The sequence below is a fragment of the Streptomyces sp. NPDC085932 genome, assembly GCF_044540525.1.
In the GTDB taxonomy this organism is placed as follows: Bacteria; Actinomycetota; Actinomycetes; order Streptomycetales; family Streptomycetaceae; genus Streptomyces; species Streptomyces levis.
On sequence record NZ_JBITSJ010000005.1, the window covers coordinates 123,914 to 235,605 of the forward strand.

Below are 111,692 nucleotides of genomic sequence, written 5' to 3' on the forward strand. Positions count from 1 at the left end.
CGGGGGGGGGGGGGGGGGGGGGGTGGTGGGGGGGGGGGGGGGGGGGGGGGGGGCGGGGGGGGGGGGGCGGGGGCCCCCGCCGCCCCCGTGCCCCGCCGGGGGGGGGGGGGGCGGGCCCGCCCCCCCCCCCACGCCGGAGGATCACTTCACGCGCCCGTACCAGACGCTCTTGGTCCAGATCTTCTGCAACCGCACCACGTCACCGGTCTTCGGGGAGTGCCAGAGCTTGTTCTTACCCGCGTAGATACCCACGTGGTACACGCTGCTGCCCGAGTGGAAGAACACCAGGTCCCCCGCCTTGCGGTTCTTGGCGGAGATGTGGCGCGTCTTGTTGTACTGCTGGGCGGCCGTGCGCGGGAGCTTCTTGCCCGCCTTCTTGAACGCGTAGAGCGTCAGCCCCGAGCAGTCGAACCGGTGCGGTCCGGTGGCCCCGTACTTGTAGGGCGAACCCTTCTTGGAGGCCGCGATCTGGAGTGCCTTGGTCGCCGGCGCGGCGGCCGCCGCTTCGGACGAGAAGCCGGGCGCCACGATCGAGCCGCCCACGGCGGCGATGGTGAGGGCCGAAGCCGTACCGGCCCGGACCATCAGCGACGGGACACGATTGAGCGCAGTCATGCGCAACCCTTCGTCAGCCGCCTGTGAAGGATGACCTGTCGGATTCGGGCTGGCGAAGTTGCCCGGCCGCTGACGCGGCTTCACCCCAAGGGCTGCTCGGACCGGTCATGGCGTGACCGTCCCGGCGACCCGTCGTGCTTGGGTCCTCCACTCCTGCCGATCCACTCCTGTCGACCGGTCATCCGGGCGGCGGCAGGACTCGGCGTCCGCCCGGATCGCCCCGCCGCTGTGGCGGGGGCTTGTCGTCAGACAGGGATCTTGACTCATGGTTGTCCTGAATTCCCAACGGAACCGGGGATTTGTGTTGTTACTCACCACTCACCCGTTCGGGTGGACACGTCTGTGTTCGACCGGCTGTCCACGGCTTTGCGGACGGCCGGACCAGCGATGGAACGCCCCATTCCGCCCCACAGGTCCGCGCGTTGCGCAACTGTGAGGGGCCGAAAAAGGGATCCCCGTCTACTCCGAACAGGGGTACGTCGTTTGGTCCGTTTCGACTCAGGGCCGGACGCGCCGCCGACCCGACGGCGGCCCGGGCCGTCGTCGGCGCGTCAACTCACGGACTCCGGCGGCAGCGTGACGCGGGCCGTGCGCCGCTCGCCGTCCAGCACCCGCAGCGCGCGGGCCAGCGTGGCGGCGTGCAGTTCCGCCTCGCCCCGGTGGTGCATCACCGCCAGCGCGTCGCGCAGTGCGGTGGCCTTGCCGACCAGGGCCTGGGCGGCCCGCAGTCCGCGGTAGGTGTCGCCGGGCAGCGCCGGGTTGATCCGTCCGAGCAGGTCGACGACGTCGAGGTAGCGGTCGATCAACTCCGCCTCGGCGCGGGTCAGGGCGGGCAGCGGCGGCAGTTCGGGAGGCAGCACGGCCGGCTCACCGCCCCGTCGGGACGGGCCGGACGGCCTTGCGGTCGGGCATGATCCGGTCCACCAGGCCGTACTCCACCGCATCTTGGGCGGTGAGGAACCTGTCCCGATCGAGGTCCTCGCCCACCTGTTCCCGGGTGCGGCCGGTGTGGTGGGCCAGCAGCTCCTCCATCAGCGTCCGCACGCGCCTCAACTCCTCCGCCCGGACGGCCAGATCACCGGCCCGGCCCCGGACCGGCTCGGGCAGTGCGGGCTGGCGGAGCACCATGCGGGCGTCGGTCAGCGTGAAGCGCTTGCCGGGTGTCCCCGCCGCCAGCAGCACCGAGGCCTCCGTACCCGCCTGGCCCAGGCAGATGGTCTCCACGTCGCACGAGACGTACTGCATCGTGTCGTGGATCGCCGTCATCGCGTGGAAGCTGCCCCCGGGCGAGTTGATGTAGAGCGAGATGTCGCGGTCCGGGTCCTGGTGTTCCAGGTACATGAACTGGGCCATCACGTCGTTCGCCGAGGTCTCGTCCACCGGCGTGCCCAGGAAGACGATCCGCTCCTCCAGGAGCTCGGAGTACGGATCCGTCGTCCGTGGTCCTGCCCCCGTGCGTTCGGTGAACCCGGGCAGCACGTGACGGGCCGACGGTCGGCTCATGGTGAACCCCTCCTCGCGGACAGGGCTGTCTCCGGCGACAGCTTCCTCTGTAAAAAATGTACAGGACGTACGTGACGTTATGATGGGGTCATGGCCTACGAGATTCCGGTGACGCAAGCCAGGGCTGAGCTCGCCGACCTGATCAACCGCGTGGTGTACGCCGGTGAGCGCGTCGTCGTGACCCGTCACGGCAAGCCCCTCGTCGCCCTCGTCTCCGCCGATGACCTGCGGCGACTGGAGGAGGCCCGGGAGGTCGCGGAGCCGGCCGGGGAGCAGGTGATCAGCGCGGTGTCCACCGTCCGCGAGGTCGCGTCCGCCCCCGGCGAACGGCGGCGGTTCGGGATCGCGGCGGAGCACCGGGGGACCGGACCCGCCTAGCCGGCCCGAACGGAAGAGGACCAGCCGGCCCGAACGGAAAAGGACCGTGCACCCCCGTCCGCTACAGCGGGGGCGCACGGTCGTTCTGTCGTGCGGTCCGCTTCCGCGGCCGCCCGGTCGTGGGGTCGCGGCTAGCCGACGGCCGCCAGGTCCCGCGGCTCGGCCGCGGGCGCCCCGGCCCGCTTCCGCGCGCGAAGCGTGCCGCCGAGCAGGACGGCACCCAGGCCCAGCACCGCCCACCAGGCCAGCGTCAGTGCGGGTCCGGTCGCCGCCGCGCCGTCGAAGTACGACACCGAGCGCAGCAGCGTCGTGCCCGCGCCGGGCGGCAGCCACTGGCCGATCGCGCCGGCCGGCTCGGGCAGCATCTGCGGTGCCGACGCGGCGCCGGAGAACGGATTGCCGAGCAGCATCACCACGCCGCCGGCGATCCCGAGGCCGGCCGGGCCCATCAGCGCGGCGAGTCCGGCGACGGCGCCGCTGACGGCCAGCGACGACAGTCCGAGCACGGCGGCCTCGGCCCACCAGTCACCGGTGAGCACCCCGAGCCAGCTGTCCGCGATCCCGGCCCCGATCACACCCACCAGCGCGGAGGCGCCGAGCAGGGCGCCCACGGCCCGCAGCCCGCTCAGCCGCAGCACGGTGACCACCGCGCCCGCCGCGATGCCGGCCAGCGCCAGGGGCAGTACGGAGGCGCTCAGCGCGGCGCCCCGCGGGTCGCTCGGCGGGGCGGCCACCACGTCGGCCGTCCTGACCTGCGTGCCCTCGGCGGCGGCCTGCCGCGTGACGGCCTGCTGGAGCAGCTGGGCCACGGCCGGACCGCCGGCGGAGGCCGTGAGCAGTTCGGGCCCCTGCGCTGTGACCACGACCGCGCCGTACACCGTGCGGTCCTCGACGGCGTCCCGGGCTGCGGCCTCGTCGGCGTAGCGGTGAATCTCGAAGGCGCCCTCGTGCCGCTCCAGTTGCCGCTCCACCTGGGCCGCCGCGGCGGGCGGTCCGGCGACGCCGAGCGGCAGGTCGCGCGGCGCGGTGCGGGCGGCCGGCCAGGCGAAGGCCCACAGGGCCAGGGCGGCGAGGACGGGAACGAGGACGACGACCGCGATCAGTCGGCGATTCGGCGTGTGGGACATGAGGGTCTCCTGCGGGCGGCGGACCGGCCTCGGGAACGGTCGGCGGTAAAAAGAAGGATCGTTCGTTTTTGCTCTGCCACCACCGTGCTCCGCCGGGCGCGCCTTGTCAAGAATGAATATTCGTTTTACGTTGGGGACCATGGCCCGCGTGTCCCAGGAACACCTCGACGCCCGCCGCCGCCAGATCCTCGACGGCGCCGCGGTCTGCTTCGCCCGCAACGGCTTCCACGCCACGTCCATGCAGGACGTGCTGAAGGAGGTCGGCCTGTCCGCCGGCGCGGTCTACCGCTACTTCAGTGGCAAGGACGAACTGATCGGGGCGATCGTCGGCGAGGTCCTCGGCTCGGTCCGCGGGGCCTTCGAGGAGGCGTCCCGGCAGAGCCCGCCCCCGCCGCCGGACGCACTCGTGGCGACCGTCCTCGGCTCGGTGCTCGCCGCCCGCGAGTATCTGCTCGTCGACGGCAGGCCCGCCTTCCCGCGCCTCGTCATCCAGGTGTGGCCGGAGACCCTGCGCAACGAGGAGCTGGCGGCCGTCCTGCGCGAGGGGTACGGCTCCGTCCGCGCGGCCTGGGCGAAGATCGTCGAGGGGTACCAGCGGGCCGGGATGATGCGGCCGGACGTCGAGCCCGACCATGTGGCCCGCACGATGATCGCCGCCGTGCTCGGGTTCATCGCCCAGCAGTCCCTGTTCGGACCCGCCCCGGTCGAGGTCCTCCGGGACGGTCTGCGGGCCCTGATGAGCATGCGGGACGAGCCCGCCCCGATGCCCGGGTCACAGTCGGGTTAACGTGCCCGAAACGCGGTCCAACTAGCCTGCCGTCCCACGCCACCTGGCACTTTGCCCCGTGGCCGCGGCACCCGGGTCCCGCACGGCCCGGAGCGAGGACTGTGAGGTGGGACGTGCAGCTGACCCCGCACGAGCAAGAACGACTGCTGATCCACGTGGCGGCCGACGTGGCGGCCAGGCGCCGGGCCCGCGGGCTCCGGCTCAACCACCCCGAGGCGGTCGCCCTCATCACGTCGCACATCCTCGAAGGCGCCCGGGACGGCCGCACCGTCGCCGAACTCATGTCCTCCGGACGCACGTTGCTCACCCGAGACGACGTGATGGAAGGGGTCCCGGAGATGATCCACGACGTCCAGGTCGAGGCCACCTTCCCGGACGGCACCAAGCTCGTCACCGTCCACGAGCCGATCGTCTGAGGGGGCTCCGCATGATCCCCGGAGAGATCCTCTTCGCCGAGGACCCGATCGTCTGCAACGAGGGCCACGAGGTCACCCGGCTCACCGTGCTCAACGCCGCCGACCGGCCCGTCCAGGTCGGCTCCCACTACCACTTCGCCGAGGCCAATCCCGGCCTGGAGTTCGACCGGGCCGCGGCGCGGGGCAAGCGGCTGAACGTCGCCGCCGGCACGGCCGTGCGCTTCGAACCGGGGATCCCCGTCGACGTCGAACTCGTTCCGCTCACCGGCGCCCGTGTCGTGCCCGGTCTGCGCGGGGAGACCGGAGGTGCCCTCGATGCCTGAGATCTCGCGTGCCGCGTACGCCGACCTGTTCGGCCCGACGACCGGCGACCGGATCCGGCTCGCCGACACCGATCTGCTCGTGGAGATCGAGGAGGACCGCTCCGGCGGTCCCGGACGCGCCGGTGACGAGGCCGTGTTCGGCGGCGGCAAGGTCATCCGCGAGTCCATGGGCCAGTCCCGTGCCACGCGCGCGGAGGGCACGCCGGACACCGTGATCACCGGCGCGGTGATCATCGACCACTGGGGGATCGTCAAGGCCGACGTCGGCATCCGCGACGGCCGTATCACCGGCATCGGCAAGGCCGGCAACCCCGACACCATGGACGGCGTCCACCCGGACCTGGTCATCGGCCCGGAGACCGAGATCATCGCCGGCAACGGGCGGATCCTCACGGCCGGCGCGATCGACGCGCACGTCCACTTCATCTGCCCGCAGATCGCGGACGAGGCCCTGGCGTCGGGCGTCACGACCCTGGTCGGCGGCGGCACCGGCCCGGCCGAGGGCTCCAAGGCGACGACCGTGACCCCCGGCCCCTGGCATCTGGCCCGGATGCTGGAGGCCATGGAGGCCTACCCGCTCAACATCGGATTCCTCGGCAAGGGCAACACCGTCTCCCACGAGGCGATGCTGTCGCAGATCCGGGGCGGGGCACTCGGCCTGAAACTGCACGAGGACTGGGGCTCCACCCCGGCCGTCATCGACGCCTCGCTGACCGTCGCCGAGCGGACGGGCATCCAGGTCGCCATCCACACGGACACCCTGAACGAGGCCGGTTTCGTCGGCGACACGCTCGCCGCCATCGCCGGACGGGGCATCCACGCCTACCACACCGAGGGCGCGGGCGGCGGGCACGCGCCGGACATCATGACCGTGGTCTCCGAGTCCCACGTGCTGCCCAGCTCCACCAACCCGACCCGGCCCTTCACCGTCAACACCGCCGAGGAACACCTCGACATGCTGATGGTGTGCCACCACCTCAACCCGGCCGTGCCGGAGGACCTGGCGTTCGCCGAGTCCCGCATCCGCCCCTCCACCATCGGCGCGGAGGACGTGCTGCACGACCTCGGCGCGATCTCCATCATCTCCTCCGACTCGCAGGCGATGGGACGCGTCGGCGAGGTCGTCCTGCGGACCTGGCAGACCGCCCACGTCATGAAGCGGCGGCGCGGCGCGCTGCCCGGCGACGGCCGGGCCGACAACCACCGGGTGCGCCGCTACGTCGCCAAGTACACGATCAATCCCGCCCTCGCCCAGGGCCTCGCCCGCGAGATCGGGTCGGTGGAGAGCGGCAAGCTGGCCGACCTGGTGCTGTGGGAGCCCGCGTTCTTCGGCGTCAAGCCGCACCTGGTCGTCAAGGGCGGGCAGATCGCTTACGCGCAGATGGGCGACGCCAACGCCTCCATCCCGACCCCGCAACCGGTCCTGCCGCGCCCGATGTACGGCGCGATCGGCCGGGCCCCTGCGGCCAACTCCGTCAACTTCGTCGCGCCCCTGGCCGTCGAGGACGGGCTCCCGGAGCGTCTCGCGCTCGGCAAGCGGTTCGTGGCCATCGAGTCGACCCGCTCGGTCACCAAGGCCGACATGCGCGAGAACGACGCCCGGCCCGACGTGCGCATCGATCCCGACAGCTTCGCCGTGCACATCGACGGGGAGCTCGTCGAGGCGACACCCGCGGCCGAGCTGCCCATGGCGCAGCGCTACTTCCTCTTCTGAAGGCGAGGTCGCGATGTCACGGGCGGCACTGCTCGTCCTGGCCGACGGCCGGTTCCCCGCCGGAGGCCACGCGCACTCCGGCGGGGCCGAGGAAGCCGTCAAGGCCGGGCGGATCAGCGGGGCGGCGAGCCTGGCGGAATTCTGCCGGGGGCGGCTGCACACGGCCGGGCTGGTCTCGGCTGCCCTCGCGGCCTCCGCGGCGCTCGGCATCGACCCCGTCACGCTGGACGGCGCGGCGGACGCCCGCACGCCCTCACCCGCGCTGCGGGCCGCCGCGCGCAAACTGGGGCGGCAGTTGCTGCGGGCCGCCCGGGCAACCTGGCCGTCCGCCGAACTGGACGCCCTCGGACGGCAGTTCCCCAAGGGAGCGCATCAACCGGTGGTCCTCGGTCTCGCGGCGCGGGCGGCCGGCCTCGGGCCGGTGGACGCGGCGTACTGCGCGGCGTACGAGAGCGTGAGCGGGCCGGCCACGGCGACCGTGCGGTTGCTGAGCCTGGACCCCTTCGACGCGACCGGAGTGCTGGCCCGGCTGGCTCCCGAGCTGGACCGGGTCGTGGACCGGGCGGTGGAGGCGGCCCGCCGGGTCGTCGGCGAAGGCGTCGACGCGCTGCCCGCCGCGTCCGCGCCCCTGCTGGAGATCGGGGCGGAGCAGCACGCGGGGTGGCCCGTACGGCTGTTCGCCTCGTAACCGCCCTCCGAACCCCGTGCAGACCAACCCCTCAGCTGCCCGGCCGTCCCCCCGGCTCGCACCCGGCACCGGATCCCGCCCCCTACCCAGTCGCCCGCGACCCCGGGCCCGCCCCATCAGGAGCCGCACATGCACCTCGATCATCACCACGACGGCCCCACCGCCGTCGGTGCCGACGCCCACCGCCCCGACGGCAGCCGCCGTGCTCTGCGCATCGGGCTCGGCGGGCCCGTGGGCTCCGGGAAGACCGCCACCGTCGCGGCGCTGTGCCGGGCCCTGCGGGACGAACTGTCGCTCGCGGTCGTCACCAACGACATCTACACGCGGGAGGACGCCGAGTTCCTGCTGCGGGAGGCCGTCCTGCCGCCCGAGCGGATCACCGCCGTCGAGACCGGGGCCTGCCCGCACACCGCGATCCGGGACGACATCTCCGCCAACCTGGAGGCCGTGGAGGACCTGGAGGACGCGGTCGGCCCGCTGGACCTGATCCTCGTGGAGTCCGGCGGGGACAACCTCACCGCGACCTTCTCCAAAGGCCTCGTCGACGCGCAGATCTTCGTCATCGACGTGGCCGGGGGTGACGACATCCCGCGCAAGGGCGGGCCCGGCGTGACCACCGCCGACCTGCTCGTGGTGAACAAGACCGACCTCGCCCCCCATGTCGGCTCCGACCTGGCCCGCATGGCCGCCGACGCCAAGGCGCAGCGCGCCGAACTGCCGGTCGTCTTCCAGTCGCTGCGTGGCGGACCCGGGGTCTCCGACGTCGCCGCCTGGGTGCGCGGCCGGCTCGCCGCCTGGACGGCGGGCGCGTGAACACGGCCGGGGTGCGGTCCGTGGCGAGGATCGTCGCCCGGGACGACGGCCGGGGCGGGACCGCGCTGCCCGTGCTGGCGAGCGACGGGCCGCTGGCGTTGCGACGCACCCGGGCCACCGGGGCCGGGGCTCGGGTCATGCTGGTCGGCGCCATGAGCGGCCCGCTCGGCGGCGATCACTTCACGGTGCACGCCCGGGTCGAGGCGGGCGCGACGCTGTCCCTCGGATCGGCCGCCGCCACCCTCGCCCTGCCCGGCCAGGCCAAGGGCGAGGCACGCTACGACGTCCGGCTCGACGTCGCCGACCACGCCGAACTGCACTGGCTGCCCGAACAGTTGATCTCCGCCCAGGGCAGCGACCTGTACGTCACGACCCGGGCCGAGGTGGCCGCCACGGCCCGGCTCGTGCTGCGCGAGGAACAGGTGCTGGGGCGGGCCGGCGAGCGGCCCGGGCGTCTGACGAGCCGTCTGACCGTACGGGTGGCCGGGCGCCTCGTGCTCGACCAGGAACTGGCCTGCGGGCCCGGCGCACCCGCCGGCTGGGACGGACCGGCCGGCCTCGGGGGGCAGCGCGCGGTGGGGCAACTCGTGGCGGTACGTCCCGAGTTCGCGGCCGAGCCGGTGGCGGGCAGGACGCTGGCCGAAGGCGCCGCGCTCATGCCGCTCGCCGGCCCCGCCGCGCTGGTCACCGCCGTGGCGCCGGACGCCCTCCGGCTGCGGCGGCTGCTCGACGAGGCCCTCACCCTGCTCGGGTAGCCGTCCGCACAACAGGAGTGGCACTCCGTTTATCGGATTGGCAAAGAAGGATGCCCGCCCCTGTTCTCAGGTACCTCACAACCGCGAGGATCCCCCGTACTGATCGCAACTGAGTACGGGGAGGTCCCCCTTGAGGGGTACGAGACCGAAGAGGCGGATGGCGGCGCTCGGTTCGGCCGGCGCGCTCGTCACGGCCACGCTGATAGCCGGCGCCGTCGCGGCGCCCACGGCGAACGCGAGCGCGGGCAGCGGCCCCGGCCAGAACCGTGAGGCCCGGGGAACCGCCATCGCCGCCGAGCGCGCCGCGAAGGCCGGCATCGACTGGCAGGACTGCCCTGCCGACTGGAACCTGGCCAAGCCGATCCAGTGCGGGTACGTCACCGTGCCCCTCGACTACGCCAAGCCGTACGGCAAGCAGATCAAGCTCGCCGTCGACCGCATCGGCAACACCGGCACGAAGGCCGAGCGGCAGGGCGCGCTCATCTACAACCCCGGCGGCCCCGGCGGCTCCGGACTGCGCTTCCCGGCCCGCGTCACGAGCAAGAACCCCATCTGGGCCAACGCCGCCAAGGCCTACGACTTCGTGGGCTTCGACCCGCGCGGCGTGGGCAAGTCCACGCCCATCTCCTGCGTCGACCCGCAGGAGTTCGTCAAGGCGCCCAAGATGGACCCGGTGCCCGACTCCGAGGCCGACAAGCTCGCCCAGCGCAAGCTGGCCCGCGAGTACGCCGAGGGCTGCCACGAGCGCAGCGGCTGGATGCTGCCGCACATGACCACGCCGAACACCGCGCGCGACCTCGACGTCATCCGCGCCGCCCTCGGCGAGAAGAAGCTCAACTTCCTCGGCGTCTCCTACGGCACCTACCTCGGCGCCGTCTACGGCACGCTCTTCCCGGGCCACGTGCGCCGCATGGTCGTCGACAGCGTCGTCAACCCGTCCCGCGAGAAGATCTGGTACCAGGCCAACCTGGACCAGGACGTCGCCTTCGAGGGCCGCTGGAAGGACTGGCAGGACTGGGTCGCGAAGAACGACGCGACCTACCACCTGGGCGACACCCGCGCCGAGGTCCAGGAGCAGTGGCTGAAGCTGCGCGCCACCGCCAAGAAGAGCCCGCTCGGCGGGGTCGTCGGCCCGGCCGAGCTGATCTCCTTCTTCCAGAGCGCCCCGTACTACGACTCCCAGTGGGCCCCGGTCGCCGCGGTGTTCAGCAAGTACGTCGCCGGGGACACCCAGGCGCTGGTGGACGCCGCCGCGCCCGACCTGTCGGACACCGCGGGCAACGCCGCCTCCGAGAACGGCAACGCCGTGTACACGGCCGTGGAGTGCGCCGACGCCAAGTGGCCCACCAGCTGGCAGCGGTGGGACCGTGACAACACGCGGCTGCACCGGGACCACCCGTTCATGACCTGGGCCAACGCATGGATGAACCTGCCGTGCGCCACCTGGCCGGTCAAGCAGCAGACGCCGCTGAACGTGAAGACCGGCAAGGGCCTGCCGCCGGTGCTGATCGTGCAGTCCGAGCGTGACGCGGCCACCCCGTACGAGGGTGCCGTCGAGCTGCACCAGCGGTTCAAGGGCTCGCGCCTGATCACCGAGAAGGACGCGGGCTCCCACGGTGTCACCGGCCTGACCAACCCGTGCATCAACACCCGGGTGGACAGCTACCTGCTCACCGGCGAACTGGACCGCGCGGACGTGACCTGCGCGCCGCACGCCACGCCGAAGCCGTAGCCACCGGCCGCCGTACGGCGACGAGGGGCGGCCGGACCACCGGCCGCCCCTCCCTCACGCGGCCCCCGCCGGACCACCGGCCGCCCCTCCCTCACGCGGCCCCGCCCCGTTTTCCGTCCGGCAGCCCAAGCCCGCTCTCCTCAAGCCGCCCCCGTGAACCAGGCGTCCTCGGCCGCGTAGTCGAACAGGTCCGGGTAGACGCGCGCGAGTGAGGGGAACGCCTCACGCCAGTCCCGCCCGGCCAGCCTGCGGGTGAGGTCGTCGACCGTCTCCGGGAGGCTCTCGGCGTAGGACACGACCGGCCGGTAGCCCAGCTCCCGTGCGGCGGCCGACATGTCGCACACCACCGGCAGCTCCGCCGACCAGGGCGAGCTGCCCACGGACGGCGGCGGCGGCGGCCCGGCCGGCAGGACCGTCTCCGTCCGCACCCCCATCACCGCGTCGACGGCCGCCCCGATCTCCGCCGCACTGGGCGGCTCCGGGTCACAGGCGTTGAGCGCACGCGAGCCGGGCCGGGCCGCCGCCAGCCGGATCAGCTCGGCGATGTTCCGGGCCGCCGCGGTGTGGAACAGGCTCGCGCCCCGGAAGGCGAGCACCCGCCGGCGCCGGCCGTCCAGGTTCCGTTTCACGAAGTACAGCTCGCGGGGGAGCGGGCTGTGCGGCCCGTGCACCGCGCCCGCGCGCAGCACCGTCGTGGGCGGACCGCCGCCCGCGGTCAGGAGTTCGCGCTCCAGGGCGGCCTTGCGGGCGCTGTACGTGGCGTCGCCCGGCGCGACCGTGGGCTGGTCCTCGCCGATCGGCACGGGATAGCGCGGGTGACCGCCCGGCTCGCCCATCGTGTCGAAGCCGCGGCCCTCGCCGTCCTCGTACACGGACACCGTGGAGACGACGACCGCCGAGCCGACGCGGCCGGCCAGGGCGGTCAACTGCCGGGCGTGCCGGGCATCGTAGGCGACGACGTCGACCACCAGGTCGCAGCCGTCGCCGATCAGGGCGCCCAGTGCCGCGTCGTCCTCGCGGTCCACTCGCGCCACCCGGACGTCCCCGGGCCAGGCCTCGTCGCGGCCGCCGCCGCGGGAGGCCGCCGTCACGGCCCAGCCGTCCCGGGCCAGCGCCGCCACCGCCGGCCGGCCGATCTGCCCGCCCGCCCCGATCACCACAGCACGTCTCATGCCGCGACCGTAGAGCGCCCCGTCCTGCCCCGGGAACGGCTTCTGCCGACAGCAGAGGTCACCGCAGGGGCATGCGCGGGAACTTCCGCTCCTTCGCGGCGGCCTCCTCGGCCTTCACCACGGCCGCGTACCGGTCGACGTACTCCTGCTCGGACAGCGAGAGGATCGCGTACATGATCTCGTCGGTGATGGCGCGCAGCACGGCCTTCTCGTTCTCCATGCCCTCGTAGCGGGAGAAGTCGAGTGGCTCGCCGAAGCGGATCACGACCGGGTGGATCCGGGGGATGACCTTGCCGGGCGGCTGGGCCTCGAACGTGCCGATCATCGCGCAGGGCACGACCGGGACCCCGGCCTTCAGGGCCATCACCGCGACACCGACCTTGCCCTTGTAGAGCCGGCCGTCGTGCGAGCGGGTGCCCTCGGGGTAGATGCCGAGCAACTCGTCCTTGCCCAGCACGCCGAGGCCCTCGCGGATCGCCGCCTGGCCCGCGTCCTTGCCGGAGCGGTCGACCGGGATCTGCCCCGCGCTGCGGAAGAAGAAGGCCGTCAGACGGCCCTTGACGCCGGGGCCCGTGAAGTACTCGGCCTTGGCGAGGAAGGTGATGCGCCGCTTGAGGATGGCGGGCATCAGGAAGTGGTCCGAGAACGACAGGTGATTGCCGGCGATGATCGCCGCGCCCTCCGCCGGCACGTGCTCCAGACCCTCTATTCGAGGCCGGAAGACCAGTCTCAGCAGCGGCCCCAGCAGCACGTATTTCAACAGGTAGTAGAACAAAGCGGGCGCTCCTCGACTCTGGCGGTGGGCTCAACCGCCGCGTTCCAGCAGGTCAACCGGCATGTCGTGGGGTGCCAGTGTAGGTGCAGGGGCAGTCGCCGGGCACCTCGTGCGCAGGACCGCGCCGATCCTTCACGCTTTGACTGACGGTCAGTCAGTCAAGGTGTGTCCGGTGGTGCCCGTGCGGCCGGGGAGCAACGCGGGACCAGCGTGCTGCTCCGTACGAGTGACCGGCAAGCCGATCGCGGGGCATGGCGGGATGACGGGGGTGCCTGTCCGGCCACTGGCTCTGCGGCCCCGCCGAGTAGTCTGCGAAGCATGCGGATCTCTGTTTCCTCGGACATGGACGAGCCCGTCGCCCGCTCCCTCGTGGCCGCCCTGCGCGACCGCGGACACGAGGTGCGCCCGCACGGCGCCCTGCGCGACGGGGACGACCCGCAGTGGGCGGTGTGCTCCGAGGCGGCCGCTCGCGAGGTCGCCGACGGCACGGCCGACCAGGCCGTGGTGTGCTGCTGGACCGGCACGGGCGCCTCGATCGCCGCCAACAAGGTGCCCGGAGTCCGGGCCGCCCTGTGCACGGACGCCTACACGGCCGACGGGGCCCGCCGCTGGAACGACGCCAACGTGCTCGCGCTCAGCCTGCGGCTGACGTCCGAGCCGCTGCTGAAGGAGATCCTCGACGCCTGGTTCGGGGCGGTGCCCAGCACGGACGCCGAGGACCGGCAGAACGTGGACCGGGTGCGCCTGCTCGACCACGGCAAGACCCGGATGTGACGGTCACAGCCGGACGACGATCAGCGCGGTGTCGTCCGTGGCGCCGCCGGACGGCAGCAGTTCCAGCAGGACCGTGTCGGCGAGGGTCTCGGGGTCCTGGTCGCGGTGGCGGCGCAGGGCGTCGGCGAGCCGGGCCAGCCCCGCGTCGATGTCCTCATGGCGCCGCTCGATCAGCCCGTCGGTGTACAGCACCAGCGTGGTGCCCGGCGTGAACACCGTCTCGGCCTGGGGCCGGGGGATCGGATCGGGCCGGGCGTCGAGGGGTGTGTCCGTCGCCCGGTCGAGGAACCGGGTGCGGCCGTCGGGGTGGACCAGCACGGGCGGTGGGTGTCCCGCGCTGCTGTAGGTGATGGTCTGCCGCTCGAAGTCGATGAAGGTCGTCACCGCCGTCGCCGACTCGGCGCCGTCGACCACGTGCGCGTAGCGCCCGAGCACGTCCAGCGCCTGCGCCGGGCCCGCGGCGACCCGGGAGGCCGCGCTGAGCGCGCTGCGCAGCTGCCCCATGACGCCGGCGGCCGCCAGGCCGTGCCCGACCACGTCGCCCACGGACACTCCGATCCGGTGGCCGCCGACGAGTTCCACCAGGTCGTACCAGTCCCCGCAGACGTTGAGCGCGCCGACGGCCGGGCGGTAGCGGACGGCGGCCCGGTGGTGGCGGCTGACCTGGCGCCGGGCGGGCAGCATCGCCTCCTGCAGCGCCAGTGCCACCTCCCGCTCCCGCGAGTGCGCCTGGCGCAGCCGCTCGTTGAGCTGCTGGAGCTCACGGGCGCGGGTGTACAGCTCCGCCTCCAGCACCCGCGCGCGGCCGTTGCGGTCCCCGGCGCGGCCCCGGGCCCGGATCAGCTCCGTGACCTCCTCGACGCGGTGCACGATCAGCGCCACCTTCCCGTCGGAGCCGAGCACCGGCGCGTTCACCGGGCTCCAGTAGCGCTCCTCCCACTCCCCGGGGCGTTCCGGGTCCTCGACGTCGTAGCGCTGCAGCGCCATGGCGTCGCGCTCGCCGGTGGCCAGCACGCGGTACAGCGACGCCTCCAGATTGCGCATGCCCGTCGCGGACGGGTCGTTGGGGTTGTCCGGGAAGACGTCGAACACGTAGCGGCCGATCAGCTGCTCGCGGGAGCGGCCGGAGCCCCGGACGAACTCCTCGTTGACGTCCGCGTACACCAGCTCGGGCGTCAGGAGCGCCACCATGCCGGGCAGGGACTGGAACATCGCCGCGTAGTCGATCGCCGATTCCGTCATGGCCGCCGCCTCACCGATGCCAGGAATCATCCCAGTTTCGCACGGTATGGGCGTACCTCACCCGGGCGTCATTCCGGGACGCCCGTCAGCGGCTGCTCGGCCCAGATGATCTTCCCGTCGGGGATGAAGCGCGTGCCCCACCGCTGGGTCAGCTGGGAGACCAGCAGCAGCCCGCGCCCGCCCTCGTCCGTCGTGCGGGGATGACGCAGATGGGGCGCGGTGGCGCCGTTGTCGAAGACCTCGCACACCAGGGCGCGCTCGCGGATCAGCCGGAGCCGGATGGGCCCGGTGGAGTAGCGGATGGCGTTGGTGACCAGCTCGCTCACCACCAGTTCCGTGGTGAACACCAGCTCGTCCAGGCCCCAGTGCGCCAGCTGCCGGGTGGCCGTGCGGCGGGCCTCGGCGACGACGGCCGGGTCGGAGGGCAGCTCCCAGTCCGCCACCTGCCCGGTGCCGAGACGTTTCGTCCGGGCCATCAGCAGGGCCACGTCGTCGAAGGGACGGGCGGGCACCAGCGCGTCGACCACGGTCCGGCAGTACGTGTCGAGCGGCCCCGCCTGTTCCAGGGCCCGGCGCAGCCGGTCCCGGCCGGCGTCGACGGCCCAGGCCTCGCTGCGGGCCAGCAGCCCGTCGGTGTGCAGGGCCAGCGTGCTGCCCTCCGCGAGGGTCAGTTCCACCGCCTCGAACGGCGGGCCGCCCACGCCGAGCGCCGGGCCCTGCGGGAGATCGACGAACGTGACCGATCCGTCGGGCCGCACCACCGCGGGGGCGGGCTGGCCCGCCGCGGCCATCGCGCAGCCGCCGTCGACCGGGTCGTAGACGGCGTACAGGCATCCGGCGCCCACGGAGCGCCCGCCGTCGGCGCCCGCCGCACCCGGTTCGGCCTCCTCCCGCGCCGACCGCGCCACCAGGTCGTCCAGGTGCGCCAGCACCTCCTCGGGCGGCAGATCCAGCGCGGCCAGCGTCCGCACGGCGGTCCGCAACTGCCCCATGGCCGCCGCGGCGTCGATGCCGTGCCCGGGCACCTCGCCCACGACGAGCGCCACCCGCCCCCCGGACAGCGGGATGAGGTCGTACCAGTCGCCGCCGAGGCCGGTCAGCTCGTCCGCCGGGCGGTAGCACGCGGCCACCTCGACGGCGTCCTGCTCGGGCAGCCGGTGAGGGAGCAGACTGCGCTGCAGGACGAGCGCGGCGTCGCGCTCACGGGTGTAGCGGTGGGCGTTGTCCAGGCACACGGCCGCGCGGGCGACGAGGTCCTCCGCCAGTCGCAGGTCCTCCGCGTCGAAGGGCTCGCGGTGGGTGCGCCGGTAGAAGCTGGTCAGGCCCAGGGTGGTGCCCCGCGACCGGATCGGCACCGTCAGCACACTGTGCAGGCCCAGTTCCCGGAAGGTGGCCCGCCGGCCGCCCGGGGCGTCGGTGGTCCAGTCCCGGGAGGACGGGTCGAGCCGCTCCGCGCGCCAGGACCGGCCCGAGGTCAGACAGCGGACCGGGGGCGACCCGGCGGGATAGGTGGCCACGTCCCCGACGGGTACGACCACGGCCGGCAGGTCCTCGTCCGCGGCCCGGTGGCCCGCGCGGCGCAGCGCCACCGGCTCCGCCGTGTCCGGGAGCGGCCCGGGCGTCAGCTCGCCACCGCGCAGCACCGTCTCCAGCAGGTCCACGGAGGCGAAGTCGGCCAGTCCCGGCACCGCCACGTCGGCCAGTTCCTGCGCGGTGCGCATGAGGTCCAGGCTCCGGCCGATGTTCTCACCGGCCCGGTCGAGCAGCGCCAGCCGCTGCCGGGCCCGGTGCCGCTCGGTCATGTCCACGACCGTGTAGTAGACGCCTATCGGGTGGCCCCGGTCGTCCTCCAGCCGGGTGAAGGACAGCATGTGCGCCGTCTCCCGCAGCGGCGCCGACCGCACATGGCCCACGTGCTCGTAACCGACGACCGGCTCGCCCGTCTCCAGCACGTGCCGCATCTGCGCCTCGACCGCCTGCGCGTCCAGCCCCGGCTGCACGTCCGCGAACCGCAGCCCGAGCCTGCGCGGGGCCGGTCCGCCGCCGAACTGCTCCAGGGCGGCGTTGGACCACACGAACCGCAGGTCCGTGTCCACGATCGCGATGCCGACGGGAGCGTCGGACACCATCCGCTCCAGCACCGTCCGGCTCATGTCCCAGCCGGGGGCCCCGGCCAGCTCCGACAGCAGCACCAGCCAGCGGGAGCCGCCGTGCGCCTCCTCGGCCGGGGTGATGCGCGCGGCGACCCGCACCGGCCGCCCGTCCTTGCGGCGGACCGTCAGCAGCCCTCGCCAGCCGCCGTCCCTGCGGCACCGCTCGACCAGGTCCGGCACCCGCTGCGCGTCCTCGTCGGCCAGCAGATCGGCGAGCTTGCGGCCCACCGCCTCGGCGGCCGGATACGCCAGCAGGCGCCGGGCGTCGTCGGTCCAGGCCGTCACCACGCCCTGCGGATCGAGCAACAGCGGCGCCGCGTCGGCCACGTCGAACCGCTGCCGGGCAGTGCCGTACTCCTCGTCTGCGCCCACGGCCGACCTCTCTGTCGCTGAGAGTGGTCTACCACCTCTTGCCCCCATCTTCACCCTTCCGGTGAGAGGGGGCGGCTTGTGCAGGGCCGGTCGGGGAGGCCCGGGGCCGGGCAGCCGCTCGCCCGGCCCCGGGCCTCCGGCCCCTTACCCGAGGACCTTCTCCAGGGCCCCGAGCGCCCCACGGAGCTCCTCGCCGGTGATGGTCAGCGGCGGTGCCAGGCGGATCGTCGAGCCGTGGGTGTCCTTCACCAGGATCCCCTCGCGCATCAGGCGCTCGCTGATCTCGCGGCCGGAGCCGAGCGCGGGGTCGACGTCGACGCCCGCCCACAGCCCGCGCGAGCGGAAGCCGACCACGCCCTTGCCGACCAGGCCCGCCAGGCCCTCCCGCAGGATGACGCCCAGTTCGGCCGCCCGGCGCTGGAACTCGCCCGTCTCCAGCAGTTCGACGACCGCCGTGCCGACCGCGGCCGCCAGCGGGTTGCCGCCGAAGGTCGAGCCGTGCTCGCCCGGGTGCAGCACCCCGAGCACGTCCCGCCGCCCGACCACCGCCGACACCGGCACGATGCCGCCGCCCAGCGCCTTGCCCAGCAGCAGCACGTCCGGCACCACCGACTCGTGCTCCACCGCCAGGGTGCTGCCCGTCCGGCCGAGCCCGGACTGGATCTCGTCCGCCACGAACAGACACCCCTTGCGGCGGGTCAGCTCGCGGACGCCGGCCAGGTAGCCGTCGTCCGGGATGATCACCCCGGCCTCGCCCTGGATCGGCTCGATCAGCACCGCCGCCGTGGTCTCGTCGACCGCCGCCTCCAGCGCGGCCAGGTCGTTGTACGGCACGATCCGGAACCCCGGGGTGAAGGGCCCGAACCCGGTCCGCGCGGTCTCGTCCGTGGAGAAGCTGACGATCGTCGTCGTCCGGCCGTGGAAGTTGTCCGCCGCCACCACGATCGTGGCCCGGTCCGCCGGGACGCCCTTGACGTCGTAGGCCCACTTGCGGGCCACCTTCACCCCGCTCTCCACCGCCTCGGCGCCGGTGTTCATGGGCAGCACCATGTCCTGCCCGGTCAGCGCGGCCAGCCGCTCGGCGAACTCCGCGAGCCGGTCGTTGTGGAACGCCCGCGAGGTCAGGGTCAGCCGGTCGAGCTGGCGGTGGGCCGCCTCGACCAGCGCCGGGTGCCGGTGGCCGAAGTTGAGGGCCGAGTAACCGGCCAGCATGTCGAGGTACCGGCGGCCCTCCACGTCCTCCACCCAGGTGCCCTCGGCGCGGGCGACGACCACGGGCAGCGGGTGGTAGTTGTGCGCGAGGACCGGCTCCTCCGCGCGGATGAGCTCCTCGGAGCCGCGACCGCCCCGCGCGCCGGGGTTCTCCTGCGGGCCACGGGTGGTGACGGGTGCGGTCATGAGCGGATCTCCCGGATCTCCTGGGTGCAGCACTTGATGCCGCCCCCGGCCTTGTGGAACTCGGACAGGTCGACGGGGACGGGGACGTAGCCGCGGTCGGCCAGCTGCCCGGCCAGGCCCGTCGCCCCGGGTGGGACGAAGACGTGGCGCCCGTCGGAGACGGAGTTGAGCCCGAACGCCATCGCGTCCTCGCGGGTGGCGAGCACCGCGTCCGGGTACAGCCGGGCGAGCACCTCGCGGCTGCCCGGCGAGAACGCCTCGGGGTAGTAGGCGATGTTCCCGTCGAGCTCGTCGTCGAGGACGAACAGCGCGGTGTCGAGGTGGTAGAAGTGCGGATCCACCAGCGTCAGGCCGATCACCGGAACGCCGAAGTACTCCTGCGCCTCGGCGTGGGCCTCCCGGGTCGTGCGGAAGCCCGTCCCGGCGAGGATCCAGCGCCCGGCCGGCACGAAGTCGCCCTCGCCCTCGCAGACCGACTCGGGGTGGTAGACCTCGTAGCCCTCCGTCTTGAACCACGCCTCGTAGGGCACGGACTCGGGACGGCGCTCGGGCGCGTGGAACAGCGAGCCGAAGACGCGCCCGTCGACCACGACCGCCGCGTTCGCGGCGAAGACCATGTCGGGCAGGCCGGGAACGGGTTTCACACTGTCCACGGTATGGCCGTGGGCACGGTAGGTGTCGACCAGCGCCTGCCACTGGTCCAGGGCCCTGATCACGTCGACGGGTTCGTCGGGGTGCATCCAGGGGTTGATCGCGTACTGCACGGCGAAGTGTCTGGGTTCGCAGACGAGGTAGCGCCGCCGGCGCGGCACACGGGAGTCGGGCACGAAGGGGTCCCTCCGCTTCCTCACGGTGTGTGACAGGTGGTTGACACAACGGTAGGAACTGACGGCGAGGGCCGACAAGGAACAAAGGTTGCGCGTCCACGCAGGAACGCTGCGTCTTCCGGCCGGCCGGCGCACGGGTGCTGCGCCGCCCCGGAGCTACTCGGGCGCCGGGTGGCTGGCTCCCGCCTCCGGACTCTCCGGCAGCAGATGGGACAGCACCATCACGCTGATCGTCTTCCGGATGAACGGCTCCTGCCGGATGCGCTCCAGCACCTCCTCGAAGTGCTCCACGTCCCGCGCCCGCACGTGCAGCAGCGCGTCCGCGCCGCCGGTCACGGTCATCGCCGCGGTGATCTCCGGGTAGTCGCGCACGACGTCGGCCAGCCGCCGCGGCGGGGCTGCGCCCTCGCAGTACACCTCGACGTAGGCCTCCGTGCGCCAGCCCAGCGCCGACGGCTTGACGGTCGCCGTGAACCCGGTGATCACGCCCGTCTCCCGCAGCCGGTCCACCCGCCGCTTGACCGCCGTGGCCGACAGCCCGATCGCCGTGCCGATCTCCGCGAACGACGTCCGGGCGTTCGCCATCAGCGCCGTGACGATCTTCCGGTCGAGTTCGTCGAACGCCGGGGACCTGCTGTTCATGCGGGCACTGTATCCACCGGCCCCGCGCCCCTACACTCCACGTTCATGCTGCGCGCCCTGGCTGTCGACGACGAACGCCCCTCCCTGGAGGAACTGCTCTACCTGCTGCAGGCCGACCCCCGCATCGGCAGCGCGGAGGGCGCCGGTGACGCGACCGAGGCACTGCGCCGCATCAACCGCGCCCTGGAGTCCGGCCCGGGCGGGCCGGAGGCCATCGACGTGGTCTTCCTCGACATCCAGATGCCGGGGCTCGACGGCCTCGACCTGGCCAGGCTGCTCACCGGTTTCGCCCGCCCGCCGCTCGTCGTGTTCGTCACCGCCCACGAGGACTTCGCCGTGCAGGCCTTCGACCTCAAGGCCGTCGACTACGTCCTCAAACCCGTCCGCAAGGAACGCCTCGCCGAGGCCGTCCGCCGGGCCGCCGAGCTGCGCGGGGCCACCCCCCGCATCCCGGTGAGCGAGCCCGACCCGGACCACATACCCGTCGAGCTCGGCGGCGTGACCCGCTTCGTCGCCGTCGACGACATCACCCACGTCGAGGCCCAGGGCGACTACGCCCGCCTGCACACCGTCAGGGGCAGCCACCTGGTCCGCATCCCGCTGTCCACCCTGGAGGAGCGCTGGCGCTCGCGCGGCTTCGTCCGCATCCACCGCCGCCACCTCGTCGCCCTGCGCCACATCGGCGAACTCCGCCTCGACGCCGGCACCGTGAGCGTCCTCGTCGGCTCCGAGGAGCTCCAGGTCAGCCGCCGCCACACGCGGGAACTGCGCGACCTGCTCATGAGGAGGACGTGACGGTGCCCCAGGACCACACCGAACGCCGCGTCGTCGTCACCGGCCCGCCCCGGCAGGCCCGGCGGGCCTCCGGCTACTACCGCCCGCGCACCGAGATCGACGAGCAGACCACCCTCGGCCACACCTACGTCCGCTCCCTGATGCGCACCCAGCTGCGCGCCGGCCTCACCGTCTTCGCGGTCCTCGGCCTGCTCGTCGGCCCGCTCCCGCTGCTGTTCGCCGCCATGCCCGGCGCCCGCCGCCTGGAGTGGGCCGTCCTCGGCTTCGGCCTCTACCTCCCCCTGGTGCTGCTCGCCCGCTGGTACGTCCGCCGCGCCGAGCGCAACGAGCGCGACTTCGTCCGCCTCGTCGAGGACCGCTGACGCCACGCCCATGAACTCCAGCTACGCCGTCCCCGCCGTCGCCCTCGTCGTCGTCGCCACGGTCCTGGTCGGCGCCTTCGGCCTGCGCATCTCCCGCACCACCAGCGACTTCTACGTCGCCTCCAGAACCGTCGGCCCGCGCCTGAACGCCGCCGCCATCAGCGGCGAGTACCTCTCCGCCGCGTCCTTCCTCGGCATAGCGGGCCTCGTGCTCGTCCAGGGCCCCGACATGCTCTGGTACCCGGTCGGCTACACCGCCGGCTACCTCGTCCTGCTGCTCTTCGTCGCCGCCCCGCTGCGCCGCTCCGGCGCCTACACCCTGCCCGACTTCGCCGAGGCCCGCCTCGCCTCCCAGGCGGTGCGGCGGCTCGCCGGAGCCTTCGTCGTCGGCGTCGGGTGGCTGTACCTGCTGCCCCAGTTGCAAGGAGCCGGACTCACCCTGACCGTGCTGACCGGCGCGCCCGACTGGCTGGGCGGCGTGATCGTCGCCGTCGTCGTCACCGCGACCGTCGCCGCCGGCGGCATGCGCAGCATCACCTTCGTCCAGGCGTTCCAGTACTGGCTGAAGCTGACGGCCCTGCTCGTCCCCGCCCTCTTCCTGGTCCTCGCCTGGCAGAGCGACGGCGCCCCGCGCCACGCCTTCGACGAACCGGCCACCTTCCGCGAGCAGCGGACCGTCCGTGTCGACGACAGCGTCGACCTGAAACTGGAGCGCCCCCTGACCGTCACGGTCACCGGCACCGTCGACGGCCGTACCCACACCGGAACCCGCCTCGACCTCCCGGCCGGCACCCACCACATCGAACGCGGCACCCGGCTCACCTTCGCCGCCGGCGCGCCCGTGCCCGAGGGCGAGCGGGACGGTGCCGGCGACCTGTCCCCGTCACAGGCCGAGAGCCGCGCCGAACGCCCCCTGTACGCCACCTACGGACTGATCCTCGCCACGTTCCTCGGCACCATGGGCCTGCCCCACGTGGTGGTCCGCTTCTACACCAGCCCGCACGGGGTCGCCGCCCGCCGCACCACCGTCGCCGTCCTCGGCCTGGTCGGCGCCTTCTACCTCCTGCCCCCCGTCTACGGCGCCCTGGGCCGCCTCTACGCCCCCGAACTGACCCTCACCGGAGACCCGGACGCCGCCGTCCTCCTGCTGCCCGACCGGATGATCGGGGGAGTGGGCGGCGACCTCCTCGGCGCCCTGGTCGCGGGCGGCGCCTTCGCCGCGTTCCTGTCCACGGCCTCGGGCCTGACCATGGCGGTCGCGGGCGTCCTCACCCAGGACGTGCTGCCGTCCCGGGGCGTGCGGCACTTCCGGCTCGGGACGGTCCTCGCCATGGCCGTGCCCCTCGCGGCGAGCGTCCTGGTCGGCGGGCTGCCGGTCGCCGACGCGGTGGGCCTCGCCTTCGCCGTGTCGGCGTCCTCGTTCTGCCCGCTCCTGGTCCTCGGCATCTGGTGGCGGCGGCTGACCCCGCCCGGCGCCGCCGCCGGGATGCTGGTCGGAGGCGGCTCCGCCCTGCTCGCGGTCGCCGCCACCATGGCGGGCTACCCGGGCCGGGGCGCCGCCCTGCACGCCCTGCTCGCCTGGCCCGCCCTGTGGTCGGTGCCGCTCGGCTTCCTCACCATGATCCTGGTGTCCCTCGCCACCCCCGGCCGCGTCCCGCCGGGCACGGCCGCGGTCCTGGCCCGCTTCCACCTGCCCGAGGAACTGCGCACCGAGGTGACGGCATGAGCGACTTCCTGGCCGGCCTGTGCGTCGCCGTGCTCCCGGTGCTGGCCCTCGGCGTCTGGCTCGGCCGGCGCACCGCCCGGGCCAAGAGCCTCGCCGGTCTCGGCACCCCCGTGGAGCACGCCACCTTCGAGACGCTGCACACCGCCTCCCTCGCCGCGCCGCCGCTGCGGGCCGGCCTGACCGAGGAGACCGCCCGCAAGTCCGCCCGCAAACTGCGCTCGCTGCTCGGCACGGACGCCCTCTGCCTCACCGACCGCGAACAGGTCCTGGTCTGGGACGGCGACGGCGCCCACCACCGCTCCGAGATCATGGAACGCCTGGCGGGCCCCCTGGACACCGGCCGGGGCGAGGCCTTCGCCCTGACCTGCGACCGCCTGGACTGCTCGGTGCGCTGGGCGGTCGTCGCCCCGCTCACCGTCGACGACCGGGTGCACGGCGCCCTGGTCGCCTGCGCGCCCCGCGAGTCCGCCGTCCTGGTCCGGGCCGCCGGCGAGGTCGCCCGCTGGGTCTCCGTACAGCTGGAACTGGCCGACCTCGACCAGTCCCGCACCCGCCTGATCGAGGCCGAGATCAAGGCACTGCGCGCCCAGATCTCCCCGCACTTCATCTTCAACTCGCTCGCGGTGATCGCGAGCTTCGTGCGCACCGACCCCGAGCGCGCCCGGGAGCTGCTCCTCGAGTTCGCCGACTTCACCCGCTACTCGTTCCGCCGGCACGGCGACTTCACCACCCTCGCCGACGAGCTGCACGCCATCGACCACTACCTGGCCCTGGTGCGCGCCCGGTTCGGCGAGCGTCTCTCCGTCACCCTGCAGATAGCGCCGGAGGTGCTGCCCGTCGCGCTGCCCTTCCTGTGTCTGCAGCCGCTCGTGGAGAACGCCGTCAAGCACGGCCTGGAGGGCAAGGCCGTCTCCTCGGGCAAGTGCCACATCCAGATCACCGCCCAGGACGCGGGAGCCGAGGCCCTGGTCGTCATCGAGGACGACGGCGCGGGCATGGACCCCGGACTGCTGCGCCGCATCCTCGCCCGCGAGGCCAGCCCCTCGGGCGGCATCGGCCTGTCCAACGTCGACGACCGGCTCCGCCAGGTCTACGGCGACGACCACGGCCTCGTCATCGAGACCGCCGTCGGAGCCGGCATGAAGATCACCGTCCGCCTCCCCAAGTACCAGCCGGGCGTGCACTCGGCGGGCCGGCTGACCCGGGAGTGAGCCGTCAGGTGCCGCGGGTGGTGACCACCATCCCCAGGGTGATCAGGCCCAGGACGACCCAGCCGAACCACAGCCAGCCGTTGCTGCCGAGCGCCACCGTGTAGGCCGTCACCACGACGAGGCCGCCCAGGGTGAGCGCCCCCATGGTCTTCGTCCCGTTGAAACCGCTGGAACCGTGCGTGGAACCGGGCATCGCGGCACCCTCCTCGTGGTCCGGTCCCTCCATGGTGCCCGGTGGGCGCCCGGCGCGCACGGGCCCTGCACGAGCCGGTCTCAGCGCCCCTGCGTGTTCAGTGAGGCCAGATAGGCGTTGTACGCCTCCAGCTCCTTGTCCCCGTCCCGCTCGGCGGCCCGGTCCGTGCGCCTGGCCTGACGCTGCTCCGAGGCGTACCACTGGAACAGCAGCGCGATCAGGACCAGCACGGACGGGATCTCGCTGAACGCCCAGGCGATGCCGCCCGCCGCGTTCTGGTCGGACAGCGCCTCGATGCCGAGGGAGGCGGGCGGGTTCTCGAAGGTCGCCACCATCGGCTGGGACGCCATCATCAGCGCGATGCCGAAGAACGCGTGGAACGGCATGCCCGCGAACAGCTCCAGCATCCGCATCAGGTAGCCCGGCCGGTGCGGGCCCGGGTCCACGCCCATGATCGGCCAGAAGAACACCAGGCCGACGGCGAGGAAGTGCACCATCATCGCGATGTGCCCGGCCTTGGAGCCCATCAGCGTGTCGAACAGCGGAGTGAAGTACAGCCCGTACAGGCTCGCGATGAACAGCGGGATCGTGAACGCCGGATGCGTGACGATCCGCATGTACCGGCTGTGCAGGAACATCAGCAGCAGTTCACGCGGCCCCTTGCGGCCCCGCCCCGCCGTGGGCAGCGCCCGCAGCGCCAGGGTGATCGGCGCCCCGAGCAGGATGAGGATCGGCGAGACCATGCTGATCACCATGTGCTGCACCATGTGCACGCTGAACATGACCATGCCGTAGTCGTTCAGCGCGGTGCACATCATGAGCATGATGCTCAGCACGCCCAGGGTGTAGGCGACGGTCCGGCCGACGGGCCACTTGTCCCCGCGCCGCACCAGCCGCACCACGCCCCAGCCGTACAGCGCCAGGCCCAGCAGGCAGGCGACGAGGAAGAACGGGTCCGCCGACCACTCCAGACCACGCCCCAGCGTGAACGGCGGCAGATCCATGGTCATGCCGTGCCCGCTGTGATCCATTCCGCCGGCTCCTGTTTCGTGGGGGTGTGCAGCAAGTTGTCCGCCCACAAGAGTAGAACCGCCCCCGGCCACACACGTGACCGGGGGCAAGGTTCCAGAGCGGCGGGGAACTGCGCGACAGGCCACGAGCGGCCCGCACCCGCCGACCGCGGCACCCTCAGAGAACGGTCTCCGCCTCTTCGTACCGCTCGTCCGGCACGGTCTTCAGCGTCCGGACGGCGTCGGCGAGCGGCACCATCACGATGTCGGTCCCGCGCAGCGCGGTCATCTGCCCGAACTCACCCCGGTGCACCGCCTCCACCGCGTGCCACCCGAACCGCGTGGCCAGCACCCGGTCGTAGGCGGTGGGCGTGCCGCCGCGCTGCACGTGCCCGAGGATCACCGGCCGCGCCTCCTTGCCCAGCCGCCGCTCCAGCTCGACGGAGAGCTGCCGGGCGATGCCGGCGAACCGCTCGTGCCCGTAGATGTCCTTGCCGCCCTCGTCGAACTCCATGGTCCCGGCCCGGGGCTTGGCTCCCTCCGCGGCCACCACGATCGCGAAGCGCTTGCCCGCCTCGAACCGCTCGCCGACCCGCCGGGTCAGCTCCTCTATGTCGAAGGGCCGCTCGGGCACCACGATGGCGTGCGCGCCGGCCGCCATGCCGGAGTGCAGCGCGATCCAGCCGGTGTGCCGGCCCATGACCTCGACGACGAGGACCCGCTGGTGGGACTCGGCGGTGGTCTTCAGACGGTCCAGCGCCTCGGTCGCCACCCCGACGGCCGTGTCGAAGCCGAAGGTGACGTCCGTGACCGCGATGTCGTTGTCGATGGTCTTGGGCACACCCACCACGGGCAGGCCGCTGTCCGACATCAGCCGCGCGGCCTTGAGCGTGCCCTCACCGCCGATGGGGATGATCGCGTCGAGGCCGAGCTCCTCGACATGGCCCTTGGCTCGCTCCACACCGTCCCGCAGATGGGAGGGCTGGACCCGGGAGGAACCGAGAATCGTGCCGCCGCGGACGAGGATGCCACCCACCGCGTCGAGGTCGAGCTTGAGGTAGTCGCACTCCAGGAGGCCCTTCCAGCCGTCCCGGAAGCCGATGACCTCGTCGCCGTGGTCGACGACGGCGCGGTGCACGACGGACCGGATGACGGCGTTCAGGCCGGGGCAGTCGCCGCCGGACGTGAGGACACCAATGCGCATAGCCCGAGAAACCTTATCGACGTGGGCCGGGACCGGACCGCGTTGTCCGGCTGGAATCCCCGCCACCCTAGCGGCTTCGAGGGGCTGGACCGAAGCACGCGTCCGCCTGCTGGACGACCCCGCTCACCTGTGCGGACGGCTCGTCATACGGGCTGTTGACCAGCAGGTTGACGCGTGCCCCGGGCACGCTGCGACGCAGTGCCTACGCGGGCTGCTGAGCAGCGGCGATGCGTTCGTTGCGGAGTGCCTCGTACCAGCGGTCGTCCGTCGGCGGCAGCGCGTTGACGTCGAGGGCCAGCTTCAGCAGCAGGTCCGCGATCAGCGGGTTGCGCGCCAGCACCGGGCCGTGCATGTACGTGCCGAAGACGGTGTCGTTGAACGCGCCCTCGGTGCCGTCGCCCGTGCCGTTGCCGTTGCCGAACCGCACCCGGGCCAGGGGGCGGGCGGTGGGGCCGAGGTGGGTGACGCCCTGGTGGTTCTCGAAACCGGTCAGCGGCGGCAGCCCGAGGCGCTCGTCGACGTCACCCAGCACGTCACCGACGCACCGCGCGCCCTCGCCGCGCACCGACACCACGTCCAGCAGCCCGAGGCCGGGCTCGCGCTGGCCGAGGTCGTTGATGAACTCGTGGCCGAGGATCTGGTAGCCGGCGCACACCGAGAACACGATGGCGCCGTTCTCCACGGCCCGGGTCAGTCCGCCGTCCCGGCGCAGCCGCTCGGCCGCGAGCCGCTGCGGGCGGTCCTCGCCGCCGCCGATCAGGTAGATGTCCCCGGAGGTCGGGATCGGCTGGTCGCTGCGCACGTCCAGCCGGGCCACGTCCAGGCCGCGCTGCCGCGCCCGGCGCTCCACGACGAGGACGTTGCCCTGGTCGCCGTAGGTGCTGAGCAGGTCCGGGTAGATCCAGACGATCCGCAGTTGGTTGTCGCTCACAAAAGTCCCCTGACGTCTCGTGCTCAGTTGCCGACGCGGCGGCGCAGGTCCTGGAACGCCGTGTAGTTGGCGATGACCTCGATCCGGCCCGGCGGGCACGCGGCCACCGCCTGGTCGAGGTTCTCGTAGACCTGGAAGTGCTGGTCGGCGACCTCCAGGCGCACCGCCAGGTCCAGCCGGCGGTCACCCACCACGCAGATCGGGTGGCCGGTCAGGCGCGTGTAGTCGACGTCCCACAGCCAGGAGGTGTCGGTGCCGTCGGCGGAGCGCGCGTTCACGGACAGGATGACCGGGGCGGGCGGCGGGTCGATCAGGGAGAACGTCTCCAGCCAGCCGGCCGGGTTCTTCGCGAGCAGGAGCCGCAGGTCGCGGCCCTGGAACTGGACGACGTCGTACCGTCCGGCCACCGCCTGCACCTGGTACATGCGCTCCAGCGCGACCTGCGGCGGCACGCCGAACACGGCGGCGACGGCGGCCGAGGAGGCGGCGTTGGCCTTGTTGGCACGGCCGGGCAGCTGCAGGTGGATCGGCCAGGCCGAACCGTGCGGGTCGAGGACGTGGTCGCCGGAGAGCGCCCAGCTCGGCGTCGGGCGGCGGAAGCCGCACTCACCGCAGAACCAGTCGTCGCCCGGGCGCTGCATCACGCCGCCGCAGGACGGGCAGGACCAGGCGTCGTCCTTCCACATCTGCCCGGCGGCGACCCAGATCACGTTGGGGGAGGAGGACGCCGCCCACACCACCAGCGGGTCGTCGCAGTTGGCCACGACGACGGCCTTGGAACCCGCGAGTCCCTCCCGCCAGTTCTCGGCGAGCATGCGGGTCTCCGCGGCGCGGTCGAGCTGGTCGCGCGAGAGGTTCAGCAGCGCGATGCACTTCGGGGCGGTGTCCCGGGCGACACCGGCCAGGTACTTCTCGTCGACCTCGATGACGCCGTACCGGGCGTCCGAGCCGCCGGCGAGCGCCGAGGTGATGCCGGCCGGCATGTTGGCGCCGAGCGCGTTGGAGACGACCGGTCCCGCCGCGCGCAGGGCCTCGGCGATGAGCCGGGTGGTGGTGGTCTTGCCGTTGGTGGCCGAGACCAGGATCACGTCCAGGTTCTGGGCCAGCCGGGCGAGGAGGTCGGGGTCGAGTTTCAGCGCCACCCGGCCGCCGATGACCGATCCGCTGCCGCGTCCCGCCGCACGGGACGCCGCTGCGACCGCCTTGCCCGCGGTCACGGCCAGCTTGGCCCGCGGCGAGAGCGGGTCCGAGTTGCCTGCCATCAGTTCTCGATCCTCCTTGCGTACGCGCCGCGCCTGAAGCCTGACGGCCACGTGGTGTGGACCTCAGCCTATCGAGATCCATTCGCACTCCCGAACCGCGGCACTGTGGCGAACTCGTGTGGGAGGCGCGCACCGACAGGACCTTACTCTTGCGGCCATGCGACAGAGCCCCATCCCCGGCGCCCGCGGCCGCGTGAGACCCCTCACCCTGCACGGCGACCCCGTCCTGCACACGCCCTGCGCGGAGGTCACCGACTTCGGCCCCGAACTGGCCCGGCTGGTCGAGGACTTGTTCGCCACCATGTACGCCGCCCGGGGCGTGGGCCTGGCGGCCAACCAGATCGGTGAGCCGCTGCGGGTCTTCGTCTACGACTGTCCCGACGACGAGGACGTCCGCCACCTCGGCCACGTGGTCAACCCCCGCCTCGTCACGACGGACGGGGTGGTGCTCCGCGGCCCGGAGGGCTGCCTGTCCCTCCCGGGCCTGGAAGCGGGCACGGAACGCCACGACCACGCGGTGGTCGAGGGCTTCACCCTGACCGGCGAACCGGTCACGATCCACGGCACGGGCTTCTTCGCCCGCTGCCTGCAGCACGAGTGCGACCACCTGGAGGGGCGCATCTACGCGGACCGCCTGACAGGCTGGCGCCGACGCAGGCTGATGCGACGAGTGGCCCGGGCCTCGTGGAACGCCTGAGGGGCCGTCGCCCGGGGCGCGGGGAGCTGCGCGAACACCCCCCACCGGCCCGCATTCACGACCCGGCGGTCAGAACCCCGGACCGCCGATCCTGTCTCCCGCAGCGGCAAGGCGACCCCACAGGAGGTCGGCCAGACTCCGCACCAACTCCGCCCGGGAGCACGGCCGTTCGCCCAGCCACCAGTCCCCGGCGGCATGCATCATGCCGACGATCCCGTGCCCCCACACCCGCGCCAGCTGCTGTCCGCCCGGCCCGAGATCCAGCCGCTCCTCGATGACCTGCGCCAGTTCCTCGCCCATGCGCCGCAGCAGGGGCGCACTGTGCTTGCCGACGTCGAATCCCTGGTCGCCCGGCTGGCTCCCCTCCGCCGGGTGCATCAGGAACCGGTACACCTGGGGCCGCGCCTCGATCGCCGCGAGGTACGTGTCCAGCGTCGCCTCGACCCGCTCGCGCCGGTCCGCGGGCGCGTCCAGCGCCGCCCGCAGCGAGTCCAGCAGCGCGTCCGTGTGCCGCTTGGCAAGGGCCGCGTAAAGTCCGCCCTTGTCACCGAAGTGCCGGTAGAGAATCGGCTTGGTGATGCCGGCCTCCGCCGCGATCGCGTTCATCGAGGCCTGCGGGCCGTCGCGCAGCACCACTCGGTCGGCGGCCTCCAGCAGTTCACGCCGTCGGCGGTCGGCGGACCGTTGCTGGTCGGTCCGCTGCGTGGTGTCCATGTGCTCTCCCCACCCGTGCTGTTTCGATGACGCCTGCGCAAACTAACACTGAAGCACGGCTCGGACACCGAAAGGGTGCCGACCGGTCGGTAGGAGTTGACGAGGACTACCCACCGGTAACAGACTGGTGTTACCGCAAGTAACATGCACGTGTGCCGCTGGAGGGGACCGACATGGCCGAGTTCACCATGGAGCTCAACGACGAACAGAAGGAGGTCCGCGACTGGCTCCACGGCTTCGCCGCCGACGTGATCCGGCCCGCGGCCGCCGAATGGGACGAGCGTGAGGAGACTCCCTGGCCGGTCATCCAGGAGGCGGCCAAGGTCGGCATCTACTCCCTGGACTTCTACGCCCAGCAGTACTTCGACCCCACCGGCCTCGGCATCCCCATGGCGATGGAGGAGCTGTTCTGGGGCGACGCGGGCATCGCCCTGTCCATCGTCGGCACCGGCCTCGCCGCCGTCGGCGTCCTCGCCAACGGCACCGAGGAGCAGATCGGCACCTGGATCCCGCAGATGTACGGCGACGCGAACGACGTCAAGGTCGCCGCCTTCTGCTCCTCCGAGCCCGACGCCGGCTCCGACGTCGCCTCCATGCGCACCCGGGCCGTGTACGACGAGGCCAAGGACGAGTGGGTGCTCAACGGCACCAAGACCTGGGCGACCAACGGCGGCATCGCCAACGTCCACGTCGTGGTCGCGGTCGTCGACCCCGAGCTGGGCTCCAAGGGCCACGCCTCCTTCATCGTCCCGCCGGGGACGCCGGGCCTGTCCCAGGGCCAGAAGTTCAAGAAGCACGGCATCCGCGCCTCGCACACCGCCGAGGTCATCCTGGACAACGTGCGCGTCCCCGGCTCCTGCCTGCTCGGTGGCAAGGAGAAGCTCGACGAGCGGCTCGCCCGGGCCCGCGAGAAGGCCAGGCAGGGCGGGGAGCGCGTGAAGAACGCCGCCATGGCCACCTTCGAGGCCTCCCGCCCGGCCGTCGGCGCCATGGCCGTCGGCACCGCGCGGGCCGCCTACGAGGTCGCCCTCGACTACGCCACCACCCGCGAGCAGTTCGGCCGGCCGATCGTCGACAACCAGGGCGTGGCGTTCCAGCTCGCGGACATGCGCACCTCCATCGACGCGGCCCGCCTGCTGGTCTGGCGCGCCTCCTGGATGGCGATCAACGGCAAGCCGTTCACGGCGGCCGAGGGCTCGATGTCCAAGCTGTTCGCCAGCGAGACCGCCAAGAAGGTCACCGCCCAGGCCATCCAGATCCTGGGCGGCAACGGCTACACCCGGGAGTACCCGGTGGAGCGCATGCACCGCGACGCGGCGATCTACACCATCTTCGAGGGCACCAGCGAGATCCAGCGCCTGGTCATCGCCCGCACCCTCGCCGGCGTGCCCATCCGCTGACGTCCGCTAACGGTGCCTGAGCGGCGTCAGCTGCTCGATGTCGTACCGCGCCCGCAGCTCCTCGATGGCCGCGTGGTCCGGAGGGCCCCCGCCGGCGAGGATCTCCAGCAGCTCCTCGAAGTAGCGCTCGTGGTCCGGCGGCGGGCTCGCCTGGAAGAACATCTTGGCGGGCTCGTCCGTCGGGTTGGCGAACGCGTGCGGGCACCCCGGGGGTACGACGATCACCGTGCCCGGCGTCGCCCGCACCACCCGGTTGCCCGAGGAGGACTCCCACCGCTGCCAGTGGTCGGGCGTGCGCACCCGCGGCTCGAAGGCGAGCACGTCCAGCTCGCCCTCCAGGACGTAGAACAACTCCTCGCTGCGCGTGTGCACATGGGCTCCCACGTCGAAGCCCGGCGGCACCACCACCTCGAAGGTGGAGGCCATGCGGGAGTGGGTGCCGGTCACCTTGAACGTCACGTGCTGGGCGGGGGCCTGCACGACCCGGCCCTGACCGGGAGGGACGAGCAGGCCTTCCGTCGCCGTCATCGCCGCCTCACCACGTGACGGGCAGGGCCTCGGGCCCGCGGATCAGCGCGCCCTTCTTGAAGGGCACCTCCCCGGCCGGCACGGCGAGCCGCAGACCGGGCACGCCGTCGAGGAGCGCGTCGACCAGGAGTTCCGACTCCAGCCGGGCCAGCATGCCGCCCGGGCAGTAGTGCGGTCCGAAGCCGAACGAGACGTGCGGGTTCGGACTGCGGGAGAAGTCGATGGTCTCCGGGTCGGGGAAGACGTCCGGGTCGCGGTTGGCCGCCAGGTACGACACGTACACCGGGTCGCCCTGCCGGATCCGCACGCCACTGATCTCCACGTCCTCCAGGGCGATCCGCGAGAGCCCGACCGCGTTGCGGTGGGGGATCCAGCGCAGCAGTTCGTCGACGGCCCGCGGGCGGATCTCCGGCTCGGCCCGCAGCCGCTCGGCGAGTTCCGGGCGGGTCAGCAGCACGTAGAACATCTGGCCGCTGTTGTTGGTGACCGCCTCGCCGCCGATCTGCAGGAGCACGGCGAGTCCGACCGCCTCCTCCAGGGTGACCTCGCTCCGGCCGACCGCGGCGCCGAGCAGCGAGGTCACGTCCTCGCCGGTGCTGCCCTCGCGCAGGCCGATCAGGTCGGCGAAGTAGGCGCCCATCTCCTTCTTGGCCCTCTCGCTGACCTCGGCGCCGTGCGCGGAGGACAGGATCAGCTGCGTCCAGGTGTGCATGTCGTGCCGGTCGGTGGCCGGGACGCCCATCAGCTCGCAGATCACCGCGATGGGGAACGGGGCGAGCACGGCCTCGGTGAGGTCGGCCGGCGGGCCGTCCTGGAGCATCTCGTCGACCAGTTCCGCCAGCATCCGGCGGGAGCGCTCGCGCACCCGCTCCACACCGCGTGCCGTGAAGGCGGCCGCGACGCTGCGCCGCAGCCTGGTGTGGTCCGGCGGGTCGAGGAAGCCGACCGCGCCCCGGGACGGGATGAAGTGCGGGGCCAGCCGCGTCACCTGCCGGTCCATGACGGCCTCGCGGCCGAAGCGCGGGTCGTTGGTCACCGTCCGCACGTCGTCGTAACGGGTGACCAGCCAGGCCCAGCCCTCGCCGTTGGGCAGCTTGATGCGGGTGACGGGGCCCTCGTCCATCAGCTCCCGCAGGACCGGGTCGAAGTCCGCGCCGGACAGGTCCAGCGCCGGCCAGTCCCGGACCGGGGGCGGTGTCTCGGTGATCGTCTCTTCGCTCATCTCACTTCGTCTCGTCGGCGCGGTGCCAGCGGCCCAGGGCCATCTCGGCGGTGATGCCGGGTCCGAACCCGGCCAGCAGCCCGCGCGCCCGGTCCTCGGGGCCGCCCTCGTCGAACAGCCGGCGCAGCGCGTCCAGGACGACGGCGCTGGCGATGTTGCCGTACTCGGTGAGCGTGGCCCGGCTGAAGCGGAAGGCGTGCGGGTCGACGTGCAGGAAGGTGCTGAGGTCGTCGAGGATGCGGGGCCCACCCGCGTGGACTATGTAGAAGTCCAGGTCGGAGGCGTCCCAGCCGTGGCCGCCGGCCAGGTCCTTCAGCGCCGGCGCGAGCGGCTCCATGGTGGCCGGTACCCGCTTGTCCAGCAGGAAGTGGAAGCCCGTGGCCTTCACGTCGTACATGATCCACTCTTCGGTCTTGGGGATCAGGTACGAACCGTTGCGCTCCAGGACGACACCCTCGCCGCCCCGCCCGCGCACCGCGGCGGCCGCGATGCCGTCGCCGAACAGGCCGTTGGACAGCAGCGAGCCGACGCCGATGTCGGTGGGCTGGTAGCACAGCGAGCAGAACTCGCAGGCCACGATCAGCGCGTTGGCCTCGGGGTAGGCCGTGCAGAAGTCGTGGGCCCGGTTGATCGCCGCGCCGCCGGCCGCGCAGCCCAGCTGGGCTATCGGCAGCTGCCGGGTGGTCGGGTCGAAGCCCATCTCGTTGATCAGCCAGGCCGTGAGCGAGGGCATCATGAAGCCCGTGCACGACACGTAGATGATCAGGTCCACATCGGTGGTGAGCAGCTCCGCGTCGTCGAGCGCCCGCTGGATGACCGCGGGCACCCGCGCCTTGGCCTCGGCCTCGTAGAGCTTGTTGCGGTCCTCGAACCCCGGGTGCTTCAGGGTTTCCTCGATGGGCTGCACGATGCGCCGCGTGCGCACACCGGTGTTCTCGATCAGCCGGAGGGCCAGCGGCAGTTGGGGGTGGTCGGCGTGGCGCTCACGCGCCAGCTCAAGCGTCTCCTCCATCGTGATCACGTGCTCTGGAACGGACACCGAAGGTCTGCACAAAGTCGCCATGAACCGTGCCTGCTTTCGCCTCCCGGAAGGCCCTTCGCCCCCCGGTCAGAAGGTGGTTCACCTCTAGGGGTGGTCCACCCACGATCCCCCGTGGGCAGGCCGACTTCGCGCCGGACTACTCCGTCTCGGGGACCACGTGCCACGCTCGACCCGACACCCTCACGACGGAGGACGCGATGACGCACCCGGCCCGGGACCTACTGCGCACCACCACGGCGGCCCTCGCCCCCGACCCGGAGGCCAACCCCGTGGTCCCCCGGATCGCCGCCGGCACGGCACCCCGCGCCACCCTCGCCGCGCTCGCCCTGGAACAGGCCTGGGTGATCCCCGCGGACCGTCGCGCGTTCGAGCACCTGGCCGAGCGGTCCGAGGCGACCGACCCCGAGGCGGCGGCCTTCTTCACGACCCTCGCGCAGGGCGAGGCGCTGGCCGGGGAGCGACTGGTCGCCTTCACCCGGGCCTGCGGTGCCGAGGAGGCGTCGTACGAGCCGCTCCCCGGCGCCCAGGCGTACCCCGCCTACGTGGCGTGGCTGGCCCTCAACGCCGCACCGGCGGACGCCGTTCTGGCCCTGACCGCCAACTTCTCGGCGTGGGGAGGTTATTGCGCGACCATCGCCGCAGCGCTGCGCGAGCACTACGGCTTCACCGACGAGGCCTGCGCCTTCTTCGACTTCTTCGCCGAGCCCTCACCCGACCTGAACCGGCTGGCGGAGAGGGCGGTGCGGGCGGCCGTGGACACCGGGCGGCTCGACGAGCGGCGAGCCCGCACCCACGGCCGCCTCCTGCAGCACTACGAGGCGAGCTTCTGGTCGGCGCTCAGCGGGACGATGTCCCGCTGAGCGCTACGTCGCGGTCCCGCTGCTGTGCGCGATGCAGGCGACATCGATGCGGTCGGCCAGTTTCGCCAGCTCGATGGTCAACGCCGCGACCGTGTCCTCGTCCAGCCCCGACTCCCCGTCCTCGACCAGCCGGACCCACCGGCCCCCCACCGTCCGCAGCAGCTTGCTGACATCCGCCGCAGCCACCTGCAAGGTCCCGCGGTCGTCGACGATCAGAGGCAGAGTCACTTCGCGGTTCACAGACGGGATCGTAGCCCCGCAACACTCACGCACCATGCCAAACAGTGGTGATGTTGCAGAACTCGCGGATTCCGTGCCCGGACAGCTCACGCCCGTACCCGGAGCGCTTCACGCCGCCGAACGGGAACGCCGGGTGGGAGGCCGTCATCCCGTTGAAGAACACGCCCCCGGCCTCCAGGTCCCGGGTGAACCGGTCCACCTCCGCCTCGTCGCGCGTCCACACGTTGGAACTCAGCCCGAAGGGAGAGTCGTTCGCCACCAGCACCGCCTCGTCCAGGTCGGCCACCCGGTACAGCGTGGCGACCGGCCCGAACGCCTCCTCCCGGTGGATCCGCATCTCGCGGGTGATGCCGGCGAGGATCGTCGGCGCGTAGTACCAGCCGGGCCCCTCCGGCCGTTCGCCACCGCACAGCACCTGCGCACCGCCGCGCACCGCGTCGTCGACCAGCTCCTCCAGGTCGCGCAGCCCCTGCTCGCTGGAGAGCGGCCCGACCTCGGTGTCGTCGGACAGCGGGTCGCCGACCTTCAGCGCCCGCATGCCCTCGGTGAACCGTTCGGCGAAGGCGTCGTGGACGTCCGCGTGCACGATGAAGCGCTTCGCGGCGATGCAGGACTGCCCGGTGTTCTGCACCCGCGCGGTCACCGCCACCTTCGCGGCCCGGTCGAGGTCGGCGGAGGGCATCACGACGAACGGGTCGCTGCCGCCCAGCTCCAGCACCGTCTTCTTGATCATCTCTCCGGCGGTGGAGGCGACCGCGCGGCCCGCGGGCTCGCTGCCGGTGAGCGTGGCCGCCTTGACCCGCTCGTCGCGCAGGATGTCGTCCACCGCGGCGGAGCCGATCAGCAGGGTCTGGAAGCAGCCCTCGGTGAAGCCCGCCCGGTGGAACAGGTCCTCCAGGTAGAGAGCGGTCTGCGGCACGTTCGAGGCGTGCTTGAGCAGGCCGACGTTGCCCGCCATCAGCGCGGGCGCCGCGAAACGCACCACCTGCCACAGCGGGAAGTTCCACGGCATGACCGCCAGCACCGGGCCGAGCGGACGGTAGCGGACCCGCACGCGCGAGGCGCCGGAGTCCTTGACGTCGGCCTCGGCCGGTTCCTCGTCGGCGAGCAGTTCCTCGGCGTGGTCGGCGTACCAGCGCATCGCCTTGGCGCACTTCGCGGCCTCGGCCCGGGCCTGCTGGATCGGCTTGCCCATCTCGGTGGTCATCACCCGGGCGATGTCCTGATGGTCCTCGTCGAGGAGGTCGGCGGCCCGGTGCAGCAGTCGGGCCCGCTCGTCGAAGGTCGTCGTCCGGTACGTGCGGAACGTGGCCTCCGCGAGCCGGAGCCGGCGCTCGATCTCCTCCTCGCCCATGGCCTCGTACGTCTTGAGCGTCTCGCCGTTCGCCGGGTTGACCGTTGCGATGGGCATGGCTGACCTCCCTGGGGGCGGGCTGTGTCTCGACCTTCCCGCGCGGCCGAGGGGAGCGCAACGCGGGAGCGTCTCCTCAGGGCGAGTGCTCCGCCAGGCGGTCGAGAAACGCCGCCTGGGCCTTGACGATCACCTCGCGGGCCCGCTCCAGCCCGAACCAGGCAACCCGGTCCAGCTCGGGGAACTCCTGGAGCCGGCCGGAGCGCGGCGGCCACTCCATGTGGAACGTGCCGGGCACGATCGCCGCCGGGTCGAGATCCGCCTCGATCGCCCAGACCGTGACGACCTTGCCGTTCGTCTGCCGGACCTCGCCGAGGTCGATGGGCTCCCCGTCGGGCGGCGGCAGCCCCAGTTCCTCCCGGAACTCCCGGCGGGCGGCCTGCCAGGCGGGCTCGTCGGGTTCGTACTCACCCTTGGGGATGGTCCACGCCCCGGCCTCGCGCCGCGCGAAGAACGGGCCGCCCATGTGGCCGAGCAGCACCTCGGGGCCGTGGTTCGAGGGACGGAAGAGCAGCAGTCCCGCGCTGCGCTTCACGGCTTCACCTCCGGGTGGGCGGCCAGCAGCGTCTCCACCGTGTCGGCGTCCTCCGGGCGCTTGTCCTCGCGGTAGCGGATCACCCGGGCGAAGCGGAGGGTGACACCGGCCGGGTAGCGGGTGGAGCGCTGCAGCCCGTCGTAGGCGATCTCGACGACGAGTTCCGGGCGGACCGTCACGACGTGCCCGTCGTCGTCGACGGCGAGCTGCCGGAGCCGTTCGGTCTGCCAGGTCAGCATCGCGTCGGTCATGCCCTTGAAGGTCTTGCCGAGCATGGCGAGGCCGCCGTCGGCGGTGCGGGCGGCGAGGTGCAGGTTGGAGAGCTTGCCGGTGCGGCGGCCGTGGCCCCACTCGGCGGCCAGGACGACCAGGTCGAGGGTGTGCACGGGCTTGACCTTCAGCCAGGACGCGCCGCGCCGGCCCGCGCTGTAGGGGGCGTCGAGGGACTTGGCGACGACGCCCTCGTGGCCGCGCCCGATGGTGTCGGAGAGGAACTGCTCCGCGGTGTGCGTCTCGTCCGGCCCGGACACCAGCGTGCGCCGCACCCGCATCGGCTCGGGGACGAGCCGGGCCAGCTCGGCGTGCCGCTCGGCGAACGGCAGGTCGAGCAGGTCGTGGCCGTCGACGGACAGGACGTCGAAGAAGACGGGGGAGACCGGCACCGCCCGGGCGGCCGTCGCCACGTCCGTGCGCGAGCCGACGCGCCCGGCGGTCTCCTGGAAGGAACGGGGCCGCCCGTCCGCGTCGAAGGAGATCACCTCGCCGTCCAGGATGAACCGCTCGCCGCGCAACTCCAGCGCCGCCGCCGTCACTTCGGGCAGCCGGTCGGTGATGTCGTCGAGGGTGCGGGTGTACAGGCGCACGGTGCCGCCGTCACGGTGCACCTGGACGCGGATGCCGTCCAGTTTCTCCTCCACCGCGCAGGCGCCGAGCTTGTCCACCGCCTCCGCCACCGAGGAGGCGCTGTGCGCCAGCATCGGCAGCACCGGGCGGCCGACGGTGAGCCGGAACCGTTCGAGGGCGGCCGGGCCGTCCGCGAGCAGGGCCTCGGCGACCGTCTGGAGGGAACCGGCGAGCATCACGGCCCGCCGCACGTCCGCGCCCGGCGCCCCGGTCGCCTGGGCCAGGCCCTCGACCGCGACCGCGTCCAGCGCGCCCTGCCGGACCTCGCCGGTGAGCAGCCCGAGCAGGAACCGCTGCTCGTCCCCGGTGGCCGCGCCCATCAGTTCCCCGACCAGCCGGGTGCGCTCCGCCTGTGATCCGGGTCCGGACACCTGCGCGAGCTGCGACAGCCGGGCGTCGACGTCCCGCACGGTCAGGCTCGGCTCGCCGGCCGGCGCGACCGGGCGGCCCAGCACCTTCCAGCCCACGCCGATCCGGCCCTGCGGCAGCCGCCCGGCCAGATAGGGGATGACGATCGGCACGTCCTCCGCCTCGGCGTCCCGGAAGAGCTCCGCGAGCAGAGCCGTCTTCCGGGACCGCGCCGAGGTGGCGGCGACCTCCTGGGACACGCGGGCCAGCCGGTGCAGCAGCATGCAGTCATGGTGCACCGCGGGCCCTGTCCCTACACCTGGGCGGCCGCGTCCAGGTCCGTCATCAGCAGGTCCCCGACGATCGCCGACGCGGCCCGGTAACCGCCGCTGGCCGCGTGCACGACCTGCTCGGCGAAGCCGATCGCGTTGCCCGCGGCCCACACGCCCGGCACCGTCGTCAGGCCCGTCGCGTCCACCACCGGGTACGCGCCGAACGGCGTCTCGTGCAGTTCGGCGCCGAGCCGCTCCAGCAGACCGGTCTGCGGCACCGGCCGCGGGGCGGTGAACAGCACCGAACGGGTGTGCGTCGTGCCGTCCGCTAGCCGGACCCCGGTGAGCCGGTCGTCCTCGACCACCAGCTCCGCCACCTCCCCGGGCACCAGGTCCACCCGGGCCGCGGCGAGGCGGCGCAGGTCCTCGTCGGACAGTTCCGCCTCGGCGACCGTGTGCAGGAAGAGCCGCACGTCCTTCGACCACTGCGACACCATCAGCGCCTGGTGCACGCTCGCCGGGCTGGTGGCGAGCACCCCGAACGGCTGGTCGCGCACCTCCCAGCCGTGGCAGAACGGGCAGTGCAGCACGTCCCGGCCGAACCGCTCGGCGACTCCGGGGACCGTGGGCAGCTCGTCCTTCAGCCCGGTCGCGACGACGAGCCGCCGGGCCCGCACGGTGCGGCCGCCGGCCAGGACCACGGCGAAGTCCTCGCCGCGCTCGACGTCCACGACCCGGTCCCGCACGAGCTCGACGCCGTAGCGCGCGATCTCCTCCCGGCCGATCGCCAGGAACTCGGCGGGCGGCATGCCGTCCCGCGACAGGTAACCCTGCATGTGCGCGGCGGGCGCGTTGCGCGGCTCGCCCGCGTCGACGACCAGCGTGCGCTGCCGGGCCCGGCCCAGCACCAGCGCCGCGGACAGACCCGCCGCGCCCCCGCCGACGACGACCACTGCGTACTTCTCGGTCATGTGACCACCTCCATCGCCGAGCGTCGCTCCGGCGGTACGGGATTGACAAACGCGTTTGCCGAATCTGCAATACGACCATGACTACGGACGAGGTACTCGCGGGCGTCGGTCCCCGGCTGCGGCAGATGCGCAAGGACCGGGAGGTGACCCTGGCGGCGCTCTCCGAGAGCACCGGCATCTCGGTCAGCACCCTCTCGCGCCTGGAGTCCGGCCTGCGCAAACCCAGTCTGGAGCTGCTGCTGCCGATCGCGCGCGCCCACCAGGTGGCGCTCGACGACCTGGTCGGCGCCCCGCCGGCCGGCGATCCCCGGGTGCGCGCCAAGCCGATCGAGATGTTCGGCCGCACCCACTGGCCCCTCACCCGCCAGCCCGGCGGCCTCCAGGCCTACAAGGTGCTCGAACCCCGGCGCAGGCTGGAGCCCGAACCGCGCACGCACGAGGGGTACGAGTGGCTCTACGTGCTGTCCGGGAAGCTGCGGCTGGTGCTCGGCGAGCACGACGTGGTGCTCACGGCCGGGGAGGCCGCCGAGTTCGACACCCGGGTGCCGCACTGGTTCGGGTCGACGGGGGAGGGGCCCGTGGAGTTCCTCAGCCTGTTCGGCCCGCAGGGGGAGCGGATGCACGTGCGGGCACGGCCGAAGCGGTCTTGACCCGCGTGGTACGGGGCGGCCTGGTCGCACACGGTACGGGGGCGGCCGGGTCGTGCACACGGCGCGCGGCGGGCGGCTCGTGCACGCGGTACGAGGCGGCCGGGCCGTGACGCACGCGACAGGAGACGGCCGGACTCTTCTCCCGCGGACGGTTCCCTGATCGGCAAGCGACCGCTTAGTATGCGATCGACCCCGGTCAGACGAAGCAGTCCCCCGTGGAGGCACCGCATGCAGGCATGGCACGTGCACGAGAACGGCGAGCCGAGCGAGGTGATGCGCCTGGAGCAGGCGGAGCCGCCCACGCCCGGCGAGGGCCAGGTCCTGCTGAGGGTGCGCGCGGCGAACATCAACTTCCCCGACGCCCTGCTGTGCCGTGGCCAGTACCAGGTCAGGCCGCCGCTGCCGTTCACGCCGGGCGTGGAGATCTGCGGCGAGACCGAGGACGGCCGCCGCGTGATCGCCAACCCGGCGCTGCCCCACGGCGGCTTCGCCGAGTACGCCGTCGCCGACTCCGTCGCCCTGCTGCCCGCCCCGGACGCCCTCGACGACGCCGAGGCCGCCGCCCTGCACATCGGCTACCAGACCGGCTGGTTCGGCCTGCACCGCCGGGCCGCCCTGCAGGCCGGGGAGACCCTGCTCGTCCACGCTGCCGCAGGAGGGGTCGGCAGCGCGGCCGTGCAGCTCGGGAAGGCCGCCGGCGCCACCGTCATCGGTGTCGTCGGCGGCTCCGCGAAGGCGGCCGTCGCCGAGGACCTGGGCTGCGACGTGGTGATCGACCGCCGCAGCGAGGACGTCGTCGCCGCCGTCAAGGAAGCCACCGGCGGCCGGGGCGCCGACGTGATCTACGACCCGGTCGGCGGCGAGGCCTACACCCAGTCCGCCAAGACCGTCGCCTTCGAGGGCCGGATCGTCGTCGTCGGCTTCGCCGGGGGCACCATCCCCAGCCCCGCCCTGAACCACGCCCTGGTGAAGAACTACTCGATCCTGGGCCTGCACTGGGGCCTGTACAACACCAAGAACCCGAAGCTGGTGAGGCGCTGCCACGAGGAACTCACCGAACTGGCCGCCCGGGGCGCCATCAAGCCGCTGGTCAGCGAGCGCGTGCCGCTCGGCGAGGCGGCCGCCGCCGTGCAGCGGGTGGCGGACGGTCTCACCACCGGCCGGATCGCCGTCGTCATGGAGGAGTCCGCATGACCACCGCAGAGGAACTGCGCGGCGCGACGCGCGAGTTGCTGGCCGCCCACCCGCCGGCCTCCACCGACCGCCTGGACTTCCTGCGGGCCCGCTTCGACGCCGGACTCGCCTGGGTGCACTATCCGCAGGGCCTCGGCGGACTCGGCGCGCCCCGCTCGCTGCAGGCCGTCGTGGACGCCGAGCTGGAAGCCGCCGGAGCGCCCGACAACGACCCCAGGCGCATCGGCATCGGCCTCGGCATGGCCGCGCCGACGATCCTCCAGTACGGCACCGAGGAGCAGAAGCGGCGCTACCTGCGGCCGTTGTGGACGGGGGAGGAGGTCTGGTGCCAGCTGTTCAGTGAGCCGGGCGCCGGTTCCGACCTGGCCGCGCTCGGCACCCGGGCCGTGCGCGAGGGCGATCACTGGGTGGTCAACGGGCAGAAGGTCTGGACGTCGAGCGCGCACGTCGCCCGCTGGGCGATCCTCATCGCCCGCACCGACCCGGACGTGCCCAAGCACCGCGGCATCACGTACTTCGTCTGCGACATGACCGACCCGGGCGTCGAGGTGCGCCCGCTGCGGCAGATCACCGGCGAGGCCGAGTTCAACGAGGTGTTCCTCACCGACGTCCGCATTCCCGACTCCCGGCGCCTCGGCGGGATCGGCGACGGCTGGAAGGTCGCCCAGACCACGCTGAACAACGAGCGCGTGGCCATCGGCGGCATGCGGCTGCCCCGCGAGGGCGGCATGATCGGCCCCGTCTCGAAGACCTGGCGCGAGCGTCCCGAGCTGCGCACCCACGACCTGCACCAGCGGCTGCTGAAGCTCTGGGTGGAGGCCGAGGTCTCCCGCCTCACCGCCGAGCGGCTGCGCCAGCAACTCGTCGCGGGCCAGCCCGGCCCCGAGGGCGCCGGCATGAAACTGGCCTTCGCCCGCCTCAACCAGGAGATCAGCGGCCTGGAGATCGAACTCCTCGGCGAGGAGGGCCTGTTGTACGACGACTGGACCATGCGCCGTCCGGAACTGGTCGACTTCACCGGCCGCGAGGCCGGCTACCGCTACCTGCGCTCCAAGGGCAACAGCATCGAGGGCGGGACCAGCGAGGTCCTGCTCAACATCGTCGCCGAGCGCGTCCTCGGCCTGCCCCCCGAGCCGCGCACCGACAAGGACGTCGCCTGGAAGGACCTCGCCCGATGAGCGACCTGCTGTACGCGGAAGAGGAGGAGGCGCTGCGCGCCGCCGTCCGCGACCTGCTCACCGACCACTGCGACGCGCCCGGCGTCATCGCCCGCACCGAGTCGGACACCCCCCACCACCGGGCCCTGTGGAAGGCCCTCACCGACGGCATGGGTCTCGCCGGACTGCTGGTGCCCGAGGAGCTCGACGGCCAGGACGCGACCCACCGTGAAGCGGCCGTGGTGCTGGAGGAACTGGGCCGCGCGGTCGCGCCCGTGCCGTATCTGACGAGCGCGGTCGTCGCCACCGAGGCGCTGCTGGCCTGCGGCGCCGACGACCTGCTCCGCGAACTGGCGACCGGGACGAGGATCGGCGCCCTCGCGGTCGCCCTCCACGTCGCACCGGGCGCCGCCCACCGCACCGTCCGGCACGAGGACGGCCTGCTGCACGGCGAGCTGACCGGCATCGCCGACGCCGCCGTCGCGGACGTCCTGCTGGTGCCGGCCGACGACGGCGGCCTGTACGCGGTCGACGCCGCCGCCGCGACCGTCACCCCGCAGACCTCTCTGGACCTGACGCGGCCCGTCGCCACCGTCACCCTCGACGGGGCCACGGGCGAGCGGCTCGGCGACGCCGGACCCGCCGTGCGCCGTGCCCTGCGCGCCGGAGCCGGACTGCTCGCCTCCGAACAACTCGGCCTCGCGGAGTGGACGCTGACCGAGACCGTCCGCTACCTCAAGGACCGCAAGCAGTTCAACCGGCCCGTCGGCGGCTTCCAGGCGCTCAAGCACCGGCTCGCCCAGCTCTGGCTGGAGGTCGTCAACCTCCGCGCCGCCGCCCGCAACGCCGCCGACGCCCTGACGACCGGCGAGGACGTCGACGTGGCGGTCACCGTCGCCCAGGCCTACGCGGCATCCGTCGCGGTCCACGCCGCCGAGGAGGCCCTGCAACTGCACGGCGGCATCGGCATGACCTGGGAGCACCCGGTGCACCTGTACCTGAAGCGGGCGAAAGCCGACGCGATCGCCTACGGCACCGCCGGCGCCCACCGGGAGGCGCTGGCCCGCCTGGTGGACCTCCAGGCCCCCTGACGTACACCCGGCGGCCACCGGGACACATCCGGTCGACCTGCGCGCAGAGCCCGCCCCACCCGGGGCGGGCTTTTCCGTGCGCCGTGCCCGCGTGAAGTGAACGCACGGCGGCGGCCCGGCCAACTCCGCCCCAGGGCCTGCCTCCTGAAGCCGTCCCGACCCCATACTCGCAGGGTTCCCGTACGGCACCTCCAGGGAGGCAGAGCATGGCCCTCACCACCCGACGCAGAGCCCTCACCACCCTCGGCGCGGCCCTCGCGGGCTCGATCGCCCTTCCCGCGGCCCACGCCTCGGCCGGTGAACGAGGCCACCGGCCCCGCCCGTTGTGGCGCGCCCACGCCCACAACGACTACGAGCACCCGCGCCCGCTGTTCGACGCCCTCGACCACCGCTTCGGCAGCGTCGAGGCCGACATCCACCTCGTCGGCGACCAGCTCCTTGTCGCCCACGACCCGGAGGACCTCGACCCGTCCCGCACGCTGGAGTCCCTCTACCTCGACCCGCTCGCGGCCCGCGTCCGGGCCAACCGCGGCCGCGTGTACCGGGGACACCGCGGATCACTGCAACTGCTGATCGACATCAAGACCGAGGGCTCGTCGACCTACCTGGAACTCGACCGCCATCTCCGGCGCTACCGGCACCTGTTCACCACCTACGCCCACGGCCGCGTCCACCGCGGCCCGGTCACCGCCGTCATCTCCGGCGACCGCGCCGCCCGCGTCCCGATGCAGGCCCAGACCGTCCGGCGCGCCTTCTACGACGGCCGCCTCGCCGACCTCGGCACCCAGGCCCCGGCCTCCTTCATCCCGCTGATCAGCGACAACTGGACACTGAACTTCACCTGGCGGGGCGAGGGCGCGTTCCCCGACGCCGAACGGCAGAAGCTGCGGACCATCGTCGGGGCCGCCCACCGGCGGGGCCAGCGGGTGCGCTTCTGGGCGACCCCGGACCTGCCCGGACCCGCCCGCGACGCACTCTGGAGCGAACTGCTCGCCGCCGACGTCGACCACCTCAACACCGACGACCTCGCGGGCCTTGAGGCCTTCCTCGACGCCCGCCGGGCGGCATAGACACGGGCCGAACACCACACGTTCGGCGGACAGGTCAGCCGCCCGGACGAACCCTCCGCTACGCCACACTTACGGCCGAACGCCGTGAACCGGACAAGGCGGCGTGGCGGAGGAGTCGACGATGGCCATTTCCATCTCTGTGGTGCTGCTGCTCGTGATCCTGGCGGTGATCTTCCTGCGCAACGGCGGGCTGAAGGTCTCCCACGCGCTGGTCTGCCTGCTGCTCGGCTTCTACCTGGCGAGCACCAGCATCGCCCCCACCATCCACAGCGGCCTCACGGCGACGGCGGACATCGTCAGCAGCCTGCGGCCCTGATGCCTCACGTCGCCGAGAACACGCCGATCCCGTTCGGGACGGCGCGTTCGGCGCCGCCGCTGGGGTGGTTGCGGACCGTGACCGCGCTCGCGCCGGGCTTACGGGCGACCAGCGTCGACGAGCCGCCGCCGTCCAGGCTGAAGGCGTCGACCGCGCCCAGCTTCCGCATGGTGGAGGCCACTTCGGCGATCGTCAGACCGCTGCGGTAGGCGGCTGCCCCGTCCAAGGCGAACAGCAGCACGCGGTGCCCGCCGTCGGCGATGCCCACGGCCGTGCGGACGGCCGACGTCGTGTCGTCCAGCCCCGCCAGCGGCTGCCCGCCCGAGAGGACCGGATATCCGCCGAGCGCGAGCCGGTACGCGGCACCGTCCGTGGCCGCCACGAGACGGTGCTCGACCTCGACCGCCGCACCCGTGGACAGCTTGCGCAACTGCTGGGCGCCCGCCTCGCGGCCGACCAGCACCGTGGTCCCGGCGTCGATGGCACCGCTGCCCGGGGTGTCCGCCGCCGAGACCACCTTGCCGTCACGGACCGTCACCTCGTACGTGTCGGTGCTGCACGGCGCGGCCCGGTCCGTGTCCGTACCGCAGGTGGCGCGCACCCGGGAGACACTGCCCCACTCTGACGTGAACGCCCCGACCGAACCCACCGGCAGCGCGTACTGGTTGAGCCCGCCCAGCGGCAGCTGCCCCTCGGCCGTGCGGACCGTGCCGTCCAGGGCCAGCCGGTCCAGCCGTGCCACACCGTCGGTGCCGACGCCGAACACGTCCTGAGTGGTCGTGCCGGGCGGCAGCGCCGGCCCGAAACGCTGGCCCTTCGGCACCGCCGCCTTGAGCGTCCGCCCGGCCGCGATCGCCGGACCCACGCTCGCCCCCGTCACCTCCACGCCCGGGTGCTGCGCCTCGCTGACGTTGAAGAAGTCGCCGTTGACGCCGGCGACCGCCCCCTGGGCATCGGCCATCCGCGAGACCTGCGCCCGGGCAGCCACCGCCCCCGGGTACAGCAGATCGACCTTCACCTGCGGGTTGCCCAGATCCACCCGCACCACGTGCGCGCGGGTCACCCCCTTCGCCGCCTTGATGTCGAACTGCTCGTACGTGACGCCCGGCGCGATCCGCACGCCCTTCTGGACGGCGCCGGCCGGTGCCGCCCCCGCCAGGGCCGCACCGGCCAGCGCGCCGAACGCCGTGAGAAGCGCCAGTACCGTCCGTCCCGCTCCGCGTCTGTGACGACTTGTCACCGTGCCCCCTGATGTCTCGTCAGATGTCCCGACACTCAGGGGCAGTGCACCAGACGGCACGGGCCGCCGGGGTGGCCGAGCGCCGACAACGCGGGAACGGCTGAAAAAACGCACTCCTCCGGGTGCGTCAGCGATCGCCCGTTCCGGTGCCGTACGGGGTGAAGTGCGCCGGCGCGTGGTCGATCGGCAGACCGGGACGCCAGGCCGTGAGGGCCTGTGCGCTGCACACGAAGAGCTGGTCCGGCAGCCGGTCCGGCGCGAACCAGCGCCAGCGGCCCACACGCTCCCCGGGCTGGTCCGACGGCTCACCCCGCCAGGCTGTGACCCGGGCGGCCACGGTCACCCGCACGACCCCGCCCGCGTCGTCCAGGAGCGTCCCGAGCAGCCGGACGTCCTGCGGCCGCGCGGCGAGGCCGGTCTCCTCGCCGAGCTCGCGCACGACCGCCTCCTGCAAGGACTCCCCGGGTTCCACCGTCCCGCCGGGCAGCTCCCACGTTCCGTGCCGGTGCCGCCCGAGCAGCAGACCGCGCGGCCCGTGCAGGATGGCGCCCACCCCGAGCGCCGCGTGCGCCACCGGCGGCTTGCCGGTGCGCGGCCTGGAGGAGACCCGGACCGGCCGTGTCACCCGGAACAGCCGGTAGGAGGCCCGGTTGCCCGGCTCGGGCGTGTCCAGCACGTCGATGTGCTCCACGCGCAGCCCGTACTCGGTGAGCAGGGCCGTCCACATGTCTGTCGTGAGGACCCACATGTGCACCGTGACGTCTCCGCCGCCGGCCAGCCGCAGCATCTCGGGCCGGGCCGCCACCCGCTCCGACGGCCCGTCACCCCGCGAGTTGGTGTGCAGCACGGTGAAGCAGAACCTGCCGCCCGGCTTGAGCGCTCCGGCCACGGCGGGCAGCAGCCGGTGCGGGTCGATGTACGGGACGGCGTTGACCGAGTACGCGACGTCGTACGGCTCCGACGCGCGCAGGTGCTCCACCGCGTCGGCCAGGACCAGCCGCAACCCGGGCAGGGACCCGTACCGGGCGCGGGCCCGTTCGTACTGACCGGCCGAGGCGTCGACCGCGTCCACCAGCGCGCCATGAGCCCTGACCAGATGAGCCGCGTGCCGGGCCGGACCGCACCCGAGGTCCAGCACCCGCCGTCCGGCGAGCTCCCCGAGCACCTCGACTCCCGGACCCCCGCCCTCGAAGCCCCAGTCGACGCGCGCCACTTCGGGCAGGACCGTGCCGCGCCGCAGGTGGTGGGTGCCGTACGCGTGCCAGGCCTCGGCGTTGGCGGCTTCGGCGCGGTCGGCCTTGGCGTCACCGGCCTTCCCGTTGCCGGCCCGGGCGCTGTCGGCTTTGGCGTCACCGGCCTTCGCGTTGCCGGTCCGGGCGCTGTCGGCCTCAGGTCGTTCGGTCGCCAATGCTCAGCCGCCCGCAACCGTGTCGCGCGGCAGCACGGTGACCCGGTGGAAGTTGCACCCGGCCGGCCCGGGCTCCACGGCGGACGGACGGGCCTGGTGGTTCTTGAGGGCGATGCTCACCAGCGTGAGGAGTAGATCGACGTCCGCCTCGCAGTCGAGGTGGACCGTCAGCCAGCACGAACCCGGAACCAGGTGGATCGCGCTCGACCCGGACAGGTCGTAGTGGAAGCGCTGAATGGCCTGGCGGGTGAGGTGGAGGTCCACGTCCCGGTCCGAGTGGAAGTGGACGATCTCGTCGCGGACGGAACGGAGCGCCCGTCCGGTGCCGCAACTCGCCGGGCCCGCCGTCAGGTCGGGCCAGGCCTGCAGACGCTCCAGGGCGTGCTGGGCCAGAGTCATGCCCCCATCGTCGCCTGCTCACCGCGCCGCAACCAGTGGTTGAGCGATTCGTAACCGGGACGTGAGCCGGCGTACGAGGTCACCGGCCCGGTGGTCAGGCCGACTTGACGAGTCTGAGGTAGCGCTTCCAGTCCCAGTGCCGGCCCGGATCCGTGTGGTCGCTGCCCGGCACCTCGTGGTGGCCGATGATGTGCGCCCGGTTGCGGGGGATGCCGTACCGGGCGCAGATCGCCGCCGTGAGCCGGGCCGACCGCTCGTACATGGCGTCGGTGAAGTACCGGGGCCGGTCCACCCAGCCCTCGTGCTCGATGCCGATGCTGCGGGTGTTGTAGTCCCAGTTCCCCGCGTGCCAGGCGATGTCGGCCTCGCGCACGCACTGCGCCACGTGCCCGTCGGAGGCGCGCACCACGTAGTGGGCGGACACCTTCTTCCCGGGGTTGCGGAAGACCGACAGCGTGCCGGCGTACGTCGTCTGCGCGACGTGGATGACCACGTAGTGCAGCGGGTGGGCGCGGGGGCGGTTCGACGGTGTGTAGTTGGCGCGGCTCGCCGGGTGCCACGCCGCTCCGGGGTGATCGACGGCCTGGGGCCGGGCCGCGGCGCGCGTGCCGGCGAACAGGGTGGAGGGGACGGCGGTGAGGGCGGCTCCTACGAGGAGGCCGCGCCTGCTGGGGGAGGGGGTGGTCCGGTCCATGGGGGTGCCTTCCGGGGTCGAGGGGCGGGGTGTGTCGTGCTCGATGGCGCTCAGCCGCGGCCGGTGTGGTCGCTGCCCGCTTCGATCAAGTTACGGCGCCCGCAGGACGGTCCGAAGGACGCTCTGCGTTTTGGTGGACGGACCGGGAATTGTGGACAACTCGCTCACCCGGTCGGGTGATTGCGATGAGGTGTCGGTGTGGCGGAGGCCGCGATGAAGTGGCGGTGTGGCGGAGGCCGCGATGACGTGGCCGTGTGGAGGAGGATCGCGACGACGTGACGGTGTGGAGGCGGGTCGCGACGGCGTGACGGTGCGGCGAAGGGCCGCGATGACGTGGCGGTGCGTCGGAGGTCGCTGCGGTCGGTTCCGGCCGGTCGTCGTCAGTCCCGTCGCGCGGTCGCCGCCGGATCGTCCAGGACCGCTCGCACGACCGAGTGCGCCGCTCCGAGCAGCGGCCCCTCCGGGCCCAGCCGGGACACGGACACGGGACAGGCCGGGCCGGCGGTGCGCCGGGCCAGCTCGTCCCGCAGCGCGGGCAGCAGCCAGGGCGCGAGCCCGGACAGCTCCCCGCCCAGCACCACGCTTTCGGGATCGAGGAGATTGACCGCGCCGGTCAGGGCGATGCCGAGCGCGGTGCCCGCGTCGCGCAGGGCCCGTCGGACGTCCGCGTCGCCCTCGGCCGCGCGTCCCGCCAGCAGGCCGACCCGGTCCTCGTCCGGTTCCAGACCGGCCGCGCGCAGCACCGCCTCCTCACCGGCGTACTGCTCCAGGCACCCCCGCCCCCCGCAGGCGCACTCCGGGCCGTCGGGCCGGACCGGCACGTGCCCCAGCTCACCCGCGAAACCGCGCGTTCCGCGCAGCAGCCCGCCGTCCACGACGACCGCAGCGCCGATGCCGATCTCCGCCGACACGTGCAGGAAGTCGCGTGGGGTGCCCTCGCCGAGCCAGAGCTCCGCCAGGGCGCCGAAGTTGGCCTCGTTGTCCACGGTCAGCGGAAGGTCCGCCGGCAACAGCGCGCCCAGATCCGTGTCGTGCCAGCCCAGATTCGGGGCGCGGACCACGGTCCGGCCGTCGCGCGCCACCAGGCCCGGTACGGCCACGGCGAGCCCGGCGGGCCACAGCCCTTCGTCCTCCGCCTCGGCGACGACCCGGTGGATCAGTTCGGTGAGTTCGGCGAGCACGGGTTCGGGGGAGCGGTCGCGGTTCGCGCCCTGGCGTATCGCCCGTGACCGGGTCGCGCCGCGCAGGTCGACGGCGCAGACCGCGAGGTGGTCCACCCCCACCTCCGCGCCGATCCCGGCCGGACCGCGTCCGCTGACCGCGAGCGCGGAGCCGGGGCGGCCCACCCGGCCGGGCCGCTCGGGACCGAGCTCCTCCAGCAGCCCCGAGCGGATCAGTTCGTCGACGAGCGTGGACACCGCCGCCCGGGTCAGGCCGATCCGCGAGGCCACGGCGGCCCGGGAGAGCGGCCCCTCGGCACGCACGGCGTGCAGGACACGGGCGAGGTTGCGTCGCCGCATGCCCTGCTGGGTGTCGGGCAGCGCGCGTCCCGGCCGGGCAGGGTGCGGTTCGTGCGGGGCGCGTCCCGGTCCGGCTGGACGGGTTCCGTGCGGGGTACGCCCCGGCTCGGCCGGACCGGCCTCGTGCTCGGCACGCTCCCGGCCGGCCGGACGGGTTTCGTGCGGGGCGCGTCCGGGCTCGGCCGGAGGGGGCTCGTGCTGGGCACGCCCCGGGCCGGCCGGGTAGGTCTCGTGCGGCGGTGCGGTCATGCCTGACGCCAGTCCTCAGTGGGTGTCGGTGGGCCGCTCCAGCAGCGGAGCCGCGTCGGAGAGTACCCCGGCGATCCTCGCCAGCGTCTCCTCGTCCCGCTCCACGGCGTCGAGCACGGGCCCGGCCGCGGTGTCCCACCGTCGTGCGACCGCCGCCGGGTCCTCCCCGGTCAGCAGCCCGGCCGCCTGCGCGGCCGCCCCCAGCGCCACCAGTTCCTTCGCCTCGGGCACCTGCACGGGACGCCCCGACAGCCGCCGTACGGTGTCCTGCCATGCCCTGCCCCGCGCGCCGCCGCCGATCAGCAGCAGGGGCGCCGCGCGGTCGGCGTCCGCGTCGAGGACCAGGTCGAGCGCGCCCAGCAGGGAGTGGACGGCACCGTCGTAGGCGGCCTGGAGGAGCTGGCCGGCCGTGGTGTCGTGACGCAGGCCGTGCAGCAGGCCCGAGGCGTTCGGCAGGTTCGGGGTGCGCTCGCCGTCCAGGAAGGGCAGGAGCGTGACGGCCGTGCCGGGCTCGACGGCCTCGCGGTCCAGACCCAGCAGCGTCGCGACGCGGTCGACGGCGAGGGTGCAGTTCAGGGTGCAGGCCAGCGGCAGCCAGTCGCCGCGGGCGTCGGCGAAGCCCGCCACCGTGCCGCTCGGGTCGGCGGGCCGGTGCCGCGACACGGCGTACACCGTGCCCGAGGTGCCGAGGCTCATCACCGGCGTGCCCGGCCGCACGCCCAGTCCCAGGGCCGCGGCGGCGTTGTCGCCGGTGCCGGGCGCGACCAGTGTCCCCTTGGAGAACGGCAGGTCATGACTGTCGCGCACCGTGCCCGCCACCTCACCGGGCCGGACCACCCGGGGGAGGAGGGCCGGGTCGAGTCCCACCCGCGCCAGGATCTCCTCGTCGTACTCCTCCGCACCGGACGCCCACCAGCCCGTCCCGGAGACGTCGCCGCGGTCGGTCGTGCCCTGGCCCGTGAGCCGCTCGGTCAGGTAGTCGTGGGGGAGGCGCACGGCCCTCGTGGCGCGGACCGCGTCCGGCTCGTGCTCGGCCAGCCAGGCCCACTTGGTGACCGTGAAGGAGGCGGCGGGGACGCTGCCGGTCCGCTCCGCCCAGAACTTCGCCCCGCCCAGCTCCTCCGTGAGCCGGCGGGCCTGCGGCGCCGAACGCACGTCGTTCCAGAGCAGGGCCGGGCGCACCGGCTCGCCCCGGTCGTCCAGGGTGACCAGGCCGTGCTGCTGGCCGCCCACCGACACCGCGGCGGCCTCGTGCGCCGCTTCGCCGCACTGGCGCAGGGCCTCGCGCAGCGCGTCCCACCACTGGCGCGGGTCGCTCTCGCGTCCGGCCCCCGAGGAGACCGTGTGCGGCGCCTGGCCGCTCGCGACGACCCGGCCGGTGGCCACGTCGACGACCAGCGCCTTGGTGGACTGGGTGGACGAGTCCACGCCGACGACGAGCGGACCCTCGGCTGCTGACATCGGGCTTCTCCCTACTGCGCGCGGCACGTGTCTCCGTTCTGGAGTCACGTCGTCTCTTCCCAGAGAGGTGTTCGCATACTAATTTGTAAATCGGCATGACGAAATAGCCTCAGCGAGCAAGGAGCCGCGGCATGAGCTACCAGCCCACCCCCGAGGACAGGTTCACCTTCGGCCTGTGGACCGTCGGCTGGCAGGGACGGGATCCCTTCGGCGACGCCACGCGGCGTGCCCTGGACCCGGTCGAGACGGTGCAGCGCCTGGCCGAGCTCGGCGCGCACGGCGTCACCTTCCACGACGACGACCTCATTCCCTTCGGCTCGAACGACACCGAGCGCGAGGCCCACATCAAGCGCTTCCGGCAGGCGCTGGACGCCACGGGCATGAAGGTCCCGATGGCCACCACCAACCTGTTCACCCACCCGGTCTTCAAGGACGGCGGGTTCACCGCCAACGACCGCGACGTGCGCCGCTACGCGCTGCGCAAGACCATCCGCAACATCGACCTCGCCGTCGAGCTCGGGGCCCAGGTCTACGTCGCCTGGGGCGGCCGGGAGGGCGCCGAGTCGGGCGCGGCGAAGGACGTCCGCGCGGCCCTGGACCGGATGAAGGAGGCCTTCGACCTGCTCGGCGAGTACGTCACCTCCCAGGGCTACGACCTGCGCTTCGCGATCGAGCCCAAGCCGAACGAGCCGCGCGGCGACATCCTGCTGCCGACGGTCGGCCACGCCCTGGCGTTCATCGAGCGCCTGGAGCGGCCGGAGCTGTACGGCGTGAATCCCGAGGTGGGACACGAGCAGATGGCCGGGCTGAACTTCCCGCACGGCATCGCGCAGGCACTGTGGGCGGGCAAGCTGTTCCACATCGACCTCAACGGCCAGTCCGGCATCAAGTACGACCAGGACCTGCGCTTCGGCGCCGGTGACCTGCGCGCCGCGTTCTGGCTGGTCGACCTGCTGGAGTCGGCCGGCTACGCCGGTCCGCGCCACTTCGACTTCAAGCCGCCGCGGACCGAGGACCTCGACGGCGTGTGGGCCTCGGCGGCCGGCTGCATGCGCAACTACCTCATCCTCAAGGAGCGCGCGGCAGCGTTCCGCGCCGACCCGGAGGTCCAGGAGGCCCTGCGGGCGGCCCGACTGGACGAGCTGGCCCAGCCCACCGCGGCGGACGGCCTGCAGGCCCTCCTCGCCGACCGCTCGGCCTTCGAGGCGTTCGACGTCGAGGCGGCCGCGGCTCGCGGCATGGCCTTCGAGCGCCTGGACCAGCTGGCCATGGACCACCTGCTGGGGGCGCGCGGCTGATCCCGTTTCGCGCGCGGGTGGAGCGTCGGTGCCCGGCACGCGCGCGTGGGCCCGTTGGCCGGTCACGTCGACCGATCGACGGGCCCGGGCGCGTCAGGCGGGCGGATCCGCCCCCGTCCGACCGAGCGGGGCGTGCAGGGCCGGCCGTTGCGGGCGGGTCGGCCCGGGGCGGACCGGCTGACTCCGGCCGTACCGGCTGGCTCCGGCCGTACCGGCTGGCTCCGGCCGTACCGGCTGGCTCCGGCCGTACCGGCTGGCTCCGGCCGGACCGGTTCACTCCGCCGTACCGGCTCACTCCGGCCGTACCGGCCCACTTCGACCGTGTCGAGCCCGGCATGCTGCGGAATCGTGCGGTCCAGGGCGCGGGTCCGTCTCAGCTTCCGCGCGCCCCTCCCGCGCCGGGCGGTGTACGGCGACTCTGGTCGGTATGGCCATGCCGCCCGTACCGCCTCACCCGCCCGGGCCTCCCCGGCGCCGCAATCCGCTGTTCCTGCTGTTGGCCGTGCTCGTGGCCGTCGCCGCCGTGGCCGTCGTGGTGCTGATGGCCTCGGGACGGGACGACTCGCCGGACGACGAACCGCCCGGAGCGGGTTCGAGCAGCACGTCAGCGCCCTCGTTCGGCATCCCCACCCGGTTGCCCAGCGAGCTGCCCACCGACCTGCCTTCGGGTTTTCCGACCCGGTTGCCCAGCGACCTTCCCAGTGAACTGCCGAGCGGGCTGCCCAGTGGGCTGGAGTCGCTCCTCCCGTCTCTGGACGTCGGTGAGTGAGCTACCGCCCTGCACCGGGTGTGGCCGCGTCACCAGTGGGCTCGGCCGACGCGGACGCCGACGCAAGGGCTGTGGCCGGGTCACGGGTGGGGGCTCCCGCGGGCAGCCAGCGGCCGTTTTCCTTGCGGTAGGGCCACCACCGGCCGTCCCGTCCGAGACGCAGCTGCACCGGTGCGCCGACGGCCGTCCACCGGTTGGCCCGGGCCCGCAGCTCCGGCCGCTCGTCCGCGTCCCAGGCCGATTCCAGGGCGGCACGCGCGCGTGCGAGCGCCTCGCCCTCCACACGCCATTCCTCGTCGAGGACCGACAGTGCCTCCGCACCGCCGTGGCGCCAGGCGCGCACGGCCGCCGCCAGGCCCTCCCGGCCGCGTCCCGAGCCGTCGGCGAGACGGTCCGTCACAGCCCGGCTGCACGCGACCTCTCGCGAGGCGGAGGCGTTCTTCGGGTCGGAGGTCTCCCGTGGATCGGAGCTCTTCTGCGGGTCGGAGGTCTCCCGTGGATCGGAGTTCTTCCGCGGGTCGGAGGTCTTCCGCGGATCGGAGGTCTTCCACGGGTCGGTGGTGGCCTCCTGCCCGGCTGGGCCCGCGGCCAGCCGTACGGCGTCCTGTGCGGTCGTCAGCTCCGGCTCGAAGCCACCCCGCAGTGCCTCCCGGAGCAGGCCGTGGGCCCGTCCGGCCGTCGTCGCGGCCAGGAACTCCAGCGCAACCGGGTCGACTCCGGGCCCGGGCGCCGTCTCCGTGTCCAGGGAGGGCGGCGCACCGGGCTCGTCGGGGAGGGTGGGCAGGTCCGGGAGCGGCGGGAGGATGTCCCCGGCTGCGTAGGCCTCGGCGGCGTCCACGCCCTCCGGTCCGGTGGACTCGGCGGTGGAAGCGCCACTGCGCCGCTGCAGGTCCTCCAGCAGGCCGTCCTCGGCTCGTCCCCGCATCAGCAGCAGGACGAACGGGTCCTGGTCCAGCAGCCGCGCCACCTGGTAGCAGAGCGCCGCCGTGTGCCCGCAGTGGTCCCAGGCTCCGCAGTCGCACTCCGGCTCCAGGTCGCCCAGGCCGGGCAGCAGGTCGACGCCCTCCGCCGCCGCGTCCTCGACCAGGTGCGGCGGCATCTCCCGGTCCAGCAGCGCCGCCACGTGTCCGGCCCGCTCCACCGTCATGTCCAGCAAGCGGTCCCACTGCGCGGGCGACAGCTGCTCCAGCAGGACGTCGGCCCGGTGCGGCGTGCGGTCGCGGTCGTGGACGACGGCCGTGAGCCGGCCCGGGCGCACCGAGACCGCGCCGACCGCTCCCGCCCGGGCGAGCCGGCGGCCCGCCTTGAGCTGTGCGTTGTCCAGTGCCGTGTCCTCCAGCGCCTTCAGCCACGCCTGCCCCCACCAGGTCCGGGCGAAGCCCCGCCCGCTCGCCGGCGGCAGCGCCGCGAACGTGCGTTCCGTGTCACCGTCGTACCGGGTCATCGCAGGCCTCCTCGCAGTGCGACCAGATCGGCCAGTTCCGCGTCGGTCAGTTCCGTGAGCGCCGCCTCGCCGGAGCCGAGGACGGCGTCCGCCAGCTCCCGCTTACGGGTCAGCAACTCCGCGATGCGGTCCTCGATGGTCCCCTCCGCGATGATCCGGTGCACCTGCACGGGCCGGGTCTGGCCGATGCGGTACGCGCGGTCGGTCGCCTGCGCCTCGACGGCCGGGTTCCACCAGCGGTCGTAGTGCACGACGTGCTCGGCCCGGGTGAGGTTGAGGCCGGTGCCGGCCGCCTTCAACGACAGCAGGAACACGGGCACTTCGCCGTCCTGGAAACGCTGGACCATGGCCTCCCGCTCGGCGACGGGCGTCCCGCCGTGCAGGAACTGCGACCGCGTGCCCCGGGCGGCCAGGTGCCGTTCCAGGAGACGGGCCATCCGCACGTACTGCGTGAACACCAGCACCCCCGCCCCCTCGGCGAGGATCGTGTCGAGCAGCTCGTCCAGCAGTTCCAGCTTTCCGGAGCGCCCGGAGACGACCGGCCGCTCCTCCTTGAGGTACTGCGCCGGGTGGTTGCAGATCTGCTTGAGACCGGTCAGCAGCTTCACGATCAGGCCGCGCCGCGCCATGCTGTCGGCTCCGGAGATGTCCGCGAGCGCTTCGCGCACCACGGCCTCGTACAGCGCCGTCTGCTCCGCGGTGAGCGACACGGCGTGGTCGGTCTCCGTCTTCGGCGGCAGCTCCGGCGCGATGCCGGGGTCCGACTTGCGGCGGCGCAGCAGGAACGGCCGTACGAGCCGGGCCAGACGGTCCGCGGCGGCCGGATCGCGACCACCCTCGACGGCTTCGGCGTAGCGCGTGCGGAACGTGCCGAGCCGGCCCAACAGCCCCGGGGTGGCCCAGTCGAGGATCGCCCACAGCTCCGACAGGTTGTTCTCCACCGGGGTGCCGGTGAGCGCCACGCGCGCGCGTGCCCCGATGGACCGCAGCTGCCGCGCGGTGGAGGAGTACGGGTTCTTCACGTGCTGGGCCTCGTCCGCCACGAGCATGCCCCAGGGCGTCTCCGCCAGCCGGGCCGCGTCCAGGCGCATGGTGCCGTACGTGGTGAGCACGAACTCCCCGTCGGCGAGGCCGGCCAGGTCACGGCGCGGACCGTGGAAGCGCCGCACCGGCGTGCCGGGCGCGAACCGCTCGATCTCCCGCTGCCAGTTGCCCATCAGGGAGGTCGGGCAGACCACCAGGGTGGGACCGGCGGACCCCGGGTCGGACTGCCGGTGCAGGTGCAGCGCGATCAGCGTGATCGTCTTTCCGAGCCCCATGTCGTCGGCGAGACAGCAGCCGAGGCCCAGCGACGTCATGCTCGCGAGCCAGTTCAGGCCCCGCCGCTGGTAGTCGCGCAGGGTGGCCGCGAGGGCGTCCGGCTGCGCCACGGGCTGCTGCGCCTCGGGGTCCGCCAACCGCTCCCGCAGCGTCGCCAGCCAGCCCGTGGGCCGCACCTCGACCCGATGGCCGTCCACCTCGGTCCAGCCCGTCAGGGCGGCGCCCAGGGCGTCCACCGGGGTGACCTTGCGGTCCTGCCGGGAGCGGGCCAGCGCCACCTCCTGAGGGTCGATCAGGACCCACTGGTCGCGCAGCCGCACCACCGGGCGCTTGGCCTCGGCGAGGCGGTCCAGCTCCGCGCGGGTCAGCTTCCGGTCGCCCAGTGCGAAGGACCAGTCGAAGGCGAGGAGCGCGTCGGCCGACAGGAACGACGGCACGGCGTCCGTGAATCGGCCGACGTCCCGCTCGTCGTCGGACGGCCCCACCTCCGCGCGCGTGCTGAGCTCCCGGGTCAGTTCCCTCGGCCAGTGCACGTCCACGCCTGCCGCGGCCAAGGCGCGGGCGCCCGCGCCGAGGAGTTCGGTGACCTCGTCGTCGGCGAGTTCCACCGCGTCCGGTACGGGCGCCGACAGCAGGGGTGTGAGCGGTGTCCAGGCCCGGGCGGCCCGGCGCAGGGCGAGCAGCGCGTCCATCCGTGCGCGGGAGCCGAGGGCCTCGCCCGCGGTGCCGGCCCAGACGTCCGCGGCGTCCGCGACGAGCGCCGGGTCGCTCACGCCGTGCACCTGGAGCACGGCACGGAACGTCACGCCGGCGGCCTCGTCGGATGTCTCGCCGGCGGCCTCGTCGCCCGCCGTCCCGGTCAGGCCGTCCGCCTCGATCCGCAGCGACAGCCGCACGCCCGCGTCGAGACCGGCCGCGATGTCCTCGGCCCAGGGGCGCTGCTCGGGCAGGTGCACCGGTTCCCGTGCCGCGTAGGCGGGTCCGCCGGTCACCAGGGGCGCGGCGGGGGAGCGGGGCAGGCTGTCGGCCACGGCGTCGAGAAAAGCGCGCAGGAGCTGCTCCGGTTCGGGCAGCCGCAGCGGCCCGGCGCCCGGCAACGGCGCGGCGTGCGCTTCGGGTGGCATCGCGGCGGCCAGGCGGCGCAGGGCTTCGATGTCCTGGGCGTGCAACGGGCCCGCGCGCCAGGCGTCGTGGTCGCCGGGCGACAGCCCCGGCAGCAGCAGTCCACGGGCGACGAGATGCAGGGCCTGGAAGGCGGCCGCGCCCCAGAAGACGGTGGCACGGTGGCCCTCACCGGTCACCCGCGCGCGGGTGAGGAGCGGCAGGGCCGTATCCACCGGCAGCAGTACGGCGGGGACGCCCTCCGCTTCGGCCCCGTCGGGGCCGGGTACGGCGACGGTCAGGTCCGCGACGGAAGCCGACGCGACGGCCGGAGGGGGTGTGCCGTCCGTGTGCCAGAAGGCGAAGGTGCCGGTGCGGGCCGGGTCGCCCGGCAGGAACAGGGCGCTGCAGCGGGTCAGTTCGAAGGGGTCGGAGGAGGGTGCCGGGGGAGTCGACTGCTCGGCTATGGCTGATTCCTCAAATTTGACTAGTGGAGTCGGAGTCGCCGAGAGTACAGCACTTTCGGGGCGCATGAGTGTGGACTGCTTGTGAGGTGGGTCACTATGGATGCGCGGTGAGGGGCGCTGTCGTCTTCGGCCGGCAGTTCGTTTTCTCAGGGTCGCTTCGGGGTGCGCCTCAGGGATGTCTCAGGGGCGGCATCGGAACCGCCGGAAGCGCGGGCCCGTTTTCAGGACAGAGAGCGGCAGTGGCCGCGAAGGAGGCGACAGACATGTCGAAGAACGCCAAGATCGCCGCGGGCGGTGTGGCGGTCGGGCTCATCCTGCTGATCTGGCTGCCCTGGTGGGCCGCGCTTCTGATCATCCTCGGAGTCCCGGCCGCTGCCTACCTCACGCTGGACCCCGCGCAGCGGCGCCGGCTGCGCCGCGTCACCCGCAAGGAGCTGGGCCGCTGATCGCCCGGACCGCCGCTGACCGGTGGCCGATGAACGATTGATCGCCGTGGCTGTCGGCCATCGGGCCACTCTCCGCCGCTGTCGGTGATCGCCGTTCCGATGGCAGCCGGGATCGGTGATCGCCGTACCGCCGGCAGTCGGGATCGAGGACCGTCGTGACCGCTGACCGTCCGGGGCGTTGATCGCCCCGGCCGCTCAGACCGGCCGTACGGCCATCTTGTCGAGCGCGGCGAGGAGGCCCGGCAGCTCCGGCCCCCGGCCCACCGGCAGGACCTCGCCGGGCTCCTCGTCCAGCAGCACGAAGGCGATGTCGTCGGTCCTGGCCACCAGCGACCAGCCGGGCCCGTCGGCCCGCAGGGTCCGGGCGTCCCCCGGCGCGAACGAGGAGCGGACCCGGCCCAGGGGCGGAGGGGAGTCGACGTAGGCACGGGCCTCCGCCAGGACGCGCCGGATGCCGCTGTGCCCCGGTTGCCCGCCGCCCTCGCCGCGGTCCGGGCCGTCGGCGGCCTCGCCCGCGTCGTCCGCCGTGGAGGCCGCTCCCGCCTGCGGGAAGGCCGCGTCGTCGACCTGCTCCCGCCACGTCGCCCACTGCAGCGCGATCTCGTCCGCGCCCAGACGCCGCTGGGCCGGACCCCAGACGCCGGTGTCCGGCGGAGTCAGCGGCGGCCGGTCGTCGGCCTCCGGGCCCGGGTCGTGCGGCGCGGGCACGCCGGGCGCCGCGACGGCGACCGCGAGGGGCCAGCCGGGCAGGGCCGCGACCACCGTGCGCTCGTCGGGCGACAGCTCGTACTCCATCCCGCAGTCCCACGACGCGATCGCGACCGCCACCAGGGAGACGTCGTCGATGACCACCGTCCACCGGGCGCCCTCGCCGTCCTGGCCGAGCACCAGCCCGTAGCCGTCGGCGAGCGGCGCGAGGCCGAGCGCCGCGCAGGCCTCCGGGTAGTCGTCGCCGAGCACACTCGGGAACTTCGCCGGCGTCAGCAGCACCGCCGTGAGCACATAGAGCGCATCATCCGCGGCGGCGACGGTGTCCTCGTCCGTCCCGGCCATCCCAGCCTCCCCATCCATTGGTCCAACGGCGCGCACCCTAGTGCGAGCGGAAGCCGCTTGTCACGACCTCGCAAGCGCACCCGGAGCTGCAGTTTTCCGGCGGACGAGGGCGAATCGGCCGTCCGGTGCCCGATCCGTCACGCCGCCGGAAGCCCCAGCAGCTCACGGGCCACGGTCCCGGGCGACTGCCCCCGCTCACGCGCCAGCGCGACCACGGCCCGGCAGGCCAGTTCGTTCACACCGAACGACAGTGCCTCCGGGGACACCCAGCCGGCCGCCTCGTCGGCCCGTTCCTGATCGTCCTGCGCGCTCGCCGTGACGTAGACGGCCGCGGCCTCGAAGAGGTTGTGCGGACGCGCGCCGCCCTCGGCCTTCGGCTCCGTACGCAGGGTATCGGCGACTTTCCCCCCGGCCTTGCGGATCCTGTCCCACATGCTGACCACCTGCCCCCAGTGCGCTGTCCTCGCTCACCGTTCATCTCCCGGTCTCCAACGTAGGGTTGGAGTTCCGGAGGCAGAAGGGGGACGGCACGGTGAAGCGGTTCGAACGGCTCGAACGAATCCGCGGGATGAACCCGTACCGCGAGGCCACCGAGATCTACCGGCTCAGCGTGGCCTACGAGTTCCCCTGGGACTTCGCCCGCTCCCTGGAGCTGGCCCTGTACCGCACCTACGCCGTCCCGAGCATCGGCCGCCTGCTCGCCCGGACCGCCGAACTCACGGACCGCACACAGAAACGCTACGACGACACCTCCCTGCTCCTGGACGCCGTGGTCGAGCACGGCTTCGGCAGTGAGCAGGGCCGGACCGCGATCCGTCGGATCAACGGGATGCACCGCAGCTACGACATCAGCGACGAGGACATGCGATACGTGCTGTGCACGTTCGTCGTGATGCCGAAACGGTGGATCGACGCCTACGGCTGGCGCCGGATGTCGCGGCACGAGACCGTCGCCTCCGTCGTCCACTACCGCACACTCGGCCGCCACATGGGCATCAAGGACATCCCCGAGACCTACGAGGAGTTCGGGACCTGCCTCGACGACTACGAGGCGGCCCACTTCGCGTGGGACGAGGACGCCCGCCGCGTCTCGGACGCCACGCTCGACCTGATGGCCTCCTGGTACCCGCGCCCGCTCGCTCCGCTGCTGCGCACCACGACCCTCTCCCTGCTCGACGACTCCCTCCTGGACGCCTTCCGCTACACCCCGCCGAGCGCGCGCACGCGCGCGTGGGTGCGTCGCGCGGTACGGCTGAGAGGGCGAGCCGTCCGGCTGCTGCCACCCCGGCGCGCCCCGCACTTCGCCCGCCAGAACCGGGAGATCAAGGGCTACCCGAACGGCTACGAGCTCGCCGACCTGGGGACGCGCCCGGTCCCGGGCATCCGGGGCTGCCCGGTACGGCAGACGGGAGCGCCGGACGCCGCCGCCGGATGAGGGGCAGGCTCAGTCCTCGCGGACGGCCAGGGCCAGGAAGCGGGCGTCCTCGTCGGCGTACGACGTCAGGCGCCACCCCGAACCGGCCAGCAGGGGGCGGAGGTTGGGCTCCGCGCGCAGGTCGTCCGGGGTGAGCGGACGGCCGTGGCGGGCCGCGAGGGCGGCCCTGCCGATCGGGTGGAAGAGCGCCAGCACACCGCCGGGGCGCACCACTCGCGCCAGCTCCCGCAGGTCCTCGGCGGGGCTGGGCAGATGCGAGATGAGCCCGGCCCCGAACACGGCGTCCAACGACCCCGCGCGCAAGGGCAGCGCGGCGACGTCCGTGAGCAGCAGCGCCCCGTCACGGTCCCGCCCGGCCCGCACGGCCTCCCGCAGCATGGCCGGGGTGAGATCGGCCCCGATCACCACGCCCGAGGGCCCCACGGCGGCACGCAGCGGCGGCAGCGCGCGACCGGTTCCGCAACCGGCGTCGAGGACACGGTCTCCCGTCCGCAGCCCGAGCTCCGCGACGGCTGCGGCGTAGGCCGGGCCGTCGTCGGGGAACCGGGTGTCCCAGTCGGCGGCGCGGGCGGTGAAGAACTCCTGGACACGCGTCTGGTCGTCGCTCATGCACCGCATGATTCCTCACCGGCAGGGATGACGCCTCAGCGCACACGTTCGAGCGTGACCCGATCGTTCCGGTGCATCGCGCGTCAGATTGCAACAGCTTTCGAAATGCGCCCCCTTTGTGCTCCTGCCGCGGGTCTAGCGTCCCGGGGCCATGGGACACCTGGACCACGCCGCCCTGGGGTGGCTGACCCCCGCGCTGTCGTACGCGATGGCCTGCACAGGCGCCGCCCTCGGACTGCGCTGCACCGTCCGCGCCCTCGCCGCCACGGGACGCTCGCGCCGCAACTGGCTCCTCACCGCCGCCTCGGCGATCGGCACCGGTATCTGGACCATGCACTTCGTGGCCATGCTCGGTTTCAGCGTCACCGGCACCGACATCCGCTACGACGTGCCGCTCACGCTGCTGAGCCTGTTCGTGGCCATGGTCGTCGTCTGCGCCGGCGTCTTCGCCGTCGGGTACGGCCGTGACCGCGGCCGGGCGTTGTTCGCGGGCGGACTCACCACCGGCCTCGGCGTCGCGAGCATGCACTACCTCGGCATGGCGGCCGTCCGCCTGCACGGTGACGTCAGCTACGACCCGGCGCTCGTCATGCTCTCCGTCCTGATCGCCGTCGTCGCCGCGACAGCGGCGCTGTGGGCGGCGCTCAACATCAAGTCACCCGTCGCCGTAACCCTCGCCTCCCTGATCATGGGCGCGGCGGTCAGCAGCATGCACTACACCGGCATGCTCGCGGTGAGCGTGCGGGTGACGCCCTCCGCAGAGGCCCTGCCCGGGGTCGCGGCGATGCAGTTCATCTTCCCTCTCGCCGTCGGCCTCGGGTCCTATCTCTTCCTGACCTCGGCCTTCGTCGCGCTGTCGCCGACGGCGGGGGAACGGGCGGCGTCCGCGTCGGCCCAGCGGCCGGTCGAGAGCGTCGCGCCCTAGCGCGTCGCGCCCCCGGAGCGGGGCGCGGGCTGCGGGCGTACCCGAAGCGGGGACAGGGCGACGCAGCCTGGGCGAGTCCGCTCCGGCGGCTCACTCGGAGGCCCGTGCACGGTGCCCCTGCAGACGCCGACTGCAGCGCCACGGTTGCCGGCGCCGGGCGGCCCGCTGCACGCGCTGTGCGGCTCTCGGCGGCCGCCGAGGGCTCGTCGGCTCGCCGCGGCGGCTCGCCCGGGCCCCGGTGAGCGTCAGGCAGCCATCCCCGCACTGTCGGCGGCGCCTCCGCAAGGCCCGCGCCATCCCCGCGCTGTTCCCGTGAGCCCCTGCCGCTCGCCCCCGCCGCGGGCGGCCCGCTCTCCGACCCACTCCCGAGCGAGGAGTCCATGCGTTCACCCCGTAGGCCCCCGACCGCCGGCGCACAGGCGCCGCCCCCGCCCGCGCGCGGTCGCCGTGCGCACGCCGGACCACCCGCCGACGAGGGCCCCGAGGACTCCCCGGGCACCGCGGCCGACGGGGCGTCCACGCGCGCGGAGCGCTGGCACATACGCCCGCGCACCGTGCGCGCCAAGATCGTCTGCCTGCTGATGGTGCCGGTCGTCTCCCTGCTGGCCCTGTGGGCCTACGCCACCGTCACCACCGCCCAGGACGTCGCCCGGCTCCGGCAGGTGCAGCGCGTGGACGCCGCCGTCCGCGCCCCCGTCACCGGCGCGATCGCCGCTCTCCAGGCGGAACGCGCGGCCGCCGTACGCCACGCCACCGACCCCTCCGCCGTACCCTCCGGCGAACTGGGGGAACTCGCCCGGCGCACCGACCGGGCCGTCGCGCGGCTGCGGCTCGGCAAGGACAGCACCGTCGCCGACGGAGAGGAGATGCCCGCCGGAGTGGCGGGCCGGCTGGAGGAGTTCGTCACCGCCGCGGAGCAACTGCGCCCACTGCGGACCGCCGTACGAGACGGCAGCGCCGGCTGGGCCGAGACGTACGGCCGCTACACCCGCACCATCGCGGCGGCGTTCGGCGTCGGCGGCGCCCTCACCAACATCCAGGACGCCGACCTCGGCTCCGACGCGCGCGTGCTGCTCGAATTCGCCCGCGCGGGCGAGGCCCTGGCACAGGAGGACGCCGTCCTGGCCAGTGCCCGCCTGGACGGCACGCTCCACGGAGAGCGACTTCGGCTCTTCACCGGTGCCGTCGAACTGCGCCGCACGCTCACCGGATCCGCCGTCGCCGACCTGCGCGGCACCGAGCGCTCCGCCTGGGACGCCCTCGCCGACAGCAGCGCCTACGCCGGGCTGAGCGCCGTCGAGGACAGGGTCCTCGACGGCGGGCCGGGGACCCGGGCGGTCGAGGAGGCTCCCGAAGCCACCTGGAACACGGCGCACGCGCGCGTGCAGAACGGCATGCGCACGATCGAGGACGAGGCGGCACGCGGCGTCGCCCGACGGGCCGACCCGTTCACCCGAGGGCTGCTCACCCCGGCCGGAGCCGCCGTGCTGCTCGGACTCGCCGCCGTCGCCGCCTCCCTCGTCATCTCCGTGCGCATCGGACGCGGTCTCGTGGTGGAACTCGTGAGCCTGCGCAACACCGCCCTGGAGATCGCCCGGCGCAAACTCCCCGAGGCCATGCGGAAACTGCGCGCGGGGGACGAGATCGACGTCCACGCCGAGGCCCCGCCGGGACCACCCGCGGAGGACGAGACCGGCCAGGTCGCCGAGGCCCTCGGCACCGTCCACCGGGCCGCGCTGCGGGCGGCGGTCGAACGCGCCGAACTCGCCAGCGGCATCTCCGGCGTCTTCGTCAACCTCGCCCGGCGCAGCCAGATCCTCGTCCACCGGCAGCTCAGCCTCCTCGACAGCATGGAACGCCGCTCCGACGACCCGAACGAACTGAGCGACCTCTTCCGCCTCGACCACCTCACCACCCGCATGCGGCGCCACGCGGAGAGCCTGATCATCCTCTCCGGAGCCGCCCCCGGCCGCGCCTGGCGCATGCCCGTTCCGCTGACCAACGTGGTCCGCGCCGCCGTCTCCGAAGTCGAGGACTACGCGCGCGTGGAGGTACGGCAACTCCCCGAGGCAGCCGTCATCGGGGCCGCCGTCGCCGACCTCACGCACCTGCTGGCCGAGATCATCGAGAACGCCGCCCAGTTCTCACCGCCCCACACGCGCGTGCGGGTCACCGGCGAACCCGTCGGCAACGGCTACGCCGTGGAGGTCGAGGACCGTGGACTCGGCATGGGACAGGAGACCCTCGCCGAGGCCAACCGCCGCATCGCGCAGTCGGAGGCGCTCGACCTGTTCGACAGCGACCGGCTCGGTCTGTTCGTCGTCAGCAGGCTCGCCGCCCGGCACGGCGTCAAAGTCCACCTGAGGACCTCCCCGTACGGCGGGACGACCGCGGTCGTCCTGCTGCCCACCGCACTGCTGCACGCCGCGCCGGCGGAACGTCCCTCCGGAGCGGCGGCCCACGCGCGGCACCCCGAGGAACGGGCCTACGCGCGCGTGCCGGACCACGACCCACCACACGACGCCGTCCGTGCCCCGGCCGACCGACCGGCCCTCGTGGCCCCAGTGGCCCCCGTCCCGGCAGCGGAGGACCCGAGCGGTCCGGCCAGGACCACCGGCCCCGCCAGGACCACCGGCCCCGCCGCGACCGCCGGCCCTGCCGAGACCGCTGGTTCCGTGGGGAACGGCAGCCCTGTGAGAACCGGTGGCCCCCTGGACACCGCAGGCCCAGTGGAGCCCACCCACCCCGCACACACCACCACCGACCCCGGGCAGACCGCGAGCCACGCGGAGACCACGAGCCCCACTCCACCCCCAGGAGTCGCCACCTTGCGACTGCACCGGCCCCCAGAGCAGCCCGACGGATCCGACGACCTGCCGCGTCGCGTACGCCAGGCCAGCCTCGCCCCCCAACTGCGCGCCGGCCGCCCGGAGGAGCCGCTCCCGGCTTCCGCACATCGGGACGACGAACGCACCCCCGAACTCGTACGGGACCGCATGGCCGCCTACCGCGACGGCTGGGCACGCGGCGGCGGCAGGCGACCCGGCCGCGGAACCACTCCCCGCCCCGCCACGGGCGGCGACAGCAGTGAAGGAGACCGCGCATGATCCAGGACCCGAGCACGCACTCCGCCCGGCACTCCGGCGAACTCGACTGGCTGCTCGACGATCTGGTGCTCCGCGTGAGCGAGATCCGGCACGCCGTCGTGCTGTCCAACGACGGACTCGCCGTGGGCGCCTCGACCGACCTGCGCCGTGAGGACGCCGAACATCTCGCCGCCGTCGCCTCCGGGTTCCACAGCCTCGCCAAGGGAACGGGACGGCACTTCGGCGTCGGCGGGGTGCGCCAGACGATGGTCGAGATGGACGAGGGCTTCCTCTTCGTGGCCGCGGCGGGCGACGGCTCCTGCCTCGCCCTTCTCACCGCCGTGACCGCCGACATCGGCCTCGTGGCCTACGAGATGGCCCGCATGGTCAAGCGCGTCGGCGAGCACCTCGGCACGGCACCCCGCGTCGGCGCCCGGCCAACCGCCGCCGGATGAGACAGGAGGGCGGTCCGTGCAGATGGCCGAGGACATGACGGGGAGCCCGCGCGAGCAGGGCAGCCAGTGGTACGACAGCGAGGCGGGTCCGCTCGTCCGCCCCTATGCCATGACGGGCGGACGTACCCGGCCCGGCCCCACCGGCGTCCGGTTCGACCTGATCGCCCTGGTCACCCTGGATCCGGGCGGGCCCGGCGTGGACGACGCCCCGCTCGGCCCGGAACACCGCACCCTGATCGACCTGTGCCGGACGGAGACCCAGTCGGTCGCCGAACTCGCAGCCGGCGCGGACCTGCCCGTGGGCGTCGTCAGGGTCCTCCTGGGCGACCTCCTGGAACTCGGCTGCGTCATCGTCAGCCGCCCCGTGCCACCGGCGCAACTGCCCGACGAACGCATCCTGCGCGAGGTCATCGAAGGGCTGAGGGCGCTGTAACGCCGTAGCGCCACAGCGCGTAGACAACCTGGCGTCCCACAGAGACGAACCGACCCGTCCGCACTCCAGAGAGAAGTGATCAATGATCTCCGAACACTCCGACGCCGCGGACGGCGAGAGTGCCGCGCTGGCGTTGAAGATCCTGGTCGCCGGTGGGTTCGGGGTGGGCAAGACCACCCTGGTCGGCGCCGTCAGCGAAATCCGGCCCCTGCGCACCGAGGAACTCCTGAGCGAGGCCGGCCAGTCGGTGGACGACACCGACGGTGTGGACCACAAGACCACCACGACCGTCGCCATGGACTTCGGGCGCATCACCATCCGCTCCGGCCTGTCCCTGTACCTGTTCGGCACGCCCGGCCAGGACCGGTTCTGGTTCCTGTGGGACGAGCTCGCCCAGGGGGCCCTCGGTGCGGTGGTCCTCGCGGACACCCGGCGCCTGGAGGACTGCTTCCCCGCGGTCGACTACTTCGAGCACCGGCGCATCCCGTTCGTGGTCGCCGTCAACTGCTTCGCCGGCGCCCGGCGGCACGGCGCACCGGACGTCTCGCGCGCCCTCGACCTCGACCGGGGCACGCCCGTCGTGCTCTGCGACGCACGGGACCGCGACTCCGGAAAGGAGGTGCTGATCCGGCTCGTCGAGTACGCCGGACGGATGCACACCGCCCGGCTCCTCGACTCGGTCGGCTGACCCCGTGACCGCGTGGTCAGTCCGCGACGTTCCGCTCCGCCAGCACCCGGTCGATCGTGACGCGGACGAGGAGTTCCCCCGGCACGCCGTTGCGGGCGCCGAACTCCTCGGCGCGCTCCTCGCCCATGTACCGGGCGCCGATGCGGGTGGCCCAGCGCCGTACGTCGTCGAGGTCGTCCGAAATGCGTGCCCGGCCGGTCAGCACGACGAACGAGTACGGCGGCCGGTCGTCGTCCACGCACAGGGCGACGCGGCCGTCGCGGGCGATGTTGCGGCCCTTCACACTGCTCTCGCCGGTGTTGAACACCAGCTCCTCCCCGTCCAGCACGAACCAGATCGGCGTCACGTGCGGGCTGCCGTCGGCCCGGACCGTCGAGAGCTTTCCGGTGCGGGTGCCGTGGGAGACGAACTCCCGCCATTGCGCGTCGGTCATCTTCTCTGCCATGGCTCCCATCCTCCTTGCCCCGGCCGCGGTCCTGGGGAAGGCTGGCGTGGAGATCCTCCGGCCAGGAGGAGAATCGCACGGGGAGAAAACGGGGAGATCGGGACATGGCGCAGAACCAGGGACTCGACTGGCTGCTGGACGACCTGACCGAGCGCGTCCACGAGGTCCGGCACGCACTGGTCCTGTCCAACGACGGCCTGGTGACGGGCGCGAGCACCGGACTGCGCCGCGAGGACGCCGAGCACCTCGCGGCCGTGTCGTCCGGGCTGCACAGCCTGGCCAAGGGCTCAGGACGGCATTTCGGCGCGGGCAGTGTCCGCCAGACGATGATCGAGTTCGACGACGCGGTGCTCTTCGTCACGGCGGCCGGCACGGGCAGCTGCCTGTGCGTCCTCAGTGGCGCGGAGGCCGACATAGGCCAGATCGCGTACGAGATGACACTGCTGGTCAACCGGGTCGGCGAGCACCTCGACGTGGACGCCCGCCAGCCCGAACGAAAGCCCCCCACAGACGCCTGACCAGCGCGTTCTTCATCTCCGCGGAGTTATCCACAGGCTCGCCACGAGGTGCGCGGAACCGGCTACGGTTTTTCCACGACGACGCACACGCCGACCGACCGCACACGGTGACCTGCACGGCGACCGCAGCTGACCCCTCATCGCGACCGCACACGGTGACCCTGCACGGCGATCAGACACGGGGACCGGGGACCAGGCACGGGGGCCAGCACGGGACCGTGAACCGGGACCACGGTAGGTGTCGGCGTCAAGCCATTGACTCCACGGGGGAGACGAGCATGTCAGACACGATCGCGAAAACCGACCGCCCCACCTTCGGCCCGAGCCGGGCCGCCCGCGAACTCGGCCTCAAACGAGGCGAGTTCGACCTCGCGGTGAACCTGGGGCTCGTCCGAACCGTCCCGGACGAAGGCGGCGGAGCCCCCTGCGTCACAGGCACGGAGCTCGACCGGCTGCGTGCCGCCGACCGCTTCCCCGACGGCCTCCGGGAACGCGTCAGGACCACCGGCACAACCGAGAGCGCCGCGCTCATGGAGATCGCGCCGACGCGGTTCACGAGCCTCGCCCGCTTCGGCCTGGTCGTGCCGGTGAGGTTTTACCTCAACCGCTACAGGACCGTCGTCTGGCTGTATCTGGCCGAGGAACTACGGCAATTCGCGGCCGAGGCGAGCAACGCCCGGCTGCTGTCGGGGCGTCTGCCCGCGGAGATGCGGGGCGGGCTGAAGAGCGGGCTGGACCGTCGCCCCCGCAACTGGCGGGGACGTCACAGCGGATTCCTGCTGCGGCAGGCGGGCGACGACCCGTGGGCGCACGCGGCGGCGGTCGCGAGCCTCCTGGCCCCCGCCGACGTGGCGGAGGTCGTCGAGGACCCCTGGGAGCGGGCCCAGCTGGACCGCCTCCGCCCTCGCCTCCCTTCCCACGGGGTGCCCGGTTCACCGGCCGCCGAGCTCGCCCAGCGGCTCATGACGGCCGGCGAGCCCGACGAAGTGGCCTGGATCCGCGCGGACCTGGCCCACACGATGGAGACGGCACGCAGAATGCGCCCGGCACCACGTCCGGGCTCGCCCCTGGAGCAGGCACCGCCTGCCGCGGAGACGACACCACGCGTGGCGCCGACCCGACCAACAGAATCGGCATCACTCCGGGAGCCGACACCACCCACCGAGCTGACACCACCCACCGAGCTGACACCGCCCACCGAGCCGACACCATTCACTGCACCGACCTCGCCCCCCGTGCCTCAGCCGAACGGCCTGCTGGGCCGGCTGCGGCGCAGAGGCCGGCGATCGGCCAGGAGCGTGTCGATGCCACCCGCCCGGCCCCGTGGGCAAGGCCCCATCGGCAATCCGGGAGGTCAACGGGACGCAGCGAAGAGGCGCACGCCCATCGAATACCGAGGAACACCGAAGGACGACCACACGTGAACCCCGAACGACACCCGGTCGAGATCCGTCCAGCCACCGTCGCCGACATGCCCACCGTCTGCGACATCGTCAACCACTACATCGAGACGAGCACGGTCAACTTCCGCACGGAACCGCAGACGGCGCAGGAGTGGACCGAGGACCTGGAGCGCCTCCGGGAGCGCTACCCCTGGCTCGTTGCCGAGGTCGACGGCGTGGTCGCCGGCATCGCCTACGCGGGCCCCTGGAAGGCCCGCAGTGCCTACGACTGGACGGCGGAGGCGACGGTGTACGTCTCCCACCGGCACCAGCGGCTGGGTCTCGGCTCCGCCCTCTACACCCACCTGCTGACGTCCCTGGAGGAGCAGGGCTTCAAGAGCGTGGTCGCGGTGATCGGACTGCCCAACGACCCGAGCGTGCGCCTGCACGAAACGCTCGGCTTCACCGCGTGCGGGACGCTGCGGGCAGCGGGCTACAAGCACGGGGAGTGGCATGACGTCGGGTTCTGGCAGCGCTCCTTTCCCCTGTCCGCCCCGCCCCGCCCGGTGCGGCCCACCGGGCAGGTGACCGTCTGATGTGCCGCGGACGCGGTACCCGGCTGAAGCAACCCGGGCGGCACGCCTCCAGGTGGGCGCACGGCCCGCCGGCGGCGGAGATCACCGGCCTCCCGCCGCCTGCCGCCGCTCGTCGCGGGCCGGAGGCCGGAGGAAGGGGGCAGGCCATGCCCGAACTGCCTGATGTCGAGGGCTTCCGGTTGGTGCTGGAGTCCTGCGCGAGCGGCCGGATGATCCGGCACGTGGACGTACGCGACCCGGGCGTCCTGCACGGGATCGATGCCCGGGGTCTGCGCGACGCGCTGGTGGGGCGGCGGTTCGGCACACCCCGGAGGCACGGCAAGTGGCTGCTCGCCCGCACCGGCGGCCCCACCCTCGTCCTGCACTTCGGCATGACCGGCAGCCTGGTCTGCGCCCGCACCGAGGACCCGGTCGAGGCCTACGACCGTGTGCTGTTCACACTGGGCGGTGGCCGCCGGCTCCGTTTCCGTGACCAGCGCAAGCTTCAGGGCCTCTGGCTCGCTCACGACGACTCCGACGTGGACCGGCTGCTCGGCCGGCAGGGTCCCGACGCGCTGGCGGTGGACAGGACGGAGTTCGAGACCCTGCTCGCGGCCCGGCGCGGGCACCTCAAGACGGCGCTCACCGACCAGTCCGTCCTGGCCGGCCTCGGCAACCTCCTCGCCGACGAGATCCTGTGGCGAGCCCGCCTGCGTCCCGACCGTCCGGCGCGCGACCTCACCGAGGCCGACCGCCGACGCCTGTACGGGGAGATGCGCCGCACCCTGCGCACTTCCGTCTCGGCGGGCCGTGTCCCGCCGCGCGACTCGTGGCTCACCGGCCGGCGCGACGACCACGACCCGCGGTGCCCGCGCTGCGGCACCGCACTGCGCCGCACCCGGATGGCGGGCCGCGGCACGGTGTGGTGCCCCCGGTGCCAGCCGGCCGCCTGACCCCCGCCCACTGTCACTGTCCGGGCTCCGGCCGGCGGCCCACCGGCCAGGACACATCCACCGTCCGCCGCTCAGGACGCCCCACTGCCCGCCGCTAAGGAGGCCCCACTGCCCGTCACTCAGGATGCGTCCACCGCCCGCCGCTCAGGGCGCGTCCACCGTCCGCCGTTCCTCGTCCGGCGCCACCAGCGACTGGGTGAGGGGGATCCGCGCCAGGGCGAACACCCCCGCGGCGATCAGCGCGACACCGAACAGCTGGGGCAGCAGCCACCACCCGGAGCGGACCGTCTCCTCGTACAGCAGGATGCCGAGGGCGAGGCTCACCAGGGCGTCGCCGAGGGTGAGCGCGGGCTGCGAGGCCACCAGGGGACCGGCCTGCATGGCGTTCTCCAGCAGGAACAGGGCGCACACGCCGGTCGCGGCGAACGCGTACGTCTGCCAGGTGGTGAGGAAGGCCACGAGCCCCTGCTCGTCCAGGATGTGGGTGGCCGCCTTCATCAGGGCCGCGGTCACCGCGTAACTGATCGCCGTCGCGGCACCCAGGCAGGCCGCCCGGGCACGGCCCTCCGGGCGTTTGAGGGCCGCGAGGGCGAGACCCACGACGGCGCCCGCGCACACGGCGAGCGCGGGGATCCAGCGGCCCAGCTCCACATGGGTGCGGTCGCCGGAGGGAGAGGCGGCGGCGAGCGCGACGGCCAGCCCCGCCACCACCACCGTCACGGCCAGCCAGCCCGAGCGCGGCAGCCGCCGGTGCATCAGCAGAGAGGCGACGACCAGAGTGAGGGGAAGCTCCAGCACGAACAGCGGCTGCACGATCGTCAGAGGGCCGGTCGCCAGCGCCAGCGCCTGGCAGACCGCGGCGCCGATCACCGCGAGGATGCCGGCCAGCCAGACCGGCCGGCGCAGCAGATCGAGCATCAGTCCGGCGCGCAGGCCCTCGGAGCGCGGCACGGACAGCGCCGCCTTGCGCTGCAGCACCGTCGCGACGGCGTTGCTGAGGGCCGCGCAGACCGCGAACAGCACGGGGAGCACGGTGTGCAGCGTGGTCACCTCCCGGATCGGCGGGCGCGTGACACGGACGAAGGCCGCCTCCTGCCATGGTCGCCGGATCGGGACCCGGGCGCGATCGGAGCCACCCGGCCGGACCACGCCCGCGTCAGCCCAGCTTCCGGAAGAGCCCTTCCTGCACGACCGACACCACCAGCCGGCCGTCGCGGTCGTAGATCCGGCCGCGCGCCAGACCCCGGCCGCCGACCGCGATGGGGGACTCCTGGTCGTACAGCAGCCAGTCGTCCGCCCGGAACGGGCGGTGGAACCACATCGCGTGGTCGAGGGAGGCCATGTCGAAGCCCCGCGGCCCCCACAGCGGCTCGACCGGGATGCGGACGGCGTCCAGCAGGGTCATGTCGCTGGCGTAGGTGAGGGCGCAGGTGTGCACGAGCGGGTCGTCGCCGAGCGGCCCGACGGCACGCATCCACACGGCGCTGCGCGGTTCGGCGTCCTGGACCTGCTCGGCGGTCCAGCGCAGCCGGTCCACGTAGCGGATGTCGAAGGGCTGGCGGCGGGCCATCCGCTCCAGCTGCTCGGGCAGGGTGCCCAGGTGCTCGCGGATCTCGTCCGTGACGGTGGGCAGCGACTCGGGGTCGGGTACCTCCCGGGCCGGCAGCAGCTGGTGCTCGAAGCCGCCGTCCTCCGGCTTGTGGAAGGAGGCGGTGAGGTTGAAGATCGTGCGGCCCTGCTGGACGGCCGTGACCCGCCGGGTGGTGAAGGAGCGCCCGTCGCGCACGTGCTCCACCTGGTAGACGATCGGCACGCCCGGGCGGCCGGGACGCAGGAAGTAGGCGTGCAGCGAGTGCACGGGTCGGTCGCCCTCGGTGGTGCGGCCGGCGGCGACCAGGGCCTGGCCCGCCACCTGCCCGCCGAAGACCCGCTGCAGGGACTCCTGCGGGCTGCGGCCACGGAAGATGTCGACCTCGATCTGCTCCAGGTCGAGCAGGTCGACGAGCCTTTCGGCCGGGTTCGTCGTCATGGGTGAGATGCTCCTGTGCTCGCTGCTGCCCGGCCGGTCACAGCTGGCCGACGTCGGTGACGCGCACGACCGCGCGGCCCTCCGCGTCCGAGGCGGCGAGGTCGATCTCCGCGCTGATGCCCCAGTCGTGGTCGCCGTTCGGGTCGTGGAAGATCTGCCGGACCCGCCACAGCCCGTTCCGCGGCTCCTCCTCGATGAGCAGCAGCTTCGGGCCGCGTGCGTCGGGGCCGGTGCCGAGGTCGTCGTACTCGTCCCAGTACTTGTCCATCGCCTCGCCCCAGGCGTCGGCGTCCCAGCCGGACTCCCCGTCCATCTCGCCCAGCTCCTCGACCTGGTCCAGGGCGGCCAGTTCGACGCGGCGGAACATGGCGTTGCGGACCAGGACGCGGAAGGCGCGCGCGTTGGCGGTGACCGGCTTGACCTCGTCGGCCTTCTCCTGGGCCTCCTCGGCGGTCATCTCCTCCGGGTTGGCCAGCTGCTCCCACTCGTCCAGCAGACTGGAGTCGACCTGGCGCACCATCTCGCCCAGCCACTCGATCAGGTCCTGCAGATCCTCGGACTTCAGGTCGTCCGGGACGGTGTGGTCGAGGGCCTTGTAGGCGCTGGCCAGGTAGCGCAGCACGATGCCCTCGGTGCGGGCCAGCTCGTAGTGGGACACCAACTCCGTGAAGGACAGGGCACGTTCGTACATGTCACGGATGACCGACTTCGGCGACAGCGGGTGGTCACCGACCCAGGGGTGGCTCTTGCGATACGTGTTGTATGCGTGGAAGAGCAGCTCCTCCAGGGGCTTCGGGTACGTGATGTCCTGGAGGCGCTCCATGCGCTCCTCGTACTCGACGCCGTCGGCCTTCATCTGGGCGACGGCCTCGCCGCGCGCCTTGTTCTGCTGGGCGGCGAGGATCTGCCGCGGGTCGTCCAGCGTCGACTCAACCACGGACACCATGTCGAGCGCGTACGACGGCGACTCGGGGTCGAGCAGCTCGAACGCGGCGAGCGCGAACGTGGACAGGGGCTGGTTGAGGGCGAAGTCCTGCTGGAGGTCGACCGTGAGGCGGACGATGCGGCCGGTGGGGTCCGGCTCGTCGAGCTTCTCGACGATGCCGCCGTCGAGCAGCGAGCGGTAGATGGCGATGGCCCGGCGGATGTGCCGCAGCTGCTGCTTGCGCGGCTCGTGGTTGTCCTCCAGCAGCCGGCGCATCGCGTCGAAGGCGTTGCCGGGGCGGGCGATCACCGACAGCAGCATCGTGTGCGTCACCCGGAACCGGGAGGTCAGCGGCTCCGGTTCCGAGGCGATGAGCTTCTCGAAGGTCTGCTCCGACCAGGCGACGAACCCCTCCGGTGCCTTCTTGCGGACGACCTTGCGGCGCTTCTTGGGGTCGTCGCCGGCCTTGGCGAGGGCCTTCTCGTTCTCCACGACGTGCTCGGGGGCCTGCGCGACGACGAAGCCCTCCGTGTCGAAGCCGGCCCGGCCGGCGCGGCCCGCGATCTGGTGGAACTCCCGGGCCCGCAGGGTGCGCACGCGCGTGCCGTCGTACTTGGTGAGGGCCGTGAACAGCACCGTGCGGATGGGGACGTTGACGCCGACGCCGAGCGTGTCCGTGCCGCAGATGACCTTCAGCAGACCGGCCTGCGCGAGTTTCTCCACCAGGCGGCGGTACTTGGGCAGCATGCCGGCGTGGTGGACGCCGATGCCGTGCCGGACGTAACGGGACAGGTTGCGGCCGAACTTGGTGGTGAAGCGGAAGTTGCCGATCAGGTCGGCGATCTGCTCCTTCTCCTCCTTCGAGCACATGTTGATGCTCATCAGCGCCTGCGCCCGCTCCACGGCCTGGGCCTGCGTGAAGTGCACGATGTACACGGGCGCCTGCCGGGCCTGGAGCAGGTCGGTGAGCGTCTCGGTGAGCGGCGTGAAGCGGTACTCGTAGGACAGCGGCACCGGGCGGGTGGCCGAGCGGACCACCGCCGTGGGGCGGCCGGTGCGGCGGGTGAGGTCCTTCTCGAAGAAGGAGACGTCGCCGAGCGTCGCCGACATCAGCACGAACTGCGCCTGCGGCAGCTCCAGGATCGGGATCTGCCAGGCCCAACCGCGGTCGCCCTCGGCGTAGAAGTGGAACTCGTCCATCACGACCTGGCCGACGTCCGCGTCCTTGCCGTCGCGCAGCGCGATCGACGCCAGGACCTCGGCGGTGCAGCAGATGACCGGGGCGTCGGCGTTGACCGAGGCGTCGCCGGTGAGCATGCCCACGTTCTCCGTGCCGAAGATCTTGCACAGCTCGAAGAACTTCTCCGACACCAGCGCCTTGATCGGAGCCGTGTAGAAGGTGACCTCGTCGCGGGCCAGGGCCGCGAAGTGCGCACCCGCCGCGATCATGCTCTTGCCGGAGCCGGTGGGCGTCGACACGATCACGTTCGCGCCGGAGACCACCTCGATCAGCGCCTCCTCCTGGTGGGGATAGAGCGTGAGCCCCCGCTCGCCGGCCCACGACTCGAAGGCTTCGTACAGGGCGTCGGGGTCGGCGGTCCGCGGCAGCTGATCGATGAGGGTCACGCCCCCATCTTGCCTGGCCCGGTCCCCGATGCGGGAATCGGCTGCCGCCCCGAAGATCACCGACGCTACGCTGGGGCGCCGACGACGCGTCAGCGCTCCCGGTCAACTGGACAGCGGCACACGAGGAATAGGGGCGGGCAACGGCCATGATGGGACCAGCACACTCACTGTCGGGCGCCGCCGCCTGGCTCGGCGTCGGTGCGGCCGCGGCCGCCGCCGGGCAGCCGATGCCCTGGCCGGTCCTCCTCGTCGGCGCCCTGATCTGCGCCGGAGCCGCCCTCGCCCCGGACCTGGACCACAAGGCGGCCACCATCTCCCGGTCCTTCGGGCCGCTGTCGCGCTGGCTGTGCGAGATCGTCGACAAGCTGTCGTACGCCGTCTACAAGGCCACGAAGAAGCAGGGCGACCCGCGCCGCTCCGGCGGGCACCGCACGCTCACGCACACCTGGCTGTGGGCGGTCCTGATCGGCGCGGGCACCTCGGTCGTGGCGCTCACCAGCGACCGCTGGGGCGTGCTCGCGATCCTCTTCGTGCATCTGGTCCTGGCCATCGAGGGCCTGCTGTGGCGGGCGACCCGCGGCTCCAGCGCCGACGTCCTGGTGTGGCTCCTGGCCGCGACCACGGCGTGGATCCTGGCGGGCATGCTGGACAAGCCGGGCAACGGCGCGGACTGGCTGTTCACGGCGCCGGGCCAGGAGTACCTGTGGCTGGGGCTGCCGGTCGTGCTGGGCGCGATCGTGCACGACATCGGGGACGCGCTGACCGTCTCCGGCTGCCCGATCCTGTGGCCCATTCCCGTGGGGCGCAAGCGCTGGTACCCCGTGGGGCCGCCGAAGTTCATGCGGTTCCGGGCGGGCAGCTGGGTCGAGCTCCGCGTGCTGATGCCGGCGTTCATGCTGCTCGGCGGGGTGGGCTGCGCGGCGGCGCTCAACGTGATCTGACCGCCGGGCGGCTCCCGCCGGGGCTCGGCCGCTGCCGTAGCGCTGCCGGGCGGGCTCCTTGCAGGGCTCAGTCGCTGCCCTGGACGCTGCCGGGCGGGCCACCCGAGGGGCTCAGCCGCTGCCGTAGCGCCGTTCGAAGGCCGCGACCCGGCCCTCCGTGTCCACCGTGCGGGCCTTGCCCGTGTAGAAGGGGTGGCTCTCCGAGGAGATCTCCACGTCCACGACCGGGTAGGTCTCGCCGTCGTCCCACTCGATGGTCTGGTCGCTGGTCGCGGTGGACCGGGTGAGGAAGGCGTACCCGGCGGCGCGGTCGCGGAAGACGACGGGGTGGTAGTCGGGGTGCTTGTCCTGCTGCATGGGTGCTCCTCGGGCGGCTCGGGTCCGTTCTGCGATCGGCCGGTGCGATCGATCGGTGCCATCGGGGGTGATCAACCGGGCAGGGCGTCCTCGTCGACGATGTGGACGGCCGCCTCCTCGGCCGAGGCCGCGGCGCCGTCGATCCCCACGTCCGTGGCGACCAGCGCGGCCTCCTCGTCCTCGTGGGCGCCCTCGTCGGGGGCGACGAGGCGGCCGGAGCGGGCGGCGCCGACCTCGTTGTCCAGGAGTTCCCCGTCGCTGCCCGCGCAGTCCCCGAGACCGTCGCCGTCCGGGGCGACGGCGTCCGGCAGCTCCTCGGCGAGCCGCTGGTCCAGCGTCTCGCCCCGCTGCCGCTCGGCCGCCGTCACCCCGAGGTGCTCGACGGCCCACGGCCGCTCCGGCGGTGACCAGCCCCGGTCCAGGGGATCGTCGACACCGTCGTACTCCAGCGTGTCCTCGGCGTCGAGCAGCCCCGTGTCCTCCCTCTGCTCGTCTTGATCCGGCTGGTAGACGTCGTCTCCCCAGCCGTCGGAGCTGTTCACGGGTACCTCCAGGGGGTCGGGACGGGCCCGTCTCACCGTGGCCCGCGCCGGGCCGCCGCCGCACGGCACCGGCGCCGCCCGGGACCGGGCCCTGGGCGTTCCCCGAGCCGGTGCCTGCTTCCAGCCTTCCACCGAGCCTCGGGACCGCGCAACGCCACGGTCCCGCCGGAGTCCGCCCCCGCCGCCGGCCGCTCAGCCGTGCCAGGACCGCCACAGGGCCGCGTACGCCCCGTCCGCCGCGACCAGCTCCTCGTGGCTGCCCAGCTCGCTGATCCGCCCGCTCTCGACGACCGCGATGACGTCGGCGTCGTGCGCGGTGTGCAGCCGGTGCGCGATGGCGATCACCGTGCGGCCGTCGAGGACCCGGGCCAGGGAGCGCTCCAGGTGGCGGGCGGCGCGCGGGTCGAGCAGAGAGGTCGCCTCGTCGAGGACCAGCGTGTGCGGGTCGGCCAGCACCAGGCGGGCCAGGGCGATCTGCTGGGCCTGCGCCGGGGTGAGCGCCAGGCCGCCCGAGCCGACCTCGGTGTCCAGGCCGTCGTCGAGGGCGCGGGCCCAGCCGTCCGCGTCGACCGCGCCCAGCGCCGCCCACAGTTCGGCGTCGACCGCGCCGGTCCGGGCGAGCCGCAGGTTGTCGCGCAGGGAGCCGACGAAGACGTGGTGCTCCTGGTTGACCAGGGCCACGTGCGCGCGGACCCGCTCGGCGGGCATCCGGGACAGCTCGGCGTCGCCCAGCGTGATCCGGCCGTCCCGCGGCGCGTAGATCCCGGCGAGCAGCCGGCCCAGCGTGGACTTGCCCGCGCCGGAGGGGCCGACCAGGGCCAGCCGGGTGCCGGGCGTGACCTCCAGGGACACCTTGCGCAGGACGTCCACGCCCTCCAGGTAGCCGAAGTGGACCCGGTCCGCGCGCACGTGGCGTCCCTCGGGCACCACCGCGGCGTCCCCGGCCTCCGGCTCGATGTCCCGGACCCCGACGAGCCGGGCCAGCGACACCTGCGCCACCTGCAACTCGTCGTACCAGCGCAGGATCATGCCGACCGGGTCGACCAGCATCTGCGCGATCAGCGCGCCGGTGGTGAGCTGGCCCACGTCGATCCAGCCGTGCAGCGCGAACACACCGCCGATCAGCAGCACCGAGGCGAGCACGGTCACGTGGGTGACGTTGATGACCGGGAAGAGCACCGACCGCAGCCAGAGCGTGTAGCGCTCCCAGGCCGTCCACTCCCGGATCCGCTGCTCGGACAGCGCGACCCGGCGCTCGCCCAGGCGGTGGGCCTCCACGGTCCGGCCCGCGTCCACGGTCTCGGCGAGCGCGGCGGCCACCGCGGCGTATCCGGCGGCCTCCGAGCGGTAGGCGGCCGGTGCCCGCCGGAAGTACCAGCGGCAGCCGACGATCAGCAGGGGCAGCGCGAGCAGCACGGCGAGCGCCAGCGGCGGTGCCGTGACGACCAGTCCGCCCATCAGCAGGACCACCCACACCACGCCGATCGACAGCTGCGGCACGGCCTCGCGCATCGCGTTGGCCAGCCGGTCGATGTCCGTGGTGATGCGGGACAGCAGGTCGCCCGTCCCGGCGCGTTCCAGCACGCCCGGCGGCAGCCCGACCGACCGGACGAGGAAGTCCTCGCGCAGGTCGGCCAGCATCCGCTCGCCCAGCATCGCGCCGCGCAGCCGCACCTGACGGACGAACACCGCCTGCACGGCCAGCGCCACGACGAACAGCCCGGCGGTGAGCTCCAGCCGCAGTTCGGCGGTCCCGTCGGACACCCGCTCCACGAGCCCGCCCAGCAGCCACGGACCGGCCATCGAGGCGATGACGGCCGCCGTGTTGACGGCGATCAGCAGCAGGAACGCCCGGCGGTGCCGCCGCAGCAGCTCGGTCACGTACGCGCGGACGGTCGCCGGAGCACCGACGGGCAGGGTGCTCGCCGTCGTCGGGGCCGCCGGGTCGTACGCCGGGGGCGCGACGCCGATCATGCCTTCTCCTCGATCTCTTCCAGTTCCTGCAGTACGTCCGTCAGGGCGACGGAGCCGTCCAGCACCTCGTCGTCCGTCTCGCGGGTGACCACGGCCCGGTAGCGGGGCTCGGTGTGCACCAGCTCCCGGTGGGCGCCCACCGCCACGACCTCGTCCTCGTGCAGGAACGCCACCCGGTCGGCGCGGTCCAGCAGCAGCGGGGAGGAGGTGAACACCACGGTCGTGCGCCCGGCACGCAACTCCCGTACGCTCTGGGCGATCCGCGCCTCGGTGTGCGAGTCGACGGCCGAGGTCGGCTCGTCCAGGACGAGCACCTCCGGGTCGGTGATCAGCGACCGGGCGAGCGCGAGCCGCTGCCGCTGGCCGCCGGACAGGGACCGGCCGCGTTCGGTGATCCGCGTGTCCATGGGGTCGGCCGCGTCCAGCGAGCCCTGCACCAGCGCCGCCAGCACGTCGTCGCACTGCGCGGCCGCCAGCGCGGCCTCGGGTGAGACGCCGCCCGAGGCGGGCACGTCCAGCAGCTCGCGCAGCGTGCCCGACAGCAGCACCGGGTCCTTGTCCTGGACGAGGACGGCCGTACGGGCGCTGTCCAGCGGGAGGTCGTCCAGCGGCACTCCGCCGAGCAGCACCGACACGCTCTCCTGCGACGGGTGCCCGCCCAGCCGTTCGGCCAGCCGGCCCGCCGCGTCCGGGTCGCCGCAGACCACGGCGGTCATCAGGCCGGCCTGCGCGAGCAGTCCGGTCCGCGGGTCGTACAGATCGCCCGAGGGAACCTCGGCGGCGCGCGATCCGGCGGTGTCCGTGGCCCGCTCCAGCGACAGCACGCCCGCGGCCCGCTTCGCGGAGGGCCGCGAGAAGGAGTACGCCATCGCGATCTCCTCGAAGTGCCGCAGGGGATAGGTGAGGACCATCACCGAGCTGTAGACGGTGACCAGTTCGCCGACGGTGATCCGGCCCTCGCGGGCCAGCCCCACGCCGTGCCAGACGACGGCGATCAGCAGCAGCCCCGGCAGCAGCACCTGGATCGCGGAGATCAGGGACCACATCCGGGCGCTGCGCACGGCCGCGTGGCGGACCTCCTGGGAGGCGCTGCGGTAGCGGTCGAGGAACAGTTCCTCCCCGCCGATGCCGCGCAGCACGCGCAGACCGGCGACGGTGTCCGAGGCGAGTTCGGTGGCGCGTCCGGCCTTCTCGCGCTGCACGTCGGCGCGCCGGGTGGCGCGGGGCAGCAGCGGCAGCACGGCGAGCGCCAGCGCGGGCAGGCCCACGGCGACGACCACGCCGAGCGCCGGCTGGTAGACGAGCAGGCCGGCGCAGACCAGCACGATGGTGACGAGGGCCGCGGTGAACCGGGACAGGGCCTCGACGAACCAGCCGATCTTCTCCACGTCGCCCGTGGACACGGCGACGACCTCACCGGCGGCGACGCGCCGGGTGAGCGCCGAACCCAACCGGGCGGCCTTGCGGGCGAGGAGCTGCTGGACGCGGGCGGCCGCGGTGATCCAGTTGGTGATGGCGGTGCGGTGCAGGAAGGTGTCGCCGACCGCGTTGCCGACGCAGGCCAGCGCCAGCAGTCCGCCCGCCAGGGCCAGTCGCGAGCCGGAACGGTCGACGACGGCCTGCACGGCGACACCGACGCAGAACGGCAGGGCGGCGACGGAGGCGAAGTGCAGCAGCCCCCAGGCGAGCGACTTGAGCTGACCGCCCAGCTGATTGCGGAAGAGCCACCACAGGAATCGGGGCCCCGAACGCGCGTCGGGCACGCCCGGGTCGGGATACGGAAGGTCTTGAATCTGCATGACGTCCCAGTGGCTCGTGTCAGGGGATGGGGGAGGGGGAGCGGACAGGAGGGCGGCCACGGCGGGGCGGGCCGAGGGCAGCAAACCGTGACAGGTTCGCTTCGGCACGTGGTCGGAGGCAACAGGTTTTCCGCTCACCGAACGGAACCGGCCGACACGGACGGGAACAGGGCCGCCCCGGGGGGCCGGTGCGCATTGCGCGGGCGGCGGACTCCCCGTAGAACACCGCCCATGAAGAGACGGATCGTCATGTCCATGCTTGCCGGGGCGACTCTCCTGGCGAGCACCCTCCTCGGGACCGGTCCCGCCCACGCGGCCGACGTCCCCGCCGAGTTCGGCACCGACTGGCACGACCCCGTCACGGCCGCCCCGCCCGTCGAGAGGCCGTCCGGGAAGTCCTGCGACGTCACCCTCGCGCGGGCGCAGTTCCGCGACTTCACCCCCTACCGCGGCACGTACGCCCCGCCCGAGGACTGCGGAGACCGCTGGAGCAAGGTGGTGCTGCGGCTCGACGGCCGGGTGAAGGGGCGTCAGTACGACCGGCTCGGCTACCTCCACGTGGGCGGTGTCGAGATCTTCCGCACCTCGACCCCGCAGCCCTCGCCCGACGGCATCGCGTGGTCGGTGGAGAAGGACGTCACCCGCTACGCCGACACCCTCCGCGACGTCCAGGACGTCGAGATGCTCATCGGGAACGTCGTCGACGACACCTACACCGGCGTGCTCGACGTCGAGGTCACGCTGACCTTCCACCCGGGCCGCCCCGACCCCGCGCTGCCCGACCGGGTCCTCACCCTCGACGAGGGCACCACCCTCACCACCCCGCGCAACAGCGAGCGCGTCGTCGCCGAGGTGTACGCGACCGGTTCCGGCGGCGGCTGCGAGGAGTACTGGTACCTGACCGTGCCCGACCCGGCGCCCTACTCCTGCAAGGCCGCCGGCGGCCCCTACCGCGAGGTGCAGATCCGTGTCGACGGCCGGCTCGCGGGCATCGCCACGCCGTTCCCGACCGTGTGGACCGGCGGCTGGTCCAACCCGTTCCTCTGGTACGTCGTCCCCGGCCCGCGCGCCTTCGACATCAAGCCGATCACCTACGACCTCACCCCGTTCGCCGGGCTCCTCAACGACGGCCGGCCGCACCGCGTCGAGGTCTCGGTGACCGGCGTGCCCGAGGGGCAGCCCGGCTGGAGCACCCCGGTGAACGTCCTCGTCTGGCAGGACGAGCGGCGCGCGCGGGTCACCGGGAAGCTCACCGCGCACCGGGAGGGCGACCCGGCCGGTTCCTCCGTCCACACGCCCGGCACGGAACACCGGGTGGACACCGACGCCGCCCACCGCCTCACCGTCGCCGGCTGGGTCGACACCTCGCACGGCCGTGTCCACACCACCGTCGGCCGCTCCCTCGCCCACACCTCCGTGCACCGCTGGACCGACGGCGAGACCAGGGACGGCCTCGACGCCACGTGGACCGACAGCGAGACGGTGACCGTGGACGGACGCACCACGCGCACACACCGCACGTACACGATGGACGGCACGACCACCCTCGGCGCGGGGGACCGGCTGCGCACCGTCCTGACCCTCGGCGACCGCGCCACGACCGTGGAGACACGTGGCGGTCGGCGTACCGCCTGGTCGCGGCTCGACGACACCTACACGGGAGACGCGACATACACGGCGAACGTGCCCCGGGACCAGCGGCACGCGGTCGGGACCACGAGCGAGCGCTACCGGCTGTACGGCTCGCACGGCTGCCACGACCGCACGCTGACCACCGCGCAGGGGGTGGTCACGGAGGACCGCAACCGCTGCTGACGGCAGGTGAGCCGGGCCGGTGACGGCGGCCGCCCCAGGCACGGTCACCTGGCTGGAACGGCCCGGTCGAACGCCGGCCGGTCCCGGGCGAAACGGGCCGTGGCCGCCGCTCCTCGCGCGGAGTGGCGGCCACGGCCCGGGCTGCGTCCCCGGGGCGTCAGCAGGAGCGCACCGGCGTCCCGTCGATCAGGGTGTCCAGCAGCCCGCCGAGCGACTCCCGCTGCTCCTGCGTCAGCGGCGCGAGGATCTCCTCCGCCGCCGACCTGCGCGCCGCCCGCAGCTCGCGCAGCGCGGCCCGCCCGTCGTCCGTGAGCTCGATCCGGATCACCCGGCGGTTCGCCGCATCCGGGACCCGGCGCACCTTGCCGCCCGCCTCCAGCCCGTCGACCAGCGTCGTCACGGCCCGCGGCACCACTTCCAGGCGCTCGGCCAGGTCGGCCATGCGGGGCGGCGAACCCCAGTGCGCGAGGGTGCGCAGCAGCCGGGACTGGGCCGGGGTGATGCCGAGGTCGCGCTGCTCCAGATGACGCTTCTGGATGCGGTGCACCCGGCGGGTGAGCCGCAGCAGCTGCTCGGCGAGCAGGCCGTCGGAATCGGGCGTGGTCATGCGGGAACAATATCAGGATGATGTTCATTGTGAGTATAGGTAACAATGAGCTACGATCCGACCCGCCCGGCCCCTGGGGCCGCACCCGCAGCGGCCCCGCCCGGCCCCACCGCCCCCGAAGGAGCCCATGCATCCCGACCGCGAAGCCCCCTGGTCCCCACCCGACGGTGCCGAGGAGCAACCCCGGCAGGTCCGCCGCATCCTGCGGCTGTTCCGCCCCTACCGGGGCCGGCTCGCGATCGTCGGCCTGCTGGTCGGCGCCGCGTCGCTGGTCTCGGTCGCCACGCCCTTCCTGCTGAAGGAGATCCTGGACGTCGCCATCCCCGAGGGGCGCACCGGCCTGCTCAGCCTGCTCGCCCTCGGCATGATCCTCAGCGCCGTCCTCACCAGCGTCTTCGGCGTGCTGCAGACCCTCATCTCCACCACGGTCGGCCAGCGCGTCATGCACGACCTGCGCACCGCGGTCTACGGCCGCCTGCAGCGCATGTCCCTGGCGTTCTTCACCCGCACCCGCACCGGCGAGGTGCAGTCCCGCATCGCGAACGACATCGGCGGCATGCAGGCCACCGTCACCTCCACCGCGACGTCCCTGGTCTCGAACCTCACCAGCGTCGTCGCCACGATCGTCGCCATGATCGCCCTCGACTGGCGGCTGACGGTCGTCTCGCTGCTGCTGCTCCCGGTGTTCGTGTGGATCAGCCGCCGCGTCGGCGACGAACGCCGGAAGATCACCACCCGGCGCCAGAAGCAGATGGCCGCCATGGCCGCCACCGTCACCGAGTCGCTCTCCGTCAGCGGCATCCTCCTCGGCCGCACGATGGGCCGCTCGGACTCCCTCACGAAGTCCTTCGCCGACGAGTCCGAGGAACTCGTCGACCTGGAGGTGCGGTCCAACATGGCGGGCCGGTGGCGCATGGCCGTCATCACGATCGTCATGGCCGCGCTGCCCGCCGTCATCTACTGGACCGCCGGCATGGCGCTCCAGTTCGGCGGCCCCGCGGTCTCCATCGGCACGATCGTCGCCTTCGTCTCGCTCCAGCAGGGCCTGTTCCGACCCGCCGTGAGCCTGTTGTCGACCGGTGTGCAGATCCAGACCTCGCTCGCCCTCTTCCAGCGCATCTTCGAGTACCTCGACCTGCCGATCGACATCACCGAACGCCCGGACCCGGTCCACCTCGACCGGATCAAGGGCGAGGTGACCTTCGAGCACGTCTCCTTCGGCTACGACGGCCAGGGCGGCCCGGTCCTCGACGACATCGACCTCACGGTCCCGGCGGGCGGCAGCCTCGCCCTCGTCGGCCCGACCGGCGCCGGCAAGTCCACGCTCGGCCACCTGGTGCCCCGGCTCTACGACGTCACCGGCGGCCGGGTCACGCTCGACGGGGTCGACGTCCGCGACCTGGACTTCGACACCCTGGCCCGCGCGGTCGGAGTCGTCTCGCAGGAGACGTACCTCTTCCACGCCTCGGTCGCCGACAACCTGCGCTTCGCCAAGCCCGACGCCACCGACGAGGAACTGCACCGGGCAGCGAAGGCCGCACAGATCCACGACCACATCGCGTCCCTGCCCGACGGGTACGACACCGTCGTCGGCGAGCGCGGCCACCGCTTCTCCGGCGGTGAGAAGCAGCGTCTGGCCATCGCCCGCACGATCCTGCGCGACCCGCCGGTCCTCGTCCTCGACGAGGCCACCAGCGCGCTGGACACCCGCACCGAGGCCGCCGTCCAGGACGCCATCGACGCCCTGTCGGCGAACCGCACCACGATCACCATCGCCCACCGGCTCTCCACCGTCCGCGGCGCCGACCAGATCGTCGTCCTCGACGGGGGCCGGGCCGTCGAGCGCGGGACGCACGAGGAACTGCTGCGGCGCGACGGCCGGTACGCGGCCCTCGTACGCCGGGACGCCCAACTGGAGCCGACAAGATGAAAATATGCCGGGTTTGTGACGATATGCGGGTTACCGTGCCCGCATGCAGAAGAACACTCCGCCACGGAGCACGATTCGACTGACGCGCCGGGGCCGTATCGCCCTCGTCGTGACCGGGGCCGTCGTGGTCGGTACCGCCGTGGCGGTGCCGCTGCTCACCCTGGCGCCCGAGGAGGACAGCCGGCCCACCACCCTGGTGATCCCCGAGGGCTGGCGCGCGAGCCAGGTCTACGCCGCCGTCGACAAGGCCCTCGCCCTGCCCGCCGGCAGCACGAAGAAGTCCGTCGCGAAGGCGATGCTGAAACTGCCGAACGACGCCGAGGGCAACCCGGAGGGGTACCTCTTCCCGGCGACCTATCCGCTCCCGGAGAAGGCCGAACCGGAGAAGCTCCTGCGGCTCATGGTCGACACCGCCAACGAGAAGTTCAACGGCGCCCCCATCGCCGCCGGCGCGCAGCGCAACGCCATGAACGTCTACCAGGCCGTCACCATCGCCAGCATCGTCCAGGCGGAGGCCGCCACCCGCACCGACATGGGCAAGGTCGCCCGGGTGATCTTCAACCGCCTGGAACGCGGCATGCCCCTGCAGATGGACTCCACCCTCAACTACGCCCTGAACCGCTCCACCCTGCGCACCACCGCGAGCGACACCCGGATCGACAGCCCCTACAACTCCTACCAGCGCATGGGTCTGCCGCCCACCCCGATCGACAACCCCGGCGAGGACGCCGTGCGCGCCGCCGTCAACCCGCCCCCGGGCGACTGGCTCTACTTCGTCACGGTCCGCCCGGGCGACACCCGCTTCACCGCCGACTACCGCCAGCACACGCGCAACGTCGCGGAGTTCAACGCCCACCGCGCCAAGAGCGCCGAGGCGCGCCCCTGAGGAGCGGCACGGCAGACCTCCGGACCGGCCGCGGCCGGTGCGCCCTACGCCGCGGCCGGCTCCCGCTCCAGCAGCCGCCGGATGTCGCGCACCGCCGCCCGGCCCGCGCGGTTCGCGCCGATCGTGCTGGCCGAGGGACCGTAGCCGACGAGGTGGACACGGGGATCGGCGGCCGCGTGCGTCCCCTCCATGCGGATGCCGCCGCCGGGGCCGCGCAGCCGCAGCGGAGCCAGGTGGTCGATGGCGGGGCGGAAGCCGGTGGCCCACAGGATGACGTCGGCCTCGACCCGCCGCCCGTCGTCCCACGCGACCCCGTCCGGGGTGATCCGGTCGAACATCGGCTGCCGGTCCAGCACCCCGTCCTCGATGCCCTGCCGGATCGCGTCGTTCAGCGGCAGCCCCGTCACGGAGACCACGCTGCGGGGCGGCAGCCCCTGCCGCACCCGCTCCTCGACCAGCGCGACGGCCGCCCGGCCCGCGTTCTCGTCGAACGGCCCTTCCCGGAAGACGGGCGGGCGGCGCGTCACCCACGTGGTGGCCGCGGCGTACGAGGCGATCTCCAGCAGGTGCTGTGTGCCCGAGGCGCCGCCGCCCACCACGACGACCCGCTGCCCGGCGAACTCCTCCGGCCCGGGGTACTGCGCGGTGTGCAGCTGCCGTCCCCGGAACGTCTCCTGGCCCGGGTAACGCGGCCAGAACGGCCGGTCCCAGGTGCCCGTCGCGTTGATCAGCGCCCGGGTCGACCACACCCCGTCCGAAGTCTCCACGCGCAGCCGCCCGCCGGTGCCCTCGCGTACCGCCCGGACGTCGACCGGCCGCCGCACCCGCAGGTCGAAGGTCCGCTCGTACCGGTCGAAGTACGCGCTGATCACCTCGGCGGACGGACGCGCCGGGTCCGCGCCCGTGAGCTCCATCCCCGGCAGCGCGTGCATCCCGTGCACCTTGCCGTACGTCAGCGACGGCCAGCGGAACTGCCAGGCGCCACCGGGCGCGGGGGAGTGGTCCAGCACGACGAAGTCGCGCTCCGGCTCGAGACCGGACCGCCGCAGGTGATAGACCCCGGCCAGACCGGCCTGACCCGCGCCGACGACGACCACCTCGACCTCGCGTGTGTTGTTCACACTTCCACCAACCGTGCGGCGGTCGTGGATCTTCCCGCGCTACGAGCCTTCCGAGGGCCGGGCCGCCGTGGTCGACGGCGGCAGGTCGCCGTTGAACCGGGTGTCGGTGAACGCGGCGAAGTCGACCTCGCGCGGGATGAGCTTCAGCGCCGTGAACGTGTCGGCGATCTCCTGCTCGGAGGCGATCAGCGGCTCGTCGACCGCCACGGCGACGCGGGTGGTGTACGTCCGCTTCACCGCCGCCAGCGCCACGTCCTCGGGGAGCCCGGTCTCCTTCGCCCAGACCCTCGCCCACTCCTCCTCGTGGTCGTGGACCCAGGTGTAGGCGCGCCGCAGCCGCTCCAGGTAGTCCTCGACGGCGGCCGCCTTCCGCGCGTCCGTCAGCGCGGCCGGCGCGGCGACCTGGAAGGTGTGCCCGTTGGTCACCCCGTCGCCGTCGGTCAGCACCCGGCCCTGCCCGCCCTTGAGGATCTGCGAGGTGTACGGGTCCCACACCGCCCACGCGTCGACCTTGCCGGCGGTGAACGCGGCGAGCGCGTCGGCCGGCTGGAGGTACTTCACGTCGACGTCGCTCAGCCTCAGCCCGGCCTTCTTCAGGGACGCCACCAGCTGGAAGTGCGCGGAGGAGCCCTGGGCGACGGCGACCGAGCGGCCCTTGAGCTGCTCGGGACGCTTCAGGGGCGAGTCGTCCGGGACGAGGACGGTGTCGCCCTTGGAGGTGCCGTGCCAGGCCGCCACCACCTTGATCTTCGAGCCCGCCCCGGCCGCGAAGACCGGCGGGGTGTTGCCCACGCCGCCGATGTCGACGGCCCCCGCGTTGACGGCCTCCAGCAGGGGCGGACCGGAGGTGAACGTCGACCACTTGATCCGGTAGTCGAGGTCCTCCAGCTCCCCGGCGGCCCGCAGGATGGCCTCCGAGCCGCCCTTCTGATCACCGACGCTGATCGTGACCGGGCCCCGGCCGTCGGTGCCGCCGTCCGACGTGCCGGCGGACGAGTTCCCGCCGCAGGCGGTGAGCAGCAGGGCCAGGGGCAGGAGCAGGGCGGCGGGGGTGAGGCGTCGTCGCATGGCGGTTCCGGTTCCGTTCGTGTGGGCCGTACGGCAGGGCGTACGGGCGAGACGTGTGAGTGGGTCCTACGGGGTGTTCGCGGAGGAGGGTCAGGCGGCGTCCGCGGCGGTCCCCTCGACACCGAGGCGTTCGAGGAGACCGGCGCGCAGTGCGGCGAAACGCGGGTCGGTGAGGTCGCGGGGCCGGTCGAGGTCGACGTGCTGCTCGTGCGCGATGACACCGCCGTCCATCACCAGGACCCGGTCGGCGAGCAGCACGGCCTCCTCGACGTCATGGGTGACGAGCAGGACCGCGCAGCCCCGGCGCTGCCACAGTTCGCCCACCAGCCGCTGCGCCTTGAGCCGGGTGAGCGCGTCGAGCGCGCCGAACGGCTCGTCCAGCAGCAGCAGATCGGGCTCGCGCACCAGCGCCCGGGCGAGAGAGGCGCGTTGGGCCTCACCACCGGACAGCGTCTTGGGCCAGGCGTCCGAGCGGTGCCCGAGGCCCACCTCGTCCAGGGCCCGCTCGGCGACGGCGCGCCCGGGCTTGCCCGGCAGGCCGAGCAGGACGTTGCGCCACACCTTCTTCCACGGCATCAGCCGCGGCGACTGGAAGGCCACGGCCCTGCGGCGCGGCACCAGCACGGTGCCCTCGATCTCGCGGTCGAGCCCGGCGAGGATGCGCAGCAGCGTCGACTTGCCGCAGCCGCTGCGCCCGAGCAGGGCCACGAACTCGCCCGGCCGGACGTCCAGGCGCAGATCGTCGATGACGGCGCGTCCGTCGAAGGAGCGGGTGAGCCCCTGGACGTGGACCGCCTGCGGGATCACCGGCCGGTGAACGTCGGTCGCCATTGCAGCAGCAGCCTTTCGAGGGAGCGGACGATGAAGTCGGCCAGCAGGCCGAGGAAGGCGTAGACGACGAGGCAGACCACGATCACGTCGGTCCGCAGGAAGTCCCGTGCCTGCACCATGAGGAACCCGATGCCGGAATCGGCGTTCACCTGCTCGGCGAAGACCAGCGCGAGCCAGGCGATGCCGAGCGAGTAGCGCAGCCCGGTCATCGCGCCGGGCAGCGCGCCCGGCAGGACGACGTGCCGCACGAGCCCCCGGCGGGACAGTCCCAGTGACTCGCCTGCCTCGATCAGCTGGGCGTCCACGCCCCGGATCCCGGCGTAGACGTTGAGGTAGAGCGGGAAGGTCACGCCGAGCGTGATGATGGCGACCTTGGGGGCCTCGCCGATGCCGAACCAGATGATGAACAGCGGGATGAGACCCACGAAGGGCACGGTCCGCAGCATCTGCAGCGGCGCGTCCACGAGGTCCTCGCCGATCCGGAACAGCCCGGAGAGCAGGGCGAGTCCGGTCCCCACGACGAGACCCAGCAGCAGCCCGGCGGCGACCCGCTGCAGTGAGGTGCCCATGGCGGCGGGCAGCGAACCGTCGGCCACCATGTCCCCGGCGACCCGCGCGATCCGGCCCGGCGAGGCGAGGACGTCCGAGGGCAACACGCCGGTGCTGCTGAGGAGTTGCCACAGCGCCACCAGCAGCACGGGACCACTGGCGCGGCGCAGCCAGCGCGGGACACGGGCACGACGGGAGGAGGCGGGGACGAGGGGCTGGAGGTCGGGAGGGGAGGCATCGGGAGGTGAGACGCCGGGCTCGGAGGGCGTCGGCGGGGCATGGCTGATGCTCATGAGGGCTCCACGGAGGAGAGCGGGGGCCGGGGTGAGGGCACGCCTCACGGGCGCGGCACACCGACGGGACCCGGATCAGCACCGGTCGGCGGGCAGGCGCGACGAAGGCGGGGAAAGGAAGAGGCAGGAAAAGCAGGTGAAGGGGGAGAAGGGCGTCAGCGGCCGCGGCGACACGCGGCGGAGGCCACCCGCAGCAGGTCGATGTGACCGCGCGTGGTGAGCAGGGCTGAACGCAACATGCCGCAGAACCTAGTCAGACGGCATGCGCACGGTCAACGGGCGTCTCGTCCACCGGACGCCGGTTCCGGAACACGGCCGGGCGGGTCCGGGAGAAACCCGTCGGGTGCGTCAGGATGGAAGACATGTCAGATGCCTTCACCACCCGAGTTCTGAACGTCACCACCGGTTCCGCGGAGAGGGTCGTCGACATCACCGGCGACTGCGAGTCCTTCCTGCGCGAGGCGGCCGCCGGCCGCGACGGTCTGCTCAACGTCTTCGTGCCGCACGCGACGGCCGGCATCGCCGTGCTGGAGACCGGCGCCGGCAGCGACGACGACCTCCTGGCCGCGCTGCACACGCTGCTGCCCGCCGACGACCGCTGGCAGCACCGGCACGGCAGCCCCGGGCACGGCCGTGACCACGTCCTGCCGGCCCTCGTCCCGCCGCACGCGACCCTGCCGGTCCTCGGCGGGCGGCTGGAGCTCGGCACCTGGCAGTCGGTGTGCCTGGTCGACACCAACCGCGACAACCCGGATCGCAAGGTGCGGCTGAGCTTCCTGGGGTGAGGCCTCCTGCCTGGCCCGCATGCTCCTCGTCCACGGCACCGTGACGCCCCATGGGCGCCCTCAACTGGGCTGCGGCAGAGCCTGATTCGCCGCCGGGCCCGTCCGTCGGCCACCCCCCCCGTCGTTACTCGCGAGTCGCCCCTGGGGTAGGGTCCCCACGGTTTCCGGCTACCGACTGATGGTGTGCCGGTACAGGGCGTGTCGGAGGGTGGCAAGACGATGGACTCCCAGTGGGACGACGGCGGTTCCGTGGACCTGGACGACACGGGGTTGGAGACGCTGAGTCCCGAACCGCTGCTGACCCGGGACTACGAGACGCGTCCCTCCCTCGTGTACGAGCGGCTGCGCCGGCGGCACGGCCCCGTCGCCCCCGTCGACCTGCTGGGTGTGCCCGCCTGGCTCGTCCTCGGCTACCGCGAGGCGCTCCAGGTGCTCCAGGACGACGAAGCCTGGCCCAAGGGGCTGGAGAACTGGCGGGCCCGTTCCGAGGGCCGGGTGCCCTCCGACTGGCCGCTCGGCCCCTCCCTGGAGGTCAACCACATCCTGATCCAGGGCGGCCCCGGCTACCGGCCGCTGCGCACCGCCTGGGACGCCGCCCTCAAGCCGTTCCAGGACCCCCGCCACCCGCAGGCCAGGCGTCTGAAGTCCGCCGTCACCGCCTACGCCGACGAACTGATCACCCTGATCGGGCAGGGCGGGAAGACCGGTGTGGCCGACCTGTCGGCGCAGTTCTCCCGGCCGCTGCCGCTGATGGTGGCCAGCCACCTGCTCGGCTTCCCGGGCTCCCAGGGCGACGACGCGCTGATGGACATGTGGCGCGTGCTCGACGCGGGCCCGGACGCCGAGGCCGCGCTGGAGCGGCTGCTGGCGACGCTGGCCGAACTGGCCGCGCTGAAGCTGGAGAAGCCCGGCGACGACTTCCCCTCCTACCTGCTGGCCGCCCACCCGGACCTGTCGCTCGACCACCTGGCCCGCGAGCTGTTCATGCTGCTCGGCATGACCTCCGACCACGTCGGCATCCTCATCTCCAACACCGTCGTGGAGGTCGTCTCGGGCGAGAGCAGCGTGCGCGCCAGCCTGTCCGCCGGCATGGTCAGGGAGACCATGAACCGGGTCGTCATGCGCAAGCCGCCGCTGGTGAACTTCGTCCCGCGCTTCGCCGCCCGGGACACCCCGCTCGGCAACTACACGATCCGGGCCGGCGACCCGGTGTGGGTCTCCTCGGCCGCCGCACACGCCGATCCGCTCTTCGCCGGCCACGTCGCCTCCGGCACCACCATCAGCACCCGGGCGCACCTGTCCTGGGGAGCGGGCCCGCGCCAGTGCCCGGCCCGCGAACTCGCCTCGACGGTCGCCGCGGTGGGAGCGGGACGCGTCTTCGAGCGGTTCGACCACCTCGACCTGGCCCTGCCCGCCGACCAACTGCCCTGGCGTTCCTCGCCGTTCATGCGCGGCCTGCGCTCGCTGCCCGTGCGCTACGAGCTCGCCGCTACGCCCGCGCGACGGGCCGGGACGGTGGACGACCCGGCCCCCGAAGTGGCGCGGGAGGTCCTGCCCGACCCGTCCGCCCGGCAGCGCTCCTCCCTGTGGCGCTACCTCACGGGCCTGATCCGCGGCGGCTCACGGGCCTGATCCATGCGGTGACGGCGGCGGCTCACGGCCCTGATCCACGGCGCTCGCGGGACTGGTCCCCGGCGGCCGCCGACCGGGAGCCGCCGGGCCGAACGCCCATCCCGTACCGACGTTCCTCCCGGGTCCGCGCGTACGGTCTCACGCCGTACACGTGACGAACGGCGCTGGTCCGCGGCCCTCGGGCTCTGAGATGCTCGTGTCGGATCCCGGAACAGGGCGTGAGGGCCCACGGAGGCCGGGCAGGTACAACCTCGATGACCTGCCCGGCCGTCCTCTGCCCGAGGGCGTTCGAAGGTCCGGCCGCTCACACCCAGCCGGACTCGGTGGCGATCCTGATCGCGTCGATGCGGGTGCGTCCGCCGGTCTTGCGGGTGATCGCCGACAGGTGGTTGCGGACCGTGGCCACGGACAGACACAGCCGCTCGGCGATCTCCCGCGTGGGCGTGCCGTCGGCGGTCAGCCGCAGCACCTCCACCTCGCGCGGCGTCAGCGGGTTCGCGCCCGCGTCCAGCGCGGCCAGGGCGAACTCCGGATCGACGAACCGCTGCCCCCGCACGAGCTTGCGCACCCCGTGCACCAGCCGGTCCGGCGGCGCGTTCGTGCTGATGACACCCGCCGCGTGCAGATCCAGCATGCGGCGCAGCCGCTCGGGCGTCGTGGACGCCATCATCAGCAGCATCCGGCACTCCGGCAGCCGCTCCCTCAGCTCGCCCCGGACCGCGACCTCCTCGCCCGCCCGGGAGTCCACGTCGATCACGGCCACGTCGGGCCGGCACGCCAGGGCGCGCGCCACCACGTCACCGTCACCGTCGGCCTCGGCGACGACCTCGATGTCGTCCTCGCGGGACAGCAGCGCGGCGAACGCTCCCCGCACGAGACGGGTGTGCTGGACGAGCAGAACGCGGATCACGATCGGATTATCACCGCCAGGCCGGGCGACCGCCCTCCGGGCGGCGGGCACGACCGGCACGAGTGGTGAGGTCCGTGAGGCGGGCGTACCGTCGAACGGTGGACACCGCAGGCAGCAGCCCGCAGCCGGCCGCACCACAGACGACCGCCACCGGTGAGTCCGGTGGCGGCGGAAGCGCGATGGCGCTGTTCGTCATCGCCTCGTGCCAGTTGATGGTGGTCCTCGACATCACCATCGTGAACATCGCGCTCCCGCACATCCAGAGCTCGCTGGACTTCTCCACCACGAGCCTGTCCTGGGTGGTGAACGCCTACACGCTCACCTTCGGCGGACTGCTGCTGCTCGGCGGCCGGGCCGGCGACATCCTGGGCCGGCGGAGGGTGTTCATCTTCGGCGTGCTGCTCTTCGTGCTGGCCTCCCTGCTCGGCGGATTCGCCCAGAACTCCGGCCAACTCCTCGGCGCCCGTGCTCTGCAGGGCGTCGGCGGAGCCATCGCCTCCCCGACGTCCCTCGCCCTGATCAGCACGACCTTCCGCGAAGGGCCCGAACGCAACCGGGCCTTCGGGGTGTTCGCGGCGGTCTCGGCGGGCGGCGGCGCCATCGGCCTGCTCGCGGGCGGGATGCTCGTGGAGTGGCTGAACTGGCGGTGGGTGCTGTTCGTCAACGTGCCCATCGGCCTGCTCATCGTGCTCGCCACACCCAAGTGGATCAGGGAGTCCGAGCGCCACCCGGGGCGCTTCGACATCGTCGGCGCGCTCACCTCCACCGCGGGCATGGTGCTGCTGGTCTACGGATTCATCCGGGCGGCACAGGACGGCTGGCGGGACGCGCTGACGCTTGCCTCGTTCGCCGGGGCGGTCGTCCTGCTCGTGGCGTTCATCCTGATCGAACGGCGCTCCAGACAACCCATCACTCCGCTGCACATGTTCGCCGACCGCAACCGCGCGGGCACCTACGGCATCATGCTGTGCCTCGCCGCCGCGATCTTCGGCATGTTCTTCTTCCTCACCCTCTTCGTGCAGAACGTGCTGGAGTTCAGCCCTCTGGAGGCGGGCCTCGCCTTCCTGCCGGTCAGCGCGGTCATCGCCGTCGGCGCCGGACTGGCCTCGCGCTTCCTGCCCGTCTACGGGCCCAAGCCCTTCATGGTGCTCGGCGCGATCCTGGCGGCGGCCGGACTGGCCTGGCTCACCCTGACCGACGTGCACTCCACCTACGCCGGCAGCGTCCTCGGGCCGATGCTCGTCTTCAGCCTGGGCATGGGCATGGAGTTCGTGTCGCTGACCCTCATGGCCCTCTCCAACGTGCCCACCCCGGAGACCGGCGCGGCCTCCGGCCTCCTCAACGCCACCCAGCAGGTCGGCGGCTCGCTCGGCCTGTCCATCCTGGTGACGATGTACGGCACGGCCAGCACCAACGAGGCGGACAAACAGGTCCCGGCCTTCCTGCAGCAGGCCACCCCGGCCGAGCGCCTGCGGTTCGAACGCACCGGGCAGCTGCCCAAACCGTGGTCCGACGAGATCCTCACCGCCGGAGTCTCGGCCGCCTTCATCATGGCGGCGATCTTCACCGCCGTCGCCGCGGTGATCGCCCTGCTCGTCATCCAGGTCCGCCCCTCCGACCTGGAGCGCCTCAAGGGCGGAGCGGGCCCCGGCCCGATGTGAGCCCCGCCCGGCCGCGTGAACGGTGGTACACGAGCCCCCGGACCCCCGCCCCACCGCGCGGCGGTAACGGAACGGGGCATCCGGGGGCACCGGGCCCGGCACAACGTACGGCCGCGGTGAGCCGAGGAGCGAGGTCCGGGTGCGTCACCGCACCGTACGGGGGCCGGCGGCCAGGGCATCGGGCAGGCCCGTGGCGTCCGTGCCCAGCTTGCGGAAGACGGAGGACAGCTGCTGGCGCACGCCCTGCTCCGTGATCCGCAGGTCCTTCGCGACCACCGAGGCCGGGTGGCCCCGGGCCGTCAGCTCGGCCGCCCGGCGCTCCTGGGCCGTCAGCATGTCCGTGTGCGCGTAGCGCAGGGGGAGCGGGCGGAGCCCGGCGGCGGACAGCTCCCGCCTCGCCCGGGCGGCCAGTCCCTCGGCGCCGCAGTGCACCGCGCCCTCCAGCCCCTGGTAGAGCCGGTCGGCGGCGTCGTGCAGACGGCCGTTGCGGGCCAGGGCGGCGCCGTGTCCGACCTGGGCCCGGGCCAGCTCGTACGCGGCGGGGGAGCGCTGCAGATGGTCGACGGCCTGCGCGTGCAGATCGAGCGCCGCCTCACCGCCCGTCACCTCCGCCTGGGCATGCAGCGCCTGGCCGATCGCCGAGGCCGCGCCGAAGTCCCGGGCCCGCTTCACGGCGTCCTGCGCGTGCTGCACGGCCCGGTCCGGAGCCCGGCGCGCCAGGGCCTTCGCCAGCCCCAGCTGCCACGGGCACCAGGCGGGGTTGCGCCAGTCCCGGCCCTCCAGCCACTCGCCCACCTCGGACAGCAGGGAGGCGGCCTCGTCCGGCCGGCCCTCCGCCAGCAGCAACTCGGCGTAGACGGTGCGCGGGTCGGGGTAGATGACGGCGTTCGGGATGACGTCCCCGTAGCGGTACCGGTCGGCGAGCCGGCGTGCCGCCACCACCCGGCCGCGGGCCAGCAGGGTCTGGACGAGGATGCCGACGGCGAACCACTGGGCGGGCACGGCCCCTTCCACCCGGTCGGCGATGCCGAGACCCTCCCGGACCAGGTTCTCCGCCTCGGCCAGGCTGCCCCGCCGGTAGCGGATGTACCCGGACAGGGTCCGGCCCAGGGCCAGATGGGAGCCGCGCCAGCCCTTGGACTCGCACTCGGCCATGCCCTTCGCGAACAGTTCCTCGGCCCGGCGCGGCTGGTCGCAGTACATGAACACCAGGGCCACGGAGACCGGCACCTCGAAGCCGCGGTTCTCGTCGGTCCAGCTCAGCCCGCCGTCCAGGGCCTTCTCGGCGTACGCCAGGGCCTGCTGCCGGGGCTCGCCGCACATCATGGCGTCCCAGGCCCGCAGGCCGAGGATGTAGCGCTCCTCCAGCCGGCGGCCGGTCAGGCGGTCGGCCAGCCGGGCGAGCCTGCGCGAGCGGCCGGCCGAGTCCTGCTCGTCGGTGCGGAACGCGCTCCAGACGAAGTGGTCGGCCTGCATCCGCAGCCGGATGCGGGGATGGGCGGTCGCCCGGCGCGCCTCGTCGGCGGCCACCGTCGCGGCCTCCGCCATCCGGTCCGTGTGGGCGAGCGCCTGGGTGAGCAGGTACACCATCGACGCGCGCAGCTCGGGATCGATGTCGCCCTCCGCCAGCGCCTCCCGCAGGTGCGCGACGGTCGCCGTGGGCTTGATGAGGAAGGTGGCGCAGGCCAGCTCGTGCAGCAGGGCGGGGCGCTCCTCGGGCAGGGGCGGCTCCTGCAGTGCGCGGTTCAGCAGGCGCCGGGCCGCCTCGGGGGCGCCGGAGTGCAGCGCCTCGCGCGCGGCCTGCCGCAGACAGGCGACGGCCTCGGCGCTGCCCTCGCAGGGCACCTCCAGCAGGTGCCGGGCCGCCGCCGCGGGGCCGAATCCGGCCGCGCGGACGGCCTCCGCTGCCGAGTTGTGCATGCCTTCCCGCAGGCTCGTGCCGATGGCACCATAAATGGTGGTGGCGATGGTCGGGTGGACGAACTCCAGACCGTCCCCGTCCCCGTCGGTGAGGATGCGGGCGGCGCGCAGCCGGTCCGCCGCCTCGTCCGCCGCCGTACTGCCGATCGCCGCGATACGGGCGGCCAGCTCCTGGGAGATGGCCTGGCCCAGCACGGCGGCGGCGTAGGCGAACCGGACGGTCGTGGTGCCGAAACCGTGGAGGCGCTCGATCAGCCCCGGCCCCGTCACCGCGGCGGCCAGGTCGCGCATGACGGGCAGGTCCTCGCCGGTGCCCCGCAGCCGGCGCTCGCCGAGCCGGATGGCGAGTTCGACGGCTTCGAAGGGGCTGCCTCCGGTGACCTCCCAGCACTCCTCGCAGAACCCGTCCTCGGCCTGCTCACCCACTTCGTCCCGGACGAGCCGCGCCACGGCCGTCGCACTGAGCGGTTCCAGGGCGAAGGGGCGGTGGTCCGGCTGGGCGGTGCCGAAGGAGTCCGCCTCCGGCGGCAGTTCGTCGGGCCGGTAGGCGACGACCATCAGCAGGGGCAGGTCGACGGTCCGGGGCGCGAACGAGGACAGCCACGTCAGGGACTCGACGTCGGCCCAGTGCAGATCGTCCAGGAGGAGAACCACGGGTGCCTTCTTGACGGCGAGGCGCGTCATCACCCAGTCCAAGCCGTCCCGCACCCCGGTCGGGTCCGGCGCGTGGCCGCTCGGCGTCGCCACCAGGCCGAGCGCGGCGGCGACGATGTCGTACCAGCCGCCCAGGAACGCGCGCAGCTCCGCCTCGTCCATGGTCGCCAGTGCGGGCTGCACGAGCTGGCGCACCACGTGGAACGCCAGCTCCTGCTCGTTCTCGCCGCCCCGCCCCGAGAGCACCGTGAAGCCCTCGGCCCGGGCCCGGGTGCGGGCCTCGGTCAGCAGGGCGGTCTTGCCTCTCCCGGCCGGGCCGGTGAAGGCCAGCAGCCCGCCGCGCGGCGTCTGGGGCACACCGTCGGCACGGTCGCGCAGAGCCGCCAGCGCCGCGTCGAGGGCCGTCAGCTCCCTGCGGCGTTCGAGCAACGGCCGGGGCTCGGGCGGGGGTTGCCGCAGCTCATTCGCCATGTGCCGTACCGCTTCCTGTCGTCGGCCATCGGGAGGCAGCGCAGAGCGTACGCCTCCCGACAGGGCGCCTGACCGGATTCCGGAACGAGCACGACGAAGAAGGGTGAATGACCCGCTGTCGCGGAGTGGAGCGCGGACCACGCGGGTAGCGTGGTCCGAATGGCCGCCTCGTGAACGGGCCGGGGGCCGGCGTCCCGGCCGGGCCCGCGGCGGCCGTCTCCACCCCGGGGACGGCGGTGGTCCCCGCCGCAGGGCCGCGACGGTCTTCACCCCAGGGCCACGGCCGTTCCCGCGTCCGCGTACCGGGGCACGGTGCGGGACCAGTAGTAACACCCGCGGATCCAGCCGGCCATGCCTTCCACGTAGCCGACGCCCGAAGGGCTCAACTCCGGTCGGATCTCCTCGTACAGCCTTTCGAACTCCCTGATCGTCCGGTTGATCCGCCGGACGGCCAGGGTGACGGCCACCGGAAGGGGGCACCGGTGTGCTCGCTGGTAGGCGAGCGCCAGGTTGATCAGTCCACCCGCCCGCTGCTCCTTGACCGCGGAGAACAGATCGGGGATCCACACCGCCGCGTCGGCCGACAGCCGGCTCAGGTGCCGCATGAGCGGGTGGTGCAGTTCCCCGTCGGTGAGTTCGCACGGCTGCGCCGCCTCGCACAGCGGGTGGAACGGCTCGACGCCCGCGGTGAGGGACCGTATCGAGGTGCAGATCCCGGACCGCACGGGCGAGGGATGGCTCTGGGCCACCGCTTCGTAGAGCAGGCCGTGCACGTACTCGCGGCTCCTGTCCGCCCAGCGCGCCGCCTGGGCGGGCGTGCACCGTTCGCGGACCTGCCGGTGCAGGTCCGCGAGGGCCGCTCCCAGCGGGGTGGCGGGCGCCGCGCCGTCCCGCAGGATCGCGACGCTCTCGCAGAGCATGGGCAGCAGTTCGCCCGGCCGGTGCCGCCCGACCTCCTCGGCGCGGTCGTCGAAGACGAACTGGTAGGCGATCTGCCGGGCGACGAGCCGGAGGATCCCTTCGTCGACGTCCGGGCTGTTGTAGGAGGCCAGTTCGGCGGGGCGGGTGAGGGAGATCATCGCCGCGACCCCGGGTTCGTCGCTCAGGCCGGTCGCGGCCAGCCAGTGGTCGACGTCGGCGGCGGCCGCGGCCTCGTGCGGATGGCGCCGGAACGGGAAGGGCATGTGCAGATGGGCGTCGATCAGCTCCACCAGGGTGGAGGCCGGCGGGCCGCTCTGCGCGAGGGGCGCGACGTCCTCATGCGTGGTGGACATCCTGGTCACCGTCCCTCCGGGTCTCTCCCGCCGCCGGCGCGACGGCCGGGGCACCGGGCGCCAGGGCGGCGGCGCGTGCCGCCGCGCCGCCCGATGTCTGGGCCCGCGGCCGGCAGATCATCGTCAGGGAGCGCGGTCCCAGCGTCGCCCCGGGGCGCGGGGGAGCGACGGGCCCGGGCGGATGGCTCAGCCGCCAGCGGCCGGCGAGGGTGGCCAGGGCCACCGTCATCTCCGCCAGGGAGAACAGGTCGCCGATGCACTTGCGGCTGCCCGCGGCGAACGGGATCAGGGCCCCGTGCGGACCGGCCGCGGCCTCGCCCTCCAGCCAGCGCTCGGGCCGGAACCGCTCCGGCTCGGGGAACGACGCCGGATCGTGGTGCAGCAGATAGGGGCTGTACAGGACGGTGGTGCCGCGCGGCAGGCGGCGTCCGCCGAGCTCCGTCTCCCGGGTCGTGACCCGGGTGAAGAGCCAGCCGGGCGGTGAGTGACGCAGCGTCTCGGTGAGGACGGCCCGGGTGTAGACCAGGCGCGGCAGGTCACCGGCCTCGGGTAACCGCCCGGCGAGGACGGAGTCCACCTCGGCGTGCAGCCGCCGCTCCACCTCCGGGTGCCGGGCCAGCAGGGAGAAGGTGGAGGCGAGGCACATCGACGGGCTCTCGGACCCGGTCAGCAGCAGTGACACCAGCTGGTCGTGGATCTCCCGGTCGGTGACCGGTGTCTCCTCGCCGTCCTCGCCGTCCCGGCCGGCGGCAGCGAGCAGGAGCCCCAGCAGGTCGTCGCGCGGAGCACCGCGGCGGCGCTCCGCCATCGCCGCGTCGACGAGCTCGTGGGTCCGCTCCACCGCGCGCCGGTAACGGCGGTTGGCGGGGGTGGGAAGGCGGAACAGCACGTCGACCGGTACGACCGTGCGGACGAACAGGCCGCGGACGATGACGGCCAGACAGCGCCGCACCTCGTCGGCCGCGGCCGGGCCGAGCGCGTCGGACAGCAGGACCCGGCTGATCAGCCGGGTCGTCAGGCCCAGCATCGCCGCGCTGACGTCGACCCGTTGCCCGTCCCGCCAGTCACGGCACAGCGACGCCGTCTCCTGTGCCATCAGGTCCGTGTGCCCGGCGACGGCGGACGGGCGGAAGGTGGGTTGCAGCAGCCGGCGCTGCCTGCGGTGCTCGGCGTGCGGGCAGGTGACGACGCCGCCGCCCATCAGGGCCCGCAGCCTCTCGTACTGCGGCCCGCCCTTGTCGAACGTGCGGCTGTCCCGGAGCATGCGGTGGACCAGCTCCGGGTGACACACCATCCACGCGCGCTGGGGACCGAGGCGTATTTCGACCAGATCGCCCTGTGCGGGAAGAGAATTCAGAAACTCCAGCGGCCGGCGGAACAAGGCGATACCGTGGCCGATGGATGGGAATATGCCTGGAGCAGTACCAACCGTCCATGCCTGTTCCGGATTCGGAACGCAGCCGTTCATCGCATACCACCCGCTTCGGTCGGCCAGAAAATACGGTGCCGTTGCACCTACATGGCACTTGCACCATCTCCTGCCCAGTTCACGCCGGCCGCCGACTTGATGAACCCTTTCTCCAGGGGGGCGCACGGGTGCACGGAGAAGCGCTGAACGAATCACTCCCGAAGCACGACACACGTCATCCGGATACCCTGCGCCACTCAAACAACTTCACTAATTTCCAGGCTCTTTTTCGGCACGGCGGTTCGCGGGCGGTCCAAAACCCCCGGCGGAGGAAATTTCAGGAGGTGTCCGCCTCGACGAACCGGGCGAGCTTCTCCAGGGCCATGCGCGTGCCCGTCTCGTTGTCGGCGGCGGGGACGGCGTCGGGGATGCCCTCGTGGAGCACGACGACGTCGGTACCGCCGGCCCCGGCGTCGGTGAGGGTCGTCGTCAGGGTCATCGCGCCGCCGAGCGCGGGGTCGGAGGTCTCGAACTCCAGCACCTCGACGACCTGCTCGTCCGGCGCCAGCCGTGCGAAGTGGCCGTGGTACGTGTCGGTGTGCGCGGCCGATTTCCCGGCCGCGTCCGGCGCCTCGTACGTGAGTGAGACACGGAACCGGCCGCCCTCCCGGGCATCGAACGCGTGCACCTCGGCGGTCATCCCGTCCGGCACCCGCCACCGCGCGATCGCCTCACCGCTGGTCAACGCCCGGTAGACGGCCGCACGCGGCGCTTCGACATGTCCGGAGACCCGCGTCGTGTACATGGAGCCACCCTAGGCCCGCCGCTGGGATCCCGGCCCGGTCGCCTGCGCCCCGTCCGCCCCGGTGGGCAGGGGTGGTTCCGTCTCGATGCGGCCCAGTTCCTCGTCCGTGAGGAGGCGGGAGCGGAGCAGGAAGCGGACTCCCTCCGGGGCCTCCAGGGAGAAGCCGCTGCCCCGGCCGGGGACGACGTCCACGGTGAGGTGGGTGTGCGACCAGTACCGGTACTGGTCCGCGCTCATCCAGAACGGGACGTCCCCGGCGACGTGCCCCAGCAGGACGTCCGACGCGCCCACCCGGAACTCGCCGCGCGGGTAGCACATCGGCGCGCTGCCGTCGCAGCAGCCGCCGGACTGGTGGAACATCACCGGGCCGTGCGTCCCGGTCAGCCGCCGCAGCAACTCCTCCGCCCCGGGCGTCAGTTCGACACGTGCCGTGCGCGTGGTCATGCGTTCCTCCCAGTCCGGGCCGGCGACCGCTGCGACGAACGTACCTCCTGCCGGCCCGTAGGGGACCGGCGCGGACGCCGGGACCTACAGCAGGTCGCGCGGCACCTTCTCGTTCCAGGTGCGGGAGAACACCCGGCGGTCCGCCTCGTAGGCGTCCAGCGTCGCGTCGACGAAGAAGTCCGTCTCGTCGCAGCTGAGCCGGGTGCGGGTCACCACCCGCGCGTCCCAGTCGTCGCGCCGGAACGTCATGGTCCACGTGGACTCGCCCGCCGCCGAGGTGAAGTCGTCGGCGACGGCCGTGTACCGCTCGTGGGCCCGGCGCCCGGCCTCGATGCCGGTGTCCTCGAAGCGGACCGTGCCCCGGTCCTTCACGATGTCCAGCTCCGCGTGGTAGCCGACCAGATCGCGCTTGACCTCCCAGCGCTCCTCGGGCGGCGTCAACTGCCGCGTGGCGAGCGGGGGAGTGCCCTCCGGCTCACCGAACGGCGACGACGGCACCTCGTCGGGCTCGTCGACCGGCCGCACGGGCAGCGTGAGCGTGCTGGACCGCTCGTACACGCTGAGCAGCGCGGGCCTCGGCGGGGGCCAGGCCAGCGGCCAGTAGGAGGTGGACAGGGAGAGCCGGACCCGGTGCCCCGGCGGGAACGCCTGCGCCACGCCGTTCAGCGGGATGCTGGCCCGGTACCGGCGCCCGGGCTCCAGCGGCTCCGGGGACTCCGTGCTGTCGCGGCGGGTGAGGTTGAGGATGCCGTACGACACGCGCGTCGCGGCGCCGTCGGGGCTCACGTCGGACAGCCGCGCGGCCACCATCGCGACCGGCTCGCTGACCGACAGGTCGAGTTCCACCGTCGGCGAGCCGAGGATCTCCAGCCGCTCCGCCAGCGGCTCGCTGTCGAAGACCAAAGAACCGCCGTCCTCCTCCCGCTGGTCGTAGGGCAGGTCCGGAGGCGCGTTGTAGGAGGCCCACTTGCCCGCGAACTGGCCCACCGACAGCGGCGACCGCACGGTCATCGCCTCCCCGTCGGTGTCCCCGGCCGGGCCGGCCTCGTCCGGGTCGCGCGGCGGTCCGATCGTGTGCCGGGTGAGCGGGTGCGCCACCTGCCGGATGTGCGGGGACGGCCAGTGCGGTTCGCCGACCCAGCGGCCCGGCCGTTCCTCGTAGGAGGTGGAGGGCGGCACGCTGTCCTGCATCCAGGTCCGCAGCATGGGTCCGTCCATGACGCCGTTGTCGACGCCCTTGAGCCAGTGGTCCCACCACCGCACGAGTTCCTGGAGGTAGCCGATGGCCGGGCCGGGCTCCCCGAGGTGCGGGAACTTGTGCGACCACGGCCCGATCAGGCCCTTGCGCGGGACGTCCAGGTTGCCCAGCAGCCGGGTCACGGCGTTGGAGTAGCCGTCCGCCCAGCCGCTGGAGGCCAGCACCGGGCAGCGCACGGCGGAGTAGTCCTCGCACACGGAGGCGTGCCGCCAGTAGTCGTCGCGGCGCTGGTGGCGCAGCCACTGCAGCACCCACGGCTCGGTCTGCTCCAGCCGCTCGTGCCACATCGCGCGCCAGCGCTCGCCGACGACGGCCGGGTCGGGCGGGCAGGTGCCGTAGGCGAACATGGTGCCCGCCTCGGCGAGGTTGTCCGACAGCAGCGCGCCGCCCATGTAGTGCATGTCGTCGGCGTGCCGGTCGTCGGTGAAGGAGGCGATGGCGATGGCCTTCAGGCTCGGCGGGCGGCGGGCCGCCACCTGCAGCGCCGCGAACGCGCCCCAGGAGATGCCCATCATGCCCGTGCCGCCGTCGCACCAGGGCTGCTCCGCCAGCCAGGCGAGCACCTCCTCGGCGTCGGCCTGCTCCCGCTCCAGGTACTCGTCGCGCAGCACCCCCTCGGAGTCGCCGGTGCCGCGCAGGTCGACACGGACACAGGCGTAGCCGTGCCCGGCGAGGTAGGGGTGGTGGATCGAGTCCCGTACGGCCGTCAGGTCGCGCTTGCGGTACGGGATGTACTCCAGCACCGCCGGTACCGGCTCCGTGTCGGAGGAGGTGGGGCGCCAGATCCGCGCGGAGAGCCGGACCCCGTCGGACATCGGGATCGTGACGTGCTCCTCCTCCTTGGTCGCGTACGGCAGGTTGGTCACGTAACGCATGGAACCCACGTGCTCCTCACTTCCGCGCGGCGCCGGCCTCGGGCGGGGCGTCCTCGAACTCGAGGCCCAGGGCGGCCACGCAGTGGTCGAACTTCTCCCGCAGCTCCTTCTCGTCGGCGCCGCCGGTGTAGATGTGCGCCAGCTCGTAGCTGTAACTGTCCTGTCCGGGAAGGTCGGAGAGCCGGTCGCCCGCCTCGGGAATCACCTCGATGCGCACGCCAGGGGTCTCCCGCTCGATGCGGTCGATCTCCTCGCGGCTCGGCACCCGGCGCACCACGCCGTCGGTGAACCAGCGGTGGTACCACTTCGCGGCCCTCGCGTACGGCCCCTCGCCCTGCGGCATGTGCGGGTCCTCGCCGAGGGCGAGGCGCACCATGCAGTGGTGGTTGGGCACGCCGTCGACGTACCGGAACAGCTCCGCGTGCGACTGGGAGTGCCGGGGGTTGATCTCCAGCAGGTCGACCTGCTGCGTGTGCGGGTCGTAGAAGTACTCGATGCTGAAGGTCGCCGAGTCCATCCCGATCTGCCGCATCACCCGCTTGCTGACGTCGTGCAGCTGCGCGACGACCGGCGGCGGCAGCGTCGAGGGGTACTGGTGGCGCAGGAAGCAGGAGGAGTCCGGGTAGTTGATGGAGTCCAGCACGCCGTAGACCGTGACCTCGCCCTGGTGGACGTAGCCCTCCACGGCGACCTGGACGCCCGACATCGACTCCTCGGCGAGGCAGACCCGGCCGCCGACGCCGTCCATCTCCGGTGGCAGGTCGATGCGTTCCAGGATGTGCTCGAAGGGCCGGCCGATCCGGGAGATGCCCTCGCGGATCTCGGCGACCGCCTTGTGGAACTCCTCCTCGTCGGCGACGCCGAAGGCGAGTTCGGACGAGTAGGACAGGGCGGGCTTGACCCACATCGGGAACGTCACGCCCTCGGGCGGACGGGGCGGGTCGGCGGACAGGTCGACACGGCCGAAGCGCGGGTGCCGGTCCGTGGCCTTGCGCTGCTCCAGCCGGCTCCAGTACTTGTGCTCGCACTTGACCACCGACTCGAGGCTGGTGCTGCGGGTGCCGTAGCGCTCGCTCAGGATCGGCACGAGCGTGCTAACGGGGAAGTCCCAGTAGCCGACGATCGCGTCGACGCTGCCGTCGAAGGTGTCCAGCACGCGCTGCGCCTTGTCGAGCAGCGTGGGCAGATGCACCTCGCCGACCTGGAGTTCCTCGATGGTCAGCAGCTGGTGGAAGCGCAGCCGATCGGCTCCCGGTATCTGCCGCAGCGTCGGCATGTTGGCTTCGTCGAGTCCGATCACGAAGACGTTCTTGACCGTCTCGTCCGACACGGCTCTCCTTCCGACGTCCGGCCCGAAGGCCGGGGATTGCAAGATCGTCGGAGTACCCGCTGTGCCGACCGGCATGCAGCCGGCGCACCCCGCCGCCCCGCCCGGACGCCGGCAGGAGAGCCGCGCCTCGCGCCCGGCGAGCCGCTGCCGTGCACGGTCGGCGAGGCCGTCGCCGTGGCCGGCACGCGGTGACCCGGTTCACGCCCCGGCGGACAGGGGCAGCTCCGCCCAGATGGTCTTGCCGGTGGCCGTCTGGCGGGTGCCCCACCGCTCGGCGAGCTGGGCGACCAGCAGCAGACCGCGTCCGCCCTCGTCGAAGACACGCGCCCGGCGCAGGTGCGGCGCGCTGCTGCTGCCGTCGGACACCTCGCAGATGAGGGCCGCGTCGCGGATCAGCCGCAGCTCGATGGGGGCACCGCCGTACCGCAGCGCGTTGGTGACCAGCTCGCTGACGATCAGCTCGGCGGCGAACTCGGCCTCCAGCAGGCCCCATTCGGCGAGCTGCCCGCCCGCCAGCTTGCGGGCCCGGGCCACCGCCGCCGGTTCGGGCGGCAGCTGCCAGGTGCGGACCTGTCTCTCGTCGAGCACGGCCGTGCGGGCCAGCATCAGCACGATGTCGTCGGCGGGACGGCCCGCCGGCACCGCGCGCAGCACCCGGTCGCAGGTCTCCTCGAGACTGCCGGCCGGGTCGCTCAGCGCCCGGCGCAGCAGGGCGATACCCACCTCGACGTCACGGCCGGCCGCCTCGATCAGGCCGTCGGTGTACAGGGCGAGCAGACTGTCCTCCTCCAGGAGCACCTCGGAGGCTTCGAACGGCAGCCCGCCCAGCCCGAGCGGCGGACCGGCCGGCAGGTCGAGGACGCGGACGTCGCCGTCGGGCGTGACCAGGGCGGGCGGTGGATGTCCCGCGCGGGCCATGGTGCAGCGCCGGGACACCGGGTCGTACACGGCGTACAGGCAGGTGGCGCCGATCTGCCCCGATGCCTCCTCGGCGCCGCGCGTCTCCGGCCCCTCCTCCCGGTCGAGCCGGATGACCAGGTCGTCCAGCTGGGTGAGCAGCTCGTCGGGGGCGAGGTCCACGTCCGCGAGCGTGCGCACCGCGGTCCGCAGCCGGCCCATCGTGGCCGACGCCTGGATGCCGTGGCCCACCACGTCACCCACGACCAGGGCCACCCGCGCGCCGGAGAGCGGGATGACGTCGAACCAGTCGCCGCCGATGTCCGCTCCCGGGGCGGCCTGCGGGGGACCGGAACCGGTCGGCAGGTAGCGGTAGGCGACCTCCAGCGCCGCCAGCCGCGGCGGCCGCTCGGGCAGCAGGCTGCGCTGGAGGGCCAGCGCCGTGCGGCGTTCGCGGGTGTAGCGGCGCGCGTTGTCCACGCTCACCGCCGCCCGGGCGACGATCTCCTCCGCGAGCAGCAGGTCGTCCTCGCTGAACGGCTCCGGCGTCCGGTGCCGCAGGAAGTGCACCAGGCCCAGGGTCACGCCCCGGGCGCGCAGCGGCACCATCATCACCGAGTGGATCAGGTGCCGGCTCATGGACTCGGCCCGGGCCGGGGAGGTCCTGAGCCATCGGCGCAGCTCCGGATCGCCCGGCCGGCGCCGGGTGGCCCGGCCCGCGGCCAGGGTCCGCAGCGGGAGCGTCCCCACCGGGTAGTGGGTCGCCTCCCCGGCGGCGACCACCGACTCCGGGCAGCCCTCCAGTACCGACCGCTGCGCGGTACGCCGCACGGTGACCGGCGCGTCCGCCGGCAGCGGGCCCGGCTCCGCGCCCAGCGCCACGGACTCCAGCAGGTCCACGGTGACGAAGTCCGCGAACCCGCCGACGGCCACCTCGGCCATCTCCTCGGCCGTCCGGGTGACGTCCAGCGTGCTCCCGATCCGCAGACTCGCCTCGTTGAGCACCGCCAGCCGCCGCCGGGCCCAGTACTGCTCCGTGGTGTCGAAGACGGTCGCGGACATGCCCTGCACGGCACCGGTCCCGTCCTTCAGGGGCGACAGGAACATCGACCAGGCGTGCGGCCGGGTCTCGCCGGGGGCCTGGCCGTGGTCCTCGTGAAAGATCATCTCGCCGGTGCGCAGCACCTCCCGCTGGAGCCGGTCGTACTCGTCGAAGGGCGGGGCGGGCTGGATCTCCCACAGCGTGCGGCCCCGCATCTCCTCCTCGGTCCGGCCCATGACCTGCGTCATGATCTCGTTGGCGGCGACGAGCCGCGCCTGCCGGTCGTAGACCGCCACGGGCACGGGGAGCTGGGAGAGGGTGAGGTCCCACAGTGCCGTCGGCCGCTGCCCGGTCCGCCGGGCCAGGTGGGCCGGGGCGCTGCCGGTCACCAGCCACAGCCGCCTGCCGTCGGCGTCCAGCAGCGGCGTTCCCTGCAGCCGGACCACGACCCGGTCGCCGTCCCGGTGCCGCAGCGCGACCTCACCGGACCACGGCTGCCCGTCGCGCACGTGCCGTCGCGTGGACGGGGGAAGGGCGGCGGCGAGCAGCTCCGTGACCGGCCTGCCCACGATCTCGGCCGACTCGTGCCCGAGCAGGCGGCGCGCGCCGTCGCTCCACACCAGGACGGCCCGGTCGGCGTCGACGACCACCGCCAGGTCCTCCGGTACGCGTCCCTCCACGGTGCCTCCGGATGTGACGCCCTCGGCTGCTCACGATGTTCCTGCCCCGATTGTCCCGCTCCCGGGTGCGTGGGGCGCGTCTGCCGACGGGGACGCCGGTGACCAGCGTGGACGCCTCAGATGACGGCGCGGACGGCCCGCTCGAAGCCCTCGACGTGCTCACGGGCCAGCCGCGCCGCCCGTTCCGGCTCACCGGCGACGACCGCCTCGATCAGCGGTCCGTGCTCCTCGACGTGGCCGGCCATGTGGGGCAGGCGGTCGAGGAACAGGCACCAGATGCGGGTGGCGAGGTTGTCGTGCCGGACGAGGGTGTCCTCCAGATACGGGTTGTGCGCGGCCGCGTAGATCGCGCGGTGCGCCTGGAGGTCGAGGTGCATGAGCTCGGCGTCCTGCCGGCCGGGAGCCGCGCCGGCGAGCTCCTGACGCAGCGCGGTCAGGGCCGCCCGGTCGGCGACCGTGGCCCGGCGCGCGGCCCGGGCCGCGGCCAGCGGTTCCAGCTCCAGGCGCACCTCGCAGATGTGGGCCAGGTCGGTGATGTTGACCTCGGTGGCGAACGTGCCGCGCCGGGGGTAGGTCGTGATCAGCCGCTCGTACTGGAGGCGCTTGAGCGCCTCGCGCACCGGCGTGCGGCCGACGCCGAGGGACTGGGCCAGCTGCTCCTCGTGGATGGGCGCGCCCGGGCGGATCTCCAGCATGACGAGCCGGTCCCGGACGGCGCGGTAGGCGCGTTCGGCGAGAGACAGCTCCCCGCCTCCGGGTTCACTGCCCCTGGGCTCGGTCGCCAGCTGCTGCATGAAGGCCCCCTTGACCTGTCCGGCGAGCTCCCATACCGTACCGCACAGCCTGATATATCAGTTGTGCATGAGTCGGCCGTCAGGATGGAGCCCCGGCATGACCGACCGACCGCCGCCCGAGCACCCCGACTTCCTCTGGCGCAATCCCGAGCCGCGCTCCTCCTACGACGTCGTCGTCGTCGGCGGGGGCGGCCACGGCCTGGCCACCGCCTACTACCTCGCCCGCAACCACGGCATCACGAACGTCGCCGTGCTGGAGAAGGGCTGGCTGGCCGGCGGCAACATGGCCCGCAACACCACCATCATCCGCTCCAACTACCTCTGGGACGAGAGCGCGGCCCTCTACGAGCACGCGCTGAAGCTCTGGGAGCGGCTCCCCGAGGAACTGGACTACGACTTCCTGTTCAGCCAGCGCGGCGTCCTCAACCTCGCGCACACCCTCCAGGACGTCCGTGAGGGCGTGCGCCGCGCGAGCGCCAACCGGCTCAACGGCGTCGACGCCGAGTGGCTGGAGCCGGACCAGGTCGCCGAGGTCTGCCCCATCCTCGACGTCTCGCCGCACACCCGCCATCCGGTCCTCGGCGCCACCTTCCAGCCCCGGGCCGGCATCGCCAAGCACGACCACGTCGCCTGGGCACTGGCCCGCGCCGCCGACGCCCTGGGCGTCGACCTGATCCAGGGCTGCGAGGTCACCGGCTTCGTCAAGGACGGCGACCGGGTCGTCGGCGTCGAGACCGACCGCGGCCGCATCCACGCCGGACGCGTCGGACTCGCCGCCGCCGGGCACAGCAGCGTGCTGGCCGCGCGGGCGGGCGTCCGGCTGCCCGTGCAGTCCCACCCGTTGCAGGCCCTGGTCTCCGAGCTGCACGAGCCGGTGCACCCGACCGTCGTCATGTCCAACCACGTGCACGTCTACGTCTCCCAGGCGCACAAGGGCGAACTGGTGATGGGCGCGGGCGTCGACTCCTACAACGGGTACGGGCAGCGCGGCTCGTTCCACGTGATCGAACGGCAGATGGCCGCCGCCGTCGAGCTGTTCCCGGTCTTCGCCCGCGCCCATGTGCTGCGCACCTGGGGCGGCATCGTCGACGTCACCCCGGACGCCTCCCCGATCATCGGCCGCACGCCCGTGACGGACCTGTACGTCAACTGCGGCTGGGGGACCGGCGGTTTCAAGGCGACTCCGGCGGCCGGCTGGACCTTCGCGCACACCCTCGCCACGGGCGAGCCGCATCCGCTCAGCGCGCCCTTCGCCCTCGAACGCTTCACCACGGGCGCTCTGATCGACGAACACGGCGCGGCGGCCGTGGCCCACTGAGGAGGACACCACCGTGCTGCTGATCACCTGCCCGTGGTGCGGCCCGCGGGACGAGACCGAGTACCACTACGGCGGACAGGCCCACGTCCCGTACCCCGAGGACCCGTCCGGCCTCACCGACGAGGAGTGGGCCGCCTACGTCTTCTACCGCGACAACCCCAAGGGCGAGTTCGCCGAGCGGTGGATGCACGGCACCGGCTGCCGCCGCTGGTTCAACGTGCTGCGCGACACCGCCACGCACGAGGTGCTGGCCTCCTACCGGCCCGACGAGCCCCGCCCCGGAGGGACCCGATGACCGACCAGCCTTTCCGGCTCCCGCGCGGCGGGCGGATCGACCGCGGCACCGT

Annotated in this window: 105 protein-coding genes, 1 pseudogene and 1 riboswitch (1 of these 107 cut by a window edge); of the genes and pseudogenes, 46 read left to right on the plus strand and 60 right to left on the minus strand. The window is 73.1% G+C overall.

All coding sequences use genetic code 11. The annotated features are described in order from the left end of the window. Positions 1–141 precede the first annotated feature (141 nt). The 3 genes from ACIGAQ_RS24620 to ACIGAQ_RS24630 form a co-directional block, all read right to left on the minus strand. Entirely contained in the window at positions 142–615 is a 474-nt protein-coding gene (locus ACIGAQ_RS24620; protein ID WP_311682128.1) for a C40 family peptidase, read from the minus strand. A 3-nt stretch (positions 616–618) separates the two neighbouring features. After that, positions 619–830: riboswitch (cyclic di-AMP (ydaO/yuaA leader) on the minus strand. 336 nt (positions 831–1,166) lie between these two features. Further along, positions 1,167–1,475, minus strand: coding sequence for a hypothetical protein (locus tag ACIGAQ_RS24625; RefSeq protein ID WP_311682127.1), 309 nt, complete (start codon positions 1,473–1,475; stop codon positions 1,167–1,169). Positions 1,476–1,482: 7 nt separating this feature from the next. Then, positions 1,483–2,118, minus strand: a complete 636-nt coding sequence (locus tag ACIGAQ_RS24630) for an ATP-dependent Clp protease proteolytic subunit (protein WP_399786133.1) — start codon at positions 2,116–2,118, stop codon at positions 1,483–1,485. Between the two features lie 90 nt (positions 2,119–2,208). On the opposite strand from ACIGAQ_RS24630, the gene ACIGAQ_RS24635 reads away from it, so the two are divergent. After that, complete coding sequence (locus ACIGAQ_RS24635) at positions 2,209–2,496, plus strand: type II toxin-antitoxin system Phd/YefM family antitoxin (RefSeq protein WP_311682124.1); 288 nt, start codon at positions 2,209–2,211, stop codon at positions 2,494–2,496. Between the two features lie 131 nt (positions 2,497–2,627). Here ACIGAQ_RS24635 and ACIGAQ_RS24640 read toward each other — a convergent pair whose 3' ends face one another. Beyond that, complete coding sequence (locus tag ACIGAQ_RS24640; protein WP_399786137.1) at positions 2,628–3,623, minus strand: ABC transporter permease; 996 nt, start codon at positions 3,621–3,623, stop codon at positions 2,628–2,630. A 139-nt stretch (positions 3,624–3,762) separates the two neighbouring features. Between ACIGAQ_RS24640 and ACIGAQ_RS24645 the strand changes: the two genes are divergently transcribed. The 8 genes from ACIGAQ_RS24645 (at position 3,763) to ACIGAQ_RS24680 (ending at position 10,851) form a co-directional block, all read left to right on the plus strand. Next, positions 3,763–4,410, plus strand: a complete 648-nt coding sequence (locus ACIGAQ_RS24645; RefSeq protein WP_399786141.1) for a TetR/AcrR family transcriptional regulator — start codon at positions 3,763–3,765, stop codon at positions 4,408–4,410. Positions 4,411–4,523: 113 nt separating this feature from the next. Then, a complete protein-coding gene (locus ACIGAQ_RS24650) occupies positions 4,524–4,826 on the plus strand; it encodes an urease subunit gamma (RefSeq protein ID WP_094054404.1) in 303 nt (100 codons plus the stop codon). Positions 4,827–4,837: 11 nt separating this feature from the next. Continuing rightward, on the plus strand, positions 4,838–5,149 hold the full coding sequence (locus ACIGAQ_RS24655; protein ID WP_399786144.1) for an urease subunit beta: 312 nt from the start codon (positions 4,838–4,840) through the stop codon (positions 5,147–5,149). Next, positions 5,142–6,863 carry an urease subunit alpha gene (locus ACIGAQ_RS24660; RefSeq protein WP_399786147.1) on the plus strand — a complete coding sequence of 574 codons (1,722 nt, stop codon included), beginning with the start codon at positions 5,142–5,144 and terminating at the stop codon, positions 6,861–6,863. The genes ACIGAQ_RS24655 and ACIGAQ_RS24660 overlap by 8 nt, the downstream gene beginning before the upstream one ends. A gap of 13 nt (positions 6,864–6,876) precedes the next feature. Next, positions 6,877–7,551, plus strand: a complete 675-nt coding sequence (locus tag ACIGAQ_RS24665; RefSeq protein WP_399786150.1) for an urease accessory protein UreF — start codon at positions 6,877–6,879, stop codon at positions 7,549–7,551. Positions 7,552–7,680: 129 nt separating this feature from the next. Further along, positions 7,681–8,364 (plus strand): urease accessory protein UreG, encoded by a 684-nt coding sequence (ureG, locus tag ACIGAQ_RS24670; protein ID WP_311682117.1) that lies wholly within the window; start codon positions 7,681–7,683, stop codon positions 8,362–8,364. Next, positions 8,361–9,119 (plus strand): urease accessory protein UreD, encoded by a 759-nt coding sequence (locus ACIGAQ_RS24675; RefSeq protein ID WP_399786153.1) that lies wholly within the window; start codon positions 8,361–8,363, stop codon positions 9,117–9,119. The genes ureG and ACIGAQ_RS24675 overlap by 4 nt, the downstream gene beginning before the upstream one ends. 157 nt (positions 9,120–9,276) lie before the next feature. Continuing rightward, on the plus strand, positions 9,277–10,851 hold the full coding sequence (locus ACIGAQ_RS24680; RefSeq protein WP_399786156.1) for an alpha/beta hydrolase: 1,575 nt from the start codon (positions 9,277–9,279) through the stop codon (positions 10,849–10,851). A 140-nt stretch (positions 10,852–10,991) separates the two neighbouring features. On the opposite strand, the gene ACIGAQ_RS24685 is transcribed toward ACIGAQ_RS24680, so the two are convergent. After that, positions 10,992–12,023 carry an NAD-dependent epimerase/dehydratase family protein gene (locus ACIGAQ_RS24685; protein ID WP_399786158.1) on the minus strand — a complete coding sequence of 344 codons (1,032 nt, stop codon included), beginning with the start codon at positions 12,021–12,023 and terminating at the stop codon, positions 10,992–10,994. A 58-nt stretch (positions 12,024–12,081) separates the two neighbouring features. After that, positions 12,082–12,798: a lysophospholipid acyltransferase family protein gene (locus ACIGAQ_RS24690; protein WP_311682113.1), complete on the minus strand. Its 717-nt coding sequence runs from the start codon at positions 12,796–12,798 to the stop codon at positions 12,082–12,084. A gap of 318 nt (positions 12,799–13,116) precedes the next feature. Between ACIGAQ_RS24690 and ACIGAQ_RS24695 the strand changes: the two genes are divergently transcribed. Then, a complete protein-coding gene (locus tag ACIGAQ_RS24695; RefSeq protein ID WP_311682111.1) occupies positions 13,117–13,572 on the plus strand; it encodes an RpiB/LacA/LacB family sugar-phosphate isomerase in 456 nt (151 codons plus the stop codon). Between the two features lie 3 nt (positions 13,573–13,575). Here ACIGAQ_RS24695 and ACIGAQ_RS24700 read toward each other — a convergent pair whose 3' ends face one another. The 5 genes from ACIGAQ_RS24700 to ACIGAQ_RS24720 form a co-directional block, all read right to left on the minus strand. Then, positions 13,576–14,814, minus strand: a complete 1,239-nt coding sequence (locus ACIGAQ_RS24700) for a PP2C family protein-serine/threonine phosphatase (protein ID WP_399786161.1) — start codon at positions 14,812–14,814, stop codon at positions 13,576–13,578. A gap of 68 nt (positions 14,815–14,882) precedes the next feature. Further along, positions 14,883–17,339 carry a SpoIIE family protein phosphatase gene (locus tag ACIGAQ_RS24705; protein WP_399786164.1) on the minus strand — a complete coding sequence of 819 codons (2,457 nt, stop codon included), beginning with the start codon at positions 17,337–17,339 and terminating at the stop codon, positions 14,883–14,885. 144 nt (positions 17,340–17,483) lie between these two features. After that, positions 17,484–18,737: an ornithine--oxo-acid transaminase gene (rocD, locus tag ACIGAQ_RS24710; RefSeq protein ID WP_399786167.1), complete on the minus strand. Its 1,254-nt coding sequence runs from the start codon at positions 18,735–18,737 to the stop codon at positions 17,484–17,486. Continuing rightward, positions 18,734–19,564: a dimethylargininase gene (gene ddaH / locus ACIGAQ_RS24715; protein ID WP_399786170.1), complete on the minus strand. Its 831-nt coding sequence runs from the start codon at positions 19,562–19,564 to the stop codon at positions 18,734–18,736. The genes rocD and ddaH overlap by 4 nt, the downstream gene beginning before the upstream one ends. Positions 19,565–19,720: 156 nt before the next feature. Continuing rightward, complete coding sequence (locus ACIGAQ_RS24720; RefSeq protein ID WP_311682105.1) at positions 19,721–20,206, minus strand: Lrp/AsnC family transcriptional regulator; 486 nt, start codon at positions 20,204–20,206, stop codon at positions 19,721–19,723. Positions 20,207–20,251: 45 nt separating this feature from the next. On the opposite strand from ACIGAQ_RS24720, the gene ACIGAQ_RS24725 reads away from it, so the two are divergent. The 4 genes from ACIGAQ_RS24725 to ACIGAQ_RS24740 are packed head-to-tail and all read left to right on the plus strand — an operon-like array spanning position 20,252 to position 24,300. Further along, a complete protein-coding gene (locus tag ACIGAQ_RS24725) occupies positions 20,252–21,001 on the plus strand; it encodes a LytR/AlgR family response regulator transcription factor (protein ID WP_399786173.1) in 750 nt (249 codons plus the stop codon). Between the two features lie 2 nt (positions 21,002–21,003). Beyond that, the gene (locus tag ACIGAQ_RS24730; protein ID WP_311682324.1) at positions 21,004–21,363 is read left to right on the plus strand and encodes a hypothetical protein; all 360 of its coding nucleotides are present in this window, start codon (positions 21,004–21,006) and stop codon (positions 21,361–21,363) included. A gap of 10 nt (positions 21,364–21,373) precedes the next feature. Then, positions 21,374–23,089 (plus strand): cation acetate symporter, encoded by a 1,716-nt coding sequence (locus ACIGAQ_RS24735; RefSeq protein WP_399786176.1) that lies wholly within the window; start codon positions 21,374–21,376, stop codon positions 23,087–23,089. Continuing rightward, on the plus strand, positions 23,086–24,300 hold the full coding sequence (locus ACIGAQ_RS24740) for a histidine kinase (protein ID WP_362278772.1): 1,215 nt from the start codon (positions 23,086–23,088) through the stop codon (positions 24,298–24,300). Before ACIGAQ_RS24735 ends, ACIGAQ_RS24740 begins: the two co-directional genes overlap by 4 nt. Positions 24,301–24,304: 4 nt before the next feature. Here ACIGAQ_RS24740 and ACIGAQ_RS24745 read toward each other — a convergent pair whose 3' ends face one another. From ACIGAQ_RS24745 to ACIGAQ_RS24765, 5 genes are all read right to left on the minus strand, one after another. Then, positions 24,305–24,493: a hypothetical protein gene (locus tag ACIGAQ_RS24745; RefSeq protein ID WP_311682098.1), complete on the minus strand. Its 189-nt coding sequence runs from the start codon at positions 24,491–24,493 to the stop codon at positions 24,305–24,307. Positions 24,494–24,573: 80 nt separating this feature from the next. Continuing rightward, the gene (locus ACIGAQ_RS24750) at positions 24,574–25,524 is read right to left on the minus strand and encodes a cytochrome c oxidase assembly protein (RefSeq protein WP_362278773.1); all 951 of its coding nucleotides are present in this window, start codon (positions 25,522–25,524) and stop codon (positions 24,574–24,576) included. Positions 25,525–25,681: 157 nt separating this feature from the next. Further along, complete coding sequence (locus ACIGAQ_RS24755; RefSeq protein ID WP_399786180.1) at positions 25,682–26,707, minus strand: 6-phosphofructokinase; 1,026 nt, start codon at positions 26,705–26,707, stop codon at positions 25,682–25,684. Positions 26,708–26,909: 202 nt separating this feature from the next. After that, positions 26,910–27,638, minus strand: coding sequence for a glutamine amidotransferase (locus tag ACIGAQ_RS24760; protein WP_311682094.1), 729 nt, complete (start codon positions 27,636–27,638; stop codon positions 26,910–26,912). 23 nt (positions 27,639–27,661) lie between these two features. Next, positions 27,662–28,900 carry a MurT ligase domain-containing protein gene (locus ACIGAQ_RS24765; protein ID WP_311682093.1) on the minus strand — a complete coding sequence of 413 codons (1,239 nt, stop codon included), beginning with the start codon at positions 28,898–28,900 and terminating at the stop codon, positions 27,662–27,664. 157 nt (positions 28,901–29,057) lie between these two features. On the opposite strand from ACIGAQ_RS24765, the gene def reads away from it, so the two are divergent. After that, the gene (gene def / locus ACIGAQ_RS24770; protein WP_362278774.1) at positions 29,058–29,597 is read left to right on the plus strand and encodes a peptide deformylase; all 540 of its coding nucleotides are present in this window, start codon (positions 29,058–29,060) and stop codon (positions 29,595–29,597) included. A 69-nt stretch (positions 29,598–29,666) separates the two neighbouring features. Here def and ACIGAQ_RS24775 read toward each other — a convergent pair whose 3' ends face one another. After that, entirely contained in the window at positions 29,667–30,311 is a 645-nt protein-coding gene (locus ACIGAQ_RS24775; protein ID WP_030953204.1) for a TetR family transcriptional regulator, read from the minus strand. Positions 30,312–30,484: 173 nt separating this feature from the next. Between ACIGAQ_RS24775 and ACIGAQ_RS24780 the strand changes: the two genes are divergently transcribed. Beyond that, positions 30,485–31,711 (plus strand): acyl-CoA dehydrogenase family protein, encoded by a 1,227-nt coding sequence (locus ACIGAQ_RS24780; protein ID WP_311682323.1) that lies wholly within the window; start codon positions 30,485–30,487, stop codon positions 31,709–31,711. Positions 31,712–31,717: 6 nt separating this feature from the next. On the opposite strand, the gene ACIGAQ_RS24785 is transcribed toward ACIGAQ_RS24780, so the two are convergent. The 3 genes and pseudogenes from ACIGAQ_RS24785 to ACIGAQ_RS24795 form a co-directional block, all read right to left on the minus strand. Next, positions 31,718–32,239 (minus strand): cupin domain-containing protein, encoded by a 522-nt coding sequence (locus ACIGAQ_RS24785; RefSeq protein WP_399786185.1) that lies wholly within the window; start codon positions 32,237–32,239, stop codon positions 31,718–31,720. Between the two features lie 7 nt (positions 32,240–32,246). Further along, positions 32,247–33,461, minus strand: coding sequence for a cytochrome P450 (locus ACIGAQ_RS24790; RefSeq protein WP_399786187.1), 1,215 nt, complete (start codon positions 33,459–33,461; stop codon positions 32,247–32,249). Position 33,462: 1 nt separating this feature from the next. Next, positions 33,463–34,530: pseudogene (locus ACIGAQ_RS24795) on the minus strand (type III polyketide synthase); the annotation flags it as partial. A gap of 170 nt (positions 34,531–34,700) precedes the next feature. Between ACIGAQ_RS24795 and ACIGAQ_RS24800 the strand changes: the two are divergent. Then, positions 34,701–35,363, plus strand: a complete 663-nt coding sequence (locus ACIGAQ_RS24800) for a transcriptional regulator (RefSeq protein ID WP_399786190.1) — start codon at positions 34,701–34,703, stop codon at positions 35,361–35,363. Between the two features lie 3 nt (positions 35,364–35,366). Here ACIGAQ_RS24800 and ACIGAQ_RS24805 read toward each other — a convergent pair whose 3' ends face one another. The 5 genes from ACIGAQ_RS24805 to ACIGAQ_RS24825 all read right to left on the minus strand — a co-directional run bounded on the left by ACIGAQ_RS24805 (position 35,367) and on the right by ACIGAQ_RS24825 (position 40,043). Then, complete coding sequence (locus tag ACIGAQ_RS24805; RefSeq protein ID WP_094054400.1) at positions 35,367–35,603, minus strand: DUF6213 family protein; 237 nt, start codon at positions 35,601–35,603, stop codon at positions 35,367–35,369. 25 nt (positions 35,604–35,628) lie between these two features. Further along, positions 35,629–37,014, minus strand: coding sequence for an NADP-dependent succinic semialdehyde dehydrogenase (locus ACIGAQ_RS24810; RefSeq protein WP_399786193.1), 1,386 nt, complete (start codon positions 37,012–37,014; stop codon positions 35,629–35,631). A gap of 76 nt (positions 37,015–37,090) precedes the next feature. Next, complete coding sequence (locus ACIGAQ_RS24815) at positions 37,091–37,549, minus strand: NUDIX domain-containing protein (RefSeq protein WP_399786196.1); 459 nt, start codon at positions 37,547–37,549, stop codon at positions 37,091–37,093. Further along, positions 37,546–39,084 (minus strand): ATP-dependent DNA ligase, encoded by a 1,539-nt coding sequence (locus ACIGAQ_RS24820; protein WP_399786199.1) that lies wholly within the window; start codon positions 39,082–39,084, stop codon positions 37,546–37,548. The genes ACIGAQ_RS24815 and ACIGAQ_RS24820 overlap by 4 nt, the downstream gene beginning before the upstream one ends. A 29-nt stretch (positions 39,085–39,113) precedes the next feature. Next, positions 39,114–40,043 (minus strand): NAD(P)/FAD-dependent oxidoreductase, encoded by a 930-nt coding sequence (locus tag ACIGAQ_RS24825; RefSeq protein WP_399786202.1) that lies wholly within the window; start codon positions 40,041–40,043, stop codon positions 39,114–39,116. 77 nt (positions 40,044–40,120) lie between these two features. Between ACIGAQ_RS24825 and ACIGAQ_RS24830 the strand changes: the two genes are divergently transcribed. The 6 genes from ACIGAQ_RS24830 (at position 40,121) to ACIGAQ_RS24855 (ending at position 45,521) form a co-directional block, all read left to right on the plus strand. Then, complete coding sequence (locus tag ACIGAQ_RS24830) at positions 40,121–40,693, plus strand: XRE family transcriptional regulator (RefSeq protein ID WP_311682082.1); 573 nt, start codon at positions 40,121–40,123, stop codon at positions 40,691–40,693. A gap of 228 nt (positions 40,694–40,921) precedes the next feature. Then, on the plus strand, positions 40,922–41,887 hold the full coding sequence (locus ACIGAQ_RS24835; protein ID WP_399786205.1) for an NADPH:quinone oxidoreductase family protein: 966 nt from the start codon (positions 40,922–40,924) through the stop codon (positions 41,885–41,887). Further along, positions 41,884–43,065: an acyl-CoA dehydrogenase family protein gene (locus ACIGAQ_RS24840; protein ID WP_399786208.1), complete on the plus strand. Its 1,182-nt coding sequence runs from the start codon at positions 41,884–41,886 to the stop codon at positions 43,063–43,065. The genes ACIGAQ_RS24835 and ACIGAQ_RS24840 overlap by 4 nt, the downstream gene beginning before the upstream one ends. Continuing rightward, positions 43,062–44,135, plus strand: a complete 1,074-nt coding sequence (locus tag ACIGAQ_RS24845) for an acyl-CoA dehydrogenase family protein (protein ID WP_399786211.1) — start codon at positions 43,062–43,064, stop codon at positions 44,133–44,135. Before ACIGAQ_RS24840 ends, ACIGAQ_RS24845 begins: the two co-directional genes overlap by 4 nt. A 206-nt stretch (positions 44,136–44,341) precedes the next feature. Continuing rightward, the gene (locus ACIGAQ_RS24850; protein WP_399786213.1) at positions 44,342–45,205 is read left to right on the plus strand and encodes a phosphatidylinositol-specific phospholipase C/glycerophosphodiester phosphodiesterase family protein; all 864 of its coding nucleotides are present in this window, start codon (positions 44,342–44,344) and stop codon (positions 45,203–45,205) included. A gap of 121 nt (positions 45,206–45,326) precedes the next feature. After that, positions 45,327–45,521 carry a hypothetical protein gene (locus ACIGAQ_RS24855; protein ID WP_031114944.1) on the plus strand — a complete coding sequence of 65 codons (195 nt, stop codon included), beginning with the start codon at positions 45,327–45,329 and terminating at the stop codon, positions 45,519–45,521. 4 nt (positions 45,522–45,525) lie between these two features. Here the strand turns inward: ACIGAQ_RS24855 and ACIGAQ_RS24860 are convergent, their stop codons facing one another. The 6 genes from ACIGAQ_RS24860 to xylB all read right to left on the minus strand — a co-directional run bounded on the left by ACIGAQ_RS24860 (position 45,526) and on the right by xylB (position 52,492). Next, on the minus strand, positions 45,526–46,761 hold the full coding sequence (locus ACIGAQ_RS24860; protein WP_399786216.1) for a phosphodiester glycosidase family protein: 1,236 nt from the start codon (positions 46,759–46,761) through the stop codon (positions 45,526–45,528). A 127-nt stretch (positions 46,762–46,888) separates the two neighbouring features. Next, the gene (locus ACIGAQ_RS24865) at positions 46,889–48,001 is read right to left on the minus strand and encodes a bifunctional class I SAM-dependent methyltransferase/NUDIX hydrolase (protein WP_399787127.1); all 1,113 of its coding nucleotides are present in this window, start codon (positions 47,999–48,001) and stop codon (positions 46,889–46,891) included. Positions 48,002–48,172: 171 nt separating this feature from the next. After that, the gene (locus ACIGAQ_RS24870) at positions 48,173–48,568 is read right to left on the minus strand and encodes a luciferase family protein (RefSeq protein ID WP_399786219.1); all 396 of its coding nucleotides are present in this window, start codon (positions 48,566–48,568) and stop codon (positions 48,173–48,175) included. Between the two features lie 94 nt (positions 48,569–48,662). Then, positions 48,663–49,262 carry an N-acetylmuramoyl-L-alanine amidase gene (locus tag ACIGAQ_RS24875; RefSeq protein WP_311682073.1) on the minus strand — a complete coding sequence of 200 codons (600 nt, stop codon included), beginning with the start codon at positions 49,260–49,262 and terminating at the stop codon, positions 48,663–48,665. A 380-nt stretch (positions 49,263–49,642) separates the two neighbouring features. Next, the gene (locus tag ACIGAQ_RS24880) at positions 49,643–50,782 is read right to left on the minus strand and encodes an ROK family protein (protein WP_399787130.1); all 1,140 of its coding nucleotides are present in this window, start codon (positions 50,780–50,782) and stop codon (positions 49,643–49,645) included. Positions 50,783–51,046: 264 nt separating this feature from the next. Further along, on the minus strand, positions 51,047–52,492 hold the full coding sequence (xylB, locus tag ACIGAQ_RS24885) for a xylulokinase (protein ID WP_399786223.1): 1,446 nt from the start codon (positions 52,490–52,492) through the stop codon (positions 51,047–51,049). 131 nt (positions 52,493–52,623) lie between these two features. On the opposite strand from xylB, the gene xylA reads away from it, so the two are divergent. Both xylA and ACIGAQ_RS24895 read left to right on the plus strand, forming a co-directional pair. Further along, positions 52,624–53,790 carry a xylose isomerase gene (gene xylA, locus ACIGAQ_RS24890; protein ID WP_311682071.1) on the plus strand — a complete coding sequence of 389 codons (1,167 nt, stop codon included), beginning with the start codon at positions 52,624–52,626 and terminating at the stop codon, positions 53,788–53,790. 427 nt (positions 53,791–54,217) lie between these two features. Then, positions 54,218–54,559, plus strand: coding sequence for a hypothetical protein (locus tag ACIGAQ_RS24895; RefSeq protein WP_399786226.1), 342 nt, complete (start codon positions 54,218–54,220; stop codon positions 54,557–54,559). A gap of 1 nt (position 54,560) precedes the next feature. Here the strand turns inward: ACIGAQ_RS24895 and ACIGAQ_RS24900 are convergent, their stop codons facing one another. Both ACIGAQ_RS24900 and ACIGAQ_RS24905 read right to left on the minus strand, forming a co-directional pair. Further along, complete coding sequence (locus tag ACIGAQ_RS24900) at positions 54,561–56,003, minus strand: SWF or SNF family helicase (RefSeq protein WP_399786229.1); 1,443 nt, start codon at positions 56,001–56,003, stop codon at positions 54,561–54,563. After that, entirely contained in the window at positions 56,000–58,957 is a 2,958-nt protein-coding gene (locus tag ACIGAQ_RS24905; protein ID WP_399786232.1) for an SNF2-related protein, read from the minus strand. Before ACIGAQ_RS24905 ends, ACIGAQ_RS24900 begins: the two co-directional genes overlap by 4 nt. A gap of 197 nt (positions 58,958–59,154) precedes the next feature. Here ACIGAQ_RS24905 and ACIGAQ_RS24910 point away from each other — a divergent pair, with 197 nt between their 5' ends. Continuing rightward, entirely contained in the window at positions 59,155–59,337 is a 183-nt protein-coding gene (locus ACIGAQ_RS24910) for a hypothetical protein (protein ID WP_311682066.1), read from the plus strand. A gap of 195 nt (positions 59,338–59,532) precedes the next feature. Here the strand turns inward: ACIGAQ_RS24910 and ACIGAQ_RS24915 are convergent, their stop codons facing one another. Further along, entirely contained in the window at positions 59,533–60,390 is an 858-nt protein-coding gene (locus tag ACIGAQ_RS24915) for a hypothetical protein (protein WP_399786235.1), read from the minus strand. Positions 60,391–60,527: 137 nt separating this feature from the next. Next, complete coding sequence (locus ACIGAQ_RS24920; protein ID WP_399786238.1) at positions 60,528–60,824, minus strand: hypothetical protein; 297 nt, start codon at positions 60,822–60,824, stop codon at positions 60,528–60,530. A 98-nt stretch (positions 60,825–60,922) separates the two neighbouring features. Here ACIGAQ_RS24920 and ACIGAQ_RS24925 point away from each other — a divergent pair, with 98 nt between their 5' ends. Next, positions 60,923–61,825, plus strand: coding sequence for an oxygenase MpaB family protein (locus ACIGAQ_RS24925; protein ID WP_399786241.1), 903 nt, complete (start codon positions 60,923–60,925; stop codon positions 61,823–61,825). Positions 61,826–61,834: 9 nt separating this feature from the next. Here the strand turns inward: ACIGAQ_RS24925 and ACIGAQ_RS24930 are convergent, their stop codons facing one another. Next, positions 61,835–62,434 (minus strand): class I SAM-dependent methyltransferase, encoded by a 600-nt coding sequence (locus ACIGAQ_RS24930; protein WP_311682062.1) that lies wholly within the window; start codon positions 62,432–62,434, stop codon positions 61,835–61,837. A 151-nt stretch (positions 62,435–62,585) separates the two neighbouring features. Here ACIGAQ_RS24930 and ACIGAQ_RS24935 point away from each other — a divergent pair, with 151 nt between their 5' ends. The 5 genes from ACIGAQ_RS24935 to ACIGAQ_RS24955 all read left to right on the plus strand — a co-directional run bounded on the left by ACIGAQ_RS24935 (position 62,586) and on the right by ACIGAQ_RS24955 (position 68,021). Continuing rightward, entirely contained in the window at positions 62,586–63,359 is a 774-nt protein-coding gene (locus ACIGAQ_RS24935; RefSeq protein WP_311682061.1) for an MHYT domain-containing protein, read from the plus strand. A gap of 380 nt (positions 63,360–63,739) precedes the next feature. Further along, a complete protein-coding gene (locus ACIGAQ_RS24940; protein WP_399786245.1) occupies positions 63,740–66,466 on the plus strand; it encodes a nitrate- and nitrite sensing domain-containing protein in 2,727 nt (908 codons plus the stop codon). Further along, entirely contained in the window at positions 66,463–66,900 is a 438-nt protein-coding gene (locus ACIGAQ_RS24945) for a roadblock/LC7 domain-containing protein (protein ID WP_399786248.1), read from the plus strand. The genes ACIGAQ_RS24940 and ACIGAQ_RS24945 overlap by 4 nt, the downstream gene beginning before the upstream one ends. Before the next feature lie 22 nt (positions 66,901–66,922). Further along, positions 66,923–67,333: a DUF742 domain-containing protein gene (locus ACIGAQ_RS24950; RefSeq protein WP_399787133.1), complete on the plus strand. Its 411-nt coding sequence runs from the start codon at positions 66,923–66,925 to the stop codon at positions 67,331–67,333. Positions 67,334–67,415: 82 nt separating this feature from the next. After that, a complete protein-coding gene (locus tag ACIGAQ_RS24955; RefSeq protein ID WP_399786251.1) occupies positions 67,416–68,021 on the plus strand; it encodes a GTP-binding protein in 606 nt (201 codons plus the stop codon). Positions 68,022–68,037: 16 nt separating this feature from the next. Here ACIGAQ_RS24955 and ACIGAQ_RS24960 read toward each other — a convergent pair whose 3' ends face one another. Beyond that, positions 68,038–68,466, minus strand: coding sequence for a PPOX class F420-dependent oxidoreductase (locus ACIGAQ_RS24960; RefSeq protein WP_311682054.1), 429 nt, complete (start codon positions 68,464–68,466; stop codon positions 68,038–68,040). Between the two features lie 104 nt (positions 68,467–68,570). Here ACIGAQ_RS24960 and ACIGAQ_RS24965 point away from each other — a divergent pair, with 104 nt between their 5' ends. The 4 genes from ACIGAQ_RS24965 to ACIGAQ_RS24980 all read left to right on the plus strand — a co-directional run bounded on the left by ACIGAQ_RS24965 (position 68,571) and on the right by ACIGAQ_RS24980 (position 71,894). Next, positions 68,571–68,984, plus strand: a complete 414-nt coding sequence (locus tag ACIGAQ_RS24965) for a roadblock/LC7 domain-containing protein (RefSeq protein ID WP_362278801.1) — start codon at positions 68,571–68,573, stop codon at positions 68,982–68,984. A 278-nt stretch (positions 68,985–69,262) separates the two neighbouring features. Further along, positions 69,263–70,408 carry a DUF6397 family protein gene (locus ACIGAQ_RS24970; RefSeq protein WP_399786255.1) on the plus strand — a complete coding sequence of 382 codons (1,146 nt, stop codon included), beginning with the start codon at positions 69,263–69,265 and terminating at the stop codon, positions 70,406–70,408. Beyond that, entirely contained in the window at positions 70,405–70,962 is a 558-nt protein-coding gene (gene pat, locus ACIGAQ_RS24975) for a phosphinothricin N-acetyltransferase (RefSeq protein WP_399786258.1), read from the plus strand. Before ACIGAQ_RS24970 ends, pat begins: the two co-directional genes overlap by 4 nt. A 146-nt stretch (positions 70,963–71,108) precedes the next feature. Then, entirely contained in the window at positions 71,109–71,894 is a 786-nt protein-coding gene (locus ACIGAQ_RS24980; RefSeq protein WP_362278803.1) for a DNA-formamidopyrimidine glycosylase family protein, read from the plus strand. A 144-nt stretch (positions 71,895–72,038) separates the two neighbouring features. Here the strand turns inward: ACIGAQ_RS24980 and ACIGAQ_RS24985 are convergent, their stop codons facing one another. The 3 genes from ACIGAQ_RS24985 to ACIGAQ_RS24995 form a co-directional block, all read right to left on the minus strand. After that, the gene (locus ACIGAQ_RS24985) at positions 72,039–72,935 is read right to left on the minus strand and encodes a DMT family transporter (protein ID WP_311682316.1); all 897 of its coding nucleotides are present in this window, start codon (positions 72,933–72,935) and stop codon (positions 72,039–72,041) included. Between the two features lie 115 nt (positions 72,936–73,050). Then, entirely contained in the window at positions 73,051–73,923 is an 873-nt protein-coding gene (locus ACIGAQ_RS24990; RefSeq protein ID WP_399786261.1) for an acyl-CoA thioesterase, read from the minus strand. Between the two features lie 37 nt (positions 73,924–73,960). Then, on the minus strand, positions 73,961–76,474 hold the full coding sequence (locus tag ACIGAQ_RS24995; protein WP_311682045.1) for a DUF3516 domain-containing protein: 2,514 nt from the start codon (positions 76,472–76,474) through the stop codon (positions 73,961–73,963). 146 nt (positions 76,475–76,620) lie between these two features. On the opposite strand from ACIGAQ_RS24995, the gene ACIGAQ_RS25000 reads away from it, so the two are divergent. Further along, positions 76,621–77,415 carry a metal-dependent hydrolase gene (locus tag ACIGAQ_RS25000; protein WP_362278804.1) on the plus strand — a complete coding sequence of 265 codons (795 nt, stop codon included), beginning with the start codon at positions 76,621–76,623 and terminating at the stop codon, positions 77,413–77,415. Between the two features lie 111 nt (positions 77,416–77,526). Here ACIGAQ_RS25000 and ACIGAQ_RS25005 read toward each other — a convergent pair whose 3' ends face one another. The 4 genes from ACIGAQ_RS25005 to ACIGAQ_RS25020 form a co-directional block, all read right to left on the minus strand. Further along, positions 77,527–77,772, minus strand: coding sequence for a type B 50S ribosomal protein L31 (locus ACIGAQ_RS25005; RefSeq protein WP_311682041.1), 246 nt, complete (start codon positions 77,770–77,772; stop codon positions 77,527–77,529). 71 nt (positions 77,773–77,843) lie between these two features. After that, positions 77,844–78,314 (minus strand): DUF5709 domain-containing protein, encoded by a 471-nt coding sequence (locus ACIGAQ_RS25010; protein ID WP_311682039.1) that lies wholly within the window; start codon positions 78,312–78,314, stop codon positions 77,844–77,846. 192 nt (positions 78,315–78,506) lie between these two features. Beyond that, entirely contained in the window at positions 78,507–80,288 is a 1,782-nt protein-coding gene (locus tag ACIGAQ_RS25015; protein ID WP_399786266.1) for an ABC transporter ATP-binding protein, read from the minus strand. Beyond that, positions 80,285–82,087, minus strand: a complete 1,803-nt coding sequence (locus ACIGAQ_RS25020) for an ABC transporter ATP-binding protein (RefSeq protein WP_399786269.1) — start codon at positions 82,085–82,087, stop codon at positions 80,285–80,287. The genes ACIGAQ_RS25015 and ACIGAQ_RS25020 overlap by 4 nt, the downstream gene beginning before the upstream one ends. A 231-nt stretch (positions 82,088–82,318) precedes the next feature. Between ACIGAQ_RS25020 and ACIGAQ_RS25025 the strand changes: the two genes are divergently transcribed. Then, complete coding sequence (locus ACIGAQ_RS25025) at positions 82,319–83,902, plus strand: peptide-N4-asparagine amidase (RefSeq protein WP_399786272.1); 1,584 nt, start codon at positions 82,319–82,321, stop codon at positions 83,900–83,902. 157 nt (positions 83,903–84,059) lie between these two features. Here the strand turns inward: ACIGAQ_RS25025 and ACIGAQ_RS25030 are convergent, their stop codons facing one another. Continuing rightward, entirely contained in the window at positions 84,060–84,509 is a 450-nt protein-coding gene (locus tag ACIGAQ_RS25030) for a MarR family transcriptional regulator (protein ID WP_311682033.1), read from the minus strand. A 127-nt stretch (positions 84,510–84,636) separates the two neighbouring features. Here ACIGAQ_RS25030 and ACIGAQ_RS25035 point away from each other — a divergent pair, with 127 nt between their 5' ends. Together ACIGAQ_RS25035 and mltG are read left to right on the plus strand one after the other, a co-directional pair. Then, a complete protein-coding gene (locus ACIGAQ_RS25035; protein ID WP_362278808.1) occupies positions 84,637–86,439 on the plus strand; it encodes an ABC transporter ATP-binding protein in 1,803 nt (600 codons plus the stop codon). 43 nt (positions 86,440–86,482) lie between these two features. Continuing rightward, positions 86,483–87,325: an endolytic transglycosylase MltG gene (gene mltG, locus ACIGAQ_RS25040; protein ID WP_311682031.1), complete on the plus strand. Its 843-nt coding sequence runs from the start codon at positions 86,483–86,485 to the stop codon at positions 87,323–87,325. 44 nt (positions 87,326–87,369) lie between these two features. On the opposite strand, the gene ACIGAQ_RS25045 is transcribed toward mltG, so the two are convergent. From ACIGAQ_RS25045 to ACIGAQ_RS25065, 5 genes are all read right to left on the minus strand, one after another. Further along, complete coding sequence (locus ACIGAQ_RS25045; protein WP_399786276.1) at positions 87,370–88,446, minus strand: NAD(P)-binding domain-containing protein; 1,077 nt, start codon at positions 88,444–88,446, stop codon at positions 87,370–87,372. A 39-nt stretch (positions 88,447–88,485) separates the two neighbouring features. Continuing rightward, complete coding sequence (locus ACIGAQ_RS25050; RefSeq protein WP_399786279.1) at positions 88,486–89,514, minus strand: ABC transporter substrate-binding protein; 1,029 nt, start codon at positions 89,512–89,514, stop codon at positions 88,486–88,488. Positions 89,515–89,604: 90 nt separating this feature from the next. Next, positions 89,605–90,345 (minus strand): ABC transporter ATP-binding protein, encoded by a 741-nt coding sequence (locus ACIGAQ_RS25055; RefSeq protein WP_399786282.1) that lies wholly within the window; start codon positions 90,343–90,345, stop codon positions 89,605–89,607. Further along, the gene (locus ACIGAQ_RS25060; protein WP_311682026.1) at positions 90,318–91,187 is read right to left on the minus strand and encodes an ABC transporter permease; all 870 of its coding nucleotides are present in this window, start codon (positions 91,185–91,187) and stop codon (positions 90,318–90,320) included. The genes ACIGAQ_RS25055 and ACIGAQ_RS25060 overlap by 28 nt, the downstream gene beginning before the upstream one ends. Positions 91,188–91,342: 155 nt before the next feature. After that, a complete protein-coding gene (locus tag ACIGAQ_RS25065) occupies positions 91,343–91,426 on the minus strand; it encodes a putative leader peptide (protein ID WP_313884353.1) in 84 nt (27 codons plus the stop codon). Positions 91,427–91,549: 123 nt separating this feature from the next. Between ACIGAQ_RS25065 and ACIGAQ_RS25070 the strand changes: the two genes are divergently transcribed. Beyond that, positions 91,550–91,972 carry a secondary thiamine-phosphate synthase enzyme YjbQ gene (locus ACIGAQ_RS25070; protein WP_311682025.1) on the plus strand — a complete coding sequence of 141 codons (423 nt, stop codon included), beginning with the start codon at positions 91,550–91,552 and terminating at the stop codon, positions 91,970–91,972. Between the two features lie 219 nt (positions 91,973–92,191). Continuing rightward, positions 92,192–93,604 carry a cytochrome gene (locus ACIGAQ_RS25075; RefSeq protein WP_399786287.1) on the plus strand — a complete coding sequence of 471 codons (1,413 nt, stop codon included), beginning with the start codon at positions 92,192–92,194 and terminating at the stop codon, positions 93,602–93,604. Between the two features lie 304 nt (positions 93,605–93,908). Here ACIGAQ_RS25075 and ACIGAQ_RS25080 read toward each other — a convergent pair whose 3' ends face one another. Further along, complete coding sequence (locus ACIGAQ_RS25080; RefSeq protein ID WP_311682022.1) at positions 93,909–94,514, minus strand: response regulator transcription factor; 606 nt, start codon at positions 94,512–94,514, stop codon at positions 93,909–93,911. 179 nt (positions 94,515–94,693) lie between these two features. Here ACIGAQ_RS25080 and ACIGAQ_RS25085 point away from each other — a divergent pair, with 179 nt between their 5' ends. Beyond that, positions 94,694–96,175 (plus strand): MFS transporter, encoded by a 1,482-nt coding sequence (locus ACIGAQ_RS25085; protein ID WP_362278919.1) that lies wholly within the window; start codon positions 94,694–94,696, stop codon positions 96,173–96,175. 144 nt (positions 96,176–96,319) lie between these two features. On the opposite strand, the gene ACIGAQ_RS25090 is transcribed toward ACIGAQ_RS25085, so the two are convergent. From ACIGAQ_RS25090 to ACIGAQ_RS25130, 9 genes are all read right to left on the minus strand, one after another. Beyond that, the gene (locus ACIGAQ_RS25090) at positions 96,320–99,220 is read right to left on the minus strand and encodes an AAA family ATPase (RefSeq protein ID WP_399786290.1); all 2,901 of its coding nucleotides are present in this window, start codon (positions 99,218–99,220) and stop codon (positions 96,320–96,322) included. 266 nt (positions 99,221–99,486) lie between these two features. Next, positions 99,487–100,494 carry a (-)-alpha-amorphene synthase gene (locus ACIGAQ_RS25095; protein WP_399786293.1) on the minus strand — a complete coding sequence of 336 codons (1,008 nt, stop codon included), beginning with the start codon at positions 100,492–100,494 and terminating at the stop codon, positions 99,487–99,489. Further along, the gene (locus ACIGAQ_RS25100; protein WP_399786296.1) at positions 100,478–101,962 is read right to left on the minus strand and encodes a cytochrome P450; all 1,485 of its coding nucleotides are present in this window, start codon (positions 101,960–101,962) and stop codon (positions 100,478–100,480) included. Before ACIGAQ_RS25100 ends, ACIGAQ_RS25095 begins: the two co-directional genes overlap by 17 nt. A gap of 277 nt (positions 101,963–102,239) precedes the next feature. Beyond that, complete coding sequence (locus tag ACIGAQ_RS25105) at positions 102,240–102,707, minus strand: SRPBCC domain-containing protein (protein WP_399786299.1); 468 nt, start codon at positions 102,705–102,707, stop codon at positions 102,240–102,242. A 9-nt stretch (positions 102,708–102,716) separates the two neighbouring features. Beyond that, the gene (locus ACIGAQ_RS25110; protein WP_399786302.1) at positions 102,717–103,151 is read right to left on the minus strand and encodes a DUF779 domain-containing protein; all 435 of its coding nucleotides are present in this window, start codon (positions 103,149–103,151) and stop codon (positions 102,717–102,719) included. Positions 103,152–103,235: 84 nt separating this feature from the next. Continuing rightward, positions 103,236–105,284 (minus strand): CocE/NonD family hydrolase, encoded by a 2,049-nt coding sequence (locus ACIGAQ_RS25115; protein WP_399786305.1) that lies wholly within the window; start codon positions 105,282–105,284, stop codon positions 103,236–103,238. A gap of 16 nt (positions 105,285–105,300) precedes the next feature. Beyond that, complete coding sequence (locus ACIGAQ_RS25120; RefSeq protein ID WP_399787138.1) at positions 105,301–106,560, minus strand: acetyl-CoA carboxylase biotin carboxylase subunit family protein; 1,260 nt, start codon at positions 106,558–106,560, stop codon at positions 105,301–105,303. A 252-nt stretch (positions 106,561–106,812) separates the two neighbouring features. Then, positions 106,813–109,233, minus strand: a complete 2,421-nt coding sequence (locus ACIGAQ_RS25125; RefSeq protein ID WP_399786307.1) for a SpoIIE family protein phosphatase — start codon at positions 109,231–109,233, stop codon at positions 106,813–106,815. Positions 109,234–109,349: 116 nt separating this feature from the next. Continuing rightward, a complete protein-coding gene (locus ACIGAQ_RS25130) occupies positions 109,350–110,027 on the minus strand; it encodes a GntR family transcriptional regulator (protein WP_399786310.1) in 678 nt (225 codons plus the stop codon). A 97-nt stretch (positions 110,028–110,124) separates the two neighbouring features. On the opposite strand from ACIGAQ_RS25130, the gene ACIGAQ_RS25135 reads away from it, so the two are divergent. The 3 genes in view from ACIGAQ_RS25135 to ACIGAQ_RS25145 are tightly spaced (at most 13 nt apart) and all read left to right on the plus strand, a layout consistent with a single transcriptional unit that may run on beyond the window. Then, on the plus strand, positions 110,125–111,345 hold the full coding sequence (locus tag ACIGAQ_RS25135; RefSeq protein WP_399786313.1) for a sarcosine oxidase subunit beta family protein: 1,221 nt from the start codon (positions 110,125–110,127) through the stop codon (positions 111,343–111,345). 13 nt (positions 111,346–111,358) lie between these two features. Then, the gene (locus tag ACIGAQ_RS25140; RefSeq protein WP_311682006.1) at positions 111,359–111,640 is read left to right on the plus strand and encodes a sarcosine oxidase subunit delta; all 282 of its coding nucleotides are present in this window, start codon (positions 111,359–111,361) and stop codon (positions 111,638–111,640) included. Further along, on the plus strand, positions 111,637–111,692 hold the 5' end (the start) of the coding sequence (locus tag ACIGAQ_RS25145) for a sarcosine oxidase subunit alpha family protein (RefSeq protein WP_399786317.1). Its footprint extends 2,779 nt past the window's final position; 56 of the gene's 2,835 nt are visible here — the first part of the coding sequence; it begins with the start codon at positions 111,637–111,639; its stop codon lies beyond the right edge, outside the window. Before ACIGAQ_RS25140 ends, ACIGAQ_RS25145 begins: the two co-directional genes overlap by 4 nt.

Coding starts and splice junctions, on each gene's coding strand:
- ACIGAQ_RS24680 (WP_399786156.1), top strand. CDS start 9,277: ATGGCGGCGCTCGGTTCGGCCGGCGCGCTCGTCACGGCCACGCTGATA.
- ACIGAQ_RS24840 (WP_399786208.1), top strand. CDS start 41,884: ATGACCACCGCAGAGGAACTGCGCGGCGCGACGCGCGAGTTGCTGGCC.
- ACIGAQ_RS24850 (WP_399786213.1), top strand. CDS start 44,342: ATGGCCCTCACCACCCGACGCAGAGCCCTCACCACCCTCGGCGCGGCC.
- ACIGAQ_RS24970 (WP_399786255.1), top strand. CDS start 69,263: ATGTCAGACACGATCGCGAAAACCGACCGCCCCACCTTCGGCCCGAGC.
- ACIGAQ_RS24930 (WP_311682062.1), bottom strand. CDS start 62,434: ATGAGCGACGACCAGACGCGTGTCCAGGAGTTCTTCACCGCCCGCGCC.
- ACIGAQ_RS25100 (WP_399786296.1), bottom strand. CDS start 101,962: ATGAACGGCTGCGTTCCGAATCCGGAACAGGCATGGACGGTTGGTACT.
- ACIGAQ_RS24990 (WP_399786261.1), bottom strand. CDS start 73,923: ATGACGACGAACCCGGCCGAAAGGCTCGTCGACCTGCTCGACCTGGAG.
- ACIGAQ_RS24790 (WP_399786187.1), bottom strand. CDS start 33,461: ATGAGCGAAGAGACGATCACCGAGACACCGCCCCCGGTCCGGGACTGG.
- mltG (WP_311682031.1), top strand. CDS start 86,483: ATGCAGAAGAACACTCCGCCACGGAGCACGATTCGACTGACGCGCCGG.
- ACIGAQ_RS24700 (WP_399786161.1), bottom strand. CDS start 14,814: ATGACGGAATCGGCGATCGACTACGCGGCGATGTTCCAGTCCCTGCCC.
- ACIGAQ_RS25055 (WP_399786282.1), bottom strand. CDS start 90,345: ATGGCGACCGACGTTCACCGGCCGGTGATCCCGCAGGCGGTCCACGTC.
- ACIGAQ_RS24960 (WP_311682054.1), bottom strand. CDS start 68,466: ATGGCAGAGAAGATGACCGACGCGCAATGGCGGGAGTTCGTCTCCCAC.
- ACIGAQ_RS24775 (WP_030953204.1), bottom strand. CDS start 30,311: ATGGACACCACGCAGCGGACCGACCAGCAACGGTCCGCCGACCGCCGA.
- ACIGAQ_RS25130 (WP_399786310.1), bottom strand. CDS start 110,027: ATGCAGCAGCTGGCGACCGAGCCCAGGGGCAGTGAACCCGGAGGCGGG.
- ACIGAQ_RS24725 (WP_399786173.1), top strand. CDS start 20,252: ATGCTGCGCGCCCTGGCTGTCGACGACGAACGCCCCTCCCTGGAGGAA.
- ACIGAQ_RS25070 (WP_311682025.1), top strand. CDS start 91,550: ATGTCAGATGCCTTCACCACCCGAGTTCTGAACGTCACCACCGGTTCC.
- ACIGAQ_RS24695 (WP_311682111.1), top strand. CDS start 13,117: ATGCGGATCTCTGTTTCCTCGGACATGGACGAGCCCGTCGCCCGCTCC.
- ACIGAQ_RS24655 (WP_399786144.1), top strand. CDS start 4,838: ATGATCCCCGGAGAGATCCTCTTCGCCGAGGACCCGATCGTCTGCAAC.
- ACIGAQ_RS24665 (WP_399786150.1), top strand. CDS start 6,877: ATGTCACGGGCGGCACTGCTCGTCCTGGCCGACGGCCGGTTCCCCGCC.
- ACIGAQ_RS24645 (WP_399786141.1), top strand. CDS start 3,763: ATGGCCCGCGTGTCCCAGGAACACCTCGACGCCCGCCGCCGCCAGATC.
- ACIGAQ_RS24875 (WP_311682073.1), bottom strand. CDS start 49,262: ATGGACCGGACCACCCCCTCCCCCAGCAGGCGCGGCCTCCTCGTAGGA.
- ACIGAQ_RS24620 (WP_311682128.1), bottom strand. CDS start 615: ATGACTGCGCTCAATCGTGTCCCGTCGCTGATGGTCCGGGCCGGTACG.
- ACIGAQ_RS24895 (WP_399786226.1), top strand. CDS start 54,218: ATGGCCATGCCGCCCGTACCGCCTCACCCGCCCGGGCCTCCCCGGCGC.
- ACIGAQ_RS24910 (WP_311682066.1), top strand. CDS start 59,155: ATGTCGAAGAACGCCAAGATCGCCGCGGGCGGTGTGGCGGTCGGGCTC.
- ACIGAQ_RS25095 (WP_399786293.1), bottom strand. CDS start 100,494: ATGTCCACCACGCATGAGGACGTCGCGCCCCTCGCGCAGAGCGGCCCG.
- ACIGAQ_RS24965 (WP_362278801.1), top strand. CDS start 68,571: ATGGCGCAGAACCAGGGACTCGACTGGCTGCTGGACGACCTGACCGAG.
- ACIGAQ_RS24720 (WP_311682105.1), bottom strand. CDS start 20,206: ATGAACAGCAGGTCCCCGGCGTTCGACGAACTCGACCGGAAGATCGTC.
- ACIGAQ_RS24735 (WP_399786176.1), top strand. CDS start 21,374: ATGAACTCCAGCTACGCCGTCCCCGCCGTCGCCCTCGTCGTCGTCGCC.
- ACIGAQ_RS25085 (WP_362278919.1), top strand. CDS start 94,694: ATGGCGCTGTTCGTCATCGCCTCGTGCCAGTTGATGGTGGTCCTCGAC.
- ACIGAQ_RS24940 (WP_399786245.1), top strand. CDS start 63,740: ATGCGTTCACCCCGTAGGCCCCCGACCGCCGGCGCACAGGCGCCGCCC.
- def (WP_362278774.1), top strand. CDS start 29,058: ATGCGACAGAGCCCCATCCCCGGCGCCCGCGGCCGCGTGAGACCCCTC.
- ACIGAQ_RS24810 (WP_399786193.1), bottom strand. CDS start 37,014: ATGCCCATCGCAACGGTCAACCCGGCGAACGGCGAGACGCTCAAGACG.
- ACIGAQ_RS24915 (WP_399786235.1), bottom strand. CDS start 60,390: ATGGCCGGGACGGACGAGGACACCGTCGCCGCCGCGGATGATGCGCTC.
- ACIGAQ_RS24900 (WP_399786229.1), bottom strand. CDS start 56,003: ATGACCCGGTACGACGGTGACACGGAACGCACGTTCGCGGCGCTGCCG.
- ACIGAQ_RS25065 (WP_313884353.1), bottom strand. CDS start 91,426: ATGTTGCGTTCAGCCCTGCTCACCACGCGCGGTCACATCGACCTGCTG.
- ACIGAQ_RS24745 (WP_311682098.1), bottom strand. CDS start 24,493: ATGCCCGGTTCCACGCACGGTTCCAGCGGTTTCAACGGGACGAAGACC.
- ACIGAQ_RS24635 (WP_311682124.1), top strand. CDS start 2,209: ATGGCCTACGAGATTCCGGTGACGCAAGCCAGGGCTGAGCTCGCCGAC.
- ACIGAQ_RS24820 (WP_399786199.1), bottom strand. CDS start 39,084: ATGCTGCTGCACCGGCTGGCCCGCGTGTCCCAGGAGGTCGCCGCCACC.
- ACIGAQ_RS24835 (WP_399786205.1), top strand. CDS start 40,922: ATGCAGGCATGGCACGTGCACGAGAACGGCGAGCCGAGCGAGGTGATG.
- xylB (WP_399786223.1), bottom strand. CDS start 52,492: ATGTCAGCAGCCGAGGGTCCGCTCGTCGTCGGCGTGGACTCGTCCACC.
- ACIGAQ_RS24845 (WP_399786211.1), top strand. CDS start 43,062: ATGAGCGACCTGCTGTACGCGGAAGAGGAGGAGGCGCTGCGCGCCGCC.
- ACIGAQ_RS24880 (WP_399787130.1), bottom strand. CDS start 50,782: ATGCGGCGACGCAACCTCGCCCGTGTCCTGCACGCCGTGCGTGCCGAG.
- ACIGAQ_RS25030 (WP_311682033.1), bottom strand. CDS start 84,509: ATGACCACGCCCGATTCCGACGGCCTGCTCGCCGAGCAGCTGCTGCGG.
- ACIGAQ_RS24955 (WP_399786251.1), top strand. CDS start 67,416: ATGATCTCCGAACACTCCGACGCCGCGGACGGCGAGAGTGCCGCGCTG.
- ACIGAQ_RS24950 (WP_399787133.1), top strand. CDS start 66,923: ATGGCCGAGGACATGACGGGGAGCCCGCGCGAGCAGGGCAGCCAGTGG.
- ACIGAQ_RS25005 (WP_311682041.1), bottom strand. CDS start 77,772: ATGCAGCAGGACAAGCACCCCGACTACCACCCCGTCGTCTTCCGCGAC.
- ACIGAQ_RS24755 (WP_399786180.1), bottom strand. CDS start 26,707: ATGCGCATTGGTGTCCTCACGTCCGGCGGCGACTGCCCCGGCCTGAAC.
- ACIGAQ_RS25135 (WP_399786313.1), top strand. CDS start 110,125: ATGACCGACCGACCGCCGCCCGAGCACCCCGACTTCCTCTGGCGCAAT.
- ACIGAQ_RS25120 (WP_399787138.1), bottom strand. CDS start 106,560: ATGCCGACGCTGCGGCAGATACCGGGAGCCGATCGGCTGCGCTTCCAC.
- ACIGAQ_RS24640 (WP_399786137.1), bottom strand. CDS start 3,623: ATGTCCCACACGCCGAATCGCCGACTGATCGCGGTCGTCGTCCTCGTT.
- ACIGAQ_RS24800 (WP_399786190.1), top strand. CDS start 34,701: ATGACGCACCCGGCCCGGGACCTACTGCGCACCACCACGGCGGCCCTC.
- ACIGAQ_RS25110 (WP_399786302.1), bottom strand. CDS start 103,151: ATGACCACGCGCACGGCACGTGTCGAACTGACGCCCGGGGCGGAGGAG.
- ACIGAQ_RS24980 (WP_362278803.1), top strand. CDS start 71,109: ATGCCCGAACTGCCTGATGTCGAGGGCTTCCGGTTGGTGCTGGAGTCC.
- ACIGAQ_RS25050 (WP_399786279.1), bottom strand. CDS start 89,514: ATGCGACGACGCCTCACCCCCGCCGCCCTGCTCCTGCCCCTGGCCCTG.
- ACIGAQ_RS24855 (WP_031114944.1), top strand. CDS start 45,327: ATGGCCATTTCCATCTCTGTGGTGCTGCTGCTCGTGATCCTGGCGGTG.
- ACIGAQ_RS25060 (WP_311682026.1), bottom strand. CDS start 91,187: ATGAGCATCAGCCATGCCCCGCCGACGCCCTCCGAGCCCGGCGTCTCA.
- ACIGAQ_RS24825 (WP_399786202.1), bottom strand. CDS start 40,043: ATGACCGAGAAGTACGCAGTGGTCGTCGTCGGCGGGGGCGCGGCGGGT.
- ACIGAQ_RS24830 (WP_311682082.1), top strand. CDS start 40,121: ATGACTACGGACGAGGTACTCGCGGGCGTCGGTCCCCGGCTGCGGCAG.
- ureG (WP_311682117.1), top strand. CDS start 7,681: ATGCACCTCGATCATCACCACGACGGCCCCACCGCCGTCGGTGCCGAC.
- ACIGAQ_RS24750 (WP_362278773.1), bottom strand. CDS start 25,524: ATGGATCACAGCGGGCACGGCATGACCATGGATCTGCCGCCGTTCACG.
- ACIGAQ_RS24935 (WP_311682061.1), top strand. CDS start 62,586: ATGGGACACCTGGACCACGCCGCCCTGGGGTGGCTGACCCCCGCGCTG.
- ACIGAQ_RS25000 (WP_362278804.1), top strand. CDS start 76,621: ATGATGGGACCAGCACACTCACTGTCGGGCGCCGCCGCCTGGCTCGGC.
- ACIGAQ_RS25090 (WP_399786290.1), bottom strand. CDS start 99,220: ATGGCGAATGAGCTGCGGCAACCCCCGCCCGAGCCCCGGCCGTTGCTC.
- ACIGAQ_RS24870 (WP_399786219.1), bottom strand. CDS start 48,568: ATGACTCTGGCCCAGCACGCCCTGGAGCGTCTGCAGGCCTGGCCCGAC.
- ACIGAQ_RS24685 (WP_399786158.1), bottom strand. CDS start 12,023: ATGAGACGTGCTGTGGTGATCGGGGCGGGCGGGCAGATCGGCCGGCCG.
- ACIGAQ_RS24765 (WP_311682093.1), bottom strand. CDS start 28,900: ATGGCAGGCAACTCGGACCCGCTCTCGCCGCGGGCCAAGCTGGCCGTG.
- ACIGAQ_RS24905 (WP_399786232.1), bottom strand. CDS start 58,957: ATGCGCCCCGAAAGTGCTGTACTCTCGGCGACTCCGACTCCACTAGTC.
- ACIGAQ_RS24945 (WP_399786248.1), top strand. CDS start 66,463: ATGATCCAGGACCCGAGCACGCACTCCGCCCGGCACTCCGGCGAACTC.
- ACIGAQ_RS24785 (WP_399786185.1), bottom strand. CDS start 32,239: ATGACGGCGACGGAAGGCCTGCTCGTCCCTCCCGGTCAGGGCCGGGTC.
- ACIGAQ_RS25020 (WP_399786269.1), bottom strand. CDS start 82,087: ATGCAGATTCAAGACCTTCCGTATCCCGACCCGGGCGTGCCCGACGCG.
- ACIGAQ_RS24920 (WP_399786238.1), bottom strand. CDS start 60,824: ATGTGGGACAGGATCCGCAAGGCCGGGGGGAAAGTCGCCGATACCCTG.
- ACIGAQ_RS25025 (WP_399786272.1), top strand. CDS start 82,319: ATGAAGAGACGGATCGTCATGTCCATGCTTGCCGGGGCGACTCTCCTG.
- xylA (WP_311682071.1), top strand. CDS start 52,624: ATGAGCTACCAGCCCACCCCCGAGGACAGGTTCACCTTCGGCCTGTGG.
- ACIGAQ_RS24660 (WP_399786147.1), top strand. CDS start 5,142: ATGCCTGAGATCTCGCGTGCCGCGTACGCCGACCTGTTCGGCCCGACG.
- ACIGAQ_RS24780 (WP_311682323.1), top strand. CDS start 30,485: ATGGCCGAGTTCACCATGGAGCTCAACGACGAACAGAAGGAGGTCCGC.
- ACIGAQ_RS25115 (WP_399786305.1), bottom strand. CDS start 105,284: ATGCGTTACGTGACCAACCTGCCGTACGCGACCAAGGAGGAGGAGCAC.
- ACIGAQ_RS24630 (WP_399786133.1), bottom strand. CDS start 2,118: ATGAGCCGACCGTCGGCCCGTCACGTGCTGCCCGGGTTCACCGAACGC.
- ACIGAQ_RS25075 (WP_399786287.1), top strand. CDS start 92,192: ATGGACTCCCAGTGGGACGACGGCGGTTCCGTGGACCTGGACGACACG.
- ACIGAQ_RS25105 (WP_399786299.1), bottom strand. CDS start 102,707: ATGTACACGACGCGGGTCTCCGGACATGTCGAAGCGCCGCGTGCGGCC.
- ACIGAQ_RS25015 (WP_399786266.1), bottom strand. CDS start 80,288: ATGATCGGCGTCGCGCCCCCGGCGTACGACCCGGCGGCCCCGACGACG.
- ACIGAQ_RS25035 (WP_362278808.1), top strand. CDS start 84,637: ATGCATCCCGACCGCGAAGCCCCCTGGTCCCCACCCGACGGTGCCGAG.
- rocD (WP_399786167.1), bottom strand. CDS start 18,737: ATGACCGCACCCGTCACCACCCGTGGCCCGCAGGAGAACCCCGGCGCG.
- ACIGAQ_RS24740 (WP_362278772.1), top strand. CDS start 23,086: ATGAGCGACTTCCTGGCCGGCCTGTGCGTCGCCGTGCTCCCGGTGCTG.